We start from the raw sequence: 113,102 nt of genomic DNA, 5'->3' as shown, positions 1-113,102 counted from the left end.
GTCGAACTGGAGGCAGCGGCCGAGGATGAAGCCGGCGGAGAGGTCCTCCCAGGAGCGGTACGCCAGCCGGCACATCCGCCCGGCCCGGACCACGAGGGCCTCGGCCTCCTCGACGGTTCCGAAGCGGGCGCCGACGCCCCAGCGGGCCATCTGGGAGGCCCGGCCGTAGTCCCAGGCCTCGACGGAGCGGACCCAGCGGCCCTCGCCGAGGATCCCGTCGGCGCGGAAGCGCTGCTCGTAGCGGGCGATCCGGCCGATGACGCGCTGCACGCCCGCGACCTCGCCCTCGATCTCCGCGGTGGAGCGCGGCCGGGACACGGTCACGCCGTCCGGGGTGAGGCGGGGCTCGGCGGCGCGCTCGGCGTTGGCCCGCAGGGTGGCCTCGGTGGCGTGCCGCCAGTGCTCGATGTCGACGGGGCCGGCGAACTCGCGGGCTAGCGCGGTGCGGACGCGCAGCGCGAACTCCCACACCGAGCTGACCATGTCGGCGGCCAGCAGCTGCTCCACCGTGGACAGCCACTCCTCGCGGGTGGCGACCCCCCACCACTCGCGGAGCTTCTCGCGCTCCCTCAGGTAGCCGGCGCCGTGGTAGCCGAGGGCGTTCCAGAACTGCCCGTTGTGGACGGACAGGTGGGCCCCGCAGGCCAGCCCGAACGCGACGGGCCCGTGCAGCGGGCCCCCGACGTGCAGGGCGTGCACCGCGTCCTGCTCCAGGCCGTACCGGTCGGCGCGCTCCCAGTGGCCCTTCCACACCTCGCGGTCGGCGGGCGAGGCCGGCAGGAAGGCCTCGCAGGGCGTGCCGGGGTTCACGGCGAGGTACGGGGGGTCGCCGGGGTCGATGCGGTGCGCGAACCAGCTGAGGCTGTGGCGGGAGAACACGTGGTCGGGGGTGGGCGGGGGCAGCATGCCGGCGGTGTAGGCGACGAAGCACTGGGCGCGCGCCTGCGGGAACCAGACGGGCTGCATCCACACGGCGCGCGGGTTGGCGTCCTGGAACCGCCGGTCCTGCGGGACGAACAACTCGGCGCGGGCCAGCGCATCGAAGTAGCCGCCCCAGTCCCCCGCCGCCTTGGCCCCGTACAGCTCTCGTTCTATGGCGCTCGGCGCGATCCAGTTGCCCATGCGTCGAACCCTAACGGCGCCCCGCACCCCCGAACTCGGCCCATACGGTCTTGCCGACCACCCGCCCGGTGCACCCCCACCGGTCGGCCACGGCACCGACGATCCCGAGGCCGCGTCCCCCCTGCTCGTCGTGCCCGGCCTCGCGCACCACGGGCCGGCTCTCACCCCTGGGGTCGGTCACCTCGATCCGCAGCACCGATCCGGTGAGCCGCATCTCGACGCGCAGGAACCGGCCCGGCACCGAGCCGTGGCGCAGGGCGTTGGTCGTGAGTTCGCTGGCGACCAGCGCGAGGTCGGCCGCCGCGTCGGGCCGCCCCCAGGCCACCGCGAGCCAGGCGGCTCGCCGCCGGGCCGCCGGAACGGAGTCCTGCCGGGGCGGGTAGTCCCGTACGTCCCGCCGCATCGGCTCGTCCATCTGCACGCACCTTCCCGGTGAGGGCGGTGGCTCTGCCGTGCGGGCAGCACGGTGCACTTCCGCCGACTGGAACTCCTCAGTGAGGAGTTCGTCGCCGAACGTAAGGGCGGGATGCTCCGGGATCAAGTCGTTCGGGGAATATCTTCCCCAGACGGGTGAGGTCGACTGGCTGCGGCCGGGGCGCAAAACTGTCCCGGTGAACCGTGGGATGCGAGAGGGCCAGGGCAACCGTGTGTCGACGGTGCTGGGGCGCAGGCTGGGCGGCGAGCTGCACAAGTTGCGGACCGAGGCGGGCAGGACACAGGCGCAGGCGGCCCAGGCCATCAGCGCCACCTCGACGAAGATCGTCAAGATGGAGAGCGGTTGGGTGCCGATGAGGGATCCGGACATCCGTGTGCTGTGCGAGTTCTACGACATGACCGACGAGCAGTTCGTCGGGAGCCTGCTGGATCTGGCTCGCTTGGACCGCGAACGCCGCAAGGCCAAGGGATGGTGGCTCCACTCCCCGGCCGCAGGGTCGATGGCGGAGTACATCGCGATGGAGGATGTCGCTTCGAAGGTACGCACGTGGCAGCTGTCTCTGGTGCCCGGACTGCTGCAGACGGCCGACTACACGCGCGCCCTGGCCGTGAGCGACGAGCACTGGGAGGACCCCGACGACATTGAGCGTGTCGGCGCCGTCCGGATGCAGCGGCAGCACCGGCTGCGCAGCGAAGTGCCGCTCCAGGTGCATGCGGTGATCTGGGAAGCCGCGCTGCGGCAGGAGGTCGGCGGAGCCGCGGTGATGTGCGCCCAGCTCGGCCACTTGTTGGAAGTTGCCGAACTTCCCAACGTTCACGTGCAGGTGCTGCCGTTCCGTGCGGGCGGGCACCCTTCCATGAGCGGGCCCTTCAACGTGGTGTCGTTCACCGAGGCCGAGGCGATCGATGTGGTCCATGCCGACGGCATCGGTTCTACTGTCTGGGTGGAGGGCCGGGAAGAGAGCGCCGTATACAGCCGCTGCTTCGACCGCACAGCGCGAATGAGCCTGGCTCCACGTGACTCCGTCCAGTTGATCGACCGCATCCGCAAAGGGCTCCGGACATGACCCAGTTCGAATTCGCGAAGTCCACGTTCAGCACCTCAAGCGGGGAGTGCGTCGAGGTGGCGTTGAACGTGCCAGGCACGGTGGCCGTGCGGGACAGCAAGCGGGCCGGGGGGCCCGTCGTCGTAGTGGGGGAGGCCGCCTGGGCCGTGTTCCTCGGCGGGGGCGGTCTCCGCGCGCGGTAGGAGCGGCGGCGGGTGGGCCGGGTACCGCGGCCGGGCAGTCCGCGGGGCAGGGCGTGAACAGAGGAGTGCCTGCTTCCTCTTGAGGGGCGCAGGGGGCGTCCGACGGTGGCCGGACCACCATCCGCGGCTTGCGCGGTGGTGGTCCGGCCACCGTTTCGTGTCGTCAGGGGGGTCGCGGGGCGGGCGCGGCCGGTGGTCCACCGGCGGTCCGGCGGCGCTCGATGCGGGGGCGAGCGGCTCCCGAGCAGGCCAACGGCCCGGCGGGCGTTCGCCTGCCTGATCGACTTCCGTGTGCGGTCCGTCCCGGCCTGATGACCGGCCGTGCACCGCAGGGCGAATGTGTGTGACGGCTCCACCTGGTTCCCGAACCGCCCCCGAGCGCAGGGTTGAAGCGCTGGAGGAGAAGCCGGGGGAAGGGATGGATCCATCATGAGCGCACCGAGTCTCGAACGACTGGAGACCCTGAGCAGCCGGTTCGTGCCGGATCTGGTCGTGGACGAGCTCTGCGCCGAGTTGTTCGCCTCGCTGCCGCGCAGCGACCAGCGCCGCAAGGGCGAGGTGTACCTGCGCGGCCTGCTCAAGGCCGAGGGCCGCAAGTCGATAAGGAACATCGCCGCGCACGTCGGCGACCGGGCCGCCGAGCAGAGCCTCCACCACTTCGTCGTGTCCTCCACCTGGGACTGGGGCCCGGTCCGGGCCGCTCTCGCCCGGTACCTGGAGCGGGCGCTGCGTCCGCGCGCCTGGGTCGTGCAGCCGGTGGTGATCTCCAAGGCCGGCACCGAGTCGGTCGGGGTGGCCCGCCGGTTCGTGCCCGAGCGGGGCCAGATGGTCAACAGCCAGGTCGCGTTCGGCGTGTGGGCCGTCGGGGAGGAGCAGAGCAGCCCCGTGAACTGGCGGCTGGCGCTGACCGACCGGTGGCGCGAGAGCGTCGGTCCGCTGTCGCCGAACGTGCACCGCTCGGAGCTGGCGACGAGCCCGCTGGAGTGCGCCACCGGGGCGGTCGAGGAGCTGCGCGACTGGGTCGGGCAGCCCCACCGCCCCGTCGTCTTCGACCTGCCCGACGTCGACCCGGCCGCGGTGGCCCGCCGGTTCGGTCCGGCCGGGCTGCACTTCACGGCGACGGCCCGCGGGTCGATGCGGGTGCGGTGCACCGACCCGGTGCTCCCCGGCAGCGGCAACCGGGAGCTCGCCGCGCACCAGCTGCTGCTGATGGCGCGGACCCTGCGCCGGCCGGTGACCTGGCTGGACCCGGTGACGCTCCGGCCGCGGACCTCGCTCGTCGTGGGGGTGCGGGTGGAGCTGCCGCAGGTGGCGGAGCCGCTGGTGCTGTTCGGCGAGTGGACCGACCCGCGCGGCTGGCCCGAGCGGTGCTGGGTCAGCGACATGGTGCAGGCCCCCGCCGGGGCCCTGCTGCGCCTGGCGAAGCGGGCGCAGAACGTCGAGCACGACTTCGAGACGGTCTCGCAGAAGGTCGGGATCACCGACTTCGGCGGCCGCTCCTTCGGCGGCTGGCACCGGCACACCACGCTGGCGTCGGCGGCGCACGCGGTCCGGGTCCTCACGGAGCGGGGCGGGGAGCGGTAGGGCCTGTCCTGCGGACCGGGGCCGCGGGGCCGGCCTGCCCGGGCGCTCCCGCGCCGCGGTCAGCCGATGGTGTGCCGGGGGGCGCTGCGCCGGTTCTGGCGGAGCGCCTGGCGGGTGCGCTGGAGCTGGAGGGCGAGCTGCACCTGGAGGGCCTGGGTCGGCTTCTGCCAGTCCTCGCCGAGGATCTCGGTGATCCGCTCCAGTCGGCGGGAGACGGTGTTGGGGTGGACGTGCAGCGACTCGGCGGCCCGGGAGGGGCTGTTGGCGGAGGCGAAGTAGGCCTCCATGGTGCGGACCAGCTCGGTGTACTGCTGGTCGTCGTAGTCGAGGACGGGCCCGATGGTGTCGGCGATGAACCGGTCGATGTTCGGCTTCTCGGAGAGGAGGACGCCGAGGAATCCCAGCTCGTCGGGGGAGGCGGTGCTGCCGGCGCCGGTGAGGGCGGCGACGGCGTCGAGGCAGCGCCGCGCCTCCTGGTGGACGTGGACGATGGCCGCCGGGTTCTCGACGGGGCCCGCCGAGCCGGCGGTGACGGGTCTTCCGAGCACCTCGGAGAGCTCCTTCGAGGCGGTCCGGGCGATGGCGCCGGCCTCGGTTCCGGGCAGCAGCAGCACCACGCTGTCGCCGTCGACGCTCTTGAGCCCCTGGTGCCGGTTGGCATACGAGGCCGCCCAGGCGGCGACCCGCCCCTGGACGCCGCCTTCGGGCCGCGCGATGACGACGACGTGCGGCTCGTCGAGGTTGAGGGCGAGGCGGCGGCTCTGCTCGGCGATCTGCACCGGGGACAGGGAGGTGCCGCGCAGCAGGTCCTGGAAGAACTCGTCCCGCATGTGGCCCTCCGCGGCCGCCATGCCCTGCTCCATCAGCAGGACCACGGCGGTCACCTGGGCGGTGAGCGCGAGGAGCTGCACCTGGAGGTAGGTGGCCGGCTCCTCGGAGACGAGTATCAGGGTGCCCAGCATCTCGTCGCCCGCGGCGATGGAGGCGACCCAGACGCCGCCGGCGGTGCTGCGGGGCTGGCGGTCGGTGTGGGCGTCGAGGAGGGCGGTGCGGACCTCCGCCTCGTCGAGCTCGGGGACCGCGCCGACGGGGCAGGCCAGGGTGCGGCCGGAGGCGTCGCGGACGACGAGGGTGCCGTCGAGTCCCTTGACGGCCTCGGCGGCCAGGGTGGAGAGGCCCGCCCCTTGGAGGACGAGGTCGAGGAGCCGGCCGTGGGTCTCGCGGAGCTGGCGGGCGGTGGAGGAGGAGTCGAGGGCGCGGGAGGTGTCCTGCTCCAGCTCGACGACCTCGTACCGGGTCTGCTCCAGCAGTCGCGCCTTCTCGATTGCAACGGTTGCGAGGTCGGCGAGCGAACTCATCAGGGAGACCTCGTCCGGGGTGAAGTGCCGGACGTGCCGGTCGGCGACGTACAGCGCGCCGAGGCTGGCGCCGGCGTGCCGCAGCGGGACGGCCATCACGGCGTGCAGCCCCTCCGCCTGGACCACCTCGTCGATGACGGGGCTGTGCGTGAAGCTGGTGTCGTTCATGTAGTCGGCTGACCAGAACGGCGCGGACCCCTCGGCGGCGCGGCGGCCGACGCCGCCCTCGCTCATCGGGATGGCGAAGCCGATGGTGAGGGCGGAGGCGTGCCCGTCGGCGGAGCGGACCCGGGAGATGCCCTCCTCCGGGTCGTCGAAGCTGACCCAGGCCATGTCGAGACCCAGCAGCAGGCGGGCCCGGCGGGTGATGACCTTGAGCAGTTCGTCGAGGTCGTAGGGGAGGGTGAGGTCGCGGGCGGTGTCGACGAGGGCGGCGAGGCCGGCCTCGCGCTGCTGGCGGCGCACGAAGAGCGCGCGGATGCCGAGGCTCTGGTCCCGGGCCCTGGTCAGCTGGGCGAGGGCGTCCCCGGACAGGCCGGAGTCCCGGGCTTTTCGGACCACGTCGTCGAAGGCAGCGGCGGGCGCCTCTCTGTTCAGCAGTTCCAGCATTTCGTAAGCGTGGTCAACCACGACGCTTCCCCCGACCCCCCATAAAGCCGTTGAGGATCGCACCAACGCGGTTACGCAATCCATGGCCGAGCCTGAAAGTATCCCTTGTGGCAAGAAGTGGTCAAGAATCGCTCGAGCCCCGCTCCAGGTCAGCGGTGCGGAGGGTGATCGGGCCACCACGCTCCCGGAGTGATGCTGTCATCTGGACACCTTCTGGTCGAGGACCACTCAAGGGCAGGCTGATCACCGGTCGAGCCGGTGGCGTCCCCACCGCTGCGGCCGCCAGCCACGCAGCTTCCTTGAGGAGTACGCATGTCCCAGGCGGTACAGGTTTCCCAACTCCAGAGCTACGAGAGGTCGCTGCTCCGCAGCAGGCTGTCCCTGACCAGGTCGGACCGGCCGCGGGTGTTCTCCCTGGGCGGTCGCGAGTGGGACCTCTTCGACGAGGTCTTCGCGCCGGTCTACTCGCCGTCCACGAGCGTGGCGCTGGACCTGCTCGGCCTCAACGACCTTGACGCGGGCCGCCGTTCGGGCTCGTTCCTGGAGATCGGCTGCGGCACCGGGGTGATAGCCGTCACGGCCGCGCTGGCCGGATGCGAGCGGGTCGTCGCGGCGGACATCAGCCCCGCCGCGGTGGAGAACGCCGCCGTGAACGCCGACCGGCACGGGGTCACCCGCCAGGTCCGGGCCGTACACAGCGACCTGTTCTCCGGGCTGCGCGAGCAGGAACGGTTCGACACGATCTTCTGGAGCTCCAACTACGTGATGGGGCCAGCGAGTTACGAGTACAAGACCGTGCACGAGCGGGCGTACGTCGACACCGGCTACCAGGCCCACCGCAGGTTCGTCGAGCAGGCGGTGCACTGGACGGCCCCCGGGGGCCGGGTGCTGCTCCACTTCAGCGACCGGGGGGACCTGCCGGCGCTGTACGACATCGCCGACGCCTGCGGCCGGGAGCTGGTCACGGTGGCCGGCCGCCGGGTCCGCGAGGGGGAGTACGGAGAGGACATGGTCGAGCACATGCTGATCGAAATCAGGCCACTCGCGGCTTGATTTGGACTGGGGGGATTTTTCGCCGTGCGTACGCTTCTTGTCGACAATTACGACTCGTTTACGTATAACCTCTTCCACTATCTGGCCGAGGTGAATGGCCGGGAGCCGGAAGTAGTCCGAAATGACGACCCGGACTGGAAGATCGCACAACTGGACGCGTTCGACAACGTCGTGGTGTCACCCGGTCCCGGAACGCCCCGCCGCGCGTCCGACTTCGGGATCTGCACCGAGCTCGTGCACCGCTCCCACCTGCCGCTCCTCGGGATCTGCCTCGGCCACCAGGGCATCGGCCACGTCCACGGCGCGACGGTCGACCGGGCGCCCGAGCCCCGCCACGGCCGCACCTCGCCCGTCCTGCACGACGGCACGGGCCTGTTCGCCGGCCTGCCCTCGCCGCTGGAGGTGGTCCGCTACCACTCGCTCACGGTGACCGGGCTGCCGGACGCCCTGGAGGCCACCGCCTGGACGCCCGACGGCATCCTGATGGGCCTGCGGCACCGCACCCGGCCGCAGTGGGGCGTGCAGTTCCACCCCGAGTCGATTTGCAGTCAGTACGGGATGCAGCTGCTTGCAAACTTCGCAGGGCTGACCCGCGCGCACCAGGCTGCCCAGGGGCCCGCCCGCCGCTCCCCGGCCCGCCGCCCTGTCCGCGGCGCCGCCGCCCCGGCCGTCCCCGCCGCCCCGGCCGTCCCCGCGGTCCCGGCGCCCCCGGCCGCGGCACCGGCCCCCGCCCCGGTGCGCAGGCTGCGGGTCGCCGCGCACCGCCTGCCCACCCGCTGGGACCCCGAGACCGTCTACGACCGGCTCTTCCGCGGCAACGACCACGCCTACTGGCTGGACAGCAGCCTGCCCGGCGGCGACCGCGGCCGGTTCTCGGCCATGGGCGACGCCACCGGCCCGCTGGCCCGCACCGCCTCCGCCGACGTGTGGAGCAGGACCGTCACCGTCGGCTCGGCCGGGGGCGGCAGCCGGCTCGTCGCCGCGCCCTTCCTGGAGTGGATCGACAGCGACCTGCGCTCCCTGCACACCGAGGTGCCCGAGCTGCCCTTCGACTTCGCCCTCGGCTGGGTCGGCTACCTCGGCTACGAGCTGAAGGCCGAGTGCGGCGGCGACCTGGTGCACCGCTCGCCCGTCGCCGACGCCACCATGGTCTTCGCCGACCGCGCCGTCGTCTTCGACCACGCCGAGCACACCACGTACCTGCTCGCCCTCGCCGAGGACGGCGTCCCGGGCTCCGCCGCCGCGGCCGACGGGTGGCTGGCCGACACCGCCGCCCGGCTCGCCCGGCTCGCCGGGTACAAGCTGCCGCCGCCCCGCCCGCAGGAGGGCGGCGGGGAGATACGGCTGCGCCACGACCGCGGCTCCTACCTGCACCTGATCGACCGCTGCCTGGAGGAGATCGCGGCCGGCGAGAGCTACGAGGTCTGCCTCACCAACATGGCCGAGGCCGACACCTCCCTCGACCCCTGGGCGGCGTACCGCACCCTGCGCCGCACCAGCCCGGCGCCCTTCGCCGCGCTCCTGCAGTTCGGCGGGCTCTCCGTCCTCAGCACCTCGCCGGAGCGCTTCCTGCGGGTCGGCCCCGACGGCCTGATCGAGTCCTCGCCGATCAAGGGCACCCGGCCGCGCGGCGCCACCCCGCAGGAGGAGGCCGCCCTCATCGCCGACCTCCTGGGCGACGAGAAGGACCGCTCCGAGAACCTCATGATCGTCGACCTGGTCCGCAACGACCTGGGCCGCTGCGCCGTCCCGGGCACCGTCGAGGCCGAGGAGCTCTTCCGCGTCGAGAGCTACGCCACCGTCCACCAGCTGGTGAGCACCGTACGGGCGCGGCTGCGCCCCGGGCTGACGGCCGTGGACTGCGTGCGCGCCGCCTTCCCCGGCGGGTCGATGACCGGCGCCCCGAAGATCCGCACCATGCAGATCATCGACCGGCTGGAGGCCGGTCCGCGCGGGGTGTACTCCGGGGCCATCGGCTACTTCTCGCTCACCGGCGCCGCGGACCTCAGCATCGTCATCCGCACCGCCACCGTCACCGCCGGCACGGTGTCCTACGGGGTCGGAGGCGCGGTCGTCGCCCTGTCCGACCCGGACGCCGAGTACGAGGAGACCGCCGTCAAGGCTGCTCCGCTGCTGGCCCTGACGAAGACCCGCTTCCCGGAGAGGCAGCCGGCACGGATCCCCTCCTGACCGGCCGGCCGTGCCGGAGTCGGTGCAGCTCCGCCGCCTCCAGCACGGCCGCCACGTCGGGGACGCTGACCCCCAGCCGCTCCAGGGCGCGCAGGGCGCACGCGGCCTCGGCGTCCGCGTTCAGCAGCGTGTCCCCGGTGAGCGCCGGGGCCAGGGCGGCGGCCTCCAGCGTCTCCACGGACAGCGCGAGCGCCGTGTTCCACCCGACGAGCGCGCCCACGCCGCCGTCCGCACCGGGCCCCCACAGCAGCCGCGGCTGGAGGGCCCCGTTGGCGCGCAGTACGCGCCACCAGTCGCCCGACAGCCGCTCCTCGCGCACCCGGTACATGCGGCGCGCGACCGCGAGGCCCGCGGCGCCGCGCACCTCGGCGTCGGCCGGCACGCCCAGGGCGTCGAGCCGGGCCCCGACCTCGCGGTCGAAGCGGCCCACGGGGAACGAGACCACCAGCGGCGCGGCGCCGAGCGGCCGGCCCGCGGCCAGTGCCCGCTCCAGGCCGGCCACGTAGGCGTCGAGCACCTCCGCGCACCGCCCGCCGGAGAACACGAGCGAGGCGTGTACGCCGATGCCCTCCGCGAGCAGGTCGGCGAGTGCCCGGATCCCGTCCGGGCTCGCGGGCAGGCGCACCACCGCGTTGCGGCGGCCGACCTTCTCGTGCACCGTGCGCGCGGCCGCGACCAGCGCGGTCCCGCCGCCGGCCCGGAGGTCCGGCACGGGCACGGAGACGAGTCCGGCGGTGCCGCCGCTGTCCCCGAACACCGGCAGCAGGGCGTCACAGGCGCGCGCGGCCTGCGCGGGCGACGTGCCCGCAGGCGCGCAGGCGTTGTGGAAGTGGCCGCCCAGTACCGGATACCGGATGCCGGTGTCGAACTCCGCGGGGTCCTGCACGCTCAACCACGGCGAGACCCCCTCGGACACCAGTTGCCTCAGCAGCGCCCCAGCTCCTTGACTAACCACGCACAGCACCCTAGGGCGCCGCTCCACCCGCCGGAAACCATCCGGTGATGGTGTGTCAAGTATCCCCCGAATCCCGTCGCTTTCCGGCCTATTTCAACGGCCGCCGCGAAGGGCGGGCGCGGACTTTAAGGGATTTGCGGACGCCCCGCGTTTTTCCCTCCGCCAATGCGTCAGGTTTATTTCGGATTACCTCTTCGGACCTGACCGAAATCAACTCCACTTGACGGAGTGCGGAATGTCTGGTGGTTCACCGGAATCACCGTTCCAGAGACTTCTCGATGCATCTGATGTCACGGCAGGTACAGCACTGGGAGGTGCCGCATGCACGGTGTTGCACGCTGGAAATCATTGCCCGCGGGCCAGCAGCCCGTATGGCCGGACGAAGAGGCCCTGGAGAACGCCAGGGCCGAGCTCGCGGGCTCGCCCGCGCTGGTACGCCGTGAGGACGTCGACGCCCTGCGCACCCTGCTCGCCGCGGCGGCCAGGGGCGAACTGCAGATCGTGCAGGGCGGTGACTGCGCCGAGGACCCGGCCGAGTGCACCCCCGGCTACGTGGCCCGCAAGGCGGCGCTCCTGGACGTGCTGGCCGGCGTGATGAAGGCCCGCTCGCTCAAGCCCGTCATACGCGTCGGCCGGCTCGCCGGCCAGTTCGGCAAGCCCCGCTCGAACCCCGTCGAGACCGTCGCCGGCGTCGAGCTGCCGGTGTACCGCGGGCACATGGTCAACAGCCCGGAGCCCGACCCCGAGCTGCGCCGGCCCGACCCGCAGCGGCTGGTCGCGGGGTACCGGGCGGCGGCCGGCGCCATGGCCGTCCTCGGCTGGCACGGCGGGGGCCGCCCGTCGGCGGCGGAGGCCCCGGTGTGGACCAGCCACGAGGCCCTGCTGCTCGACTACGAGGGCCCCATGGTCCGCACCCAGGACGACGGATCGCAGCTGCTGACCTCCACCCACTGGCCGTGGATGGGCGAGCGGACCCGCGAGCTGGACGGCGCGCACGTCGCGTTCTTCGCGTCCATCGCCAACCCGGTCGCGACGAAGGTCGGACCCTCCATGGAGCCCGAGGCCCTCGTGGAGCTCTGCGGGAGGCTCGACCCGGGGCGGGAGCCGGGCCGGCTCACGCTGATCTCCCGGATGGGCCAGGGCAAGGCGGCCGAGAGGCTGCCGGCGCTGGTGCGCGCCGTCCGCGCCGCGGGCCACCCCGTGCTGTGGATGTGCGACCCGATGCACGGCAACACCGTCAGCGCGCCCGGCGGGGTCAAGACCCGTTTCGTCGAAACCGTGGTGCGCGAGGTCGAGGAATTCCAGAAGGCCGTCGTGGAAAACGGCGGAGTCGCCGCCGGGCTCCACCTGGAGACGACCCCCGACCAGGTGCACGAATGCGTCGCCGACGAATACCACGTGGACGAGCTGGGAGAGAAGTACACCTCGTTCTGCGACCCGCGCCTCAATTCCGACCAGGCCGTCGAGGTCGTCTCGGCCTGGCGCGGCTGAGGCCACGAAAAAAAGGGGGTTTCTCCATCATGGAAGGAAAGATCGCTCTCGTCACCGGTGCGGCCGGCGGCATAGGCGAGGCCATCGTCCGCGCCCTGGCCTCCCGGGACGTGCGGGTGGTGGCGGTCGACCGGGACGCCGACCGCCTGCGGAAGGTGGCGAAGGCCGTCGAGGAGGACACCGGCGGCCGTGTCGAGCCGTTCCCCGCGGACGTCACCGCCAGCGCCGACGTCGAGGCCCTCGTCGACGACGTCGAGACGCTGGTGGGCCCGCTCGACTTCCTCGTCAACGCCGCCGGCGTGCTCCGGCTCGCCGAGGCGCGCAAGCTGACCGACCAGGAGTGGAGCACGACGTTCGCGGTCAACACCACGGGGGTCTTCTTCGTCTCCCGGGCCGTCGTCAACCGGATGGTGCCGCGGCGCCGGGGCGCCATCGTCACCATCGCCTCCAACGCGGCGGGCACCGCCCGCACCGAGATGTCCGCCTACGCCGCCTCCAAGGCGGCCGCGACCATGTTCACCAAGTGCCTGGGCCTGGAGGTCGCCAAGTTCGGGATCCGCGCGAACCTGGTCGCCCCCGGCTCCACGGACACCCCGATGCTCAACTCGATGTGGCAGGACGAGAGCAGCGCGCGGGCCTCCATCGACGGGGTACCGGACGCGTACCGCGTCGGCATCCCGCTGGGGAAGCTGGCGCGCCCCGAGGACGTCGCCGAGGCGGTCGTCTTCCTGCTCTCCGACAAGGCGTCCCACATCACCATGCACGACCTCACCGTGGACGGCGGTGCGGCGCTCGGTGTCTGAGACCGCGAGCCGGACGAGCCCGACGAGCCGAGTGAGCCGAGTGAGCCGAGTGCGACGAATCCGGCACCCGCGCGCGGCGCGACCGGCCGGCCAACCGTGAACGAGAGGGAAACCCGCATGGCAGGGATACCTGCGATCAGCCCGTACCCGATGCCGTCGGCGGCCGACCTGCCGGCCTCGGCCGTCGACTGGGAGGTCGACCCCGACCGCGCCGTCCTGCTGGTGCACGACCTCCAGAAGTACTTCCTGGCCGCGTTCCCGCAGGGCGAGCAGCCCGTCGTGGACCTGGCCGCCAACGCCGGGGAGCTGCGCAGCCGCGCCGCCGACCTCGGCATCCCCGTCGCCTACACCGCCCAGCCGGGCGGCATGACGCCCGCGGAGCGCGGCCTGCTGAAGGACTTCTGGGGTCCGGGCATGCGGCCGAGCGAGGACCACCGCCGGGTCGTCGACCCGGTGGCGCCCGCCCCGGGCGACTGGATGCTCACCAAGTGGCGCTACAGCGCCTTCTTCAAGACGGACCTGCTGGAGCGGATGCGGGCGTCCGGCCGCGACCAGCTGATCATCTGCGGGGTGTACGCCCACGTCGGCGTGCTGATGACCGCGGTCGACGCGTTCACCAACGACATCCAGCCGTTCCTCGTCGCCGACGCCGTCGCCGACTTCTCCTGGGAGGAGCACCGGATGGCCCTGGAGTACGCCGCCGGCCGCTGCGCCCGCCTCACCACGACCAAGGAGCTCCTGACGGCCCTGCCCGACCGGGTGGCCGCGTACGCCGGAAGGGAAACCGCATGACCGAGGACCTGCTGGACCGGATCCTGGCGCCCCGGCCGCCGGCCTTCGCGCTGGTCCACCGCCCCGAGACCACCCTCGGCCGCACCGTCGACCTGTTCACGGGCCAGTTCACCGAGGCCGCGGCCCTCGCCGACATCCCCCTCGGGGATGTCGCGGAGGGCGCCGGCACCCGCCAGGACGTCCTCGCCCTGGTCCCCTACCGCCAGCTCGCCGAGCGCGGCTTCGAGGCGCCCGACGACGGCGCCCCGCTGCTCGCCATGGCGATCGCCGAGCAGGCTCAGGTGCCGCTCGCCGACGTCCTGGAGCGCATCCCGGACGATCCGGTGCAGCTGGTGCCCGGCGGCGACTTCGACATCGACGACGACACCTATGCCGAAACGGTTCGCCGCGTCATCAGGGACGAGATCGGCACCGGCGAGGGCGCGAACTTCGTGATGAAGCGCTCCTTCGTCGCCGACATCGGCGACTACTCCGTCCCCGCCGCCCTGCGGATCTTCCGCAGGCTGCTGGAGCGCGAGACCGGCGCGTACTGGACGTTCATCGTCCACACCGGCGACCGCACGCTCGTCGGGGCCTCCCCCGAGCGCCACGTCAGCGTCAGCGGCGGCCGCGCGGTGATGAACCCGATCAGCGGCACCTACCGGTTCCCGGCCTCCGGCCCGGAGCTGCCCGGCGTCATGGACTTCCTCGCCGACCGGAAGGAGGCCGACGAGCTGTACATGGTCGTCGACGAGGAACTGAAGATGATGGCCCGCATCTGCGAGTCCGGCGGCCGGGTCGTCGGCCCCTACCTCAAGGAGATGGCCCGCCTCGCGCACACCGAGTACTTCATCGAGGGCCGCACCACCCGCGACCCGCGCGACATCCTGCACGAGACCCTGTTCGCCCCGACCGTCACAGGCTCCCCGCTGGAGAGCGCGGGCCGCGTCATCAAGCGGTACGAGCCGCAGGGCCGCGGCTACTACAGCGGCGTCCTCGCCCTCATCGGGCAGGACGAGCGCAGCGAGCGCACCCTCGACTCGGCGATCCTCATCCGCACCGCCGACATCGACGCGGCGGGCCGGATGAGCATCGGCGTCGGCGCGACCCTCGTGCGCCACTCGGACCCCCTGTCCGAGGTCGCCGAGACCCGCGCCAAGGCGTCCGGGCTGCTCGCCGCGTTCGAGCAGCCGGGGCCGCGCCGCTTCGGCGACCACCCGGAGGTCCGGGAGGCCCTGAGCCGGCGCAACGCGACCATCGCCGGCTTCTGGCTGGACGACGACTCCGCCCGGGCCCGGCCGGTGCCGCTGCTGGTGGGCCGCAAGGTCCTCGTGGTCGACGCGGAGGACACCTTCACCGCGATGATCGAGCACCAGCTGCGCGCCATGGAGGCCGACGTCACGGTCACCCGCTTCGACGAGCCGTACAGCTTCGCCCCGTACGACCTCGTCGTGATGGGCCCCGGGCCCGGCGACCCGCGCGACGCGCACCACCCGAAGATCGCGCACCTGCGGGCCGCGGTCGACACGCTCCTCGCGGAGCACCGGCCGTTCCTCGCGGTCTGCCTGAGCCACCAGGTGCTCAGCACCCGCCTCGGCTTCCCGCTGCGCCGCCGCGAGCAGCCCAACCAGGGCGTGCAGCGGGAGATCGAGCTGTTCGGGCGGCGCGAACGCGTCGGCTTCTACAACACCTTCGCCGCGCAGAGCGCCGCCGACACCGTCGAGGTGCCCGGCATCGGCACGGTCGAGGTGTGCCGGGAGGCGGAGACCGGCGAGGTGCACGCGCTGCGCGGGCCCGGCTTCCGCTCGATGCAGTTCCACGCCGAGTCGGTGCTCACCGAGGACGGCGTCCGCATCGTCGCCGACGCCCTGTCCGGACTGCTCAGCGAGCAGCTCGTATGAGGGCGACCGTCGCCTGGTGGGACCTGGCCGGCTCCGGGCACAGCATCGCCTCGCTGCGGGAGTACCTGCGCGACGAGGCGGTCGACCGGTTCGCCGGTGTCGAGGGGCTGCGGCTGAAGTTCTGGATCGCCGACCCGGCGACGGAGCGCTGGGGCGCGGTGATGCTGTGGGAGTCCGCGGAGGCGGCGGCCCGGCCGCTCGCCCCGCGGGCGGCCGAGCTGATCGGGCGCACCCCGGTGCAGTACACCGTCTTCGACGTGGAGGCGGTGGTCGAGGGCGTGCACACCCTGCCCGCGCTGCCCGGCCCCGGCCTGCTCCGGCAGGCCGCGGAGGCTGCCGCCCCGGCGGGCCCGGTCTGACCCGCCGCCGGGACGGCGCACGCGGAGGCGGCCCCTCACGACCCGCCCGGGCCGTGGGGGGCCGCCTCCGCGTCCGCGTGCATCATGGCCCGGTGCAGGCCCTCCGTCATGGCGTCCAGCGTGGCGTGGAAGTCGGCGTCGAGGTCCCGCAGATAGGTGTTCCCGGCGAGCACCGCCGCCGCCGGGCGCTCGGTCAGGGTGATGCTCAGCGTCAGGGTGAGGCGGCCGTCCGCGTCCTCGCCGATCTCGTTGCGTATCTCCGCGATGTCGGTGTCGTCCAGGTGCCGGTAGGTAATGCGGCCGGCGCTCTCCTCGGGGACGACCCGCTGCAGGAACGTCGCGTTCCCGCGCCGGATTTCCCGCAGGAATCCGTCGGGGTAGCGCTCGTTGATCCGGCATTGCGTAATCGCGGGAACATATCCGGTGGGAAACTCCGCCTTGTGTAGCAGAGCCCGCCACAGGCTCTCCCTCGTGGGCCCGGGAGACCCGCTCTGACCTGCGCGGACTACCGGTCGGGTCCATGAAAGCGTCAGCATTGGTCTCCCTTTTCCGCCGGTGGGCCGGCGTGCAGCATCGACCGCCCGGCCGGAGGTGTCAAAGACGGTCGGGGGATTACGTCACCTGCTCCCGGAACCTGACGAAGTGAACCGGCCGGACTGCCCAGGACACCCCGCCGCCTTGCAGGGTGACGGTCGGTCGGCGGCGTTCGCCCGAGCGCCTTCCCGAGGTATCCGACGCGGAGAATCAGGAGCACGCTGATGTCTGAACGCTTCGACGGCAAGGTCGTCCTCGTCACCGGCGGGGGCGAGGGAATCGGCCGTGCCGCGGCGCTCGCCTTCGCCCGGCTCGGCGGACTCGTCGTGGTGGCAGGCCGCCACCCCGAGACCCTGGAGGGAACGGTCAAGCTGATCCGCGACGCGGGCGGCCTCGCCGACAGCGTCGTCGCCGACGTCTCCGACGCCACCGCCGGGTTCGGGGCAGGTGCGGCGCACGCCGTCGCCGAGACGGTCCGCCGCCACGGCGGGCTGCACGTCGCCTTCAACAACACCACCGAGCTGGGCCCCGCCCAGCCGGTCGCCGACATCGACGAAGCCGCCTGGGCGCAGAACCTGACCGCGAACCTGACCGGTGTGTGGCTGTCGATGAAGCACGAGATCGCCCACATGGAGGGCGCCGGCGGCGGCGTCATCGTCAACACCGCCAGCAACATCGGCGCCCAGGGCATGCTGCCCGGGCTCGGCGCGTACGCGGCCTCCACCGCCGCCGTCAGCGCCGTCACGCGGACCGCCGCCCGCGAGTACGCCTCCCGCGGCGTCCGCATCAACGCCATCAGCCCCTGCCCGCTCGGCCGGGGGGCCAGCGTCGAGGAGATCGCCGACACCGTCGTCTGGCTCTGCTCCGACGCCGCCGCGTACATCGTCGGGCACGACCTGGTGCTCGACCGCAAGACCGGCGAGTGACGCGACCGGCCGGACCGGCACACCCCGCCCCCGGCCGAGCAGAGGAGCCCTGAGGAACCGGTGAGCAGCCCCCGACCCCGATCCCACCCGACGACCCCCGCGGCCCACGGCGGCGGCGCCCCCGGACACCGTCCCGCCCACCGCCGTGCGGGCGACCCGGGCTGGTCCCGCCCCGCGGGCCGGGCCCCGTTCCGCGCCGGCCGCGGCGCCGGACACCGACACCGGGAGCACCCGTGAACCCCGTACTGACCGCCCGTATCCCGGGCTCCAAGAGCATCACCAACCGCGCGCTGCTCCTCGCGGCCGCCGCCGACGGGGTCTCGCTGCTGCGCGCCCCGCTCGTCAGCGACGACACCCTCGCCTTCCGCGAGGCCCTGGCCGGGCTCGGCGTGCACATCGAGGCCGAGGACGGCGACGCCGCCTGGAAGGTCTCCGGCACCGGCGGAGCCCCCGCCGCCGGGGGCTCCGTGTGGTGCGAGGACGCCGGCACCGCCGCCCGCTTCCTGCCGCCCTTCGCGGCCGCCGGCCGCGGCACGTTCACCTTCGACGGAACCGGCCAGCTGCGCGCCCGCCCCCTGCGCCCGCTCGCCGAGGCACTCGGCCGGCTCGGCGCCTCCGCCGCGGTGTCGGAGCCGGTCGGCGGGCTGCCGATGACCGTCCGCGCCGACGGGCTGCCCGGCGGGGACCTCGCCGTGGACGCCTCGCTGAGCAGCCAGTACCTGACGGGCCTGCTGATGGCCGGCCCGCTGATGCGCGCACCGCTGACCGTGCGCGGCGCCGGGCTGGTCAGCCGCCCGTACATCGACATGACGAAGGCGCTGATGCGCCGCTTCGGCGCGAACGTGGACGAGTTCGACGACGGCGTGATCCAGGTGCTGCCCGGCGGCTACCGGGCCGCGCAGCTCGACGTCGAGCCGGACGCCTCCACCGCCTCGTACTTCTTCGCGGCGGCGGCCGTCACCGGCACGACCGTGGCCGTGCCGGGCCTCGGGCGCTCCAGCGTCCAGGGCGACCTCGGCTTCGTGGAGGTGCTGCGCCGGGCCGGGGCACGCGTCGAGATCGGCGAGGACACGACCACCGTCACCGGGACGGGCGCGCTCCGCGGCGGCTTCGACGTCGACATGGGCGACATCTCGGACACGTTCATGACGCTGGGCGCGATCGCCCCGCTCGCCGACGCCCCGATCACCGTGCACGGCATCGGGCACGCCCGGCTGAAGGAGTCCGACCGGATCGCCGCCGTCGAGGAGAACCTGCGCGCCTGCGGCATCCGCACCGAGTCCGGGCCGGACCGGATCACCATCCACCCGGGGACCCCGGCGCCCGCCCGGATCGCCTGCCGCCGGGACCACCGGATCGCGATGGCGTTCTCGGTGCTGGGCCTGCGCACCGCGGGCATCACGCTCGACGACCCCGCCTGCGTCGGCAAGACCTTCCCCGGCTTCCACGCCGAACTGGGCCGGCTCTTCCCGGCCCACGCGAGCACGGTCCGCCACTGACAACGAGAGGGGAGTGAGATCCCATGGCCGAGATACTCATCGCCGGCGGCGGCATCGGCGGCCTCGCCGCGGCGCTCGGGCTGGCCCGGCGCGGGCACCGGATCACGGTCCTGGAGTCCCGGGAGGTCTTCACCGAGGTCGGCGCCGGCATCCAGCTCGGCCCGAACGCCTTCCGCGCGCTGGACCTGCTCGGCGTGGGCCGGGAGGTCCGCGACCGGGCGGTCGTCGTCGACGAGCTGCGGTTCATGGACGGCACGACCGGCGAGCGGGTCGCCGCGATGCCGGTGGGGCCGGAGTACCGCGCCCGCTTCGGCAACCCGTACGCCGTCGTGCACCGCGTGGACCTGTACCTGCCGCTGCTGGAGGCGGTCCGCCGGCACCCCGGCGTGGAACTGCTGGGCCGCCACCGCGTCGTCGGCTACGAGCAGCGGGCCGGGACGGCCGCCGCGGTCCTGGCCGACGGCCGCCGCATCACCGGAGACGCGCTGATCGGCGCCGACGGCCTGCACTCGGCGGTGCGGCGGCAGCTCGTCGGGGACGGCGCGCCGCGCGTGTCGGGGCACACGATCTACCGCACGGTGATCCCCGCGGAGGACGTTCCGCAGGAGCTGCGCCCGAACGCGGTGACGCTGTGGGCCGGCCCGAAGTGGCACTTCGTCCACTACCCGGTCTCCTCGGGCCGGTACGTGAACCTGGCCGCGACCCGCGACGACGGCGCCGCCGAGGCGGTGGCGGGCGTCCCCACCGGGGACGGCGACGTCCTCGCGGCCTTCCCGGAGCTGTCGGGCGCCGCCCGCCGGCTGCTGGAGCTGGGCCGGGACTGGAAGGCGTGGGTGCTGTGCGACCGCGACCCGGTCGAGCGGTGGACCGAGGGCCGCGTCGCCCTCCTCGGCGACGCCGCGCACCCGATGCTCCAGTACGCCGCCCAGGGGGCCTGCCAGGCCGTCGAGGACGCGGTGGTGCTGTCGGGCCTGCTGGACGGCTGCCCGGCCGATTTCGAGCAGCGCCTGGAGAAGTACGGGGCGGCACGCCGCGAACGCACCGCCCGCGTCCAGCTGGTGGCCCGCGAGATGGGGCGCCGCCTCTACCACGCGGCGGGCGGGGCCCGCGTGGAGCGCAACGCGATGCTCTCCTCTCTTGCGCCCGCGGCCATGTACGACGAGGTGGCCTGGCTGCACGGCCGCGAGGGCTTCGACCCGGCGGCCCCGGAGGCCGGCTGACCGCCGGACGGCGCACGCGGACGGGGCGGCGGGGACACTTCCGTGTCCGCGCCGCCCCTTCGGCGTCCTGCGCCCCGGCCGGGTCAGAAGGTGAGGACGATCTTGCCCGTGGCGCGCTGGGACTGGCTCAGTTCGTGCGCCTTGCGGACGTCCTGGAGGGGGAAGGTCCCGGCGACCAGCGGGCGCAGCCGGCCCTCTTCGGCGAGGGCCGCCACCTGCTCCAGGACCGCGTGGTCGGGCGCCACGTTGACCGTGATGCCGCGCAGGCCCAGGGCCTCCGCCTTGGCCCTGATCTCGTCCAGGGCGAGCGGGTTGATGACGCCGATGTAGGTGCCGCCCGGGCGCAGGGTGCGCAGCGAGCGGTCCTCGTACTCGCCGCCGATCAGGTCGAGGACGACGTCGACGTCCTTGACGGCCTCGGTGAAGTCCACGGCGGTGTAGTCGACGACCTCGTCGGCGCCGAGGCCGCGCAGCGCGTCGTGCTTGGCGGCGCTGGCGGTGCCGATGACGTACGCCCCGCGGGCCTTGGCGATCTGCACCGCGAGGTGGCCGACGCCGCCGGCCGCCGCGTGGACCAGGACGCGCTGGCCGGGCTGGACGTCCGCGCCGTCGACGAGCGCCTGCCAGGCCGTCAGGGCGGCCATCGGGAGGGCGGCCGCCTGCACGTGGTCGAGGGCGGACGGCTTGCGGGCGAAGTGGCGGGCGGGCCCGGCGACGTACTCGGAGTACCCGGCGGCCTCGTTCGGGAAGGCGGGCAGGCCGAAGACCTCGTCGCCGACCTTGAAGCGGTTCTCGCCGGGCGAGACGGCCACGACCGTGCCGGACACGTCCCAGCCGACACCGAACGGCGGGGTCAGCCACAATCCGTATTCGCGGATCTTCCAGTCGATCGGATTCACGCCGGCGGCGTGCGTCTTTACCAGAATTTCGGTGGCATTGGGAGCGGGGATCGGAGAATCCGTCAGGTTGAGGACTTCGGCGCCGCCGAGGGCTTCCTGACGCACCGTGCGCATGGTTTCTGTCATGCATTCCATGATCTGTGCGCGCGTGTCCGGTTGTAAAGCCGGGCACCCGTCGATATCCGGCCATTCGTGTTTTCCCGCGACCTGACACAGCGGCCGGAAATTGTTTCTGCTTCGCAGAACACCGGCGCAATGCTCTGCCATATGACTCAGCTGCGATCACTTGGTTCGGCCGGCCCCGAGGTTTCCGCTCTCGGCCTCGGCCTGATGTCCATGTCCGACTTCTACGGCCCCGCCGACCGGGCCGAGGGGGTCGCCACCGCGCACGCCGCCATCGAGGCGGGCATCACCCTCCTCGACACCGGCGACTTCTACGGCAGCGGCCACAACGAGCTCCTGGTGCGCGAGGTGCTGCAGAGCCACGACCGCGAGCAGCTCACCCTCAGCGTCAAGTTCGGCGTCCTGCGCGACCCGGCGGGCGGCATCCTGGGCGTGGACAACCGCCCGGAGGCGGTCAAGAACTCCCTGGCGCAGACCCTCCAGCGGCTCGGCACCGACTACGTCGACGTCTACCGCCCGGCGCGCCTGGACCCGGCGGTGCCGATCGAGGAGACCATCGGCGCGATCAAGGAGATGGTGGAGGCCGGCTACGTCCGGCACATCGGCCTGTCCGAGATCGGTGCGGAGACCCTGCGCCGCGCCTCCGCCGTGCACCCGATCGCGGACCTCCAGATCGAGTACTCGCTGCTGTCCCGCTCGATCGAGGACGAGATCCTGCCGACCGCCCGCGAGCTGGGCACGGCCGTCACGGCGTACGGCGTCCTCGCCCGGGGCCTGCTGTCGGGCCGCTGGAACCACCAGCGCGCCACCGCCAAGGACGACGGCCGCAGCAGCTTCCCGCGCTTCAGCGGCGAGAACCTCGACCGCAACCTGCAGCTGGTCGCCGCCCTCGGCAAGGTCGCCGAGGCCAAGGGCGTCACCACCTCGCAGCTGGCGATCGGCTGGGCGATGGCCCAGGGCGCGGACATCGTCCCCGTCGTCGGCTCCCGCCGCCGCGACCAGCTCGCCGAGGCCCTCGGCGCGCTCTCCCTGGAGCTGACCGCCGAGGACGTCGCCGAGATCGAGCGGGCCGTGCCCGCCGAGGAGGTCGCCGGCACCCGCTTCGACGCCGAGGGCATGGCCATGCTCGACAGCGAGAAGAAGTCCGGCGCCTCGGGCCAGGCGGGCTGACCGGTGGTGCAGATCGGCAGCGCCGCCCAGTGGCAGGCCGACAGGCTCGACGTCGGTGCGTACCTCGACCGCCTGGGCGTCGCGGGCCCGCTGGAGCCGACCGCGGAGACCCTGCGCAGGCTGCACCGGGCGCACGCCCTGGCCATCCCGTTCGAGAACCTCGACATCCTGCTGGGCCGCGGCATCGACATCGACATCGAGGCCGTCCAGGACAAGCTGGTGCGCCGCCGGCGCGGCGGCTACTGCTACGAGCACAACATGCTCTTCGCGGTGCTCCTGGAGCGGCTCGGCTTCGAGGTGACCCGCCTGTACGCCCGCCCGGTCCTGGACGCGCCGAAGCCGCTGCCGCGGACGCACCTGATGCTGAGCGTGGCCGTCGGCGGGGAGACGTGGCTCGCCGACGTCGGCTTCGGCGACGAGGGCCCGCTGGAGCCGGTCCCCGTCCGCGACGGGACCGTCTCCGAGCAGGGCGGCTGGACGTACCGGCTGGCCCGGGCGGAGGGCTCCGACAAGGAGTGGGTGCTCTGGCTGAAGCGGGGCGACGGCTGGTTCCCGCTGTACTGGTACGCCACGGAGGGGCACCACCACATCGACTGCGTGGTGGCCAACTACTTCATCTCCACGCACTCCAGCTCGCCCTTCACCGGGCGGGTCTTCCTGGAGCGCATCGCGGAGGACTGGCGGCTGAACCTCAACCACCGCAAGCTCACGCTGACCCGCTCCGACGGCGGCAGCGAGGTCCGGTACATCACGGACGGCGAGGTCCGCTCGCTGCTGGACGAGCGGTTCGGCATCGAGCTGACGGAGGACGAGGCCAAGGCCGTCGTCGCGGCGCTGCCCGCACCGCCGGCCGGGGGCGCCTGACCCGCCTCCCCTCCGCCGTACCGCCCGCGGGGCCCGCGGCGCACCCTCCCGGTGCGCGCCGCGGGCCCCGCTTCCGTGGCGGCCGCGGCGGGCGGGCGGCTGCCGCGGCAGCGAAAGGCGCCCGCGCATGCCGAACGGGCCCGGCGGGGGGATTCGCCGGGCCCGTTCGGGCGCCACAGGGGGAAGGGGCGTGAAGGGGGTTCAGCGCGTTCAGCGGGGCTGGACGCCGATGCGGGTGCCCTTGCCGGTGGAGGAGCCGCCGGTGACGTACGAGCCGTCCAGGCCGTGGATCTTGTACGCGAAGTCGAAGTTGGCGGTGTTCCGGCCGGTGACGGTGATGTTGGCCTGGAACGTGATGGTGGAGTTGGCCTTGCCGTCCGCACCGAGCAGCAGGGCGGTGTCGGTGTCGGAGTAGGTGCCGCAGCCGGTCTGCTTCCACTCGCCGTGCGAGGCGGTCGTGGTGTTGTTCGGCGAGGTGAAGTTGACCGTGCCGGCCGACGCCCAGGCGCTGCCGTGGTAGCTGCCGAGGAAGGTCTCCCCGGTGTTGTCGTCCACGACCTTCCAGCTGCCCGGGAGGGTCAGGCAGCCGCTGGAGCCGTCGGCGGCGGCGTTCGCCGAGCCCGTGACGGCCGTCGCGGTGGCGAGCGCGGCGACGCCCGCGAGTACGCCGACCTTGATACGGGTGCTCTTGCGCATGTGGATCTCTCCCATGGATTCGAAAACGGATGGATTACCGGGGCCGGCGGTGAACGCGGCGGCTTCGATTTCCATGATGGGCCGTCGAATTCGCGTGCGGTATGGACCAGGAGGCGATTCGTCAAGTCTGCGTAAAGGGCGTTGCGGCGTGCGGCGGGCGGCCCTCGAAAGGCCTTGCCGTCCCGGTCCTGCAAACAGCCCCGAAAGGCCGTCCACGGCCCCTGTGGAGCTCCGGCAGGCCCCGTAAAGGAGACCTGTGGGAAAAGCTCCCGTAAGGCCGGGAGAAACCCCGCGAAAAGGCCCTGCGCCGCATCCGGGTCCGGATGCGGCGCAGGGCCTGGCGGCGGAAGGGGAGGGGCCTCAGTCGATCTGCATGATGATGCGGACGGCGGGGTCCACGTCCGGCTGCTGCGGCACCGTGTCGAGGACGATCCCGAAGTGCTCCTCGTACGCCGCCAGCAGGGCCGCGTCGTCGGGCAGTTCGACGGTCTCCCGGCCGGCCGCGGTCGTGCGGGTCAGCTCCCGGCCGTTGACGGTGACGCGGCCGTCCTCCTTCTGGTGGGAGACGATCAGGTTGTGCAGGAAGACCGAGTCGGGCGCGGTGCGGTACCACCACAGCGTCGGGAGGAAGTCCTCGATGCGGACGGGGCGTTCGTCGAGCCGGTACTGGATGCCGCCGTTCAGCTCGACCTGGATGCCGCCCTCCTCGGGCCGCACCACGCGGTAGTCGCCGTGCGGGTCCTTCTGCACCTCCGAGGTGCCGACGGGGAGCGGGAAGCGGCTGTTCTTGCCGAAGCCGACGTCGACGAGCCACTCCTCCCCGTCCAGGTCGACGCGGAGCGCGAGGTGGCAGAGCGGGGCGCCGAACGCGCCGCCCAGGAAGACCTGCCCGGAGAGGATCTCCACCCGGTAGCCGAGGGCCTCCAGGAGGTGCCCGAAGGACGGGTTCAGCTCGTAGCAGCCGCCGCCGCGCCGCCGGGTGACGATCTTGTCGTAGAGGAACTCGCGGTCCAGGCCCAGCTCGGCGCCCTCGACGTGGTAGTCGATGTTCTCGAAGGGCACCGACAGCACGTGCCGCTCCTGGAGGTGCCGCAGCCCGTGGATGTCGGCGCGCTCGGGCCGGCGGGCGCCGATCCGCTCCAGGTAGGCGTCCACCATCGCGTCGCTGAGCATGCCTGTCGTCTCCTTCGTCATCGGGTCCCCCTCACCGGGCACGCCACCCGGTCGGCGGGATGTTGTGGTTCACGCGGAACACGTTCTGCGGGTCGTAGGCGTCCTTGGCGGCGACGAGCCGCTCGTACGTCTGCGGGTCGTACGCCGAGCGCAGGTGCTCGGGCGAGCTCTCCAGGGCGCTGATGAAGCTGAGGAACGGGCCGCCGATCCTCCAGGGCTCCATCTCCTCCATCAGCCGCTCCTGGAACTCCCGTACGTCCTGCACGTGTTCGGGCCACACCGGCGCGCCCGCGAACAGGGTGTACGCGGTGTCCCGGTGCGGGACGGCGTTGGGGTGCTCGGGCCGGCGGCCCAGCGCGCCGCCGAGGTGGCGCAGCTCGATGCCGGGGCGGACGGCGTCCGCCCCCTCCTTGATCAGCGGGATCAGGGCGGCGATGGCGGCGTCGTCGAGCTCGCGGATGCGGGTGGAGCGCTCGAAGTACACGGCGGGGACCGTGGGGTCCATGTTGATGTCGGCGACGTCCGTGTACGGCATGTCCGCGACCGTGTCGAGGACCGGCTCGACCAGCTCGCGCAGCGGGCGCACCAGCTCGGCGCCCTCCTCGTTCGAGCCGTTGAACGCGATCCGGATGTGGGCGAGGAAGCGGCCCCGCACCGGCTCCGGCAGGACGTCGATGTCGGGGAAGCGCATCACGGCGATCGACGACTGCATCGCGTCCGGCAGGGCCTGCGTCCAGTCGCGCCAGGCCGGCAGGATCCGCTCGATGTGCTCGCCGGGCAGGAACAGGCCGCCGCCGTACAGCCGGGAGACCGGGAACAGGCCGATCTCGATCGAGGTGATCACGCCGAAGTTGCCCTTGCCGCCGCGCTGCGCCCAGAACAGGTCGGGGTGGTCGTCGGGGGACACGTGGAGCAGTTCGCCGTCTGCGGTGACCAGGTCGAAGTTCCTGACGTGGTCGGCGGCGTAGCCGTAGGAGCGGCCGAGCGGGCCGAGGCCGCCGCCGAGGTGGTACGAGACCACGCCGACGCCGGGGGAGGCGCCGTTGAGGGGGGCCAGCCCGAAGGGGGCGGCCTCCTGGATGACGCGGCTCCACTGCACGCCGGGCTCGATGCGGGCGGTGCGGGCGCGCGGGTCGATCCGGACACCGGTGAGGTTGCGGGTGTTGACCAGCAGGGCGCCGTCGGCGGGCACGGACACGCCGTGGCCGGTCGCCTGGACGGCGACGGCGATGCCGCGGCGGGAGGCGAAGCGGACGGCGGCGATGATGTCGGCGGTGCCGTCGGCGACGACCACGGCGGCGGGCCGGATCTGCGGCAGGATCCGGTTGAAGCCGAGGGTCTCCTCCTCGTACCCGTCGGTGCCGGGCAGCAGCAGCGGGCCGCGCAGCTCGGCGCCGAGTGCGGACAGGTCGGTGGTGGACACGGACGTTCCCTTCTCCAACGGGTGGTTCACTGCGCCGCCTTGCCGGAGAGGCGCAGCGAGGGGAGGGTGGCGGCGGTCAGCAGGACCACGGCGCCGCCGATCCACGCGACCGTGGTGAGCTCGATGTTGTCGGCGACGAGGCCGCCGACGAGCGCGCCGAGCGCGATGGACAGGTTGAAGACGGACACCCACAGGGCCGAGGCGGCCTCCATCGAGTCGGGCGCGTACTTCAGCATCCAGGTCTGCAGGCTGACGGAGACGCCGCCGAAGGCCAGGCCCCACAGGACGAGCAGGGCGATGCCGCCGGCCTGGCTCCGGCCGAGGACGGGGAAGAGCAGCATCGCGGCGGCGAGCGCGACGATGATGACGGTCATGGTCCGGGCGAGGTTCTTGGAGACGGCCGCGCCGGCGACGAAGTTGCCGACGATGCCGGCGACGCCGAAGCCGAGCAGCAGGAGGCTGATCAGGTCCTCGTCGATGCCGGACACCTGCTGGAGCATGGGGCTGACGTAGGTGTACGCGGCCAGGTGGCCGGTGACGATCAGCGCGGTGGCGATGATGCCGGCGCGGACGCCGCGGTTGCCGAACTGGGCGAGGAGCTCGGGGACGCTGACGGGCTTGGTGGCGGGCAGCTTCGGCAGCAGCACGAGCAGGGCGACGAGGACCGCGAAGGCGAGGACGCCGAGCACGGCGAACGCGGTGCGCCAGCCGGCGAGGCCGCCGATCAGGGTGCCGGTCGGTACGCCGAGGACGTTCGCGGCGGCGACGCCGCCGAAGATCAGCGCGGTGGCGCGGGGGATCGCCGCGGGCTGCACCAGGCGGAAGGCGAGGCCGCCCGCGATGGCCCAGAAGCCGCCGATGGTGACGCCGACGAGCACGCGGGAGGCGAGCAGGATCCCGAAGTTCGGGGCGAGGACGGTGACCAGGTTGGCGACGGCCATGACGGTCATCAGGCCCACGAGCAGGTACCGGCGGTCCATGCGGCCGACGACGACCGGGACGAGCGGCGCCGACAGCGCGGCGACCAGGCCGGGCACGGTCACCATGAGGCCGGCCGTGCCCTCGGAGACCTGGAGGGCGGAGCCGACGGAGGTGAGCAGGCCGATCGGCAGCTGCTCGGCGGTGACCAGGGTGAAGATGCCGACCGCGACGGAGACGACCGCGAACCAGGCCTTCAGCGTGGTGCGCTCCTCCGCCTGCGGCGGTGCTGCGGTGTCGGCGGGTGTGTCGAGTGTTGCCATGGCAGGAAACCTCATTCGTGTCTGACGGGTGCGGGGGCCGCCCTGCGGGGAGGCGGCGGGCGGCCGCGTGTCGGTCTCGTGTGCGGGCGGCGCCCGGTCAGGTGCGCGGGACCCAGCCGGCGTCGTCCCAGAACCGCAGCTGCCGCGCCTTCGACGCCGCCGCGATCCGGGCGACCGGCTCGCCGCCGAGGACGAGCGTGCTGGGCGTCCCGGGGTCGAAGACCGGCCACTGCGGGGCGGCGGGGGCCGCGGGGACGCCGTCGCGGGCGAACGCGGCGACCAGGTCCATGAAGGTCTCGGAGACGGCGCGCTCGCCCGGCCCGTCGTGGAACAGCGGGATCTCCGGCGGTACCGGGTAGGTGGCGGCAATCGCGGCGGTGTCGGCGTACGTGCCGAAGAGGAACGGCGAGGTCGCCTCGTGCGGGGTGCCGTGGTGCGGGGCGCGCACGGGGTGCGCGAACTCCATCACGTACTGCGGCGAGGTGCCGTGCCGGGCGTGCCGCTCGGACAGCCGGACGATCTGGTAGCGGAACAGCGCGTCGCCCCAGATCTCCGTCCACAGCGAGAGCGGGTCCTGCGGGAGCCCCTCGGCCTCGGCCGCCTCCCGGTACGCGGCGATGCAGGAGTCGACGAGTTCGTCGGTGACCTTGGCGGAGCCCTTGTCGAGGACGCCGCGCACGGCCTCGCGCAGCTCGGCCGCGTCGGCGGGCGGCGGGGTCGGGGTCGGCTGCGGCGGGCAGGGGCCGGTGTAGAAGGAGCCCTCGGTACGGGTGTGCACCGCCATGACCGGCACGTCGGGGGTGGGCAGCTCCCAGTCGAAGGCGCTCATCCAGCGGCCGTCGACGACCGGGCCGCGGAACTCGCGGGCGGAGGCGACCTCCCGGCCGCCGGGCAGGCCACCGAAGACGTCCTCCCAGGCGTTCATCAGGTCGGCGGCGGGCACTTCGCGCAGGCCGGCGACGGTGGTGCCGAGGCGCCGGGCGACGCCCTCGTAGGCGAGGCGGGCGTCGGCCGGGGTCAGCGAGGTGGACGGCTCCCACACGTGGCAGGCGCTGATCGGGACGATCCGGCGGATGATGCCGCGCAGTTCGGGAAGCAGGGACAGCTGCCAGGCGCTGGCGCCGCCCGCCGAGGTGCCGGCGAGGGTGATGTTGCCGGGGTCGCCGCCGAACGCGGCGGCGTTGGCGTGCACCCAGCGCAGCAGGGCCGCCTGGTCCTGGAGGCCCCAGTCGGCGAAGTCGCCGGTATCGGGGTCGGTGAACTCCTCGTGCAGCCCGAAGCCCAGTGCGCCGAGGCGGTAGTTGAAGGTGACGACGACCAGGTCGCCGCGGTCGGCGAGGCGCGCGCCGTCGTACACGGGCAGGCTGCCGCCGCCGACCATCCAGCCGCCGCCGTGGATGTAGACGAACACCGGGCGGGGCCGCTCCGGGTCGGTGCCGGGCGTCCACACGTTGGCGTACAGGGAGTCCTCGGAGCTGCCGGGGATGATCGGCTGGAGGGACTCGGGGGCGAAGGAGCGGGCGTCGCGGATGCCGCTCCACGGGACGGGCGGGCGCGGCGAGGCGAAGCGCAGTGCGCCGACCGGGGGCCGGGCGTAGGGCACGCCGCGGAAGACGGACAGCCGTCCGGCGCGCTCTCCGGCGACCGTGCCGGCCGTGGTGCGGACCAGCACGTCCCCGTCTTCCGGCGAGGGGCTGTGGGCGGCGGAAGGTGCCATGGCCGTGGTTTCTCCATCGTCATCGGCGGGCGGGCAGTCACACCGACTCATCGAAAAACGCCGCGTCGGATGACTCTGGACCACCCGATGCTGGTAAGCGCGCGCGGGGAGGGCAACGCGCGGCGGGGCACTTTGTCAGGTGCCGTCTTGTCCGTCAGATCGGCGGGCCGCCCGCGGGCGCGCGTGTATTTTCGTTCGTCGTACGCTGCCGGGTTCGAATGGTCAAGGAGAACGCAATGCTGGACGACGCGGGAGTGGCCGAATACCTCGGGCGGATCGGTGCGGAAAAGCCGCGGAAAGCGGATCTGGAAGGGCTGCGGCACCTCCAGGAGCGGCATGTCCTGACGGTGCCCTTCGAGAACATCGACTACCACCTCGGGAGGGAGATCCACCTCGGCGAGCAGGCCGTCGACAAGATCGTCCGGCAGCGCCGCGGCGGCGGCTGCTACGAGGTGAACTCCGCCTTCGCCGAGCTGCTCCGGGCGCTCGGCTACCGGGTGGAGATCCTGCCGGGCCGGGTCCACCGGCCGGACGGCCTGGGCCCCGCGATGTGTCACCTCGCGCTGCGGGTCACGCTGGACGAGCCGTGGCTGGTCGATGCCGGATTCGGCCGCAACAGCCGCCACCCGCTCCGCCTCACATGCTCTGACGTGCAGAAAGACCCGCACGGCGAGTACCTGGTCGCGCCCGTGGAGGGCGGCGGCGCCGACGTGCTGCTCGACGGCAGGCCGCTGTACCGGCTCGACGACCGGCCGTGCCGGCTCGACGACTTCGCGCCGACCCTGTGGTGGTGGCGCAGCTGCCCCGACTCGCCCTTCCTCCAGGAGCTGTTCTGCTCGATGCCGCTGGCCGACGGCCGCGTCACGCTGAAGAACAGGCGCCTGGTCAGGGTGGACGGCGGGCAGCGCACGATCGAGCCGCTCACGTCGGACGCGGCCGTCCTCGACGCCTACCTCACCCACTTCGGAATCGGCCTCGACGAACTGCCCGAAGGGGATGGCGTGAAGCGGACGGTCGGGATCCAGCTGACCTGACACAGACAGTTGACGGACTCAGCGGAATAACGTGGACCGCCTCCCCGGCACCGGCGCACGATGCGAAGAGTACGGCGATACTCCGTACCCGGAAGGAGCATTTGTGTCCACCGTTGATCCCCTGCTGGAATTTCCCCTCGACACCCAGCCGGACCCCGACGAATTCCTGCGCGCCGCTCTGCGGTGGCATTTCTCCCCGGAAACGGGTTCGCCGTTCTGGATCGAGCGCGCGGGAACTCTCGGTTTCGACCCGCTGACGGACATCGGCGGATTCGCCGACCTCGGCCGCTTCCCGAACCTGGCCAACGAGCTCCGCGACGTCCGCGCCGAGGACCTCATACCCCGCGGCTACGGCGACCGCCCGGACGTGGTGGGCGTGTACGAGAGCGGCGGCACCACCGGCGCCCCCAAGCGCATCGTCCTGCTGAAGGAGTGGCTGGACCGGCTGCTCGCCTGGAGCAGCGGCCAGCTGGACCGCCACGGCGTCCCGCAGGGCGTGAACTGGCTGGTCGTCGCCCCGACCGGCCCGCACATGGTGGGCGACGTCATCAAGCGGCAGACGGCCTTCCGCGGCGGCCTGGCGTTCACCGTCGACCTCGACCCGCGCTGGGTGAAGAAGCTCATCGCCGACGGCAAGACCGCCGAGGCGGGCGCCTACGCCGAGCACATCGTCGACCAGGTGGCCTTCCTGCTCCAGACGCAGGACATCGGCGTCCTGATGTGCACCCCGCCGGTCCTGGAGCGCCTGGCCCGCCGCGAGGACCTCGCCAAGCTCATCGACGAGAAGGTCAAGGCCATCAACTGGGTCGGCACCCAGATGGACGCCGACACCCGCTACCTGTACCGCACCGAGGTCTTCCCGAAGGCCCACCTGTACAGCGGCTACGGCTCGACGATGATCCTCGGCAACGCCAGCGAGCGCCCGGGCCTGACGGACGACGACCCGTGCATCTACGACCCGTTCGCCCCGCACATGGTCTTCGACGTCGTCGACCCCGGGACCCGCGAGACCGTCGCGTACGGCGAGCGCGGCCAGGTGGTCATGCACCACGTCAGCAAGAGCCTGTTCATGCCGAACAACCTGGAGCGCGACTACGCGACGCGGGTGCCGGGCCCCGAGGGCGTCTGGCAGATCGGCGACTCCGTCGCCGACATCGCGCCGGTCCAGGAGTTCGACAACGAGACCGTCATCGAGGGGGTCTACTAGTGGATGCCGGCCTGATCACGCTCGACGCGCTCGGGCCCTCCGGACCCTTCCGCGCCCGCAAGCGCATGACCGTCACCGACGTGGCGGGCGCACCGGTCGCCGAACTGAGCCTGGTGCCGAAGCTGTTCGTCACCCGCGCCATGGACGCCCTGCGCAAGGCCCGCACCCTGCCGGCCGCCGAGCGGACGGCGGCGCTGGCGCGGGCGGGCCGGATCTTCGCCGAGGAGATCGTCGACGGGCTCACCTTCGAGGAGTACCAGCGCACCGTCGCCCGTGTCTCCGGTGTGCCGATGGGCGTCGTGCGGGCGGCGACCGCCGCCATCATCGAGGCCACCGAGGTGGCCCCGGTCGCCGCGTACCAGGCGCGCCCCGTCGGCGCCGTGGACGACTGGCGCGCTGAGGAGACCCGCCGCGGCAGCGCCGTGTGGACCCGCAAGGGCGACGTCTTCGCGGTGCACGCGGCCGGCAACCACCCCGGCCCGCACTCGCTGTGGGTGGAGGCCCTCGCCATGGGCTACCGGGTCGCGGTCCGGCCCTCGCGGCGCGAGCCGTTCACCCCGCACCGCCTGATCTCCGCCCTGCGGGCCGCGGGCTTCGGCGCCGACCAGGTCGTGCTGCTGCCCACGGACTACGACGCGGCGGACGAGATCCTGCGCAGCGCCGACTACGGCCTGGTGTACGGCGGCGACGAGGTCGTCCGCAAGTACGCGGGCACCCGCGTGCTGCCGCAGGGCCCGGGGCGCTCGAAGATGCTCGTCCCGGCGGGCACCGACTGGCGCGACCACCTCGACACCATCGTCGACTCCATCGCCCACCAGGGCGGAGTGGCCTGCATCAACGCCACCACCGTGCTGGTCGAGGGGGACCCGGCGCCCCTCGCGCAGGCGATCGCCGAGCGGCTCGCCGCGATCCCGAGCCTGCCGCCCGAGGACGAGAAGGCCGTCCTGGCGGTGCAGCCGGCGGAGGGCGCCCGCAAGCTGGAGGCGTTCCTGCTGGCCCGCGCCGCGGGCACGACCGCGCACCTGGGAGGCGACGGCATCGTGGAGGAGCTGGGCGACGGGAGCGCCGTCCTGCGCCCGGCGGTCCACCAGCTGGACCGGCCGGACGCCGAGCAGGCCGGCATCGAACTGCCCTTCCCCTGCGTGTGGGTGGCCCCGTGGTCGCCCGCCGACGGGATCGGCCCGCTGCGCAACTCGCTGGTGCTGACCGCGTTCACGGACGACGAGGCGCTGATCGACGAGCTGCTGGCGGAGCCGACCATCAGCAACCTCTACCTGGGCGACCACCCGACCTACTGGATCCGGCCGGGCGTCCCGCACGACAGCTACCTGGGTGAGTTCCTCATGCGGACCAAGACGGTCATCCGCGACTGACGCACCCCCGGGTCCGGGCCGCGGCCTGAACGGGCCGCCGCGGCCCGGACCCGCGTACTCCCGCCGCAGTTCCCGCCTCCCGAGAAAGGGCCGAATTTGCCATGTCCATGAACAGAGTGGACGGTTCAAGACCTTTGAGACTCCCCAGACTCGACTCGCTCACCGGGCTCCGCTTCCCCGCGGCCCTGCTCGTCTTCCTCTACCACGCCTCCCTCGGCGTGCCGTGGATCCGCCTCTTCGAGTCCGACGCGGCCAACGACGGCTTCGCCAAGGCCGTCTCCCAGGCGGGCGCCCTCGGCGTCACGTTCTTCTTCGTCCTCAGCGGCTTCGTCCTGGCCTGGTCGGCCCGCGAGAAGGACACCTTCCGCGCCTTCTGGCGCCGGCGCTTCGTCAAGATCTACCCGAACTACGTGGTCACCTGGGGCCTCGCCCTGGTCACCTTCGCGGCCGTCATGACGGAGCCGTGGCAGGCCGTCCTCAACCTGTTCATGCTCCAGGTCTGGGTGCCGGACTTCTACACCAACTTCAGCGTCAACCCGCCCAGCTGGTCCCTCGGCGCCGAGGCGATCTTCTACCTCGCCTTCCCGCTGCTCTACCTGGGCATCAGGAAGATCGACGCCTCCCGGCTGAAGTTCTGGATCGCCGGCACCGTCGCCGCCATCATGCTCACGCCGACCCTGACCTACGCGGTCATCCCCGGCGGCGGCATGCAGATGCCCGGCGCCGACGGCACCTCCACCGTCCAGTACTGGTTCGCGTACGTCCTGCCGCCGGTCCGCCTCCTCGACTTCGCGCTCGGCATCCTCGTCGCCCGCGCGGTCATGTCCGGCCGCTGGCGCGACATCGGCACCGTCTGGTCGACGCTGCTGCTGGCCGCGAGCTACGGCGTCGCGCTCAACGTGGAGCACCTGTACGCGCAGCGCTCGGTCACCCTCATCCCGATCGTGCTCGTCATCGCCGCGTTCGCCGCCCGCGACGCGGAGAGCAAGCCGACCCTCTTCAACAACCGGCCCATGGTCTGGCTCGGCGAGATCTCCTTCGCCTTCTACCTGGTCCACTACATCGTCCTCGCCTACTCGCGCGAGCTCCTCGGCGACGGGCTCTTCTCGACGCCGGTCGGCATCGCCCTGATCGCCGCCCAGGCCGTCGTCTCGGTGCTGCTCTCCTGGGCCCTGTACGCCTGGGTCGAGGCGCCCATCACCCGCCGCTTCTCCAGCTCCCGCAAGGCCAGGGCCGCGAAGGCCGCCGCGGCGGCGGCAGCGTCCGCACCGGGCGCCCCCGACCAGCCCCGTGACCGCCTTACGGTCTGACCGCCGGCCCGGCCCGTCCGGACCCGCCCGTCCCGCCGCGCGGCCCCGCCCCACCGGCAGCGCACCGACCCCACCGGTGCACCTCCGCCCCACCGGAGCCCCCGCCGCCCACCGGAGCGCCGCGCACCGCCCCCGGCCGGAATTCAGGACCGGCCGCCCGCAACGACCACGCGCCCCCCGGGTTCCCGTCGAACCCGGGGGGCGCGCCGTGTGCCGGTCCGCTACTTCTTCTTCGGGGTGAAGACGAGCAGCCGGTCCAGGAGGAGCGAGGAGAGGGCGGGGCGGGTGGCGGTCTCGGGCTGCATGTAGGCACGGGCCACGAGGCGGAGCGTGCTCATGTCGACGGGCCGGTCGGTGCCGTACTGCGCACAGAAGTCAGTGCCGGTGGGCGGGAGCGCGGTGACGTGCCGCCCGGTCGGTCCGGCGTCTCCGGCGCGGCTGAAGGTCCAGGCGTACAGCTTGTCGGCCTTCGGCTGGTCGGGGATGAAGTCCTGCGCGCTGCCCTGCAGATCGCGGTTGTGCTGCGCGGCCAGGGAGACGGCCGCCTTGCGGTCGGCGTACATGGTGATGCTGGAGTAGGTCGCCTGGCCGGTGGCCGCGTGGTTCGCGCCGTACGCGACGGCGAAGGAGCCGTCCGGCAGGGAGAAGTTCCGTGTGATCGGATCGTCGGCGTCGTTGGACAGCGCGTCCACCCCGGTGACCGGGGGATCGGTGAACAGCTTGGCCTGCAGCCCCACGTTCGATTCCTCGAAGCCCCGCTCGACGACCTTCTCGTGCACGTCGTAGCCCGGGTGGGCCTCGATGATGCGCCGGCGCAGCAGTTGCAGGGCGGGGTTGAGGTCGAGTTCGGTGGCCCCGGTCCCGGAGACGCGCAGCGGGGGGACGGGCAGCGGGTCGGGGGCGTACACCGGCTTCTTCTCGTCCGCGGAGCCGCTCTGCGGCCGGACCCGGAAGGCCTTGATCGGGGGCGAGGCGCGGTATGCGTCGAGCGCCTTCTCGAAGCCGGGCTCGGGCAGCAGCGTGCGGGTGCCGAGCAGGAACTCGTCGGAGCCCCGGTCGAGGCCGAGCCGGTACAGGGCCGGGGGGATCGTCATGTTGTTCGTCGCCCCGCGCAGCCCGGAGGCCTCCAGCATCCTGTTGACCTCGGCCCGGGTGCGCCCGTTGCCGGTGATGACCAGCGCGAACGGCCGGTTGTACGGGGTCGGCCCCTGGGTGCGCACCGTCTTGTTGTTGATCGGGTCGCCCACGGAGGTCCACAGGATCGGGCCGGTGGCCAGCGAGCCCTTCAGGTGGGTGAGGTCGAAGGAGAAGTACGCCTCCGGCGGCGGCGTCGTGCCGATCAGGACGATGGCCTCGTCCTGGCGCAGGCGCCACGTCGCGGGCGGGTTGGTGTTGGGTGCCTGCCCCGGGACCTCCGGCATGCCGGTGATGATGTAGGGCGACTGGGGGTTGGGCCACAGGCCGCTGAAGACGACGCCTTCGCAGTACCGGCGGTTCAGGTCGAAGACCTCCTCCGTTCCGGACTGCGAGACGTAGCCGGACTCGGAGAGCTGCTGTTCGAACCGCTCCACGTACCGGGCTGTGTCGGCCGGAGGCGAGGGGCGGGGGCCGACCGGAGCCGTGGTTGCCGGGCGGGAGAAGGTGCCGTGGGGGTGCTCCGGCGGCGTGGCCGCCGCCGCGGTGGGTGCGGCCAGGAGGACGGCGGCAGCGAGGGCGAGGAGAGCGGGACGTCCGCGCAGGGGGTGTGTGGTCACGGCAGACCCATAAGCCGTCCGGGCTGCCCGCGGCACGCCACCGCGCCGCCGCCGTCCTGCGACGTCACTCGTCCGGAGCGCGCCGGTTGGGCTGAGGGGCGGCCTGAGGGGGCCACGGCGCGGAGGGTCAGGACGCGGGGGCCAGGAGGCGGTGGGCGGCCGAGGGGGCGGGGCGGCCCACGTAGGGGAGGAGGTCGGCGTAGGCCCGGGCGTCGCCGACCAGGATGCCGCCGAGGAGGGTCCGGCAGTCGGCGCCGAGGACGACCTTGGCGTACGTGCCCCGCTTCTCGTCCAGGCGGCTCAGTTCGAGGGCGCCGGCGGTGCCGGCGTGGGCGTCGCCGAAGCTCGCCACCTCCACACCGAGCAGTTTCAGGCGCGTCGACATGTCCGGCTCCCCGAAGGCCTCCCCGCCCATGCCCAGCAGCTGCCGGGCCACCGATTCGGCCATGCGGTAGCCGGGGGCGGCCAGGCCGTGGCAGCGGCCCGAAACGGCCGCGCACTCCCCGATCGCCCAGATGCGGCTGTCCTGTGTGCGGCACAGCGCGTCGACCAGGAAGCCGCCGCGTTCCCCGCGGTCCAGGTCCGCCGGGGCGGCCAGTTCGTCGCGGGGGCGCACGCCGGCGGAGAAGACCACCACGGACGCCTCCAGTACGGTGCCGTCCGCCAGGGACACTCCCGCGGCGCGGCCGTCCGGGCCCGCCTGGACCGATGCGGTCGCGACCCCGCAGTGGGCGTGCAGCCCGCGCTGCGCCACCCGCCGCCCGAGGACGCCGCCGCCGGCCGCGTCCACCTGCACCGGCATCAGGCGCGGGGCGAGTTCCACCACGTGCGGTTCCATGCCGAGCAGCCGCAGGGCGTTGGCCGCTTCCAGGCCCAGCAGGCCGCCGCCGACGACCACGCCGGGTCGGCCGGGCACGGCCGCCTCCCGGATCGCGTCGAGGTCGGCGAGGGTGCGGTACGTGAAGCAGCCCGGCAGGTCGCGGCCCGGCACCGGGGGGACGAACGGCTTCGAGCCGGTGGCCAGGACCAGGGCGTCGTAGCCGATGGTGTCGCCCGCGGTGGTGGTCACGGTACGGGCGGCGCGGTCGATCGAGGCGGCGGCCGTGGCGAGCCGGAGCGACACCCGCGGGTCCGACGTGAGGCCGGGGGCGGGCAGGCTGAGGTCGGCGGCGCTGCGCCCGTCCAGGTACGAGGAGAGCGCCACCCGGTCGTACGCGGCGTGCGGCTCCTCGGCGAGGACCACCACCCGCCAGGAGCCCGCCGTGTCCAGCGTGCGGAGCTCCTCGACCAGGCGGTGGCCGGCCATGCCGTGTCCGGCCACCACGAGCGTGCGGGTCTTCCCTGTCATGACGTGCTTCCTCCGGTCCGGACCGTTCCGCACAGCGCGCGCACGGTGCTCGTGCAGCCGCCGCAGCCGGTGGTGGCGCGGGTCGCGGCGGCGACCTGCGCCACGTCGGCGGCGCCAGCCCGGCAGGCCTCGGTGACGGCGTGCTTGGTGACGTTGTTGCAGCGGCAGACGACGGCGTCGCCGGGGAGCTCGTCGGCGCCCGGCGGCGCCGGTTCGATGCCGAGCAGGAACTCCAGGCGGCCGGCCGGGACCGGCAGGCCGCGCTCGTGCAGCCGGCTCAGGGCGGCGATGGCCCGGGGCAGGCCCAGCAGCACCGCGTCGGTGACGCGCTGCCCGTGCAGGGTGAGCCGGGCGTACCGGCCGCGCGCCGGGTCGGCGACGGTGACCACTTCGGCGGCGGCGCCCGCGCCGGCCCCCGCGCCGGCCTCCCCGCCGGCGCCGGAACCGCTGCCGCCGCCCGGGCTGCCGTCGGCGTCCGGGCCGGCGGCGGGCCGTCCGCCGAGGCGGACCAGGTCGATGCCGGGCACCCGCAGCCGGGTGACGCGCCGGGTGCCCCGGTAGCCGGCCTCGCGCGGCCCGGCCCCGGTCAGCTGCCGGGCCAGCGACTCCGCCTGCTCCCAGGCGGGTTCGAGGTGTCCGGCCGCGGCGCCCGGGTGTTCGGCGCAGTCGCCGATGGCGTGGATGTGCGGGTCGTCGGTGCGCAGCCGCCCGTCGACGAGCACCCCGGTGCCGACGGCGAGGCCGGCCCGGCGGGCCAGGGCCGTCTCGGGCACGGCGCCGGTGCACAGCAGGAGGGTGTCGGCGGCCAGGACGGCGCCGTCGTCGAGGGTGAGCTTGCCGGCGCAGTACGCGGCGGCCTGCCGCCCGCAGTGGAGCTCCACGCCCAGGCCGGCCAGCCGGCCGGCGAGCAGCCTTCCGGCGGCGGCGTCCAGGTGCCGGTCCAGGGGGTGGGGCCCGCGGTGGACGAGCGCCACCTCGTGCCCGGCCCGGGTCAGCGCGGCCGCGGCCTCCACACCGAGGAGCCCGCCGCCCAGGACGACGGTGCGCCGGGCGTCCGGCGCGGCGCGCAGGACGCGTTCGGCGTCGGCGAGGGTGCGCAGGGCGGTGACCGCGTCCGAGGTGCCGGGGCGGGGCAGCCCGGGGATCCGGGGAAGGGCGGGGCGGGCCCCGGTGGCCAGGACGAGGGTGTCGTAGCGGTGGACGGAGCCGTCGTCGGCGCGGACGAGGCGGCGGGCGCGGTCGATGCGGACGGCGGTGGTCCCGGTGCGCATCCGGACCCCGTCCGGCAGGGCGGGCAGGTCCAGCGCGGCGGGCGGCAGCGTCCCGTCCAGGACGGAGGTGAGGAGGACCCGGTGGTAGGGGGCGGCCGGTTCGGCGCCGAGCACGGTCAGTCCGCCGCGGTGGCCGTGGTGGTGGAGCCGCTCGGTGAACCGGTGGGCGGCGCTGCCGCCGCCGACGACGAGGACCTCGCCGGCGCTCACGGCCGTGCCCCCGCGGCCTCGGCGGCCTCGGCGGGCTCGACGCGTACGGCGCAGACCTTGAACTCGGGCATCCGGCTGCGCGGGTCGAGGGCCGCCGAGGTGATCAGGTTGGCGCGGCCGGCGCCGGCGAAGTGGAACGGCAGGAACACGGTGTCGGTGCGCAGAGAGGGGACGAGGCGGACGGTGGCGAGGGTGCTGCCGCGGGTCGAGGAGACCCGGGCGGGGCGGTCGTCGCGCAGGCCGAGGCGGGCCGCGGTGTCGGGGTGGATTTCGACGAACGACCCGGGGGCGGCCGCGGCGAGTTCGGGGACCCGGCGGGTCTGCGCCCCGGACTGGTAGTGGGCGAGGACCCGGCCGGTCGTGGCGTACAGCGGGTATGCGGCGTCGGGAGTCTCGGCGGCGTCGCGGTGCTCGACCTCGGCGAAGCGGGCGAGTCCGTCGGGGTGGGCGAAGGCGTCGAGGAAGAGCCGCGGCGTGCCCGGGTGGGGGGCGGCGCCGGCGGGGGCCTCGGGGCAGGGCCAGTGCAGTGCCTCGCCGGCGTCGAGGCGTTCCCAGCTGATGCCGGAGTAGTCGGCGCGGCCGCCGGCGGAGGCGCGGCGCAACTCCTCGAAGACGGTGCGGGGTTCGGTCGGGAAGCGGGCGGGGTCCTGGCCGAGGCGGACGGCGATGCCGTGGAGCACGTCGAGGTCGCTGCGGGCTTCGCCGGGCGGGGGCAGGAGTCTGCGGCGGCGCAGTACGCGGCCCTCCAGGTTGGTCATGGTGCCCTCTTCCTCGGCCCACTGGGTGACGGGGAGGACGACGTCGGCGAGTTCGGCGGTCTCGGAGGGTACGAAGTCGGCGACGACGAGCAGGTCGAGGGAGGCGAGCCGGTCGGCGATGCGGGCGGCGCGGGGCGCGGAGACGGCGGGGTTGGAGCCGAAGACGAGGAGGGCGCGGGGTCCGCCTCCGCTGCCGAGGGAGTCGAGGAGTTCGTAGGCGCTGCGGCCGGGGCCGGGCAGGGCGTCGGGGTCGACGCCCCACACGGAGGCGACGTGGGCGCGGGCGGCCGGGTCGGCGAGCATGCGGTAGCCGGGGAGCTGGTCGGCCTTCTGGCCGTGTTCGCGGCCGCCCTGGCCGTTGCCCTGGCCGGTGAGGCAGCCGTAGCCGCTGCCCTCGCGGCCGGGCAGGCCCAGGGTGAGGGCGAGGTTGATGAACGCGGCGACGGTGTCGGTGCCCTTGCTGTGCTGTTCGGCTCCGCGCCCGGTCAGGACGTACGCCCGCGCCGCGCCGGCGAGGAGGTCGACGGCCTCGCGCATCTCGGCGACGGGGACGCCGGTGACGCGTTCGACGCGCTCGGGCCACCAGGCGGCGGCCCGCCGCCAGGCGGCGTCGAAGCCGGTGGTGCGCTTGTCGAGGTAGTCCCGGTCGGCACGGCCCTCGGTGACGGCGAGGTGGAGCAGGCCGAGGGCGAGGGCGAGGTCGGTGCCGGGGGTGGGCTGGAGGTGGAGGGCGGCGGCCTCGGCGGTGGGGGTGCGGCGGGGGTCGATGACGATGAGCCGCGGTCCGGCGAGGTGGCGCATCAGCGGGGGCATCGTCTCGGCCGGGTTGGCGCCGGCGAGGAGGACCGCGTCGGCGGCGGCGAGGTCGGTGACGGGGAAGGGCAGGCCGCGGTCGAGGCCGAACGCGGCGGAGCCGGCGGCGGCCGCGGAGGACATGCAGAACCGGCCGTTGTAGTCGATCTGGCTGGTGCCGAGGGCGACGCGGGCGAACTTGCCGAGCTGGTAGGCCTTCTCGTTGGTGAGGCCGCCGCCGCCGAAGACGCCGACCGCGTCGGCGCCGTGCTCGGCGCGGATCCGCTCCAGCCGGCCGGCGACCAGGTCGAGGGCCTCGTCCCAGCCGGCGGGGGCGAGCCGGCCGTCCGCGCCGCGGACCAGCGGCCGGGTGAGGCGGCCGGGGGTGTCGAGGAGCGCGGGGGCGGTCCAGCCCTTCTGGCACAGGCCGCCCTGGTTGACGGGGAAGGCGGCGTCGGGGCGGACGGCGGTGCGCCCGGCGTCGTGCGAGAGGCGGGTGCCGCACTGGAGGGCGCAGTAGGGGCAGTGGGTGGCGGTCTCAGACACGGGAGGCCTCCGTGCGGGCGGAGCCGGCGGCGGCCGCGGCGGCGTCCCGGCCGTCCCCGGCGGGGGCGGCGGGGCGGCGGCGGAGGTAGACCGCCCAGGTGGTGAGGATGCAGACGGCGTAGAAGGCGAGGAAGGCGGTGAAGGCCGGCTCGCCGGATTTCACGGGGCCGCTGTAGGCGCTGCGGAAGACGAGGTTCACGCCGACTCCGCCGAGCCCGCCGACGGCCCCGGCGATGCCGACGACCGCGCCGGAGAGGCGGCGGGCCCGGGCGAAGGCCTGCTCGGCGTCCCGCCCGGAGGTGACGGCGTCCTGCGCCTGCCGGGCGAAGACCGCGGGGATCAGCTTGTACGTCGAGCCGTTGCCTATGCCGGTCAGGACGAACAGCAGGGTGAAGCCGCCGAGGAACAGGGCGTACGAGGACTGCGCGGAGGCCATCAGCAGCAGGCCGGTCCCGGCGGCCATCGCGCAGAAGGTGGCCAGGGTGACGCGCGCCCCGCCGAACCGGTCGGAGAGCAGGCCGCCGACGGGCCGGAAGAAGGAGCCGAGGAGCGGCCCGAGGAAGGTGTACTGCGCGGCCTCGAAGGGGGTGGCGCCGAACTGGCTCTGCAGGACGAGGCCGAAGGCGAAGCCGTAGCCGATGAAGGAGCCGAAGGTGCCGACGTAGAGGAGGGAGATGATCCAGGTGTGCGGGTTGCGGGCGGCCTCGCGCTGGGCGCCGGGCGCGCCGCGCACGGCCGCGAAGTTGTCCATCTTCCAGGCCGCGAGGACCGAGGAGACCACGATCAGCGGCAGGTAGGCGGCGATGACGTACGAGGGGTGGGCGCTGCCGGCGGTGGCCAGGACGAGCAGGCCGATCAGCTGGACGGCGGCGACGCCGAGGTTGCCGCCGCCGGCGTTGATGCCGAGGGCCCAGCCCTGGAGGCGCTGCGGGAAGAGGGCGGTGATGTTCGTCATCGAGGAGGCGAAGTTGCCGCCGCCGAGCCCGCACAGCGCCCCGATGAGGAGGAAGACCCACAGGTCGGTGCCCGGCTGTCTGATGAACCAGAAGGCGGCGAGGGCGGGGACGAGGAGGACGGCCGAGGCGAAGACGGTCCAGTTGCGGCCGCCGAAGCGGGTGACGGCGTAGCTGTACGGGAGCCGCAGGGCCGCGCCGACCAGGGTCGGGACGACCACGAGGAGGAACTTCTCGGAGGGGGTGAAGGCGAAGCCGATCTCGGGCGACATGAAGAGCACGAGGACGGACCACATGCTCCACACCGAGAAGCCGATGTGCTCGGCGAGGACGGAGAGGGCGAGGTTGCGGCGGGCGGTGCGGCGGCCGCTGCGCTGCCAGAAGTCCTCGTCCTCGGGGTCCCAGTCCTCGATCCAGCGTCCGGTTGCGGGACGTGCGGGCGGCGGCGTCATGGCTCCTCGGCTTTCTGCTCGGTGCGCGGCGTCTGATGTTTTGAACTATACAGTTCAGTTCAGTTGAATCTCAAGCGTCGGCCCGGGCCGTTCCAGCGCCCGGTCCACCAGCGCGCCCGCCCCGCCCGTGTACGCCCCCGGATCGCACAGCCCCGCCAACTCGCCCTCGCTCCAGCGCCCTTGGAGCGCCGGCTCCGCGGCCAGCACCTCGTGCAGCGGCAGGCCGCCCTCCTCCGCCGCCGCGGACGCCCGCGTCAGCAGCTGCTTGGCCGCCACCTTCCCCAGCTCCGGCGCCAGCACCGCCGCGATCCGCTCCGAGACCACCTGGCTGCCCGTCAGCAGCAGGTTCGCGCGCATCCGATCGGGCCGCGCCGTCAGCCCCTCGGCGAGCTCCGCCGCCGTGTGCGCGGCGCCGCCGACCAGCCGCAGGCACTCGCGCAGCAGCTGCCACTCGGCGTGCCAGGCGCCGGCGGAGCGCTCGTCCTCCGAGACCAGGCACTGCACCAGCCCGGCCGCCAGCACCGGCACCTGGAGGGCGGCACTGCGCAGCAGCGTGCTGAGCACCGGGTTGCGCTTGTGCGGCATGGCCGAGGAGGCGCCCCGCCCCGCCGCGGCCGGCTCGGCGACCTCGCCGACCTCCGTCCGGGACAGGTTCTGCACGTCCACGGCGATCTTCCCGAGCGCCCCCGCGGCGAACCCCAGCGCCGAGGCGAGGTCCGCGACCGGCGTGCGCAGCGCGTGCCAGGGCAGCGCGGGCCGGGCCAGGCCCGTCTCGGCGGCGAACGCCTCCGCCAGCCGCTCCGCGTATCCGACGCCCTCCGGCTGCTCCCCGGCGCCGCCGTCGATGCGGGCGTACTCCAGGTAGCCGGCCAGCGTTCCGGCCGCCCCGCCGAGGGAGACCGGCAGTCCGCCGTCCGCGACGCGGCCCAGCCGCTCCCCGGCGTCGAGGACCAGCTGCCGCCAGCCCGCCGCCTTCAGCCCGAAGGTGGTCGGCACCGCCTGCAGGGCCAGCGTCCGGCCCGGCATCGCCGTGTCCCGGTGCTCCGCGGCCAGCCGCCCCAGCGCCGCGGCGGTGCGGGCCAGGTCGGCGCGGACCAGGCGCAGCGTGCGGGCGGCGACCAGCATGGCCCCGGTGTCGAGGACGTCCTGGCTGGTGGAGCCGCGGTGGACGTACTCGGCGGCGGCCGGGTCCTCGGCGGCGACCACCCGGGTCAGCGCCTGGACCAGCCCGACCACCGGGTTCGCGGTCTCCCGCGCCGCCAGGGCCAGCGCGCGCAGGTCCAGCCGGTCGGCGCGGGCGCAGCCGGTGATGGTCTTCGCGGCGGCCTCGGGGAGCGTCCCGAGCCGGGCCTGCGCCCGGGCCAGGGCGGCCTCGGCGTCCAGCATCGCCTGGAGCCAGGCGAGGTCGGAGACGGCCTCCTCCGCCGGGGTGCCGGCGCGCACCGGGGACAGCAGCCCCGCGTCGGTGAGCGCGTCGCTGCCTGCGGTGCTCATACGAGGACCCCGGTCAGGTCGGTCTCGGCGGGCAGCGACACCCCGGCCGGGACGGCCGCGGCGGGCGGCAGGGCGAGCACCGAGCGGGCGATGGCGTCCGAGTCGCCGAGGGTGACGGAGTCGACGCCCGGGCGGATGCCGGCCGCGGTGACCCAGTGCACGGACTCGGTGGGCACGCCGTACGCGAACCGGCGCGGGTGGGCGAGGCCGCGGGCGTCGAGGAGCCGGTACGGGCGCTCGGTGACGGCGAGGCCGCCGGACTCGTAACCCGCGCCGCCCGGACCGGAGATCCGGTAGGTGGTGCACTGCTCGGTGTCGAGCAGGTGGCGCAGCAGCGGGTCGTCGGTGCGCCGCAGGTCGGGCTCGGGCAGCCGGGCCTCGATCAGCACCCCGGCGCGGACCGGCGGGCCCGGGACGGTGCGCGAGGCGGCGGTGAACGCGGCCTGCCCGGAGGAGGTGTCGACGCGGATCTCGGTGCCGGGGCCGGTCAGGACGAGCACCCCGGCCTCGATCAGCGCGATCATCTCCTCGATGCGGGAGGCCGGCGGGCCGATGGAGAGGAAGGCGTTGAGCGGCGTGTACCAGCCCTCCAGGTCGTCGCGGTGTGAGTCGGCGGTCAGGCCCCCGTGGTCGACGGCGAGGCGGATCTCGTTGCGCAGGTCGCGCAGGACGTCCAGGGCTGCCTTGAGCGGCCCGCTGAGGTTGCCGGCGCGGGCCGCGGCGACGTCGCGCTCCAGGTAGGCGGTGAGCCACTGCCGGAAGTCCTCGCGGTCGGCGAACTCGCGGTCGCCGTACGGCCGGGAGAGAGCCTCCCAGTTCCAGCGGTCGGCCGCTTCGATGCCGTACACGTCCAGCAGGGAGTCCCGGTCGGCGGCGTCCTCCAGGGACAGGAAGCGGCGGGTGAAGCCCTCGCGCTCGTCGCCTCGGCCGCGGGCCTGGAGCAGGGTGCCGTAGTAGACGCTCTCGGTCTCGCGGGAGATCAGCGGCCACAGGTCGGCGGTGAAGCCGATGCCCTCGCCGTCCGCGGAGCGGGCGCGCAGCTCCTCGATGCGCTGCGGGGTCAGCAGCCGCGGCAGGTAGCGGCCGTAGGCGCCCTTCTCGTTCTCGCCGCGGGCGTGGTAGGGGATGCCCCGGCGCGAACTCGCGTACAGGACGGGCTCCCTGCCCGAGGGGTGGTAGGTGAGGCGGCCGTCCTCGCCGCGGGTGAAGCTGCCGCCGCGGCCGGCGGTGAAGAGGGCCATGTGGTCGAAGAAGTTCAGGCCGAGGCCGCGCAGCAGGACGTTCTCGCCGGGCAGGACGCTGTCGAGGTCGAGGTCGGCCGGGTTGGCGGGGGTGAAGTAGCGCAGGTGGTGGATCCGGGCGAGGCTCGCGGTCTTCGCCTCGCGCGGGGTGAGCCGGGCCGGGACGTGCCCCTGGGCCAGGACGATCGCGTCGAGGGCGTCGAGGCGGGTGCCGTCCTCCAGCCGGATGCCCTGCGGGCCGCCGGGGATGCCGAGGGTGTCGGCCATGGCCACCGCCCGCGAGCGGTGCACCTGCACGGTGACGTGGGCGGGGGCGCCGGCGACGACCCGTTCGAACGCGGCCCGCAGGTAGCCGCCGTAGAAGGCGCGGCTGGGGTAGGTGTTCGGGCCCAGGCGGCGGGCCTCGGCGACGACGGCCGGGTCGGCGCCGTCCGCGCCGTCCGCCGCGGCGAGGCCTGTCGCCCACTCGTACAGGCTCGGGCCGGGCTCGATGGGGCCCGCGGTGCGGACGCTGTCGTCGGTGTAGACGGTGATCTGGGAGGCGACCGTGTTCATCAGCAGGTGCTGGGACTGGTCGGAGCGCCAGACCTGGCCGGCGCCGGGTGCCGAGGGGTCGACGACGTGGACGGTGACCGCGTCGTGCGAGGGGGCGTGCCGCTCGTTGGCGCACAGCCGCTCCAGGACGGACAGGCCGCGGGGGCCGACCCCGATGAGGGCCACCTGCACGTGGTTCGGGGTCGTGGTCATCGCTGGTCTCCGTTCGGGGCGGTGAGGGCGGCGGCGGTGGCGGCGGTGGCGGTGTCGTCGGTGCGGTGCCCGTGCATCCAGGCGACGTAGTCGTGGAGCTCGTCCCGGCTGAAGCCGGCCAGGACGGCGTTGCGGTCGGAGGCGGCCGCGCCGGAGGTGTGCCAGAGCTTGATGCTCTCCCGGGCCAGGAGCTGGATCCGGCCGGTGCGCTCGCGCCGCTCGGCGTTGAACTTCTCGAAGCGCTGCGGGAGTTCGCCGGCGCCGCAGTCGAGGAGGTCGCCGAGGACGACGGCGTCCTCCAGGCCCTGGCAGGCGCCCTGGGCGACGTAGTGGAGCATCGGGTGGGCGGCGTCGCCGAGCAGGGCGACCCGGCCGTCGGTCCAGGTGTCGACGGGGTCGCGGTCGACCAGGACCCAGGACTTCCAGCCCTCGCCGAGGGCGAGCAGGCGCTGGGCGTCCTCGCCGAGCGAGGCGAACTCGCGGCGGATGTCGCCGTCGGTCGCGGGGACCCCGGCGACGGCCTCGACGGCCTTGTTGTCGCTGCTCGCGGCGAGGTTCAGGTACTTGCCGCCGGCGATCGGGTAGTGCACGAAGTGGCAGCCGGGCCCGGTCCACCAGGTGACGGAGGTCAGGTGCCTCAGCTCCTCGGGGACCTGCTCCATCGGGATGATCGCCCGGTAGACGGTGATCCCGGAGTTGCGGGGGGCGCCGTCGCCGACGAGCTGGCCGCGGATCGCGGAGTGGATGCCGTCGGCGCCGATCAGGGCGTCGGCGGTGAGGCGCTCGCCGTCCTCCAGGACGACGGTGGCGCCCGCGGCGTCCTGCTCGTAGCCGGTCGCGGTGGCGGCGCTGCGCAGTTCGATGCCCTCGGCGGCCCGGCAGGCCTCCAGCAGCTTGGTGTGCAGTTCGGCGCGGTGGACGACCGCGTACGGGTTCCCGAACCGCTCCCGGTAGGCCTCGGTCAGGTCGAGGCCGGCGACGCGCTCGCCGGTGACGCCGTCCATGAAGCGGAGTTCGTCCATCTGGACGGCGGTGGAGCGGACGGCGTCGCCGAGGCCGAGCCGGTCGAGGGCGTGCAGGCCGTTCGGGGCGAGCTGGATGCCGGCGCCTATCTCCGCGAACTGCGGGGCGCGTTCCAGGACGAGGACCCCGTGTCCCTGCCGGGCGACGGCCAGGGCCGCAGCGAGTCCGCCGATGCCGCCGCCGACGATGATGAGCTTCGCCATGTCAGATCTTCTCCTCGATGAGCTGGGACGTGGTGCCGGCGGCGATCAGGCGGGCGAGCTCCAGCCGCTTGATCTTGGTGGTGGCGGTCTGCGGGAGGTCGGACTGGCGCCACTGGACGGGCTCGGCCATCGGGGGGAGCCCGGCGGTGGCGGCCTTCCAGGCGGCGGGGTCGATCGGCTTGTCGTCGCGGGTGCAGACGATGGGCACGGCCCGGCCGGACTCGTCGGGGATGATGATGACCTCGGAGAGCTCTTCGAGCCGGGTGAAGAGGGTGTCCTCGGCGGCGAGGGTCGAGCCGAAGCCCTCGATCATGTCGACCTCGCGGTCGAGCAGGTGCACGCAGCCCCACTTGGTGCGGTAGCCGACGTCGCCCATCCGCCACCAGCCGTCGTTGACCTGCTTGTCGTAGCGCTCCTGCTCGCCGAGGTAGGTGACGATCCGGCCGTCGCTCTTGACCTCGATGAAGCCCGGGTTCGTCTCGGACACCGGCAGGCCGTTGCGGCTGACGACGCGTACGTCGGTCATGCCGGGGAAGGGCATGCCCACGCAGCGGCCGTCGGCGTCGAGCCCGCGGCGGCGGGAGAAGGAGCGGGCGACGGCCGGGCCGATCTCGCTCTGCCCGTACAGCTGGCCGAAGACGGGGGCGGTGCGCTCGGTGGCGGCCAGCAGCCGCTGCACGGTGCGCGGGTGGATGGCGTCGAAGGTGCTGGAGAACAGCTTGACGTTGGCGAGGGGCTTGCGCGGGTCGTCCGCCAGCTCCTCCCACTCCATGAAGGAGTTGGGGTGCGCCTCCAGGATGCCGGGGCGCAGCTGCGCGAAGAGGTCGGCGGCCTTGCGGGGGTCGGAGTCGGCGAGGACGACGATCGGGTAGCCGCGGAAGAGGGAGATGGCGAGGGCGGTGATCAGCCGGGAGTGGACGAAGGAGACGTGCATTGCGATGGTCTCGCGGCCCGGGAGCAGCGGCTTGGTGATGGCGGCCTGCGGGCGGTAGCGCGCCTGGAGGGTGGCTCCGGTGTGGACGGCGAGCTTGGGGGTGCCGGTGGTGCCGGACGTGTGGGTGATCAGGGTGGGGTGCTCGGGCGGCATGGTGACGGCGGGTACGCGGGGGGAGCCGGCGAGGGAGGCGAGCTCGACGGCCTCCTTGTAGCTGCCGGAGGTGAGCAGGACCTGCTCGGCCTCCTCGAAGACCGAGGCCGGCAGCTCCGTCTCCAGCTTGTTCTGGTCGGTGAGGAGGTAGGGCTGGTCGGTGCGGCGGACCAGCTCGGCGACGGTCTCCCCGTCCAGCTTCGGCGACAGCAGCACCGGGACGGCGCCGATGCGGACGGCGGCGCAGGCGAGGAGGGTGATGTCGAAGCCGTCCGACTTGTAGACCACCACGCGGCGGCTGGGGCGGACGTTGGCGGCCCAGAGCCGGGAGGCCATGTCGTCGATGAGGTCGGCGACCTCCGCCACCGTCGCCCGGCGCCCCAGCTGCGGGGCTATGTCCAGGTCGTGGTCGAGGATCACGACGTTCGTCGGGTGCTTCCTGGCGGCCCGCTCGAAGAGCGTGCCGAGTCGGATGCCCTTGTTGCCGATGCGCTGGAGGATCATCGCCTTGCCTTTCTCACGTGACGTGCGGATGGGGGCCGGGGCGGCGGGAGCCGGGTGCGGCGGGGTGCGGGGCGGCCGGGGTGCGGGTGCGGGGCGGCCGGGGTGCGGGGCGGCGGCGGGGCTCAGGCCTGCTGCTGCGAGGCAGCTTCCTTCTCGATGACGACCTTGATGCGGCCGAGGGTCTCGGCGAGGTCGCCGGCGACCTTGTCGCCCCACTCGGCGAAGAACTGCTGCTTGCGGGCGTCGTCCATCTCGGCGGTGATGCCCTGGATGCCCTCGGTGGCGGCGCCCATCCGGAAGTGGTGGACCAGCAGGGTGCCCTCGCCGTCGGGCTCGATGGTGAAGCCCCAGACGCTGTCCTGCTTCTCGCCCTTGCTGTTGTGCATGGCCCACTGGAAGGTGCGGCCCGGCTCGGCGGCGACGACCTCGGCGTAGGTGGTCCACCGGCCGCGGACCACCGGCGCCCAGGCGACGACGTCCTCGGCGCGCTCGTTGTCGCCGCGGAAGACGGAGCCGACGGCGCCCGGCTCGCCGGTCGTCCACTCGCCGCCGAGGCACTCGGGGCTCCATTCGCCCATCCGGGCCAGGTCGCTGACCGCGGCGTAGACCTCGGCCGGGGTGGCGGCGACGTGGACCTGGGCCCGCGACCTGAAGAGGGGGTTCTGGGTGCCGCTCATGTCTGCTTCCTCCTGCGGTGGGACGTTCCGACTGCCGTCTGCGGCCCCCTTCTTGGCGGCCCGGCTAGATGAACCATACAGTTCAGTTCAACTGAACGCAACGGTACAGTTCAGTTCGGTTCTAGACTGGGCCCGCAGCCGGAGAGAGTTGGGATGAGCGCCATGACCGCACACAGCACCGCCGAGACCGCGCGGCCCGCCGCAGCCCCCGCGGGAGCGCCCACCGGTGCCCGGGCCGCACGCAAGCGGCAGGCCATCCTGGCCGCCGCCCGCACGGTCTTCCTGCGCGAGGGCTTCGGGGCCGGCGTGGACCAGCTCGCCGCCGAGGCCGGCGTCTCCAAGGTCACCGTCTACAACCACTTCGGCAGCAAGGAGAACCTCTTCAACGCCGTCATCGGGCAGACCCTCGACGAGGCCCTGGAAGTCGCCCAGTCGGTGATACAGGCCCGCCTCGCCGAGTCCGACGACGTCCGCGCCGACCTCGTGGAGGCCTGCCGCACCTGGGTGGCCGGCCTGACCACGCCGGACGTCCTCGCGCTGCGCAACGTCATCGCCGGCGAGCGGCACCGCTTCCCGGAGCTCGGCCGCACCTGGCAGGAGGAGGGCCCGGGCCGCCAGCACGCCGCCCTCGCCGCCGCGCTGGGCCGGCTGGACGAGCGCGGGCTGCTGCGCATCCCGGACATGGAGCTGGCCGTGCTCCAGCTGTCCGGGCTGGTGCTCTCCCCGCACCTGGTCTACGGGGTGTACGGGACCCACCTCGGGGAGGAGCTCGGCGAGCGGCTGATCCAGGGCGGGGTGGACATGTTCCTCAACCAGTACGGCACCGGCGCCTGAGCCCTGCCTTCCGTTCGGGCCCCGCTGCCGCCGCGGCGGGCCCCGTACGGCCGGCGGCGGCTGCGGGGGGACCCGTACGGCAGCGCGCGGAACCCCCCGGGCGGTGCAGCACCGGGGGGTTCCGCGTACGGCGGGGCGGGCTCGGGCGTCAGCTGTCGTAGCGGCCGAGGCGGTCGCAGGCGTAGTCGTCGAAGGCCTGCTCGATCTCCTCGGCGCTGTTCATGACGAACGGCCCGCTGCGGACGACCGGTTCGCCGATCGGCAGGCCGCTCAGGAAGAGCAGGTCGGCGCCGACCGGCCCGCCCGCGAGCCGTACGGCCCCGCCGTCGTCCGCGAGGACGGCCAGGTCGCCGTCGAAGACCTCTGCCGTGCCCACGGCGCCGCTGCCGGAGAGCACGTACACCGCCGTGTTCCATCCCGCGGGCGCGGGCAGGCGGGCGCTCTCGCCCGGCGCGAGGCAGGCGTGGACGACGGTCACGGGCGTCGGCGTCCCGACCGGTCCGGCCACGCCCAGCGCCGTGCCGGCGATCACCTTGAACCAGGAGCCGTCGAGCCTGCGCACGACCGGGATCCGGTCCGCCGCCAGGTGCTCGGCGCGCGGCCGGGCCCCCTTGTGCGCGGCGGGCACGTTCACCCACAGCTGGAGGTGGTGCTGGAGGCCTCCCGCCTCCAGGAGCGCCGGCGTCGGCTCCACCGAGTGGACGACGCCGGCGGCGGCGGTCAGTCGGTGCACGTCCCCCGGGGCGAGGGCGGCGTGCGAGCCGGTCGAGTCGGCGCACTCCAGGGCCCCCTCCAGGACGTAGGTGAGGGTCTCGAAGCCGCGGTACGGGCGGTCGGGCGCTCCCTTGGCCTCGCCCGGCCCGAGATGCGCCGGGCCCGCCTGGTCGACCGTCAGGAAGGGGTCGAGGAAGGGGATCTGCGGCGTCGGAAACGCGCGGCGGACCGGGTACCCCTCGCCCTCCAGCGTGTGGAGCGGCTGCAGGACGTCGGCCACCGAGCGGATCGCGGTGGCCGCGGTGACGGCGGAACCCAGGGTGGTCATGATGCCTTCTCTCGTCGTGTGTACGGGGTCGTCCCTCCCATTGCAGTGAACTATACAGTTCAGTTCAGTTGAGGCAAGGTTCTCGGCAACTGACAGATACCGACGGGCCCTGTTGTCCCGCGGGTGCGCCCCCGCCCACACTCCTGCCATCCCCACCGACGCCCACCACGCACTCGCAGGGGCATGCGGACGGCCCCGGCCGCCCCCGCCGTGCGCTGCGCATGCCCCTGCGGAAGGACAGCCCATGACCGATCTCAGGATCCTCGCCATCTCCGGCAGCCTGCGCGCGGCCTCGTACAACAGCGCCCTCGTGCGCGCCGCCCGGAAGTTCGCCCCGGGAGGCCTGGACATCGAGGTCTACGAGGGCCTGCGGGACATCCCGCCGTACGACGGCGACGTGGAAGCCGAGGCGCTGCCGGAGTCCGTCGCCGACCTGCGGCGCCGCATCACCGAGGCCGACGGCCTGTTCATCGCCACCCCCGAGTACAACTACGGCATTCCCGGCGTGCTCAAGAACGCCCTGGACTGGGCGAGCCGCCCCGCCCTCGACTCCTCCCTCACCGGCAAGCCCATCGCCATCGCCGGCGCCGCCCCCACGAACTTCGGCACCGTCCGCGCGCAACTGGCCCTGCGCCAGATGTTCCTGTGGACGGACTCCCGGGTCGTCGTCAAGCCGGAGCTCCAGATCTTCCGCGCCCACGAGCGCTTCGACCAGGCCAACAACCTCACCGACGCCACCACCGTCGAAATCCTGCAGGAGCTGCTCGCCGCGCTCGCCACGAAGATCCGCGAAACCCGCGCACTCGCCTCCAACACGCTCTGACCCCGACCCCGACCCGCTCACCCCATCCCCCGGCGGACCGGCAGCACCCACCCCACCCTCACCTGCCGGTCCGCCCCCCAAGCCGGAGACCGCCGCTCCGCTGCTCCACACCCCCCCTTCCGAAGGGCCGCCCACCACCCCCGTGGCGGCCCTTCGGCGTGCCCGGACTCTGTAGGGGTCCGGCTCCTGCGGGGAGTTGACGAAGCCGCGTTCGTGCAGTGTTCCGCGCATGCGCCATGGGCCGGTGCACAGACGGGGCGTGCGGCGTAATCAGCCCGCTGAGGGGACAGGGTGGTCCGGGGAGTCCAGCCAGGCCCGCTCCCCGTCGCTGTCCACGGTCAGGCCGAACCGATCGAAGCCCGGCCGCCCCTGGCCCTCCCACCAGTGGTAGGCGGCTTCCGTCTCGTCCCACAGCCTTCGCGGGCCGGACTGCACCACTGCGAAGGAGTCGGCCCCCGGCACGTAGTCGGCGGACGCCCACGAGTGCGTGTCGGTGCTGTAGGTCCACAGCGTGTACGTGCCGTCGTCGTAGCGCTCCACAGACCAGAACGCCCCAGGCATCTGAAGCCCGATGGCGAACTGTTCCACCCACCCGCCCACGTCGGCCGGTGACAGGTCGGTGGTTCTGCCGGCGCCATCCGCAGGCCACGTGCGGCCCTTGAGGTAGGCACCGTGCGGGGGCCGGTCTGCCCGCTGCTGCCGCAGGCGCATGAAAGCACTGGAGCGCGTGAACCGCCCGGCGGCCGTTCCACACCGCACGGTCAGTCGGACGATCGCCTCACCGCCGTACAGCGTTCCCCACGGCGTCACGATCAGCCCACCGGTCGCGGTCTGCTCCACCCACGCTCCGGGAACCTCCCGGACCGAGCACGTCGCGATGACGCGGTCGTACGGAGATCCTCCCGGGTGCCCCTTCCGGCCGTCGCCCACGACCAGTCGAGGGGACAGTCCGGCGTTGCGCAGGTTCTCCCCGGCCCTCTCGGCGATGCCTGGGTCGAACTCGACAGAGACGACGTTCTCGTCGCCGAGCCGGTGGGCAAGCAGCCCCGCGTTCCACCCGGTCCCGGTGCCGATCTCCAGGACCCTGTGCCCGTCCCCCACGTCGAGATCCGCCAGCATGGAGAACACCATGTGGGGCTGGGAACTGGAGCTGGACGGTGTCTTGCCAATCCCGTCCCCGGTGTGGCTGCCGTCGTCCCACTGAGTGGTCAGCGGGATATCGGCGTACACCGCCCTGAACCAGCCTTCCGGGTCCTTCGTGCGATCCACCACGGGGGACTGCCGGGTTCCGTCCGCGATACCGGGCCAGATGCGGTCGGGAACGAACATGTCCCTCGGGACTGCTCTGAAGGCAGGCAGCCAGTCGGGTGGCAAGGCGCCCGAAGCAATGAGCGCGGAGGCGAGCCCCGAAGGGCCCACCTCTTCGGTGCGTGTCGTCACCGTGCCTGCTTGCCCGTCGTGGGACCGGAGCCGTCCGACGTGTTGCCGCCCTCGTCCGAGCCGCCCCCGCCGTGCCTGGCCCCGCTACTGCTGTCGTCCTGCTGACTGCCGCCCTGGCCGCTTCCGGTGCCGCCGCCGTGCTTGGGCATCCCATGCTCCTTCACTCGTGATGGTTGGTCGTTTGCACTCGCCGACCCGTCCTGGTGGGGCCGGGCTTTGGACGCTAGAGGGCGCGCGTGAGCCGACTCCACCAACTTGCGCGAGTTTGCACGCCACTTTGCCGTCGGCGGGCTTGACGGGAAAGGCCGTCATGGCGCTACGGTTTGCTGGGGTCGACCCGAACCCGACCTTGGGCACCGCCCCCACCGTCTGGGCTGACGCGGAAGCGGCAGGAATGGTGCTGCACAGGGTGGAAGTCAGCCCTCGCACTCCGCGCGTCCTTCCGTATGCGAGGAAGTCTGGCATCGGGCAATGCGGCACAGCGATCACGCGACCTGAGTCCAACCGGCGGCCAAATTCATGTCATCCACTTCACCGAAAGCCCAAGCAGCCAGGGAAGCCGTAGCAATTCGGCTGCGGGAAATCAGGCTCGACGCAGGGATAACGGCCCGAGAGTTGGCTGCCCGGTGTGGGTGGAGTGAGTCGAAGTCGTCGCGGATCGAGCACGCCAAGACGCCACCCAGCGATGCGGACATAAGATCCTGGTGCGCGGCATGCGGGGTGCCGGGGCTTGCCGATGACCTGATCGCCTCCAACCGGCAAGCCGATTCCATGTATGTCCAGTGGAAGCGCCTCCAGCGGACCGGGCTGAGGCGGCTGCAGGAGTCGGGTGTACCCCTCTATGAGCAGACACGGCAATTCCATGTGTACTGCTCCAACGTGATTCCCGGCTTCTTTCAGACCCAAGAATATGCGACGGCTCTGCTGACCTCCATCGCCAGGTTCCGCGGAACACCGGACGATGTGACAGAAGCCGTGGCCGCGCGGTTCAAGCGATCGCATGTAATTCACGAAGGTGACCACAGATTCGCTGTCCTGATCGAAGAGTCGGTCCTGCGGTACCGGATTGGCGGCACGGAAGCAATGGCTGCGCAGCTGGGCCATCTACTGTCCGTGATGGCGCTGCCTTCCGTCTCACTGGGAATCATACCGTTCACGGCGCCCCGGCCGGCATGGCCGCTGGAAACGTTCACCGTATTCGACCGTCAGCGGGTTCACGTGGAAACCTTGTCGGCAGCCATCAAGGAAACACAGCCGAGTGACGTGGCGCTGTACCTGAAAGCGTTCGACAACCTGAAACAGGCTGCATCGTACGGCCCGGACGCTCGCGCGCTCATTGCGTCGGCAATCGGCCTGCTGGACTCCCGGGACTGAAGGCCTGCACCCGAGGGGAGTTGACGAAGCCGCGTTCGTGCAGTGTTCCGGCTTGCCTCCGCCTTGCGAGGATCGGGCCATGCGTGCAGCCTTCATCCAGGAACTGGGCCCCGCCGAGAACATTCGCTACGGCGAGATCGACCCGCCGGTACCGGGCCCGACCGACGTGCTCGTCGACGTCGAGGCGGTCTCCGTCAACCCGGTCGACACCTTCGTGAGGTCGGGGCTCTTCCGCACCCCCGTCGACTTCCCGTTCGCCGTGAGCCGCGACCTCGTCGGCACCGTCGTCTCCGCCGGCCCCGGCGCCCCCGGCTTCGCCCCCGGCGACCGCGTCTGGTGCAACAGCCTGGGGCACGGCGGACGCCAGGGCGCCGCCGCCGAGCAGGCCGTCGTCCCCGTCGACCGGCTCTACCACCTGCCGCCCGGCGTCGACGCCGCCGAGGCCGTGGCCGTCGTGCACCCCGCGGGCACCGCCTACCTGGCGCTGTTCACCCACGGCCGGGTGCGCCCCGGCGAGACCGTCCTCGTCGCCGGCGCCGGGGGGAACGTGGGCAGCGCCCTGGTCGCCATGGCCGTCGAGGCGGGCGCCCGGGTCGTCGCCACCGCCGCCGCCCGCGACGCGGACCACTGCCGGTCCCTCGGCGCCGCCGAGGTGCTCGACTACCGCGACCCGGACCTCACGGCCCGCATCCGCGAGTGCAGCCCCGCCGGGATCGACGTCCACATCGACACCTCCGGGCGGAACGACCTGGCCGCCGCCGTCGACGTGCTGGCCCCGCGCGGCCGCATCGTGCTCCTCGCCGGCGCCCGTTCGCAGCCCGTGCTGCCCGCCGGGCCGCTCTACATGAAGGACGGCTCCGTCGTCGGCTTCGTCATCTCCCACGCCACCACCGCCGAACTCGCCGAAGCCGCCGTCGCGATCAACCGCCTGGTGGGCAGCGGCAGGCTGCGCGCCCGCTCCGTCGAGCGCGTCCCGCTGTCCGAGGCCGCCCGCACCCACCGGCGCATCGAGGACGGCGAGCTCCACGGCAGCCGCGTCGTCCTGCTGCCCAAGGAGTCCTGACGGCCGGACGGGCCCCACCCGGCCCGCCGACGGGGGCGCGGGCCCGCACGCACCGCGCCCCCGGGCCCGCGTCCCGTACGCCGCCGGGCCGACCTGACGCACTGACCGGCGGCCCGGCGCGACCCCCGCCGCCCGCTGCGAGACTCGCGCCATGGACCATCCCCCGCAGCCCGCGTCCGCGCCCGCGCCCGCGTCCGCGCCGCGGCGGACCGGCTGGGCGCCCTTTGCGCTGCTGGCCTCCGTGCAACTGCTGCTCAACGCCTCGGTGTCGGTGACGTTCGCCGCCGGGCCGGCCATGGCGCGGGAGCTCGGCCTCGGCCGCATCGACCTGGTCCTCGACAGCTCCGCCTACGGGCTCGCCTTCAGCGGGCTCCTCCTGCTCGGCGGGCGCCTGGCCGACCGGACCGGCCCGCGCCGCCTGTTCTGCCGGGGCACCGCCCTGTTCGCCGCCGCCTCGCTGGCCGCGGCCCTCGCCCCCGCCCCGCCGTTCGTCCTCGGCGCCCGCTTCCTCCAGGGCTGCGGCGCCGCCCTGGCCGCCCCCGCCGCCATGGCCCTGCTGAGGGCCGTCTACCCCGAGGGCCCCGCCCGCTCCGCTGCCCTGGCCCGCTGGGGGCTGCTGAGCAGCCTGGGCGCCGCTGCCGGCATCGTCCTCAGCGGGCTCCTCACCTCCTGGCCGGGCTGGCGCTGGAGCTTCGGCGTGCTCGGGGCCGTCGCCGCCGCGGCCCTGGCCCTCGCGCCGCGCTTCCTGCCGGACGGGCCCGCGCCCGTACGGGTCCCCCCGGACCTGCCGGGTGCCGCCCTCGGCACGCTCGCCCTGTGCTCCCTCGGCTACGGCCTCGTCATGGCCGGCCCGCACGGCTGGACCGCCGCCGCCGTCCTCGGCCCGCTCGCGCTCGGGGCGGTGCTGCTTGCCGCGTTCGCCGCCGCCCAGCGGCGGTCCCCCGCCCCGCTGCTGCCGCCCGGCTTCCTCGCCTCCCGCCGCAGGGCGACGGCCCTGGTGTGCGCGCTGCTCGGCCCGGCGATCGGCGCGAGCACCGCCTTCCTCCTGGCGCTGTGGTTCCAGCAGGAGCGCGGCTGGTCCGGGCTGCAGAACGCCCTCGCGTTCGTCCCGTACAGCGCGGTCCTGGTCGGTGTCGGATTCGCCGCGGGGCGCACCGTCGCCCGTTTCGGGGTGCGCACCGTCGCGGCGGGCGGGCTCGCCGCCATCGCCGCGGGGCTGTTCCTGATCGGTGCCGCGGGGCTGCGTACGGGCTCCGAGGCCGCGGTCCTCGCCGGGCTGGCGGTCCTCGCGGCCGGCAGCGGCACCCTCGTCTCCGCGGCCGTCGTCGGCGCCGTCGGCACCGTCCCGGACGGCCAGTCCGCGCTGGCCGGGGCGGTCGTCAACACGGCGATCCTGGCCGGCCCCACCGCCAGCCTCGCCCTGACCACCTCCGCCGCCGAGGCCCGCACCGCCGCCCTGCTCGCCGCGGGCGACCCGCACGCCGCGACCGGCGGGTACGCCTTCGCCTTCGAGGCGGCCTGCGCCGTGTTCCTCCTGGCCGTCCCCTGGGCCCTGTACGGGCTCCGCCCCGATCGCCGCCCGCGGCCGGCCGACCACGTCCCCGCCCCCGCGGAGGCCCCCGTACGCCCCACCACCCCGGCCTGACCGGGGGCGCGCGCCGGGCACCCGGCGTACGACCCCCGTGCGTCCGCGCGACCGCGCGGGCTCCCTTGACGCGGCCCGGCCGCGGGGGGACGCTCCCGGGTCTTGTACGCAGCGCAGCAGCCGGGGGGCCGCCATGCCGGAGCAGTCGAACGGGTCCGCCCGCACCGCGGGGGAGCTGCGGGCGAGGCTCGCCTCGCTCGGGGCCCGCTGGACGGTGCTGGAGCACCTCGCCGACGGAGAACCGCTGCCGCGGCCGCCGCTCGGCCTGGATCCCGGGGCGAAGCCGACGACCGCCGCCGAGGCCGGAGCCGTCGACCTGCGCGCCCTCGCCGGCCGGCCGAGCGCAAACCCGCACCTGACCCGGCGCCGAGCCGCGCACGGCCTGCTCGGCCCCGGCCGCGGCCCGCTGCCCGGGGCGCGCCCGGCCGCGGTCGACTGGCGCGGCCGCTGGGGCCGGCCGTGGCTGACGAAGGTCAAGGACCAGTCGCCGTGCAGCTCCTGCGGGGCGTTCGGCGCGGCCGGCCTGGTCGAGTCGATGGCGCGGATCGAGCACTGCGTGTGGGCGGAGCGCTCCCCGGGCGACGTCCACGACGGGCTGCGCCTCGCCTGCGGGCAGGGCTCCGGCCCGGAGACGGCGCTCGACTGGATCCGGGAGAACGGCGGCATCGCCGACCCGGACTGCTGGCCGTACTCCCCGCCCCCGCCGTCCGTGCCCGCCGACCGGCGGGGCGCCTGGCGGGCCGAGTACACCCCGAGTTGGGACCGGTCGGGCCGGACCGTCCGCATCGGCGGGTACGTCCGCCTCGGCGACGTCGAGCAGCAGAAGGTCTGGCTCGACACCGTCGGCCCGCTCACCGCCTGCCTCGACGTGGACGACGACTTCCCGGCGCTCGGCGCGGGCGTCTACCACCGCACCGGCGGCCGCCCCGCCGGCGGGCACTGCGTCCTGGTCGTCGGCTACGACGACGCCGCCGGCTGCTGGCTGTTCAAGAACTCGTGGGGGCCGCGCCACCACGTCGGCGGGTACGGCCGGATCGCGTACGGGGAGTCCGGCGTCGACCACTGGGCCAAGTGCGGGCTGGCCGGCACCGACGTCGACCCGTGGTCCAGGCGCCGCCTGCACTCCGGCAACGTCTACGAGAGCGGCAACGGGCGCGCCCACCGCAACTTCGAGATGGTCGCCGCCTCCGGCGGCCGCCTGCGGCACTGGTGGCGGGAGGGCGACGCCCCCTTCCCGTGGGCCCGCGCCGCCGCGTTCGCGTGGGACGCCTCCGGCCAGCCCGCCGTCACCGGCTCCACCTACAACCGCAACATGGAGACCCTGCACGTGACGACCGGCGGCCGGCTGCGCCACTGGTACTTCGAGCAGTCCGCCGGATCGTGGCGCGACGGCGGCGCGTTCGGCCCCGGCGACGCCGCGGTCGGCTCCACCCCGGCGTTCATCCAGAGCGACTACGGCAAGCCCGGCAACTTCGAGGTCGTCGTCCGCACCGCCGACGGCCGCCTGAACCACTGGTGGCGGATCAACGGCGCCCCCTGGACGTGGAACGACGGCGGCCGCTTCGCCTCCGGCATCGCCCACTGCGGGCCCGCCCTCGTCCAGACCCGCAGCCGCTGCCTGGACCTCGTCGCCGCGCGCACGGACGGCCGGATGCAGCGGTGGTGGCGCGACGACCCGAACGGCTTCGCCTGGCGGCCCGGCGAGGTCTTCGGCAGCGCCGCCGCCTCCGCCCCCTGCATGATCGAGAGCCAGGACGGGGCCGCCGACGAGGACACCGCCGGCACGTACGAGCTGTGCGTCGCCGTCGCCGGCGGCCGCGTCGAGCACTGGCGGCGCAGCGCCGCCGCCGGGTCCGCATGGAGCCGCAGCGCCGTCTTCGGGCACGGCGTGCAGGCCGTCACCGGGATGCTCCAGGGCAGCTTCGGCTTCAACCTGGAGGCCGTCGTCCTGCGCACCGACCGCCGCCTCCAGCACTACTGGCGGGACGGGGCGGGCTGGCACGAGGGGCGGGTGATCGGCGCCGCCTGAGCGCCCCGCGCCGCCCCGGGCCGCCCCGGGGCCGTACGGGGCCCCGTCCCGGCGGGGCGCGGGCCGGGCCCGGCGGCCGCCGGTCAGGCCCGGCGCCGACCGGTCAGCCGGTGCTGCACCGCCTCCAGCGGGCCCCGGTCGAAGCGCCGCAGCCACAGCACGGACCCGGCCGCCAGCGCCGTCGACACCGCCGCCCACAGCCCCATCACCCACCAGGGACCGGTCCCGGCGAGCCGGCCGGCGAGGCCCAGCCCGAAGCCGTAGCAGACCAGCATGCACAGCACGTTCTGGCCGACGTACGCGGACAGCGCGGTCCGTCCGATCGCGCCGAGCGCGGCCGCCCCGGGGAGGGCGAAGCGGTCGAGGGCCCAGCCGATGAGGCCGATGTAGCCGACCGCGACGAGCGGCGCGACGGCGTAGCGCCCGAGGAAGAAGAAGTCGTCCCCGCCGAGCCAGACGGCCGCCCCGAGCGGCAGGCCCGCCCCGAGGCCCCAGCGGGCCATCCGGACGCGGATCCGGCGCCCGGCGCCGGTGGGCGCGAACGCGCCGGCCCGGTAGAGGCGCACGCCCAGCAGGAAGAGGAAGAGGAGCAGGCCGAAGGTGGCGACGGGCTCGATGCGCAGCGCGAGGGCGTTGTCGAGGCGGAAGCGGACCTGGTCGGCCCAACTGCCGTCGGCGTACAGGGCGACGGCCTCCGGGTCGGGCTGTCGGTCCTTCCCGTCGGGGGAGGCCGCGAGGGCGAGGGTCAGCAGCCCGACGAGGAGGAGGTGCAGGCCGCCCGCCGTCCACATCACGGCGCTGCGCACCCGCTCGGAGCGGGCCAGCAGCCAGGCCGTCAGCAGCGCGGTGACGGCGTACCCCATCAGCACGTCCCAGGCGAAGACGAGCACGAAGTGGACGGTTCCCTCCAGGAACAGGAACGCCGCCCGCCGCGGGTACCGGCCCGGCCACGGCTCGCCGCGGCGCGCGGCGGAGTCGTACTGGATGGCCAGCCCCACGCCGAACAGGACGGTCAGGAGGGCGAGGAACTTGCCGTCGGCCAGGAAGCGGAACACGGACTCGGCGATGTTCGCCGCGGACGGGTCCGCGAGCGGATCGGGGGCGTCCAGACCGCCTTGGAGCACGCCCCACTCGGAGCCGGGCGCGGCGAAGATCCAGACGTTGGTCATGAGCGTGCCGAGGATGGCGGCGCCGCGCAGGACGTCCAGCAGCGGAAGCCGGGTCGCGGTCACACGGCTCCCCGGGAGGGTGGTGGTGTGTGCCATGGCTCCAGCCTCCCGGCGCGCCCGGCCCCGTACGTCGTGCAGGTGGACGAAGCGGGACTACATCCTTCGATGCAGCGGGGCCGGCCCGTTCTCGTCCGCATCATGGAACGCCATACGCATGTACGACACATGTATCTATGCTGTGCGCATGCCCGCCCCCGCCCCTGCTCCCGCCCCGGCCCCCGCACCCGCCGCCGACCCCGCGGTGGGCGCGGCGCCCGGCCCCAGCGCCGCCGACCGTGTCTACCGGCACGTCAAGGAGCACGTCCTGGACCGCCGCTACGAGGGCGGCACCCTGCTCACCGAGGGCGGCCTCGCCGCCGCCGTGGGCGTCTCCCGCACCCCGGTGCGCGAGGCGCTGCTGCGCCTCCAGGCGGAGGGGCTGCTCCGCCTGTACCCGAAGAAGGGCGCGCTGGTCCTGCCGGTCTCCGCGCAGGAGATCGCCGACGTCGTCGAAACCCGGCTGCTCGTCGAGGAGTTCACCGTCCGCCGTGCCGTCCCCGCGCCGCCCGCGCTGCTGGAGCGCCTGGAGGCGCTCCTCGGCGAGCAGCGCCGGCACGCCGCCGCCGGCGACGCCGCCGCGTTCTCCGCCGCCGACCGCGCCTTCCACGCGGAGATCGTCCGCGGCTCGGGCAACACCATCCTCTGCGGCCTGTACGACCAACTGCGCGACCGGCAGCTGCGGATGGGCACCGCCCTCCTGCACGACCGGCCCGACCGGGTGGAGCGCTCGCTGGCCGAGCACGCGGGCATCCTGGCCGCCCTGCGCGCCGGGGACGCGGACGCGGCGGCCGCCGCCGTACGGGCGCACGTGAGCCGCGTCGCGGAACTGGTGCGGGGGACCGGCCGGTGACCGGCCCCGCCGCAACTCCCGCCGCCGCACCCGCCCGCCTCCCCGCGGACCCCCCGGGCGGAAGGCGGGCGCTGGCCGTCTGGTCGATCGGCGTCGCCGTCTACTTCGTCGCCGTCATCTTCCGCACCAGCCTCGGCGTCGCCGGGCTGGAGGCCGCGGACCGCTTCCACGTCTCCGCGTCCGCCCTCTCCACCTTCTCCCTCCTCCAACTCCTCGTCTACGCCGGCATGCAGGTCCCCGTCGGCCTGATGGTGGACCGGCTCGGCACCAAGCGGGTGCTGACCCTGGGCGCGGCCCTCTTCACCGCCGGCCAGCTCGGCTTCGCGCTCGCGCCCTCGTACGAGTCGGCGCTCGCCGCCCGCGCCCTGCTGGGCTGCGGCGACGCCATGACCTTCATATCCGTCCTGCGGCTGGGCACCCGCTGGTTCCCCGCCCGCCGCGCACCGCTGATGGCGCAGCTCGCCGGCCTCGTCGGCATGGCCGGCAACCTCGTGTCCACCCTCGTCCTCGCGCCCGTCCTGCACGGGCTGGGCTGGGCGGCGGCCTTCGCGGGCAGCGCGGCCGCGGGCCTGGTGGTGCTCGTCCCGCTGGTGCTGTTCCTGCAGGACGGCCCGGAAGGCGCCGGGGCCGGCCCGGAGGCCGCCGCCGTGCCGGGCACCGGCCGCACCGGGTCCGCCCGCAGCCGGATCCGGGACTCCTGGCGCGAGCCCGGCACCCGCCTGGGCCTGTGGGTGCACTTCACCACCCAGTTCCCCGCGATGGTGTTCCTGCTGCTGTGGGGCATGCCGTTCCTCGTCGAGGCGCAGGGGCTGCCGCGGACGACCGCCGCCGGACTGCTCACCCTCATCGTCGCCTCGAACATGCTCTTCGGGCTGGTCTACGGCCAGGCCATAGGCCGCCGCCAGAGCGCCCGCGCCCCGCTCGCCCTCGGCACGGTCGCGCTCACCGCCGCCCTGTGGGCCGCTGTCCTCGCCGTGCCGGGCGGCCGCGCGCCGATGTGGCTGCTGGTCGCGCTGTGCACGGTGCTCGGGACGTGCGGGCCCGCCTCGATGATCGGCTTCGACTTCGCCCGCCCGGCGAACCCGGCCGAACGGCAGGGCACCGCCTCCGGCATCACCAACATGGGCGGCTTCCTCGCCTCGATGACCACCCTGCTCGCGATCGGCGTCCTGCTCGACACGACGGACGGCGACTACCGGGCCGCCTTCTCCTCGGTCTTCGCCGTGCAGCTCCTCGGCATCTCCCGGATCCTGCGGCTCCGCGGCCGCGCCCTGACCCGCGAACGCGAGCGCGAGCGCGAGCGGGAACGGGAACGGGAACGCGAGCGCACGGCGGCCGCGTCGCAGCCGGCTGCTACGGCGTGACGGCGAAGTTCGCCAGGATCGCGTCGGCCAGCTCCTGGTCGCCCTCGACCTTCAGCCGGTCGCCGACCGCGTGCGGCCGGACCCGGCCCGCCGCGAGGCGCACGTACGTCTCCCAGTCCATCGCCAGCGTGACCGCCGGGCCCAGCGAGGGCGTCGAGTCGATGCTGCCGCGCCCACCGCCGTCGACGCGCACCGTCCGCAGGAACTCCACCGGCCCGTGGACGTCCACCACGACCGCCGAGTTCGCCGGCGCGCCCGCCTTCTTCGCGACCACCTTCGGCAGCTCCGCCAGCATCAGGTCCCGCGCCACGTACGCGCCCGGCGAGTCCCAGTTGCCCGGCACGCCGAGCGCCGCCCGCAGGTCCTGCTCGTGGATCCACACGTCGAACGCCCGCAGCCGCAGCGCCAGCTCCAGCGTCACCTGGTCGCCCAGCGGCCCCCGCACGAGCGTGACCGGATCCCGCTTCTCGTTGCGCAGCTGCCGCGACCGTCTGATGAGCGTGTACTCCAGCTCCGAGGTCATCTCCGGCGCGGTGTGGTGCCGCCGGACGTCAACCTGGACCTCCATGTAGCGGGTGAACTCGTCCACCACGTGCCGCAGGTCCCGGGGCAGCGTGTGGATCGGCCGCGGGTCGCCGAGCATCTCGGTCTCGATGCCGATGACGTGCGAGACGATGTCCCGCACCGACCACCCGGGGCACGGTGTCGCCCGGTTCCACTCGCCCTCCGTCAGCGGGAGGACCAGCTCGGATATCGCCTCGACGGAGTGGGTCCACGCGTCGGCATAGGGCTGGAGGCTGGGATGCGGATGGACGGTCAAGGGGACCCCTCGCGAGCTGTTCGGTGGCGCGTTTTCCGGAAGCGGTGGACTGAATCCCAAACTACGCTGCCGGTGAGCACCCCGGCAGTGCTTTCGTGTGACGATCGTAGGCCCGAATCGGCGGCTTGAACGCCAGAACGGTGGTAGTGTGCGCGCCTCGCTCATCCAAATCGCGGTGTCCGACGGGGAGTCGGTGGCCCGCCGCCGGGCCCGCGCGGCCGATCTCGTACGGGAGCAGGCCGGCTCGGACCTCGTCGTGCTGCCCGAGCTGTGGACCGTAGGCGCCTTCGCCTACGAGCTGTTCGAGACCGAGGCCGAGCCGCTCGACGGCCCCACCTTCGAGGCGATGTCGAAGGCCGCGGCTGACGCGGGCGTCTGGCTGCACGCCGGCTCGATCGTCGAGCGCGCCGGCGACGGCTCCCTCTACAACACCGCGCTGACGATCTCCCCTGCGGGCGAGCTGGCCGCCACGTACCGCAAGATCCACCGCTTCGGGTTCGACCAGGGCGAGGCCGTGTTGATGGCGGCCGGCGACTCCCTGACGACCGTGGCCCTGCCGGAGCAGACCCTCGGCATCGCCACCTGCTACGACCTGCGCTTCCCGGAGCTCTTCCGCGGCCTCGTCGACGCCGGGGCGACGACGCTGGTCGTGGCCGCGGGCTGGCCGGCCCGCCGCCGCGCCCACTGGACCCTGCTGAACCGGGCCCGCGCCGTCGAGGACCAGTCGTACGTCCTGGCCTGCGCCCTGGCCGGCACCCACGCGGGCGTCGAACAGGCCGGCCACAGCCTGGCGGTGGACCCGTGGGGCGAGGTACTGGCCGAGGCGGGCCCGGAGGAGACCGTCCTCCACGTCGACCTGGACCCGGAGAAGGTCGCGGAGACCCGCGCCCAGTTCCCGGCCCTGAAGGACCGCCGCCTCTAGGGCCGGCGCGACGGCGGCCGGAGCCCCGGCCCGACCGCAGGACTAGGTTGGGGCCATGGCCCTGCTCTACGTAACCGACCTGGCGTACCCGGCGCGCGGACGCCGCTACGGCGACGAGGACGTCCACCTCACCTCCCGCCTGCGCGAGCACTTCGACCTGGCCCTGTGCCACCCCGGGGACGCCGCGGCCCTCCTCGCGCACGGCTTCGACGCGGCGGTCGTCCGCAACAGCGGCCCGGTGATCCACCACCGCGAGGAGTGGGACGCCTTCCGCGCAGCGGCCCGCGCCACCGGGACCCGGGTCTACAACCCGCTCACCGGCCGCGGCGACATGGCGGGCAAGCAGTACCTCCTGGACCTGACCGCAGCGGGCCTCCCGGTCATCCCGACGATCGACGACCCGGCCGACCTGCACCTTCTCCCGCGGTCCGCCGCGTACGCGGTCAAGCCGAAGGAGGGCGCGGACTCGATAGGCCTCCACTACACCCCCGCCCCCTCCCCCCGGCCGGGCACGCACCTGATCCAGCCCCGCATCGACTTCGCGTACGAGGTCTCCTTCTACTTCGTGGACGACACGTTCCAGTACGCCCTCCACGCCCCCGACCCGGACCGCCGCTGGGAGCTGGCCCCCTACGACCCGACCCCCGCGGACCTGGCCTTCGCCCGCACGTTCATCGAGTGGAACACCCTCGACCACGGCATCCAGCGCGTGGACGCCTGCCGCACCCCCGAGGGCGGCCTCCTCCTGGTCGAACTGGAAGACCTCAACCCCTACCTCTCCCTGGACCGCCTCCCCGCCCCCACCCGCACCGCGTTCACCACGGCCCTCGTCCACTCCCTCCACACCTTCCTGGAGGCCTGACGCGGGAGCGGGGCGCACACTGATCCGCCGCCCACGGGCGGATGGCAAGCCTGAAGGATCCGTCGCCGGTCGACCGGCGGAAAGCGGGCAGCAAGCACCACCTGGTCTGCCTCAAGAAGCACAACTCGTGATCGTGTTACGGGCTCTACGGAAGGTCAGACGACCACTTCCTTTTTGACCTTGGAAATGAACGTGTTGACCAAACTTTCACATTCTTGGACGGCCTCGACGAACTTTTCCCCGTTATACGGCTCATCGCCCTGGAATCCGTTGGAGAGCTGCAATGCGGCCTTGTCGCGAGCGGCAGACAGCTTCCGGGCGATGTCGCCTGCGCTCGGGGTGCCTACGAGGAGCACTGCCGTTTCAGTCTGCCAGGAGCGGCTATGGGCAGGAACGAATGACGCATTGTATTCGTCGAGAGCCGCTTGATGCGTTTTCGCGCTCGCCTTCTCGTCTTTCTCCAGGATCCACGCGTCCAGCATATTGGATACGCCAAGCGCCTTGCTTTGCCAGGTCTGATATTCGGAGACCAGGTCGACGTAACTCTTTCGGCGGATATCGGCTCGCCTCTCCTCGCGGGCGCGTTTTTGGGTATCTTCGTTCTGCTGGTAGACGAGAATGCTTCCAGCGATTCCGCCCAATGAGCCGATCAGGGTTCCGGCGATGCCGGCCAAGGCCACCCAGCGAGGGCCGGACGCGGCACGAGCAGTAGTCTCTTGTTCCGGGTTGCTCATCACAGGTCTACTTCCTACCCCCCCAGCACGAAAGCACAGCGTGATTGAGCTGGGGGAGTGAAAGGCCCGCGGGCAGGGTGCGGCCCGACCAGGGCGCCCCCCAAGAAGGGGGCGTCGCCCCATGGGTCCCCATGCGGGCGACGTCCCCTCGGCAGTGCCCTGGGTCGTCAGCTCACTGGAGCAGCCTTTGCCCTGCTCCACGAGTTCAAACGCCTCGCCGTCCGCTGAGTTTCGGGCCCACCGTGGCTCTGACCAGCGCATACCGATCGCCGAAGGCGCGAGAGCGGCACAGTTGACGCCCTGCAAAGCCCGCCGAAGACCCCACCCCGTGGGGTCTTCGGCCCATCAGGTGCCCCGTCGGATGTCACTCCGGCGGCTGGCTGTACCTCTGCAGCGTCGTCTTGCTCGTGGACCGGTCCACCAGCCGCAGTTCCCAGGGGCCGGTATTCACGTCGAAGTCCTTGCCGAAGCCGACCCACTTCCCGGCCATACGCCGCCCGGTCGGCTCGACCAGGAGTTGGATGGCCCCGTGGTAGCGGGCCCCGTTGTAGTGGCCGTCTGCGGCAGTCTGCTCGACCCACGTACCCGTGACCACGTTGCGATCGACAGTGAGATCCAGCGTGAGCGGGCTGTCCGGGTTGCTGCTCGCCCCGGGCAGGCTCTGAACGGTCAGCCGGTTCCCGTGCTGGACGATCACGACGTAGTGCTTGCCCTCGTACGAGTCGCCCCGGCTCGAAGAGAAGAACTCGTAGCGGCTGAGCCACACCCCCGAGAACGTCTCCTCACTCCCCTGCGCGGCGGGCTGCGCGCCTACAGCGGCCGATGTGAAACCGGTTGTAGGGGTCTCCATGTCATGTCCTCCCTTCCCGTCTGCGTGGACTCGTGCCGTCGGCACCGGCAGGGCGAACCCCAGTGCCTCGACCGGACGGCCAGTGACTCGTTCTAAGGCCCTGGCGTACACGCCCCGAGGCGTCTTGCTCGTGCCGGACTCCCAGCGCTGTACCAGCCGCTTGGAAGCCTCGTTTGGCTCCCCCAGTTCCGCACCTGCCCGGCGGAGCGCCTTGGCGAAGTCGTCTTGGCTCAATCGCAGGCCGATACGCACGGCCCGCAGCACATCATTCGGCACCACGGCGGTCGTCGTCATGACATCAAAGCTAGACCGAACAGCCATGTAATGACACCGGTTTGACGCCCTGGAGGACGTCATTGACACCCCACTGAGTGACGCCCAGGCGACGTCCGAAGTGTCGTCGTTCCGACCGACCGGCGGCGGGAACATCGCTTCACCAACCGGACCGGGTAAGCGGAAGGCCAACGATGACCATGACCGTGCGGGTGTCTCGCGACTCCGGCCAGACGTTCGGCTCTGAGGTGATCTACCCCAGCAGCAGCGCCGAGAAGCCGTTGACCCCCATGGCCTCCGCCGCCTGGCCCCCCTGCGAGTGCCCCCGATGTTCCTCACAGACCAGGAAGGCACAGACGTGACGATCACCGACACGACGAAGACCGTGTACGACCTCATCACCCCGGAACTGAGGGCCGACCTCATCACCATGGTCCGCGAGGACTCCTGGCCGGAGATGACCGACGACCAGGGCCAGCGCGGCGTCAACCAGGTGGCGGCCTTCCTCGCCGTCGCCGCGAACACCACGGAGAGGGCCACACCCAGCCTTCGCGTGGACCTCTTCTGGCACGCGCTCGTGCTCCACACCAAGCACTACGCCGAGTTCTGCGACGCGCTCGGCGGCGGGTTCATCCACCACGTCCCCGACCGCAACAGCGGCCACAACCCGGCCGAGGGCCGGGCCGCGATGCGTCGGACGGCCGAGATGATCCGATCGGCCGGCTTCGACGTGGACCCGGAGTTCTGGCCGGTCGACGGCGTGGCCGACTGCACCCAGAGCTACGCGGGCTGCTCCGACAGCCCCGTTGCCAAGTAGCTCCGACTCAAGCGGAGCGACTGACCCACGAGAGCTTCAGCTGCCCGGTATCGTGCCGGGCGGCTGTCGCCGTGAACGAGAACGGACAGGTAGTGACTGACGCTCGCAGCACCGCATGGGACACCTACTCGCAGAGCAAGCCCCAGCGGCGGAAGACCAACGCCAAGGGCGAGACCACATGGTTCAACTGGACCCAGTACCCGGACCACGGCCCCGGGTCCGACGTGCTCAAGCTCAACCCGGGAGACCGCGTGCTCGATCTCGGATGCGGGTCTGGTGGGAACGCCGCTCACCTCGCAACGCTCGGCATGAAGTCCGTCGGGATCGACCTCTCCGCCAAGCAGCTCGACAAGGCACGCGAGCGGTGGCCAAGCGTGGACGGGATGGAACTCCACCAGGCCGACGCCCTCACCTACCTCGGAGACACGTTCACGATCTTCGATGCGGTCTACAGCGTGTTCGGCGCTACCTGGTTCACCGACCCCGGCCTACTGCTGCCGATGGTTCACGCGAACCTCAAGCCAGGTGGCGTCTTCGCCTTCTCCCAGCGGCCCCCGGTTGAAGGGTGCTACGGCTGCCAGGTGTCATACATCCAGCGCGGGCCCGAAGAAGACCCCGCTGTCGTCAAGCGGTGGGACTACGAACCCGATGTGTGGGCGCTGATTCTCAAGGAACACGGCTTCGTGGACGTATCAGCGGCCGTGCTTGCCCCACCCCGCGGTAGTCGGCGCACAGGAACCCTGTTCGTCCGGGGCGTCCAAGGAGGCCAGTCCGTGGTGGAGCGGATCCCGTAGCTGCGCAGGACAACGGCGTCGTACGGTCGTGATCCGGTGTTCATGGGCCAATGGCAAGCTTGAAGGATGAACGATGCCGCCCCGGCGCCCACCCCCGCGCCCCGCCGTGCCCGTGTCCGTGCCCCCGAGCTGGTCGGGAAGGGGGGCTGGCTGAACACCGGAGGCAAGGAGCTGTCCCTCGCCGACCTGCGGGGACGCATTGCAATTCTCGATTTTTGGACATTTTGCTGCATTAACTGCCTCCACGTCCTCGACGAGCTCCGCGAGCTGGAGGAGAAGCACCGCGACACCGTCGTCGTCATCGGGGTGCACTCGCCGAAGTTCGTGCACGAGGCCGAGCACGCCGCCGTCGTCGATGCCGTCGAGCGGTACGAGGTGCACCACCCCGTCCTCGACGACCCCGAGCTCGCGACGTGGCGGCAGTACGCCGTGCGCGCCTGGCCGACCCTCGTCGTGATCGACCCCGAGGGGTACATCGTCGCCCAGCACGCCGGCGAGGGGCATGCGCACGCCATCGAGCGGCTCGTCGGAGAGCTGGAGGCCGAGCATGCCGCCAAGGGCACGCTGCGGCGCGGGGACGGCCCGTACGTGCCGCCCGAGCCGGTCGCGGGCGACCTGCGGTTCCCCGGGAAGGCGCTCGTGCTGCCGTCGGGGAACCTGCTGGTGTCCGACTCGACGCGGCACCGGCTCGTCGAGCTGGCGCCGGACGGCGAGACCGTCGTCCGGCGCGTCGGCAGCGGCGAGCGCGGCTTCGGGCCGGACGCCTTCAGCGAGCCGCAGGGCCTGGCGCTGCTGCCCGACGGGAAGGTCGTCGTCGCCGACACCGTCAACCACGCGCTGCGCACGTACGACCCGGCCACCGGGGCCGTGGAGACCGTCGCCGGCACCGGCCGCCAGTGGTGGCAGGGCTCGCCCACCGCCGGCCCGGCCCTGGAGGTGGACCTGTCGTCGCCGTGGGACGTGGCCTGGTGGCAGGACCGGGTGTGGATCGCGATGGCGGGCGTCCACCAGCTGTGGACGTGGGACCCGGCCGCCGGCACCGTGGCCGTCGCCGCGGGCACGACCAGCGAGGGGCTCCTCGACGGCCCGGCCGCCGAGGCCTGGCTCGCCCAGCCGTCGGGCCTCGCCGCGGCGGGGGACCGGCTGTGGGTGGCCGACTCCGAGAACAGCGCGCTCCGGTACGTCGAGCGCGCCGAGGACGGCGGGTACGTGCTGCGGACCGCGGTCGGCACCGGCCTGTTCGACTTCGGCCACCGCGACGGCGACGCCGCGCAGGCGCTGCTCCAGCACCCCCTCGGCGTGACGGCCCTGCCCGACGGGTCGGTCGCCGTGTGCGACACGTACAACCACGCGCTGCGCCGCTTCGACCCGGCGACCGGCCAGGTCACGACGCTGGCCACCGACCTGCGCGAGCCGAGCGGCGCGGTCCTCGACGGCGAGGACATCGTGGTCGTCGAGTCGGCGCGGCACCGGCTGACCCGGCTGCGGCTGCCGGAGGAGGCCGTGCGGGTGGAGGCGGTCGCGCACCGGACGCAGCGGGCGGCGACCGAGGTCGCGCCGGGCACACTGCGGCTGGACGTGGTCTTCCAGGCGCCGGGCGGGCAGAAGCTCGACACCCGGTACGGGCCGTCGACGCGGCTGCTGGTGTCCTCGACCCCGCCGGAGCTGCTGCTGTCGGGGGAGGGCGCGGGGACGGACCTGTTCCGCGAGCTGGCGCTGAACCCGGAGGTCGCCGAGGGCGTGCTGCACGTGTCGGCGATGGCGGCGTCCTGCGACGACGACCCGGCCAACGAGTACCCCGCGTGCCACGTGCACCAGCAGGACTGGGGTGTACCGCTGAAGGTGGCGGAGGGCGGGGCGGCCCGGCTGCCGCTGGTCCTCGCCGGCATGGACGACGGGGCCGAGGCCGGGGCCTGATCCGCGCCGGGGGCGCGGGCCCCCGGCGCCGCCCCGGACCGCTATGTCGCGCTTGCCTCGTCGGCGCCCGCCGCGGCCGCACCGCTGTGCGCCGCGCCGGGGCCGGAGGCGGCCGACTCTCCGCGGCCGGCGCCCTCGATGGCGGCGACCAGCAGGTTCGGGTCCTTGTCGGTGGCCAGGGAGGATGCGCTCGCGACGTACACCCGGCCGTCCCGGACCGCGACGGACGTCGGGCCGGAGAGCCCGTCCCGCCGCGTCAGCATGGTGCTGCGGGTCCCGTCGGGGCGGACGAGGACGACCTCGTCGGAGGCGGGCAGCGCGGCGACGACCGTCATGCCGTCCCCGGCGAACGCGAAGTCGTCGATCCCGGCGAGCCCGGTGGCGTGGGTCTCGACGGCGCCGGCCGTGCCGTCCTCCCGGACGGGGATGCGCAGCAGGGTCCCGCGGTCGGAGTTGGAGACCCACACGGCGCCGTGGTGCACCTTGATGCCGTTGGCGCCGGCGGACGTGACCGGCTCCAGCGGGGCGCCCGCGGCCCAGGCGGTCACGGAGGCGTCGTGGAGGGAGATCCGCCAGATGGTGCCGAGGCGGGAGTCGGCCGCGTAGAGGAGGCCGTGGCGCTTGTCGAGGGCGAGGCCGTTGGCGTGGCCGTCGGCGGGCAGGCGGGCGAACAGCCCCACGGTGCCGTCGGGGCGGATCCGGTGGATGCCGGTCCGGTCGGTGCCGGTGACGTACGGGACGTACAGGCTGCCGTCGTGCGTGCGCACGATGCCGGTGACGGCCGCGGCGCCCGCGCCCGGGGTCCCCGGCGGCGCCGCCTCGGGGAGGGTGGCGATGACGCGGGTGTGCCCGCCGGCGTCGGCATGCGCGACCTGCCGGGCGAGCGCGAAGGTCAGGTACGCGGAGCCGTCGGGGTCGAGCGCGATGTTCTCGGGGGTCTGCCCGTCCTCGTGGCTGTAGTGCGCGATGACCCGCGGGTCGGACAGCCGGAACGCGGACGGGCCCGTCGGGGCGGGATCCGCCGGCGCGGGATCCGCCGCGGGTGCGGCGGCGGGCGGCGGCGGCGGGATCGCGGAGGCGGGGGCGGGCGCGGCGGCGAGCAGGGCGAGCGCGGCGAGGGCGAGGGCGGGCGCGGCGGCGCCGGAGCTGCGCCGGGTCCGGGTCGTGCGGGGGGCGCGGGGGGAACGGGGCACGGGACTCTCCTTGCCGGCCGGAGCCGAAGGGGGTGGGAGGGAGAGCCCCAGAACAGCATGACGCGCCCTCACCGCCCCTGCCCCGCGCGGAGGTTCAGCGGCACTTCCCCCCGCCCGGCCCACGCCCGTCCCGCCACCCGGCCCACGCCCGGCCCTCCCCTGACGGGGGGCGGCTCAGCCCTCCAGGAACGCCGTCAGCGCGTTCGCCAGCAGGTACGGGTCCTCGGCGCCGCACAGTTCGCGCGCGCTGTGCATCGACAGGATCGCGACGCCGATGTCGACCGTCTGGATGCCGTGCCGGGCAGCGGTGATCGGGCCGATCGTCGTCCCGCAGGGCATCGAGTTGTTGGACACGAACGTCTGCCACGGCACGCCGGCCCGCTCGCAGGCCGCCGCGAACACCGCCCGGCCGGTGCCGTCGGTGGCGTACCGCTGGTTGACGTTGACCTTGAGGATGGGGCCGCCGTTCGCTCGCGGGTGGTGCGTCGGGTCGTGCCGCTCGGCGTAGTTCGGGTGGACGGCGTGCCCGGTGTCGGAGGAGACGCAGAAGCTGCCCGCGAAGGCGCGGGCGCGGTCCTCGTAGCTGCCGCCGCGCGCGAAGACGGAACGTTCCAGCACGTTCCCCAGCAGCGGGCCGTCGGCCCCGGTGTCGGACTGGGAGCCGTTCTCCTCGTGGTCGAACGCCGCCAGCACCGGGATGTGGTCGAGGGCCTTCCCGGAGGAGGCGACGGCGGCCAGCGCCGCGACACCGGCGTGGACGGAGATCAGGTTGTCCATGCGCGGCCCGGCGACGAGCTCCCGGTCCCGCCCGAGGTAGGCGGCCGGCTCGATCGAGTGGACCATCAGGTCCCAGCCGGCGACCGAGCCCTGCTCCAGCCCCTCCTCGTCCTCCAGGAAGCCGATCAGGTCGCCCTCGTGGACATCTCCCAGGCCCCAGATCGGCTGCATGTGGCGCTGCTTGTCGAGCTTGAGGCCGTCGGAGTTGACCGCCCGGTCGAGGTGCACGGCCAGCTGCGGCACGCGCATCAGCGGCCGGTCGATGTTGACGAGCCGCTCGCTGCCGTCCCGCAGCGTCAGCCGCCCGGCCAGGCCCAGGTCGCGGTCGAGCCAGGTGTTGAGCAGGGTGCCGCCGTAGATCTCGACGGCGATCTGCCGCCATCCGGCCGACCCGGTGTCAGGAAGCGGCTTGACGCGGAGGTTGGGGGAGTCGGTGTGCGCGCCGACGATGCGGAACGGGGCGTGCGCGGCGGCGCCCTCCGGGACGAACCACGCGATGAGCGCGCCGCCGCGGAGCACGAACCGGCCCCCGCTGCCCGCGTCCCAGGCGTCCGTCTCCGACACCTGGCGGAACCCGGCCTTCTCCAGCCGCTCGGCCGCGTTGGCCACGGCGTGGTACGGCGACGGACTGGCCGTCAGGAAGGTCATCAGATCGTCGGTGTGGCCGCGGTCGAAGCGGGCGGGAGAGCTCATGTGGTTCACCTTAACGACGGTCGTGTTCGCCTAGGCCGGACTGCGGCGGATAGCCGGCAGGACCGGTGGGCGGACGGTGTGCTCCGCGGTTCCGGCGGCTTCTCAGCCCGGCGGCCGCTCGAACCGGCGCTGCAGCTGCCGGCGCTCGCCCCGGCGGATGCGCGGGAGCATCTCCGGGGCCGCCGCGGAGCGCTGCGCGCGTCTCTTGCGTCCGGCGCAGAAGATACAGGCCTCGCCGGGGGGCGCGTCCGGGTCGATGGGCGCCCCCGGGTGTTCGGAGCAGCCGGAGGCGTTCCGCGGCCGGGACAGCTCGCGGGCCACGATGAACGCCCGGTGCAGGTCGTCGGCGAGCCGGACGAAGTCGTCGGAGGGGGAGGAGAGGGTGAGGTGGAAGCGGCGCTCCTCGACGCTCCGCAGGTGCGTGTGGAGGGCCTGGAGGGTGTACGGCGGGTCGGGCACGGGGTAGCCGAGCCGGCGCTGCTCCCCGGCGGGCGGGCCGGCGAGCCGCGCGGCGGCGTCGCGCCCGGCGCGGCCGCCGCGCTCGCGCAGGCCGCGGCGGCGGCGGTCGTTGCAGATCAGGCAGCGGCCCCAGCCGTCGGGCGCCTCGGGGTCGAGGGCGCCGTCGGGGTGCTCGGGGCAGCCGGTGTGGCTCTTGGCGGGCGCGAGCCCGGCGGCGGTCCGGAAGGCGGCGTAGAGGGCGTCGGCGACGGCCTCGTACTCGGTGGGGTGCGCGCCCTCGTACAGGTCCCGCAGGTGGTCGCCGAGGCTGCCGAGGGCAGCCTGGAGCTCCCTGAGGGCGTACGGGCGCCCGGTGGGGACGGAGTACCCCCTGCCGGCGGCGTGCTGCTCCTGTGGACTCATGTCTACGAGCGTCCCACGAAGCACGGACATCCCGGGAATCGCGGCCCGCTCGGGGCCGGGCGGGGCCGGGCGGGGCCGGGCGGGGCCGGGCGGGGCCGGGCGTACGGCAGCGGCCGGACCCCCGGGCGGGGGGTCCGGCCGCCGTGCGGACCGCGGGGCGGCCGCCCTGCCGTGGCTCTAGAAGGCGGCCTCGTCGAGCTCCATCAGGGAGTTGTCGACGGCCTCGGCGAGGCTGCGCTGCACCGAGACGCCCGGGAGGACCTGGGACGCGAAGAACTTCGCGGCCGCGATCTTGCCCGTGTAGAAGGGGACGTCCTTCGCGGAGGCCGTCGCGAGCTTCTCGGCGGCCACGGCGGCGCCCCGCAGGAGCAGGTAGCCGACGACGACGTCGCCGGACGCCATCAGCAGGCGGGTGGTGTTCTGGCCGACCTTGTAGATGTTCTTGACGTCCTCGCCGGTGGCGGTGAGGTCGGTGATCATCTGGCCGACGATGCCCTCCAGGTCGACGGCGGCCTTGGCGAGCGCGTCGCGGGCCGCGGCCAGCTCCTCGCCGCCCTCGGCGCTGGCGAGGAACTTCTTGATCTCCTCGGAGAGCCGGTTCAGGGAGGCGCCCTGGTCGCGGACGATCTTCCGGAAGAAGAAGTCCTGGCCCTGGATCGCGGTGGTGCCCTCGTACAGGGTGTCGATCTTGGCGTCGCGGATGTACTGCTCGATCGGGTACTCCTGGAGGTACCCGGAGCCGCCGAAGATCTGCAGGGACTCGGCGAGCAGCGCGTAGGAGCGCTCGGAGCCGTAGCCCTTGACGATCGGCAGGAGCAGGTCGTTCAGGCCGACCTCGGCGGAGGCGTCCTCGCCGGCGGCCTGCTTGACCGCGATGGAGTCCTGGACGGCCGCGGTGTAGAGCACCAGGGCGCGCATGCCCTCGGCGTACGCCTTCTGCGTCATCAGCGAGCGGCGGACGTCGGGGTGGTGCGTGATGGCGACCTTGGGGGCGGTCTTGTCCATGAAGTTCGCCAGGTCGGGGCCCTGGACGCGCTCCTTGGCGTACTCCAGCGCGTTCAGGTAGCCCGTCGAGAGCGTCGCGATGGCCTTCGTGCCGACCATCATGCGGGCGAACTCGATGATCATGAACATCTGGCGGATGCCGTCGTGCTTGTCGCCGATCAGCCAGCCCTTGGCGGGGTGCTTGTCGCCGAAGGTCATCTCGCACGTGTTCGAGGCCTTCAGGCCCATCTTGTGCTCGACGTTCGTGGCGTACACGCCGTTGCGCTCGCCCAGCTCGCCGGTCTCCCAGTCGAAGTGGAACTTCGGGACGAGGAAGAGGGACAGGCCCTTGGTGCCGGGGCCGTGGCCCTCGGGGCGGGCGAGGACGTAGTGGAGGATGTTCTCCTCCATGTCGTGCTCACCGGACGTGATGAAGCGCTTCACGCCCTCGATGTGCCAGGAGCCGTCCTCCTGCTGGACCGCCTTGGTGCGGCCGGCGCCGACGTCCGAGCCCGCGTCGGGCTCGGTGAGGACCATGGTGGAGCCCCAGCGCTTCTCGACGGCGATCTGCGCGATGCGCTTCTGCGCCTCGTTGCCCTCCTCGTGCAGGACGCCGGCGAACGCCGGGCCGGAGGAGTACATCCAGACGGCCGGGTTCGAGCCGAGCAGCAGCTCCGCGTAGGCCCAGATCAGGGAGCGGGGCGAGGTGGTGCCGCCGATCTCCTCCGGCAGGCCGAGGCGCCAGTACTCCGACTCCATGAAGGCCTCGTAGCTCTTCTTGAAGGAGGCGGGGACCGGAGCCGTGTTGGTGGCGGGGTCGAAGACCGGCGGGTTGCGGTCGGCGTCGGCGAAGGACTCGGCCAGCTCGTTCTCGGCGAGGCGGGCGATCTCCGACAGGATGCTCTTCGCGGTCTCGGCGTCCATCTCGGCGAACGGGCCGGTGCCGTACAGCTTGTCGCGGCCGAGGACCTCGAAGAGGTTGAACTCGATGTCGCGGAGATTCGACTTGTAGTGCCCCATGGCGACGGCTCCGTTGTGGCTCGGGAAGGACGGTTCCTCGTACGTACCAATCGGTAACGTCATGATGCTACCCGCCGGTAATAAGAAGCAACCCCTCGCCCGCCCACTGTGACCAGGGTCAAAGCTCGCACCAGACCGTCTTGGTGCCGTCCTCCCCCCCGGTCGACGCCCCACCGCAGCGCCACGGCGTCCAGCAGGGCCAGCCCGCGCCCCGACTCGTCGGTTCCGGCCGCCCGCCGGAGCACGGGCCGCGCCTGCGCATCGGGATCGGTGAGCTCGACCCGCACGCGGGCTGCCCTTCCGGTGATCCGCAGGGTGACGGGAGTGCCCTCCCCGACATGGGTGATCACGTTGGCCAGCAGCTCCGTCACACAGAGCTGAAGCTCCGGACACGGCCTGCCGAGGTGCTCGCGCACGGCGAGCCGGACCTCCGGAACCGCCTTCGGTACGGCGATCAGCCCCACCGCGAACGGCCTCACGGGCGTCCCGCCCGCAGGGCGGCGGCGAGCCGGGCCGCGGTCCCGGCGTTGCAGTTGCCGAGGGCGATGAGCGGCGGGGTGTCGTACGTCCCGGCGTAGGAGGGGAGGTGAAGGTCGAGCGAGGGCAGCGTGATCCCGTGCGCGGCGAGGGCGGCACGCAGCTCGATGGGGGCGTCGATGGCCCGGCGGTCGGCGGTGGGGTTGCTCATGAGGCTTCCTTGCTGCTGCGGAACGTGACGAATCGCTCACAGCGTGCGGCCGATCGGCGTAGCGTGGGAAGGGTTTGGGGTTCCACGGTGCGAGGTGTGGAAAGGCGGGCTTGTGGCCGCGCGCAAGGACATCGACGGCTCGGTGAGTGTGCCGGCGTTCTACGGCAAGGAACTGCGCTGGAAGCGGGAGGCGGCGGGCCTCACCCTCCAGCAGACGGTGGAGGGAAGCTTCTACGGGGCCAGCTACCTGAGCGAGATCGAGCGGGGCCACCGGCGCATGCCGGAGGACCTGGCGCGCCACGTCGACCGGGTGCTGAAGACAGACGGCTTCTTCGCCCGGTGCTACGAGGACGTACGGAAGGCCCGCAGGGGCGCGCATGCGGAGTACCTGGCGCCCGTCGTTGAGGCGGAGGCGCGGGCGCTGGCCATCGATGAGTGGAGCAACTCGCTCATCCCCGGCCTGCTCCAGACCGAGGCGTACGCGCGAGCGGTCATCAATTCCACGCACCCGCGGGACCTGGCGGAGGAGGTGGAAGCGAAGGTTCGTGCCCGTATGCAGCGGGCAGCTCTGTTCGAGGACCCGAAGAGGCCCGAGTACTGGACGATCCTGCACGAGTGCCTGGTGCGCCAGTCGCTGCTGCCGTCAACCGAAATGGCCGAGCAGCTCGACCACATCGCCGCTTTGGCGCGTCGGCGTCGCATCGTTCCACAGGTCCTGCCGTGGAGTGCGGCTGTCCAGCCGTTCCTCGGGACCCCGCTCCTGCTCATGGAATTCGAGGCCGAGCCGCCGTTCGCGTACACGGAAAGCCCGTATCACGGGCAGGTGGTGGACGATCCGGCCCTCGTGAAGCGGTACCGCAGGTCATACGATCGGCTCAGGGCTGCCGCGCTGCCGCCGGAGGAGTCCCTGGCCTTGATCGAGCAAGCTGCCGAGGAGTGCAGAAATGGCAATGAACCTAGGTGAGTTGGGTGCCGTGGTCTGGCGCAAGAGCAGCTACAGCAACGGCGACGGTGGGAACTGCATCGAGGTGGCAGACGGCGCTGCCGGGGTCGTCCCCGTGCGGGACTCCAAGGTGGCGGACGGGCCGGCGATCCTGATCACCGCTGCGGCATGGGGGCCGTTCGTCGCCGCAGTCAAGGCCGGACTCTGACCGAAGCCAGCGCAGCCACCGAACCGCGCCCGCGGTAGGCTCTGGCGAGCCTTCGCCGGCCGAAGCGGTGGGGTGTCACGATCCTGTCGCTGCCCATGGAGGACTTCCGAGTGGAAAGCACCGAGATCGACCTGGCATCGGCTTGCTGGCGGAAGAGCAGCTACAGCAACGGCACAGGCGGCGACTGCGTCGAGGTCGCTGACGGCGTCGGCGGCGGAGTGGTCCCCGTCCGGGACTCGAAGCGGCCCTGCGGCCCCGTGATCACGGTGACGGCCGCGGCGTGGGCGCCCTTCCTGGACGGGATCAAGGGGGCCCCTTGACCGGATCCGGGCGCCTGGCGGCCGCCCACCCTCGGTAGGCTGACGGCCATGTACGGCTACGACCAGAATCCGGGCGCCCAGCAGCAGTACGCCCCGCCCCAGCAGCCGATGCCCGGGGCAGGGTACGAGCAGCCGCTGTACCCCGAGCCGTCCCCGCCCTCCCTCGCGGACGCGGTGCGCGCCTTCACCACCGGCTCGCTGTCGGCCGAGGACTTCCAGCAGATCTTCGCCACCTCCAAGGTCTACTGCCCCCGGGGCGAAACTCCCGGCTTCCTGGCGCTGCACAACACGCAGCAGCCGGTGATCCCGATGTTCACGACGCTGAAGGAGCTCCGCCGGTACGCCGGAAAGGAGTCCAAGTACTTCGTCATCACCGGCGCCGAGGTGATCGACCTGCTGCCGACCGGGTACGGCTTCGTCCTCGACATGGAGGGCGACCATCGGATGGTCTTCGACGCGAAGGCGGTCGAGCAGATGGTCGACTACGCCATGCGCCGCATGTATGGGTAGACGTCCTCCGGACGTCACGGGCACGCGGCGGGCGGGCCGCGCGGCGAGGGCGGCGCGGCCGTGGCCCGGGCGGGTGCTGGGCGCCGCGTTCGCCGTGGTGCTCCTCTCGGCGGCCTCCCTCACCGGCATCCTGGCCACCGCGGCCCTCGGCTGGACGGGGGTCCCCGGCCTGCTGACCGCGGTGGCCTGCCGCGAACAGGCCGGCGGCAGGGGGTCCACCACGAGCTGTTACAGCACGTTCGCCCCGGACGACCCGCACGCGGCCCGCGAAGCGGTCAGCGTGGACTGGCCCCGCGGCACCGAGGGCGCGACGAAGCACGTACGGATCACCGTGCTGGGTGTCCACCAGCAGGAGGACGCCCTCGAAGCGGTACTGCTCCTGGCGGTGACCGCGGGCCTCTGCGCTACCGGCGCTCTCGCCGCCTCCGCGGCCCGACCCCGCTGACCGCCGCAGCCCGACCGCCGCGCCCGGCTGCGCCGCGCCCTCAGTCCTGCGGCGTCACGCCCGGCCCGCCCCGGCGGGCGAGGCGGAAGAGGACCTTGGCGTACACGGTGGTCGCAGCCGCCGTCACGGTCGTGATGACCGCCAGCGCGAGGACGCCCATCAGGGCGGGCCACTGGCGCATGGCGTCGTCCTCGCACCGGGTGTCCTCGGACACCGGGCCGACCAGCGGCCCCGGGCACAGCGGCCTGTCCCCGTAGTCGGGGCCGTAGTCGGCGAGCAGCAGGAACGCGAACCATCCCCAGATCACCAGGGCCAGGATCATCCACCCGATCGACCACGCCTCGACACGGCCGGCCTGCCGCTCCTCCTCGGTCCGCGGGGCCGGTGTGGCGGCCACGGGATCAGGCGTGTGCTGCGTGGGCGAGTCGGCGGTCATGTGTCCCCTTCGGTTCGGTGGGTGCCTGGTCGGCATGGTCGTGCAGCGGGGGAGACCGCGAGAACGGCCTCCCCCGCGTTCGATGGCGGTGTCAGTTCTGCGGAAGCCGCACCGCCGGGCACCGGTACTGCTGGACGGCCGCGTCGACGAAGGCCTGGAAGACCTCCCGCGGCGCGGCGGAGCCCCGGTCGTAGAGCACGTCCAGGTACTCGGTGCTCCCGCGCATGGAGACGTAGACCTTGGATGTCTCGCAGGTGAGGACGGCGGCATGCTGCTGCCGTGCCACCACTCCCGCCCCACCGGGCAGGGGATCGAACCCCCGCCCCTTGAGGAGGATCCGGTCGACGAGCTGCGGATCGGAACTCGCGCTGAACCAGAGCACCCCCTTGGCGTCGCCGGCCAGGTGCAGGCCGCATGCCCAGGTGCCCGGCCTGCCGCCGCTGACCTGCTCTTTCCCGAGCGTCGCCGCGTCCTTGACCAGCGCGCCGGCAGGCAGGGCGAAGCCGGGCAGGCCGCAGACCGCGCCCGGGTCGGTGGGCGCCTCGTTCACGGCCTGGAGCCGCGGCTCCTCCGGGTTCGCACCCGCCGCGCACCCCGCCTTGTCCGCGACCCGCTGAGCGGTCCGGACGAGCGTCCGCGCGAGCTCCGTCCGGTCGACGGTGCCCTGCTTCACGACGGCCTCGACGGTCCGGACGGCGCCCGCGTCGCTCCGCCCTCCGCCGTACCTGTCGACCTTCCCCGCGCAGGCCTCTGGCAGGAGCACCCAGCCGCGCTTCCCCGACACGGCACCGGTGGCGCCGTTCGAGAAGTAGGCCATGGAGGACGGGTCCTTCCAGACCGCGGTCTGGAAGGCGAAGTCCGGGTCGTGCAGCCCGGTCTCCATCTCGATCTCCAACGGCTTCCCGCCGAAGAACGCAGCCTTCCGCTCCACGGTGCAGGAGAACCCGGGCTGACCGTCGTCCTCCGACGAGACGGTCGACAGGCGCCCCTGCGTGTCCAGGACGGCACTCAGATCGCCGGAGGCCACGGCCCCGTCGCAGAACACCTCCTCGCCCAGGAAGTCGGTGTTCCAGGCGAGGAACGCCCCGGCGACGACCGCCGCCGCCGAGACCCCTGCCGCGGCAGCCCACCACTTCCGCTTCGAACGCCCCGGCACCGTCCCCTCTCCCTGCCGCCCCGCACCCACAGTCCGTTCCTCCGTCACACTTCCGCCTCGCAGCCGCCCGTCATCGCACCTTCACCGAGGGGCAGCCGTGTTGCTTCCCGGCGGCGTCGAGGAAGGACTGGAAGACATCCCCGGCGGCCGCGTCCGAGGGGTCCGAGAGATTGAGCTGCTTCAGATAGGACGGGTTCCAACGGACTCCCAGGAACAGGTCCTTGCCTCCGCACGCCAGGACGGCTCGGCTGGTTCCGTCCACCACTCCTGTGGCGCCCGGCAGTGCGCTGAAGCCGGTGCTTGTCCTGAGCTGCTCGTTGACGATGTTCGGGTCGAGGCTGGAACCGAACGACAACTGTGCCTCGGCCTGGCCGCCGGACTGGTACAGGTCACACGCCCAGGAGCCTGCCGGTGTACCGCTGGTGCGCTGCTCTTCGAGCTTGGCGCCGGCCTTGCCGACGGCGCTGTCCGGAAGTCGCAACCCGGGGATCCGGCAGACCGAATCGGCTGTGATCGCCTCCGGGTCCGTGGGCTGCCGGACCTTCGGTGCCTGCGGCGGAGCACCTGTGGAACACCCGGCAGCGGCGGCCACCTTCTGCGCCGTGTCCACGAGCAGGCCCGTGAGCTTCTGGGGATCGACTACGCCCTTTTTGAGTTCTGCCTGGACAACGGGGACCTTGTTCGGCACGGGGAGCAGCTTTCCGCCGCCCTGCACGACCGTGTTGACCTTGTCCCGGCACTTCTCCGGCAGCAGCACCCAGCCCCGGCTTCCCGAGACGGCCCCGGTGACTCCTTCCGTGAGGAAGGACATGCTGGAGGCGTTCTCCCACGCGGGCGACCGGAACGGGAAGTCCGGAGTGTAGACGGCGGTGTTCACCACCATCTCCAGCTCCTCGCCCCCTGTGATCACGCCGCCTCGCGCTACGGTGCAGCGGAACGAGGCGTCGCCGCCGGGGCCCTCGGGAGCGTCCGAGACACGGCCCCGGGTGTCGAGGACCGACGCGGCCCACTCACCCGCGACCTTCCCCGCACACAGGTCCGTGGCGGCGAACACGTTCGTGTCCGACCACAGGAACAGCCCGGAGAGGACTGACAGCCCCGCGCAGCCGGCGACGGCGGCCATCACCTTCTTGTTCTTCATTGCCTTGATCCTGCTTCCGGGCCGGGTTCCTGCTCTAGACCTTTGCTTTCAGAGCGTCGATGGTGTTCTCGCGACCAGAGGTGTAGCTCTGCTGGGCCTCGGTCTTCGCCACGCCCGTCACACTCTCGGACGCGGCGTTCGGCTGCTCCTTGTGCCAGTTCGTGAAGAAGGCGTCAAGCGCGTCCATGGCTGCCATGTTCTTGGAGGAGCGATCCTCGCGGGCGACCATGCCCTGCTCCGAGACGAACGCGTTGAGCCACTGGTTGACCCCGATGTCGACAGAGCGCTGAGCGATGTCGCCGATCACGGGGATCCCGGTGATCAGACCGCCTCCGACGTGGTAGCCGTAGAACCTCTTGTCGGTGGCCTCCGAGACCGCCGATTCGAGCTGGCCGATGCGGAGGTCTCCGCCCAGCGCGGTCATGCTGCCGAAGACTTCGCCGATCTTCGCCGCGCGAGGAGTGATGGCGTCTCCGTTGGGATACGTCTCGGAGGCGAGCTGCTCCGCCATGTATCCCAGTTGCGCCTGATAGAGCATGTTGAAGTTCTTGGGCTCCGCACCCTCGGGGATATCGGATACGCCCCGCATGAAGCGCAGGATGCTGGCCTGGCTGTTCTGGATCCGCGAGTCGTCTCCGTGGGCGTACTCGTCGTTCCTCCCGACGCGTCCGCCGGTGCCGTTGCCCGCCAGGATGTCCCCGGTGTCCTGCGTGTAGGAGACCAGCGCACGGGCCAGGGGATCCCGCATGTTGGCGTAGTCCTCCTTCGCGAGCAGCTCGCCGGCCTTGCCGGTGCGGTCCGACTTGCCCTCCTTGCCCTCCGGGTCGCCGTAGTCGAGGAGGTTGATCGTGTCGTGCATGATGCGGGCCTGGGCCTCGCTGTGCCGGCCGAGTTCCTCGCCCGGTGAGCCCGGCGTGCGGCCCGTCGTGGCGGCCTCGATGGCCAGGCCCAGGCCGGCGCGGACGTCCTTGTCGAGGGTGTCCTTGCCGGCGATCTCGATGTTGCCGCGCCAGTCGGCGGTGTTCACGATGTCCCAATCGCGGTCCGTCAGCAGGTAGTCCAGACGGTTCTTGCCGCCGTCGGCCGCCGGGTCGAGGTAGCCGGTCGCGGCCTCCGGGTTGCGGCTGATGATGCCCAGCGCGCCGTCGACGGGGTCGTTGGCGAACCAGCCGTCCTTCTTGCCCTCGAACCTGCCGTACAGGTCCCAGACGTCCTTGTCCTTCTTCTCCGCGGCGATCATCTGGTCGGTGAGGTCGCCGAGGAACTGCGGGGAGTAGCCGCTGCCCTGCTGCATGAGGGTGACGAGGCCCTGGTAGCCGCGGATCTCCTGGCCCTGGCCGCGCGTCATCGGGGCCTTGTCACCCGCGACGTCCAGTTCGAACTTGTCCAGGCCGGCCTTCTTCAGGTCGCCCATGAAGTCGTTGTAGAACTTCGCGTCGGAGCTCTTCGACCACTTCTCGTACGCCTCCCGGTACTCCTTGGAGCCGTAGGGAGGGTTCTTCTTCCCGTCCTCGAAGACCACCTGCGTGGCGTTGGAGACGGTGTTCGCCAGCATCTTGTTCGTGTCGCCGTACAGGCCCTTGCGGCCGGAGTCGCTGCCGTGCGCGCCGTTGTTGAGCGTGTTCGACAGCTTGATCGTTCCTTCGGCGCCGCCGATGGCCGTCACGAAGTCACGGCCGAAGTCGGTGTGGTGCTTGAAGGCGGTGTTGCCGTTGTCGCGCAGGATGCGGTTGAGGCTCTCGACATCGGCGTTCGAGACCTTCTCGCCGTTGTTGAGGCGGGTGGCGACGTCCTTGGCGTGCTCCAGCTCGTACTGCTCGATGTCGCTCTTCGCGCCCGCGTTGAAGCCGCTGCCCGTGGCGTCCTTGCCGCCGGGTACGCGGTCCTTGTTGCTGTCCTTGACGGCGCCGGCGAGGGCCATCTTCACGCCGGCGTCGGCGTCTTCGAAGGCCTTGACGTACTTCTTGATCTGGCCGGCCCAGTCGTTGGCCGCCTTGTTGTAGTCCGCGAGCAGCTTCTGGCCGTCGGGGTCGTGGACGTACGCGTAGCGTTCCTGGGCCGTCAGGTCGGGGCGGACGTTGCCCTCGTCGTCGACGGCCATCTTCGCCTTGCGGGCGTCCGCGACCACCGACTCCAGGCGCTGCTTCAGCTCCGTGAACTGCCCGTGGGCGTCCCGCAGCAGGTCCGCGATGGCCTTCGCCTGCGTCTGTGCGGCCCCGTACTCGTACTGCGTGCCCGCGAAGTTCGTGTGCGCGGTGCCCTGGGCTATGCCCTGCCAGGTGGTGTTGCCCTGCGCCAGCCCCTGCGTGGCGGCCGCGTAGGCCGACTCCGCCTTCTTGAAGTCGCTCGCCATGTCGTCCCAGGCCTTGGCCGCGGCGGTGAGCTTGTCGTACTGGGCCGACATGACCTTCTTGTACGTGAGTCCCATGCTCTACAGCTCCCCTGTCAGCGGTACGCCTCGACGCCGGGCTCCGGCGCGGGCTTCAGCAGCGGGCGGAAGCCGTTGTATATCTCGCTGTCCTGCCCCAGGAACATCCGCCGTGTGACGGCAAGGTTGTGGGACTCCGTGGCCAGGCGGCTCAGCAGGTTCTTGACCTGGTTGTCCCAGGTCGTCTCGACCGTCTTCAGGCCCGCCGCCGTGTCCCAGCCCGAGAAGGCGGTGATGGCGGAGGCCGTCTCCTCGTCGGCCTTCTTGGCGGCGGTCTCCGTCTGCGTCTTCACCTCGCCGCCGAGCTTTCCGGATGCGATCTTCTTCTTCGACTCGTCGCTGCCGAAGTCGGCCGAGCCGCCGCCTCCGCCGCCGTCCGGTGCGGCGAGCTGGTTCAGACGCATGGCGGGGTTCTGACGTGCCGCCGCCTCCGTGCGCAGTTGGGCCCATTCCTCGTCGAAACCCATCGTCTCCCCCGTGGTGTTTTCGAGATCGTGGTGTCGCCTTGGGCGTCAGTTCTATCAAGGTGTGCGGGTGTGAAGGGCGGGGCGGAGGCCACCGGAAGTGGATCGTGATCTTCACTCCACCCTGTGTTGGGTGCATGTCACGGAACGTGGGTCGCCGGTGCGGGAATGGCGGGCGGGGAGTCCGTGTTCTGGTGGGTGGCAGAAAGTTTTAGATTCAACTAAACTCGGTGCAGAAGGAGGTTCCGACCATGCCTGCAGTGACTGTGGAGAACCCGCTGACGCTTCCCCGCGTCGCCGAGCCGGGCCCGGAGGCCGCCGCCCGCAAGGTGCTGGCCGTCACGACCGCTCCCGGAGGCTTCGAGGGCGAGGGATTCCCGGTGCGCCGCGCGTTCGCCGGGATCAACTACCGCCACCTCGACCCGTTCATCATGATGGACCAGATGGGCGAGGTGGAGTACGCGCCGGGCGAGCCGAAGGGGACCCCCTGGCACCCGCACCGCGGCTTCGAGACGGTCACCTACCTGATCGACGGCACGTTCGTCCACCAGGACAGCAACGGCGGCGGCGGCGTCATCAACGGCGGCGACACCCAGTGGATGACCGCCGGCTCCGGCCTCCTGCACATCGAGGCCCCGCCGGAGTCCCTCGTCGTCAGCGGCGGGCTCTTCCACGGCCTCCAGCTGTGGGTGAACCTCCCGGCCTCCGACAAGATGATGCCCCCTCGCTACCAGGACATCGGCGGCGGCAAGGTCACCCTGCTGACCACCCCGGACGGCGGCGCCCTGCTGCGCGTCATCGCCGGCGAGCTGGACGGCCACAGCGGCCCGGGCATCACCCACACCCCCATCACGATGATCCACGCGACGGTCGCACCGGGCGCACAGCTCACCCTGCCGTGGCGCGAGGACTTCAATGCCCTCGCCTACGTCCTGGCCGGCCAGGGCAGCGTCGGCACCGACCGGCGCCCCGTCCACACCGGGCAGACCGCCGTCTTCGGCGACGGCGGCTCGCTGACCCTGCGCGCGGAGGCCTCCCAGGACTCCCGTACGCCGGCCCTGGACGTCGTCCTCCTGGGCGGGCGCCCCATCCGCGAGCCGATGGCGCACTACGGGCCGTTCGTCATGAACAGCCGGCAGGAGCTCCAGCAGGCCTTCGACGACTTCCAGGCCGGACGGCTGGGGACCATCCCCACCACGGCCCGGGAGCGCACCAGGACGGCGGAGCAGCACTCCTGACCCGCCGAGGTCCCCGATCCGGCCCAGCCCCCGTCCCCCGAGGGCCGGACCGCCCCCGGCCGGCCCGGTCCCGCCCCCCTGGACCGGGGCCGGCCGGGCTCTGCCCGGTCACAGGGCAATACAGCCAGTGCTGTGACCCGGTGAACCTTCCGGCCACAGCACTAGCGGCGCAGTGCCTCCGCCGGCTGGGTACGCGAGGCCCGCCACGCCGGGTAGAGGCCGGCCAGGATCCCCGTCACCAGGCCGATCAGCGGCGCCGCGGCCACCGTCGGCGGTGACATCACCGGCGTCCAGTCGCGCAGCGCCGACACCCCGACCACGGTCAGCGTGCCCAGCGTCGTCCCGACCAGCCCGCCCACCGCGCCCTGTGCGGCGGACTCGGCGAGGAACTGGGCGGTGATGTGCCGCCCGCGTGCCCCGAGCGCCCGCCGCAAACCGATCTCCCCCGTGCGCTCCAGCACCGCGACGAGCGTGGTGTTCGCGATCCCCACCGCGCCGATGACCAGGCAGATCGCCGCCAGCAGCAGGAACAGCTGGTCCAGGTCGGAGGTCACCCCCGAGCGCAGGCCCCGCGGATCCGGCGGCGGCTCCGCCGCCATCCACTCCGGATGGTCGGGGCGCAGCGCGAGCGGCAGCTCCGCGGCGACCTGCCGGGCCGCACCCAGCTGCGTCACCACCAGCATCCGGGCCCGCTGGGCGTTGTCGGGCGGCCCCCACAGCCGCTCGGCGGCCCCGCGCGGCACCATCACCGACAGCAGCAGGTCCGGTTTGCGCTCGGCGCCGTCCGCGATTCCGACCACGGTGAACGGGTGCCCGCCGACGAACACGGCTGGCCGGCTCTCCAGCGTCGTGATGCCCAGGCGGGCCGCCACTGCGCGGCCGACCACCGCGACCTGCTCCGCGCGCCCGTCGTGGAAGGAGTCGTACGCCCGCCCCGAGCCCAGCGTGAGCCCGGCAGCCCGCAGCATCCCCGGGGACGCGGCGACCACGGGGATGCGCTCGCCGGCCTCGCCCGCGACGGGCGCCGAGCGGACCGTCGCCGCCTCGCCGAGCGGCACCGGCCAGAACACCCCCGCAGCCACCACCCCGTTGAGGGCGCCGGCCCGGCCGTCCGCGTCGCGCGGGAAGGCGTTGGGGACCTGCAGGGCGAGCTGCGGGTCGGCGCCGCCCGCCGTGTCGCGGACGCCGACCTCGGTGGCCGTCAGCGCGTTGAACCGGCTGTCGATCTGCGAGGAGGCCGTGGCGGTCAGCCCGAGGATCGCCACGAACGTCCCGACGCCGAGGACCGTGCCCAGGCCGGTGAGCGCGGAGCGGGCCGGCCGCTGGAGCATCCCGGCGAGCGCCTCCGAGACCAGGTCCCGGGCCGACAGCCGGGACGGCGGGATGTCCGGAGCACCGCCGGACCCGCGGCGCCGGGGGAACCTCACGGCGCGGCCTCCTCGGTCAGGATCCCGTCCCGGATGGCGACGGTCCGCGCGCCGCGCGCCGCCACCTGCGGGTCGTGCGTGATGACGAGCAGGGTCAGCCCGTCCCCGTGCAGCTCGTCCAGCAGCGCCAGCACCGACGCGGCCGTCACCGTGTCCAGGTTCCCGGTGGGCTCGTCGCACAGCAGCAGCGACGGCTCCGCGACCAGCGCGCGGGCGACGGCGACGCGCTGCCGCTCGCCGCCCGACATGCGGCTGGGCAGGTGCCCGGTGCGGTGGCCGAGCCCGACGCGCTCCAGCGCCGTACGGGCCCGGGCGGCGCGCTGCCCGCGCGGGACCCCGTTGTAGACCATCGCGAGCAGGACGTTCTCCAGGGCGCTGCGGTGCGGCAGCAGGTGGAAGGACTGGAAGACGAAGCCGATGCGCTGCCCGCGCAGGGCAGTGCGGTCCCGGTCGGGCAGCGTGCCGGTGTCGATGCCGTCGAGGAGGTACCGTCCGGCGGTCGGCGCGTCGATGAGCCCGGCGACGTTCAGGAACGTCGACTTGCCCGAGCCGGAGGGGCCGACGACGGTGACGTACTCGCCGCGCCGCACTGTCAGCCGGCACGGCCGCAGCGCCTCGACGGGCGGAGGGCCCGGATAGGTGAGGCCGACGCCCTCGAAGCGGACGACCGGCGGCGCATCCGCGGCCGGCCCGCCCGCGGGGGTGCCGTTCACGGCGGTCCCCCTCACGGTGTGGCCCGCGCGACCAGGACGCGGTCCCCGTCGGCGAGCGCGCCGCCGCCGACCGGCTCGACCTGCACCATGCCGTCGGCGGACATCCCGGCCCGGACCTCCACGCGGCGCCGTGCGGCGGTGTCGGCGGGATCCGCGCCGAGCACCGTGACCGTGGTCCGGCCGTCCGCGCCCGCCGACACCGCCGAGAGCGGGACGACGAGGACCGGCTCGCCGGAGGAGGCCGCCGTCACGGTGAGCCGGACGCCCTGGCCGGCGAGGCGGGCGTCGAGCGCCTTGTCGGGGGTGACCGTCAGGGCGTACCCGCCGGGATCCGGGGCGCCGCCCGGTGCGCCGTCCGCGCCGCCGCCCGGCTGGGCCGCCCCCGGGCCCGCGCCGCCGGGGCCGCCGGCCGCCGGGGCGGGGGCGTCGGCGACGGAGGCGACCGTGCCGGCGGCGGTCAGTCCGGTGGCCTCCGACAGGACCTCCACCTTCATGCCCGGCTTGACCAGCTCCCGCTGGTGCGCCGGGAGCGAGGAGCGGATCACCGGTGCGCCGGCCGACACGACCAGCAGCCCCTCGGGGACGGGCTCGCCGACCGCGGCCCGCACTGCGTCGACCCGCGCGGGAAAGCCCTTGAGGAAGACCAGCTCGTCGGCCGGGACCATCGGGCCCGCCGCCGCGCGGGCCGCCTCCAGCCGCCCGGCGGCCTTGGCGAGGTCGGCCTGCGCGAACGCCAGCTGCTGCTGAGCCTCGGCGGTGTCCGCACCGCCGACCTCCTTTGCCTTCGCCAGGGCCGTCTTGGCCGTCATGACCTGCCGTTTCGCGGCGTCGACGGCGTCCTCCGCCGCCTGGATCCGCTCCGTGTCGCCCGGGTCGGCCGGCCGGGGCGTGTAGCCGAGCGCGGTGTAGAGGGCGGTGACGGCGGCCTTGGTGCCGGGGCCGTACGTCCCCGACGGGTCCTTGCCGGTGGAGTGGCCGAGCGCCCTGAGGCCGGCCTGGAGCTGGCCCACGTCCTTGCCGGTCGCTCCCGGCTTGAGGTCCCGGTACACGGGCAGGGCTCCGGCCAGCGCGAACACCGGCCGTCCCGACACCTCGACCAGCACCTCGCCGGCCTGTACGGCGGCCCCCGGCTGTTTGGCGACCCGGGTCACGACGGGCTTGCCGCCCCCGCCCGCGGCCGCCGCGGCCCCCGCGCCCGGCGAGAGCGCCACCACCTGCTCGGCGGCGACCGTGCCACGGACGACGACGGAGGAGGTGAGCACACGGCGCTCCACGCGGTCGGACAGGACGGAGGGCGGCGGCGGTGCCGCATCGGCGGCTACCTGGGCGGGGGAGCGGATGGACGCGCCGAGCGCGACCCCGGCCCCGGTCAGCAGGACGGCACCGGCGACGACCCAGGCCAGCATCCGCCGGCGCCGCCGCAGCGACCCGCCGTCGCCGTCGCCGCTTCCGGCACCGGCACCGCCGGCACCGGCACCGCCGGCACCGGCGCTGCCCGGGGCGGAGCCCCCGCCGGGCGGCCCCTCCGCCTCGGCTCCGGTCTCCCGCTCTGCGCCCGCCTCCCGCTCCGTGTCCGTGTCTGCCGTCGGCGGCTGTTGATGTTTCACGTGAAACCCGGTCTCCCGCTCAGCAGTTCTCGCCGATCACCCGGAGCGAAGCCACCCGCCACGGGCCGCCCTCCCCCTCCCGCTTGAGGGTGAAGGCGCCCAGCTGCGTCGGCTTGTCCTCCAGCTGGTCGACCGGCCGGCCGGTCCGCGCGTCGTGGATCAGCCAGCGGTCGAGGTCGATGCAGTCGTGCAGCACCAGCTGCCCCGGCCCGGCGTCGGAAACGCCCTCCACGCGGTGCCCCACCTCGCCCAGCAGCACCTGCCCGGCCGTACGGGAGTGCGCGAGGTTCTCCCGCAGCTCCGCCAGCTGGGTTCCCGTGGCTACCCGTTCGAGCGCCGGATCCGCGGGGTCGGGCGTGCGGTTCGCCGTGAGCCAGGCCGCCCAGTACGCGTCGTACGCCTGCCGGACCTCCGGGTCCGGGTTCCGCAGCCCGGCCTCGGCGGACGGGCGGCCGTCCGCCGAGGCGGAGGATTCAGGGGAGGTGCAACCGGTCACGGCGGCCAGTGCCAATGCCGCACAGGCGGCGGCCCCGGCGGCGGCCCCGCCCGCGCCGCGGAGCCTCACGCCCCGCCGCCCGCGAGGACCTTCTCGGCGAACCGGACCTGCTCGCCGAGGTGCTTCTTCTCCTGGTCCAGGTCCTGCTTCCGCTTCTCCACGAGCTGCGTCTGGTAGGCGGCCAGGACCGCGGTCCAGGTGTCCGACAGCTTCGTCCGCTGCTTGCACGACACGTCCGTGGTCGCCGCCGTGATCTCCTCGGAGGTGACGGGCCCGGTCCACCGGGTGCCCTCCATCTGCTGGAGCTCCCACGGCGTCTTCACCTGGAACCCCGCCTCGCGCATGCACCCGCTCCACTCGGTCACGGCCGCCGTGACCCGGCTGTCACCCCGGGCCCGGTCCGCGGCCTGCCGGGCGAGCTCGTCGACCAGGCCGTTCCCGGCCGGGGCCCCGGCGGGCCCCGTGGTACTGCGCGGGTACAGCTTGCGGGCCGCCTCGCCCGCGCAGCCGCCCTCCGGGGCGCCCGGGTGCGCGGGGGCCCCGTCCTGCGGGCCGAACAGGGCGGCCGTCTCGCTCGGATCGCGCTTCTGCGCCGCGCCCGCCTCCCGGTCGGGCAGCCCGCCGGACCGGTACCCGTGCTTCTTGGCCGCCTCGGCGTCGACCAGCCCGATCCCGCTGGTGGTGCGCCGGGCGCCCGCGCCGGCCGTGACGTACGTGTCCGTGTTCTTGAACGAGGCGAAGCCGATGCGGTGCATACAGGCCTCCGTCAGGATGTCCTGCGCCTGCTGGAGGACCTTCTGCTGGCTCGTGTCGAACCCGTACGCATCCAGCGGGAGTGGCGCGTTCGCCGGGTCGGGCTGCGGGGTGATCTTCACCGCGGGTTCGCCCCGGTCCCCGGCCGCGCCGCCGGGCCGCGCGGGTTCGGAGGTGCAGCCGCCCAGTGCCGCGGCCGCCGCCAGGGCGGCGGCCGTCAGCAGGAGCGGCCGTCGGCGTGCAGGGAGCACGATCAGCCTTTCGGTGGTGGGCCGGTGGTCGTACACTGCGCGGCACACCCGGGGCCGGGACCGATTCCAGCGGCCCCGGCCCCGGGTGGATCCGCGTACCGGTCAGCAGTGGCCGGAGGCCCACTTCGTCAGCAGGGTCATGGAGCTGAAGCCCGTGACCCCGGTGTTGTTGTTGCGGTGCTTGTCCCACCACTTGTTGCCGTTGATCACGGTGCCGGCCTTGTAGCAGATCGGCGTGATCGTGTGGCTCGGGTAGCCGAGGCCGAGGACCGACGAGCTGGTGGTGGAGTTGGAGCGGATACGCACCCCGTTCTCGGTGTAGTCGCCGGCGTGGGCGACGGTGACCGTTCCCAGGGCGATCGTGGCGGCGGAGAGCGCCACCGCGGTGAACCTTGCTGCCTTGCGCACGCTGTCTCCTCTTCTGAGCGGACACGTCGTGGTGCAGCCGAGAGGAGAAGTCGGCACCGCCCGCAGCGGCATGCGCCGTGCTGGTCCCCCCGGTCCGGTCAACGACGATGGCACGAAGACGAATCGCGTACCAGGGGGTTGCGGGCGAGGCGGCCGGACCGGCTCGAATCCTCCCTTTACACGACGGGTCCGGCCTCCAAGGGCCCTACAGATCATTTCGGGCGTTTGCGCAGGAGGGCACGGCAGCGCGCAACCGGTGCCCTCGGGTCCGCCGCTTTCGGACGATCAGGGACCGGTTCGGGGTTGTCCGGAAAACACCGCTACTCCAATGGCCTAATCCGCCGCCGGCACCGGTGGACCCGCCGGCTCCGCAGCCGCTGCCGCGGCGGCGGCCGGGGCTGCGAGTGCGTACCGCGCCCGCAGCTCGGAGAGCACGCCGAACGCCGCCGCCGTCAGCGGCACCGCCAGCAGCATGCCGAGGATCCCCGCGACGCCCGCGCCCGCCGTGATGGCGAGCATGACCACCGCCGGGTGCATCTGCACGGTCCGGCTCTGGATCACCGGCTGCAGGACGTGCCCCTCCAGCACCTGCACGGCGAGGACGACGCCGACCGCCCACAGCCCGACGATCCAGCCCCGCTCGGCGAACGCGACGAGCACGGCGACCGTGCCGGAGATGAACGCCCCCAGGTAGGGGATGTACGCGCCGACGAACACGAGCGCGCCGAGCCCGACCGCTCCGGGAACCTGCAGCACCAGCAGGCCCGCGGTGATGCACAGGGCGTCGATGAGCGCGATGAACGTGGTTCCGCGCATGAAGCCCTCGACCGCCCCGAAGGCGCGGCGGGCCATCGCCTCGACGGTGTCGCCGGACGCGCTCGGCGCGAGCGAGCGCAGCGTCCCCACGGCCCGGTCGGAGTCCCGCAGGAAGAAGAAGATCAGCAGCAGTGCGAGGACGGCGGTGGCGAGCATGGAGGTGACGGCGCCGATACCGGCGATCACACCGGACGCGGCGGTCCCGCCGAACTTCGCCAGCAGCCCCTTCGCGTTCGCGGCCAGGTCCTCCAGCGAGGTGCCGGCGGCCCCGAAGTGCGGGGCGAGGTCCTGCCCGGCGCGCCGCAGCGAGCCGGCGATCTGGTCGCCGGTGTCGATCAGGGCGGCGACCACCACGTACGTCGCCCCGCCGACCACCGCGGTCACGGCGAGGCAGGTCAGCGCCGCGGCGAGGGAGCGGTTGACGCCCATCCGGACGAGCCGCCGGTGCATCGGGCCCAGCAGGGCCGTGCCGAGCAGGGCGAGCAGGACGGGGGTGACGGCCGTCTTGAAGACGGTGCACAGCCACACGCCGACCGCGGCCACACCGGTGACCAGCAGGACGACGGCGCACCAGGCGGCGAGGCGGCGCACCGGCTCGGGCAGGAGGGAGGGCGAAGGGCTCAGCACCCGGTCATCCAACCACGGGCCCGCCGCGATCGTCTTTGCCGCTCATCGGACCGGTGTGCCCGTCCGGGCGGGGCGGGCGGGCGCGCCAGCGCGGGTCCCGGCCCGGACGGTAACCTTGTCAGGGTTGAATCCACCCTGGTATCGCGAAGAACTGGATGACTGATGCATCGGTACAGGTCCCACACCTGCGGCGAGCTCCGCGCCTCTGACGTCAACACCGACGTCCGGCTCAGTGGCTGGCTGCACAATCGTCGAGACCTGGGCGGCATCCTCTTCATCGATCTGCGCGACCACCACGGCATCACGCAGCTCGTCGCCCGCCCCGGCACCCCGGCCGCCGAGGCGCTGGACAAGCTCTCCAAGGAGACCGTCGTCCGCGTCGACGGCAAGGTCGTCTCCCGCGGCGCCGAGAACGTCAACCCCGACCTGCCCACCGGCGAGATCGAGATCGAGGCCGCCGAGGTCGAGGTGCTGGGCGCGGCCGGCCCGCTGCCCTTCACCATCAACACCGACGACGGTGTGAACGAGGAGCGGCGCCTGGAGTACCGCTTCCTGGACCTGCGCCGCGAGCGCATGCACCGCAACATCATGCTGCGCTCCGCGGTGATCGCCGCGATGCGGCAGAAGATGACGGCGCTCGGCTTCAACGAGATGGCCACCCCGATCCTGACCGCGACGTCCCCCGAGGGCGCGCGCGACTTCGTGGTGCCGTCCCGCCTGAACCCCGGCAAGTTCTACGCGCTGCCGCAGGCGCCGCAGCAGTTCAAGCAGCTGCTGATGATCTCCGGCTTCGACCGCTACTTCCAGATCGCGCCCTGCTTCCGCGACGAGGACGCCCGCGCCGACCGCTCGCCGGGCGAGTTCTACCAGCTCGACGTGGAGATGTCCTTCGTCGAGCAGGAGGACGTCTTCCAGCCGATCGAGAAGCTGATGACCGAGCTCTTCGAGGAGTTCGGCAACGGCCGCCACGTCACCTCCCCGTTCCCGCGGATCCCGTTCCGCGAGTCGATGCTCAAGTACGGCAGCGACAAGCCGGACCTCCGGGCCGCGCTGGAGCTCGTCGACATCACCGACGTCTTCGCGAACTCCGAGTTCAAGGCGTTCGCCGGCAAGCACGTCCGCGCCCTGCCGGTCCCGGACACCGCCGCGCAGCCCCGCAAGTTCTTCGACGGCCTCGGCGACTTCGCCGTCTCGCTCGGTGCGAAGGGCCTGGCCTGGGTGCGCGTCGGCGAGGACGGCTCGCTGACCGGCCCGATCGCCAAGTTCCTCACCGAGGAGAACGTCAAGGTCCTCACCGAGCGCCTGGGCCTGGCCCCCGGCCACGCCGTGTTCTTCGGCGCCGGCGAGTTCGACGAGGTCTCCAAGATCATGGGCCCGGTCCGCGTCGAGGCCGCCAAGCGCGCCGGCCACTTCGAGGAGGACGTCTTCCGGTTCTGCTGGATCGTCGACTTCCCGATGTTCGAGCGGGACGAGGAGACGGGCAGGATCGACTTCTCGCACAACCCGTTCTCCATGCCCCAGGGCGGCATGAAGGACCTGGAGGAGAAGGACCCGCTCGACATCCTGGCCTGGCAGTACGACATCGTCTGCAACGGCATCGAGCTGTCCTCCGGCGCCATCCGCAACCACGAGCCCGAGGTCATGCTGAAGGCCTTCGAGATCGCGGGCTACGAGGCGGAGACCGTCGAGCGCGAGTTCGCCGGCATGCTGCGCGCGTTCCGCCTCGGCGCCCCGCCGCACGGCGGCATCGCCCCGGGCGTCGACCGCATCGTCATGCTCCTCGCGGACGAGCCGAACATCCGCGAGACCATCGCGTTCCCGCTGAACGGCAACGCGCAGGACCTGATGATGGGCGCGCCGACGGTGCTGGAGGAGTCCCGCCTGCGCGAGCTGAACATCGCGCTGCGCAAGCCGGTGGAGACGAAGACCTCCGAGCCGGTCGAGAAGGCCGTCAAGCAGCACCAGTAAGCCGTCGGCCGCGGCGGCTGCGGCCGCCGCGGCCGACGGACGGCGAAGGCGCCCCCGCCCCGGATCTCTCCGGGGCGGGGGCGCCTTCGTGTCGGTGCGAGGCGGGGGCGCGGCCGCTCAGAAGTGCTCCAGAACGCCCTTGAGCAGGGCGGCGGAGGTGAGCTCGCGGGGGGCGGGGCCGGCGTGGAAGAAGCCGGTGTTCGCGCCGTCCAGCCTGCGCAGGAAGTCGAAGGCCTTGTTGTCGTGGTCGCCGAACGCGACGAACTGCCAGTGGACCTCCGGTGCCGCCTCGGCCGCGTCCGCGAGCGCCTGCTTCGCGGGCTGGCGGCTGTCGGGGGCGCCGTCCGTCTGGAACACGACGAGGGCCGGGCCCGCGCCGCCGTCCTCGCGGTACCGCTTCAGGACCTGCTCCACGGCGACGTGGTAGCTGGTGCGGCCCATGCGGCCCAGCTCGCCGTTGCGGGCCTCCGCCCAGGAGGCGTCGTGGGTGTCGAGGGCCAGGTCGGCGGTGCCGTCCACCTCCGTGGAGAAGAAGACGGTGTGCACGGTCGCCTCGGTGTCGAGGTGCGCGGCGAGCGCCAGCGCGTGGTCGGCGAGGTGCTGGGCGCTGCCGTCCTTGTAGAACGGGCGCATGGAGCCGGAGCGGTCCAGGACCAGGTACACCTTGGCGCGCGCCCCGGTACGGCCCTTGCCGCGGAGCACCTGCCCGGCGGCCTTGTAGGCGGCGGCCACCTCGGGGGCCCGCTTCCGCACGACGGCAGCCGCGACGGCAGGCCCCTCCGTGACGGGCTCGGCCGCGGCCGCGGGCTCGGGCTCCGGCTCTTTGGCGGGTGCGGCTTCGGTGGCGGCGGAGACGGGCTCGGCCTCGGGCTCCGCTGCGGCTTCGGGCTCGGCCTCCGCCGTGGCGGGCTCGGGCTCCGGTTCGGCGGCGGGCTCCGGCTCGGCCTCGGCCTTCGCCGCGGCTTCGGGCTCGTCCTCCGCAACGGCAGGCGCAGGCTCGGGCGCGGCGGCGGGCTCGGGCTCCGCCTCGGCCAGGGCCCTTTCGGGTGAGGGCTCGGCTTCGGCCGTGGCGGGCTCGGGCTGCGCCTCGGGCTCGGCGAGGACCTCGGCTTCCGCGGTCGCGGCAGCTGCGGGCTCCGCCTCCGTCTGCGCCGCGGGTGCGGTCTCGGCAGCGGCCTCGGGCCCGGCCGCGGCGGCCTCCCCGGTCGCGGCCTGGGGCTCGGCTGCGGCTGTGGCCTCGGGCTGCGGCTGCGGCGCTGCGGCTTCGGCGGCCTGCTCCGCGGCCTCGGCCTCCGGCTGGGCGGGGGCTGCGGCAGCGGCGGCGGGCTCCGCCGCCTCGGGCGCCGGCTGGGCCGCGGCTTCGGGGGCCGGTGCGGGCTCCGCGGCAGCGGCAGCGGTGTCGGACTGCGGCGGCTGGGAGGGGGAAAGGGGGCGGCGGGCCTCGGGGACGGTCGGGTCCGCTGCCGTCGCGGTCAGTACGGCGGCGCCCGCTTCGCGGTCGCGCGGCGCGGACTGCGGCGGGACGGTCGGGTTATCGAAGGACGCCGCGACGAGCTCGGCCGCCGCGTCCAGCGGGTTGCGATCCGCCTGGTTCGGCACGCCAGGCGAAGAGGTGGTGGAGGTGGCCTCGGTCGTCTCCGGAACCGGCTCGGCGGACCGTCCGAAAACCTTGCGCAACAAGCTCCGAATACCCATGGGCCAGGCCTTTCGCATGAGTGCGTGCGTCTTTTGTCCGTGCTGCGCGGTTGATCCCTGCCCAGAGTGGACACGTAAGGTTATCGGCCCCTCGGCTGGAACGTCGGCAGGGTCACCCTTCGTGGCGCCCGGCCCGTTCCGTCCGTTTTCGGCCTTCTCCCACATCTCCTGTTTGTTCCGGTCCCCACGGGGAATTGCCCCCGCGGACCGCGCTGACCGGCACCGTATCGCGTCCCTCCGTTTCACTGAAGCGGCGCCGTACGAGCCGAATTGGGAGTTTTTGCGTCAGGTGTCGGGTGGCTTCCGCTCGCCGCCGGAAGTGGCCGAAAGACGGAGGCCTCCACCCGGCCCGCCCGCTTTGAACGTGAACTCCCGCTCCGACGTGCCCGGTTCACCGCGCGTTCATCCCGCGGCCGCCGTATCGGCGCGGGCCCGCCCTAGCGTCACCGCTGGATCCGGCCGACTTTCCGTCGGCCCGTGCAGCTACGGAGGATTTCTCGTGCGCAAGCTCCTGCCGCTCATCGGCACCCCGCACGGGGGCGGCCGTTCCGCCCTCACCTGCCGCTACCGCTGCGGTGATGCCTGCTTCCACGAGGTTCCCAACACGAGCGGCAACGAGTACGTCGGCGATGTCATCGCCCGCGCCTACTCGCGCCGCTCCATGCTGCGCACCGCCGCCGTCGTCACCGTCGCCACCGCCGCCGGCACCGCTGCGGCGGTCGGCGGCAGCGGGTCCCCCGCGAACGCCGCCCCCGTGGCGGACGCGCTCGCCGCCGGCGGCGCTGGCGACGCCGCGGGGGCGCGCGGCCTGCGCTTCACGCCCGTCGCGCCGAACACACACGACCGGGTCACCGTCCCCGCCGGCTATGAGCAGCACGTCGTCATCCGCTGGGGCGACCCCATAGTCAAGGGCGCCCCCGCCTTCCACCCGGACCGGCAGACCGCCGCCGCCCAGGCAGGCCAGTTCGGCTACAACAACGACTTCCTCGCCCTGCTCCCGCTCGGCAGCCGCTACGAGCGCCGGCAGCTCCTCGTGGCCAACCACGAGTACACCGACGAGCAGCTGATGTTCCGGGGCTACGACCCGGAGAACCCGACCCGCGAGCAGGTCGAGATCGCCTGGGCCGCGCACGGCCTCGGCGTGGTCGTCGTCCAGGAGGACCACCGCAGCGGCAGGCTGACCGCCGTCAACCGCCACCCGCTCAACCGCCGCCTCACCGCGACGAGCGAGTTCCGCCTCTCCGGGCCCGCCGCCGGCAGCGACCTGGTGAAGACCTCCGCCGACCCCTCCGGCACCCGGGTCCTCGGCACGCTGAACAACTGCTCCGGCGGTACCACCCCGTGGGGCACGACCCTGCACGGCGAGGAGAACTTCAACCAGTACTTCGCCAACGCCGGGAAGGTCACCGACCCCGTCCAGGCCGCCCGCCTCAAGCGCTACGGTGTGACCTCCGGCGCGTCCGAGCGCAAGTGGGAGCGGTTCGACAAGCGCTTCGACGTGCTCCAGGAGCCCAACGAGCCGAACCGCTTCGGCTACGTCGTCGAGCTCGACCCGTACGACCCGCACTCCGTGCCGCGCAAGCGCACCGCCCTGGGCCGCTTCAAGCACGAGGGCGCGGAGCCCCGGCTCACCGAGGACGGCCGCCCGGTCGTCTACAGCGGCGACGACGAGCGCTTCGACTACTTCTACAAGTTCGTCTCCTCGAAGCGGATGATGAAGGGCGACTCCCGGGCGGCGAAGGAGCACAACCTGACCCTGCTCGACGAGGGCACCCTCTACGTGGCCAAGCTGACCGGCGACTCCCCGGCCGCGGAGTTCGACGGCACCGGCAAACTGCCCGCCGACGGCGCCTTCGACGGGTCCGGCACCTGGATCAAGCTGGCCACCGCCTCGCCGTCCGGGAACGTCTCGCACGTCGAGGGCATGACCGCGGAGGAGGTGTTCGTCTTCACGCGGCAGGCCGCCGACAAGGCGGGCGCCACCAAGATGGACCGGCCCGAGGACATCCAGCCCTCGCCGCGCACCGGCCGCGTGTACCTGGCGCTGACCAACAACTCCGACCGCGGCAAGCCCGGCAAGCCGGGCGTGGACGAGGCCAACCCGCGCAACATCAACAAGCACGGCCAGATCCTCGAATTCGCCGAGAACTTCGACGACCCGGCGGGCGACGGATTCGCCTGGCGGCTGTTCCTGGTCGCCGGCGACCCGAACGACCCCTCGACGTACTTCGCGGGCTTCCCGAAGGACAAGGTCAGCCCGATCTCGTGCCCGGACAACGTGGCCTTCGACCCGCACGGCAACCTGTGGATCTCCACGGACGGCAACCAGCTCGGCTCCCACGACGGCCTCTTCGGTGTCGCGACGGCCGGCCCGCGCCGCGGCGAGCTGAAGCAGTTCCTGACGGTGCCGCGCGGCGCCGAGACCTGCGGCCCGCTGGTGCAGGACAAGCGGATCCTGGTCGCCGTGCAGCACCCGGGCGAGGTTGACGGCGCGTCCGTGGAGAAGCCGGCGTCGGCGTGGCCCGACGGGCCCGGGAAGCTGGTCCGGCCTGCCGTGGTGGCCGTGTGGCGCAAGGACGGCAAGAACATCGGCGTCTGATCCGGCCGGATCCGCCGGACGGGTGGCCGGCCGGCTGCGGGGTGTGTTTCACGTGAAACACACCCCGCAAGCCGTGTCCGTCACTCCCCGGTCAGCCGCCCGACGGGCAGGCGGAGGGTGGTCACCGCGCCCCCGTCGGGCGCGTTCGAGAACGCGATGCCGATCCCCAGGACGGCCGCCTGCCCGACGGCGATGGTCAGTCCCAGCCCGTGCCCCCGCCCGCGGCCCGGGTCGCCCGTGCGGAACCGCTGCGGCCCGTGCTCGATGAGCCGGCCCGGGTACCCGGGCCCGTGGTCCCGTACGGTCACGACCGGGCCCTCCACGCTCACCTCGATCGGCGGCGCCCCGTGCTTGTCGGCGTTGACGAGCAGGTTCGCCAGGATCCGGTCCAGGCGCCGCCGGTCGGTGACCACCTGTGCGTCCCGCACGACGCGGACCGAGGCGTCCGACCGGGCCGCGGCGACGGCCCGGCGCACCGCGTGGCCCAGCTCGATGCGGGCCAGGTCGGCGTGCTCGACGCCCGAGTCCAGGCGGGAGACCTCCAGCAGGTCCTCGGTGAGCCGGTGCAGCGCGTTCAGCCGGTCGTTGATCATCTCCTTGGGCCGGCCGTCGGGCAGCAGGGAGGCCGCGGCGATCGAGCCGGTCAGCGGGGTGCGCAGGTCGTGGGCGACGTCCGCGGTGAACCGCCGCTCCGCCTCCAGGCGGTCCTGCAGCGACTGCGCCATCGAGTTCAGCGCCTGGGCGACGTCCCGGACCTCGTCGCGGTGGCGGGGCCGCTGCTCCGCCCCGTCCTCCCGCGCGGTCGGGAAGTCGACGCGGGCGTCCAGGTCGCCGGCGCTGATCCGGCGGGCGACGGCCGCGGTGGCCGTCAGCCGCCTGCTGATCCGGTCGGCGAGGAACAGTCCGGCCAGGGCCACCACGCCGGCGGCGACCGCGGAGGCGGCGAGGATCGCGGTGTCCAGGTCGCGCAGCCGGGAGCGCGTGCCGCCGTACGGGACCCAGACGGCGAGGGCCTTGCCGTCGGCGGGCCCGGCAGCCCACATGACGGGCTTCCCGGCGTGCGCGCCGACCATGCTGCCCGTCCTGCCGCGGGCCACGAGCCTGCGCAGCGGCGGGGGCAGCCCGGGCGGGTCCAGGGCGGCGTTCACGTCGCCGTGTGCGGAGCCGTACTGGTACAGGACGAGCGCGTGGTCCAAGGCCATCCCGGCCTCCTTGCGGACCTCGCCGACGACCTGCCGGGCGACCACGTCGTGCACGAGGATGCCGAGCACGGCGGCGACCGCGCAGCACACCGCGGTGGTGGTCAGGGCGATCTTCCAGCGCAGGCTGCCCGCCCTCCGCATGCCGGCCCGGCCCCTCAGCCCCGGACCGCCGCGCACGGGACGGAGCCGGTCTTGAGCGTGGGGCACTCGTCGAGGGTCAGCTCGGTGAGGTTCATGATCCCCGCGTCCGGGTCCCACACGTAGTCGGAGACGGACACCTTCTCGGGGTTGGAGGTGGGCTCGCGGACCGCCAGGTGCTCGGCCGCCACCTCGACGCCCTCCAGGACGCCGCGCCGGGACAGGATCCGGGTGATCGAGCCGTCGTCGCGGACGGTGTAGACGCGCAGTTCGCTGACCCGGCCGTCGACGTCCAGGGCGGTGATCAGCTCGTCGCGGCCGTCGCCGGTCACGTCGTGCAGCACGGGCGGCCGCACCGGGCAGAACGGTCCGCCGTCCACAGCCTGTGTACAGAGCGCGAGCCGCTGCACGGCCCGGGGGTCGACGAGGCGGCCGGTGCCGCCGTCCTGTTCGGCGGCGGCCGTGATGTCGGCCCGCACGATGTCCAGCGCGTCCACGGACCGGACGTCCAGGCCGGCGGCCTTGGGCAGGCCCGGGACGACGGCCGCGGCGCCGGGCTGCTGGCCCGGGTCGGGCGGGTCCGGGTGGATGTCCCTCCACAGGGTCTGCGGGGCGTGGACGGTGCCGAGGTCGCCGTCGTCCCGCAGTCCCTCCACGTCGGCGCAGCCCGCCGCGGCCGCCGGGGCGGCGGCGAGCAGCAGGGCGGCCGCGGCGCGGCGGCGCCCGCCGCGGTGCCGGGGAAGGGGGCTCATGTCCCGATGCTCCCCCGCCCCGGGCCGGGCGGCCCGGCATCAGGCCCGTTCGGGGGAGGCGAAGCCGTGCGCGGCGGCCACCTCGTGGCGCACCGGGGCCAGGACGGACTCCTCGTCCCAGGAGCGCTCCGGGGGCGGCTCCAGCCGGTCCGGGGTCCGCGCGGTCCGCACGCCCGCGGCCAGGGTGCGCAGGTCGGCGCTGATCGCCTCCACCTCGTCCGGCCCGGGCGGCGGGGCCCCGTGGTTGACGCGGACCCGGGCGGCGGTGGTGGCGTCCACGACCCGCTCCACGGCGACGACGAGCGGCCACCAGGCCGCTGCCCGCGTTCCGGCCGGCGGCGGCTCGGTCAGCGCCCGCTGGAACTCGCTGCGCACGCCCGACAGGTCGCGGTAGATGCGCCGCCGGGCCTGGAGGCGGGCGGTCCGCGCGGCCCGCAGCCCGGCCTCCGTGGCCGGTCGCGGCCCGAACGCCCGCTCCACGTACCGGGCGGCGTCGTCGACCGCGTCGGCGAGCCGGTCCCCGATCCGGCTGCGCCAGCTCTCCGGCCACAGCAGGTATCCGGCGACCAGGGCGATGGCGCAGCCGATCAGGCTGTCCACCAGGCGCGGCCGGATCAGGTCGAAGCCCTGGTGGTTCAGCAGGTCCGACAGCAGCAGGATCACCGGGGTGATCGCCGCGGTCTGGAAGGCGTACCCCTTCGCCGAGAACGCCGGGATCAGCGCGGCGAGCACGGCCATGACGGGCACGTCCCACCAGCCGCGGGGGACCTCCGCGAGTACCGCGGCGGCGACGACGAGCCCGCCCGCGGTGCCCACGGCGCGCAGCACGGCCCGCGAGAACACCGAGCCGAAGTCCGGTTTGAGGACGAAGGTGACGGTCAGCGCCACCCAGTACGAGCGCTCGACGGGCACGAGCGAGACCAGCGACTGCGCGATCCCGATGCACAGGGCGAGCCGCAGCCCGTACCGCCAGGAGGCCGGGGACAGCGCCATGTCGCGTACGGCGCGCCGCGCCCGGACCGTCAGCGCGGCGGGCCGGCCCAGCTTGTCGTCGATGCGGTGCGGAAGGGGTTCGGCGTGGTGGACGACCGGCGCCGCGTGCCGCAGCGCCGCGTCCAGGGCCCGTTCGGCGCGGGTGGCCGGCTCGGGCAGGTCGAGGGCGGGTGTGCCGGTGCGCCCCTCCTCCACGGCCCGCGCCAGTTCCCGCACGGCTGCCGGATAGGCGGGCGGCAGGGGGCGGCCGCGCAGGTGGGCGGCGGGTGCCGCCTCGACGAGCGGGATCACGACGTTCAACTGGGCGAGCATCCGCACCAGGGCCGGGCTGCGGCCGTGGACGCGGGCGCGACGGCCCAGGACCAGGTCGTACGCCTGGTTGAGGGTCTGCGTGAGCCGGCGGCGGCGCTCGTCGTAGCCGGGCCCTCCGGCCGCCTCCAGGGCGTCGGCGAGGGCCCGGTACGTGGCGGCGACGGCGGCCCGCTCCGGTTGGCGCCCGCGCAGAGGCCAGCCCAGCAGGGTGAGGGCGAGGACGAACAGGCCGCCGGCGGCGAGCAGCAGCGGAGCCGCCCACCAGGGCCGGGGCAGGGGAAGCCCGGCCCCGACGACGGCGTTGAGCAGGAGCAGCAGCCCGGACACGGATGCCACCGTGCCGATCGAGGAGATCATTCCGGAGACGAGGGCGATCAGGGTCAGGGCGCCGACGGCGACCCAGCCGTGTCCGAAGACCAGCGTGCCCAGGGTGACGCCGACCGCACCGAAGAACTGCGGCACGGCGATGTTGAGGATCCGCATCCGGTAGGCGTCCGCGGTGTCGCCGATGACGCCGCTGAGGGCGCCCATCGACACCAGCGCCCCGTACTCGGGCTCGTCGAGCGCGAAGCCGACGGCGAGCGGCGCGGACAGGGCGACGGCGGCGCGGGCCACGGCGGCCCAGGGGATCGGGGCGGCCTCCGGGCGAAGCCCGGAGAGCAGCCATGCCGGGGGCGCCGGTGTCCGGGCCCGGAGCCCGGACGGTATGCGGTGTGCGCGGTCGCTTCGCTCCCTGTGCTCGGTGCTCATGTCCGCTTCGGTGCCCCCGCCGCTCGCGAGTCGTCTGCCGGTCTCGGATCTGCCGTGGTGCCGCGCCCCGCATGGTTGTGCATCCTCTGGGGCGTTCTGCGCAGTTGGTACCTTCCGAGCTTATGGGGTGCCCGGTTCACGGCGTGCGGCGCACCCGGCCCGACAGCCAGGCGGCCAGTGCGACCGCGAGCCCGACCGCCAGGACCACCCAGGCGGTGGTGCGCAGGAACGCGGTCAGCGCGTCGTACACCGCGCCTGCGGCCGCCCGGTCGATGTCCGGCGGCAGGTCGGCCAGGGTGATCCGGCGGCCGGCGGCGACCGCGAGCCACAGCAGGCCGGCGCCCAGTGCGAGCCCCAGGCCGGTCGCGGCCACGGCCCGGCGGCGGCGGACGGCGACCGCGACGGCCGCCGCGGCCAGGACGACGGTCAGGACGGGGAGCCAGACGCCGGCGACCTGCATCATGCGGAAGCCCTCTCGGAGCGCGCCCAGGTTGTCGTACTCCATGACCTTCACCGAGACCTGGGTCTCCGGGATGAGCTCCGCCAGCGGCACGCCGTCCGTGACGAGCTCCTGCCGGATCCGGGCGACGACCGGTGCCAGGTCGATGGTGACGGCGTTGCCCTGCCCCGTGGTCAGGGCCTCCAGGAAGGCCGCGTGGGCGGCCCGGTTGGCCGCGTCCCAGGCGGTCCGGTAGGCGGGGGTGCCGGCGAAGGAGCCGATGGCCTCGCGCAGCAGCGCCTCGATCCCGCCCTGGAAGGGCCCGGCGTCGATCTGCCCCGACAGGGCGCGGGCCGTCTGCGTGACCACGACTTCCTGCACGGCCGGGTCCGAGGCCAGCGGCGACATCGCGGCGGCGTAGCGGTCGGCGTCGCCCAGCTCGCGGTCGGCCCAGTAGCCCACCGCGCTCACCGGCACGAGGAGGGTCATGAGCGCGATGAGAACCGCCGAGATGAAGGTGCGCACGTCACCAGGGAACGCACCCGGGGAGGAGGCCGCGACCCGGGCTGCTGCGGTCGGGTGGCGGCGCGTCCGTTTCGGGAAATGCCCTTGCCCCCTCCGATCCAGGACATCTAGTGTCCAGGTTATGAGGATGGGTGAGGGCGTCGAGTGGGCGCTGCACAGCTGCATCAACCTGGCCTGGCTCGGGCCGGAGCGGGCGGTCCCGGCGGCGCGCCTGGCCGCCTGGCACGATCTTCCGCCCGCGTACCTGAACAAGCAGCTCCAGGCGCTCGCGCGGGCGGGCCTCCTCGTCTCCACCCCGGGGGCGCGGGGCGGATTCCGGCTGGCCCGCCCGCTCGCCGAGATCACCCTCATGGACGTGGTCGCGGCGGTCGAGGGGCCCGAGGAGGCCTTCCGCTGCACCGAGATCCGCCGCCGGGGGCCGGGCGGCGGCGGCCCGGCGGCCGACGGCGGCCCCGAGTGCGCGATCGCCCGCGGCATGGCCCGCGCAGAACTGGCCTGGCGGCGCTCCCTCGCCGGGCAGAGCCTCGACGACATCCGCCGGGAAGCCGAGCGGCAGGCCCCGCAGGCACCCGAGCGGCTGCGGGCCTGGTTCACCGGCCCGACCCGCAGAACGGCGCCCCACTCGGCGCCCACCGCCCCGGCGCAGACCGATCCGACAGCACCCTCCGACCCGACAGCACCCTTCGACCCGACAGCACCCTTCGACCCGACAGAATCCGGAGCCTGGCAATGACACGCAGCATCACCAACCCCGCGGAACTCCACGACCCGACCGGCTTCGGCTACAGCCACGTCGTCTCCGCCCTGGGCGAGCAGGTCTTCATAGCGGGCCAGTACGGCTCCGACGAGACGGGTGACGTCGTCTCCGACGACTTCGAGGAGCAGGTGGCCCGGGCCTTCGCCAACCTGCGCACCGCCCTGGCGGCCGTCGGCCTCGGCCCCGCCGACGTCGTCCGCATCGGCACCTACGTCGTGGACCACGACCAGCCGAAGCTGGAGATCCTGCTCAAGCACCTGCACGACACCTGGGGAACCGGCCTGCCCGCCCAGACGCTGATCGGGGTCGCCTCGCTGGCCCTGCCCCGGATGCTCTTCGAGATCGACGCCGTGGCGGTCCGCGCCCGTTGATCCACTTGCCGGGCTCAGGTGCCGGGTGTGCCCTGGATGGGGGAAGAGAGGAGCCCTGTCATGGCACACGCGGCACCCGCCACCCGACGGCACCACCGGCAGTCGGCGCCCCTGCACCTGAGCCCGGGCATGCTGGCCGGACCCCTGCTCCTCGGGCTCGTCTACGGCATCTACGCGGCCTTCATGAACCGCCAGACGGGCCCCGTCACGGTGGCGAACGTCTTCTACGGCATCCTGTGCGGCGTCCTGTTCGCGGCGATCATGTTCACCCTGGCCCGGGTCGGCCCCCGCATGGCCAAGGAGGCCCGCGCCGCGGCGTACGCCGCGTTCGGCGGTATCGCGATGGGCTACCTGTACAGCCTGACCGGCGACTCCGTCCTGCGCTCCGCCTGGGTCGGCCTCGCCACCGGCATCGGTGTCGGTGTGGTGGCGTACTACCGGTACTACCAGCGCGAGGGCTGAACAGCCCGCACACGCGCCGGCTCCCGCACCCCTGCGACGGGGAGCGGGAGCCGGCGCGTGTGCGTCAGTCGCGGGCCGCTGCCCGCGAGGCGGCCGCCGTCTCGCGCGGCGCCGCCGCCTCAGGGACGGACGGCGCCGACGGGGCGGACTCGGTTTCGTCCGGTGTGCGCCGGGCCGCGGGCGCCGCCGCCGGCGGGGGCGAGAAGCGGGCGGCCTCGGCGCGGATCAGGGCGTTCAGGGCGGCGAAGGGGTCGATGGGCATGGCGAAGACCTCACGGTGCTGGAGGGGTGTGGGGGGTCGGTGCGCTGCTGCTCGGCCCGCTCAGCAGCGCAGCACCATGCTCCGCACCGCCCGCCCGGACGGCACCGGGCCGGCTGTCTCACACCGGCCGACAACCTCGCGCCGGCCGGAATGTTCCACGTGAAACATCGGCGGTTGCGCCAACTGCCGTACTCCGGCCGCTCCGCGCACCGGCTGCCGTACGGCCCGGGCCTCCGGCTCGGCCGAGGGTTCGCCCTCGCGTTCCGCGGGAGTGCCCGGACCGCCCGGCAGCCCGGAGGCGTAGCGGGCGGCTTCCTCCCCGCAGACCGCCGACGCGGCGGGGGACGCGGCGAGCAGGCACATCAGCGCGAGACAGGCCGCTGCAAGGGCCCTCGTCACCGCCGTCCGCGCCTGCCGTGTTCCGGTCATGCCGGGGATGTGCCCCGACACGCCGGACAACCCGCCGCCCAGCCCGGGGAAAGCCCCCGACCGGAGGACGAAGACACCCCCTCTCGGCCGACAGCCCGGCGCGGCGCCGGCCGCCGGGCCGGAGCACCAGCGGCCTGCTCGGTCACAGTGCCGGCCCGCCTCAGCCGGTGCAGGGCCCCGCCTCAGCCGGTGCGCCGATGGCCCGTCAGCCGTGCCACGGTGGTGGTCTCACCGCTCACCAGCCGCAGTTGGGCCCGGCCGGGCCGCTGCCCGCGCCGGCTCACCCCGGCGGGCGAGACCGCGTCGACGGTGAACACGGCCGTACGGCCGTCCCCGCGCACGACTTCGACGGTCAGGCCCCGCCGCAGCTCGGCCAGGCGCAGGTCCGGTGCGGAGACCACGGACACGCCGGCCGAACCGGGCGCCGGCGTCCCGGCCTCCCAGTACGCCTCCTCCGACTGCACGCCCTGGCCGGTCCGGCCTCCTGACGGGACGTCCGCACCCGGCGGCCCCGCCTCGGGGGCGCGGAAGGGCAGGTCCGCGCCCAGGGCCGGGACGAGCAGCCGCCGCGGTGGCGAAGGACGCAGCGGGGTGATGGCGGAGGCCCGCGACGGCCGCGACCCCTTGCCCGAGGTCCGCTGCCCGGCGTGCTCCAGCTGCTCGACGAGCCGGCGGTGCCCCGACAGGCCCAGTGCCCGCGACGGCAGCGCGTCGGCCGAGGTGGGCGCGGTCCGCGCACCCTCGGTACTGCGCAACAGCCCTATGCCCGTCCCCAGCAGAGCCACCGTCAGCATGCCGACCACCCACTTGGCGCGGGCCATGGAACGCCCTCCCTGTCCGATGCACCGGCTCCGGCAGCCGGTCCCACAGAGAGCAGTGGAACCCCTGGCCGTCCACCGCCACTGCGGACAACGCCGCCGGTTGAGGGTGCGTCACACCCGTACCGCGGCCGTCCCGCCCGCATCGGCCCAGCTCGGGCCCGGTGCAGCGGACCGCCCGCGCCCCCGCGCACGTACCCCCGAACGGGCGAGGGACCGCGGCGCCGTCGACGCCCCGCCCCGGGTGCGGGTCACACCACCACGAACGCGACCGCCGCCGCCCCCATCAGGGCGGCGGCGAGGTGCACCGCTCCGTGTCCGTAGTCCCCGTACCACAGCTGCCGGGCCAGGCCGCCGAGAGCGGCAAAAGCGGCGATCACACCGATCTGGGCGAGCAGCGTCACCGCCGTGAACGGGGCCAGCAGCAGGACGACGGAATTCAGCCAGAGCGGGCCCGTGCCCGTCCAGCCGCGCCAGCGGCGGATCGCCGTCTGCCTGTGCATGACCACCGGCTCCCTCGGTCGTCGACTCGTCAGCTGCACAGCCTCCTTGCAGGCGGCGGCGGGGACAAGGGACCGTTCGGCAAGAAAGCCGGAGGCCGCGGCCGAAAGTCGCCGGGCCGCGTCAGGCGGTGATCCAGTCGGTGGTGGCGATCACCGGCTGGACGCCGTCGCGGTGCACGGTGCCCTCGATCAGGCCGTACATGCGGTCCGCCGCGAAGTAGACCTCGTTGTCGTTCTCGAGGCCGAACGGCTCCAGATCCACCAGGAAGTGGTGCTTGTTGGGCAGGTTCAGCCGTACCTCGTTGACCCGGGGGCAGTGGTCGAGAACCCGCTCCGCCATCTGGTGCAGCGTCTGCTGCAGCGAGTACGAATACGTCTGCGCGAACGCCTCCAGCAGGTGCCCCCGGACCTTCCTGTACGAGCGGTCCCAGTCGTGCCCGGCGTCGTCGGCGGTGAGCGCCGAGTGCGCCCAGCGGGCGGTGACCTTGGTCGCGAGGATCCGGTCGTACGCCTCCCGCAGCGTCGTGTACCTGTCCTTGATGTAGCCGTGGAACTCGGAGTCCGTCGAGTTCATGACGGTCAGCTCCTTCAGGCCGGAGACGACCTGCAGGCCGGTGGTCTCGCTGTAGGTGATCTGCGCGGTCCGCACCTCCTGCCCCTTGCGGACGAAGGAGTGCTGCTCCTTGCGGGTCGGGACGGGGATCCGCTCCCAGGCGAACTCCTCGATCCGGATCTGCGCCTCCCGGATGGGCGCCTGGGAGGAGACGAAGTGCCTGGCGAGCAGGATGCCGAAAGCCTCCGGGGACTCGATGCCGTGCTCCTTGCCGAAGGCGTACACCGTGTTCTTGGTGGTGTCGGTGGGCAGGCAGTTGGCGTTGTCGCCGGTCAGGTGGACGTCGCGGAACTCGCCGCGGAGGGCGACGGAGACGTTGAGGTCGCGGATCTCGTGCCAGGAGCCGTCGCTGCCCTTGCGGGTGACCTTGACGATGCGGTTCTCGGCCTTGCCGTACTGGTTCTGCGCCAGGACGTGCCTGCTCATGGTGTCTTCCTTCGGGTCCTCGGGAACACGGAGTCCGGTGGTCTGGATCCCGTACGCCCGGCGTCCAGCGGTCTCCCGCTCCCCGCCGTCCGGTCCCCTCGGGACCGCCCCGGGACTGACGTGCATCCCGGTCCGTAAGGTGCCGGCCCTGCTGCACGGCCGGTGAACGGATTGCAGCACGCCGGGGCCCCGTTCTCCCCCGTACGGATCATCCGAATCCGGGCCGCCGGCCCTTGGGCGACCCCACAGCGCCGGCGCGCGGGCGCCGCGGTCAGCCCGCCGTGTGCGCGTCCGCGACGGCCAGGGCCGCGTCGAGGGCCTCCAGACCGGCGGCCACCTCCTGCGGGGCGATGGTGCAGGGCGGGGCGATGTGGATCCGGTTTCCGGCGGTCAGCGGCCACAGCCCGGCCTTGCGGCAGGCGGCCGCGAACTCCGCCATCGGCGCGTTGTCGGCGCCGGAGGCGTTGTACGGGACGAGCGGCTCGCGCGTCGCCCGGTCCCGGACGAGCTCCAGCGCCCAGAACGTGCCCAGCCCGCGCACCTCCCCCACGGAAGGGTGCCGCTCGGCGAGCGCGCGCAGGCCCGGCCCCAGCAGCTCCGCGCCGGTCCGCGCCGACTGCTCGACGACCCCCTCCTCCTCCATCACGCCGATCGTCGCGACGGCCGCGGCGCAGGCCAGGACGTGCCCGGAGTACGTCAGCCCGCCCGGGTAGGGGCGGCGGGCGAAGGTCCCGGCGACAGCCGCCGAGACCGCCACCCCGCCCAGAGGCACGTATCCGCTGGTCACGCCCTTGGCGAAGCACAGCAGGTCGGGGGTGACGCCCCAGTGCTCGGCTGCGAACCACCGGCCGGTGCGCCCGAAGCCGACCATCACCTCGTCCAGCACGAACACGATGCCGTACCGGTCGCACAGCTCTCGGACGCCCGCCAGGTAGCCGTCGGGGTGCACGAGCACGCCCGGCGCCCCGCCGACGGTCTCCAGGACGATCGCGGCGATCGAGGCGGGCCCCTCGAAGACGACGGTGTCCTCCAGGTGGCGCAGCGCCCGCTCGCACTCCTCGGCCGGCGTGGCGGAGTAGAAGGGCGACCGGTAGGCGAACGGCCCCCAGAAGTGGACGACGCCGGCGGTCGCGCTGTCGTTGCCGAAGCGGCGGGCGTCGCCGGTCAGGTTGATCGCCGTGCTGGTGGCGCCGTGGTAGGAGCGGTACGCGGACAGCACCTTCGGCCGCCCGGTGTGCAGGCGGGCCATGCGGACGGCGTTCTCGACGGCCTCGGCGCCGCCGTTGGTGAAGAAGACCTTGTCCAGGTCGCCGGGGGTGCGCTCGGCGATGAGGCGTGCGGCCTCGGAGCGGACGTCGACGGCGAAGCCGGGCGCGAGCGTGCACAGGCGGCCGGCCTGCTCCTGGATGGCCGCGACGACCCTGGGGTGCTGGTAGCCGATGTTGGTGTAGACGAGCGCGCTGGAGAAGTCGAGGTAGCGGTTGCCCTCGTGGTCCCAGAAGTACGCGCCCTCGGCCCCGGCCACGGCGAGCGGGTCGATGAGTTCCTGCGCCGACCACGAGTGGAAGACGTGGGCGCGGTCGGCGGCCTTGACGCGGGCGGCCTCGTCGGCGGCTGCCGTGTTCACGGCGGGGAGGGGGTTGTCCATGGCTGCGCACTCCTGGACCTGGCGTGAGGGACGGGCGGCCGGTCGCGCCCGCCGTTCCTGGCACCGCCCATGCTACCGCACTGCGAAAATGCAATTCCGCATGACGGAATGGCCCTGCGCGTGGACGGGCCCCGGGCCGGTGGACCCGGGGCCCGCGCGCGGCGGCTGTTCAGGCGTGCTGCGGCACCTCGTCCTTCAGCATCTTCCGGAGGGTTTCGCGCAGCTCCGGGGTGTCCGTCTCGCCGTGCACGGACGCGGCGTGCTCCGCGGCGGCCCGGATCACTTCCTCCTCCTCGCCCGTGATGGTGAGGGTGCAGTTCATCTCGCTCGGGTAGTCCCGGCAGTCGGCTACCTTGCGCATGGGATGCCTCCCGGTGGGTGGTGGCTGCCGGCGTCGCCGCCCGGATGCCCGGGCGGGAGGGCGGAGGCAGGTGCGTGCGGCTCTTCTCACCTCCCACGATCCTCCTTGCGCCCCCGGACCGCAGCCCTGAGGGCCCGCCCGGGCCGGCGGCAGCCGTCCGGCCCGGATCAGGCGGGCCGCTGCGTCACGCCGGGCCGGACACGGAATCCGCGACGAGCCGCACCATCTGCGCGTCCCATGTCAGGAGGAGCAGGACGACCTCTTCCCCGGAACCGCCGGCCGGGTCGGCGGCGGTGCACGTCAGCGCCGTCCCGCCCCGACCGCCGCCCGTCGCGGCGGACACCGGGCCGGTGAGCCGCAGGGCCTGCCTGCCCGGCCGTTCCAGGACGGTGCCCGACCGGCTCAGGACGATCTTCCCGCGCGCCATGGCCGGGGCCTGCGCGCCCTTCCGGTAGCGGCAGCGCACCGTGACCGCCTCGCCGCGCCCGAACGCCGCGATGCGGCGCGCCGAACGCGCACGGTCCCATGTCCTTCCCCCCGCCCACAGCACGAGATCCATCAGCGAATACACCGCAAGCTCCAGCAACAGCACCCGTTCGCTCCTCCTTCGGGAATCGATGGAGGGCCGGGCGCCGCCGCATACGCTCCCGGCCGCTTGCCCGGACCCGGCTGCGGCACGCACTCCGGCCCGGGCCGCTCCGGCCTCGCCGACGGCATTCCCGTGCAGGTCAGCGCGCTGCCGACCGCCCCCCGCCTCACCGTAACGGGTGAGTCGGCCCGCCATCCCCGCAGGTCCGCGGGTCGGGCGGAACCCTGCAGCGGCGCCGGCGGAGGGGCGGAACCGGTCATTCGCTTCGGCCTCGGCCCTCCCGCGGCGCGGCGGGGTGAATAGAATCGAGCCTCATGTCGAAGCCTGACGAACTGCTCGTGGACCTCGCCGCCAAGGTCGAGTCGGGGCAGAGCAATCAGATGTCCCTGACCGTCATCACCGGAGGGGCCGTCATCACGGGCCGGCTGGCCCCCGAAGCGGTGTGGCGGCAGCGGGTGACGGAGGTCCTGGCCGATTCCGACAGACTGGGCGAGTTCGCCGGCGTCTTCGACGGACCGGGCCGCAAGGACACGCCGCCGACCCACCTGCACTTCCACGTCGCCCGGATCATCCAGGGCACGGTCGGCATCCCCGAGACGGGCGGCATGTACCGCGTGGCCATCGCGGACGTGAGCGCCTGGACGGTGGGGGACTTCAGCTTCTCCGACCACTGACGCAGGCAGGACGCAGGGGCCGACCGGTGCGAACGACCGGCCGGTCCCTGCGGCATGCCCGGGGGCGGGCCTCGGACGGCCGACCGCGGCCCGGCCGTCGCGGTGTATGCATGCGGTTTTTCACCGGACAGGCGTCCCGGCGC

At 73.4% G+C, this 113,102-nt stretch carries 101 protein-coding genes and 1 pseudogene (1 of these 102 cut by a window edge); 44 read left to right on the top strand and 58 right to left on the bottom strand.

Features of this window, described 5'->3' with window-relative positions; genetic code table 11:
• Window positions 1-1,122, bottom strand: the 5' portion of a protein-coding gene (locus MUK52_RS15755; RefSeq protein ID WP_284577215.1) for a DUF1266 domain-containing protein. The gene continues 99 nt to the left of window position 1, outside the view; 1,122 of the gene's 1,221 nt are visible here — the first part of the coding sequence; the start codon lies at window positions 1,120-1,122; its stop codon lies off the left edge, out of view.
• Window positions 1,123-1,132: 10 nt separating this feature from the next.
• Window positions 1,133-1,537 carry an ATP-binding protein gene (locus MUK52_RS15750; protein WP_246042223.1) on the bottom strand — a complete coding sequence of 135 codons (405 nt, stop codon included), beginning with the start codon at window positions 1,535-1,537 and terminating at the stop codon, window positions 1,133-1,135.
• Between the two features lie 208 nt (window positions 1,538-1,745).
• Here MUK52_RS15750 and MUK52_RS15745 point away from each other — a divergent pair, with 208 nt between their 5' ends.
• From MUK52_RS15745 to MUK52_RS15735, 3 genes are all read left to right on the top strand, one after another.
• Window positions 1,746-2,624, top strand: a complete 879-nt coding sequence (locus tag MUK52_RS15745) for a DUF5753 domain-containing protein (RefSeq protein ID WP_284581713.1) — start codon at window positions 1,746-1,748, stop codon at window positions 2,622-2,624.
• Window positions 2,621-2,806, top strand: a complete 186-nt coding sequence (locus MUK52_RS15740; RefSeq protein WP_284577213.1) for a DUF397 domain-containing protein — start codon at window positions 2,621-2,623, stop codon at window positions 2,804-2,806. Before MUK52_RS15745 ends, MUK52_RS15740 begins: the two co-directional genes overlap by 4 nt.
• 429 nt (window positions 2,807-3,235) lie before the next feature.
• Window positions 3,236-4,390: an IS701 family transposase gene (locus MUK52_RS15735; RefSeq protein ID WP_114053318.1), complete on the top strand. Its 1,155-nt coding sequence runs from the start codon at window positions 3,236-3,238 to the stop codon at window positions 4,388-4,390.
• 59 nt (window positions 4,391-4,449) lie between these two features.
• On the opposite strand, the gene MUK52_RS15730 is transcribed toward MUK52_RS15735, so the two are convergent.
• A complete protein-coding gene (locus MUK52_RS15730; protein WP_342777080.1) occupies window positions 4,450-6,378 on the bottom strand; it encodes a helix-turn-helix domain-containing protein in 1,929 nt (642 codons plus the stop codon).
• 291 nt (window positions 6,379-6,669) lie between these two features.
• On the opposite strand from MUK52_RS15730, the gene MUK52_RS15725 reads away from it, so the two are divergent.
• A complete protein-coding gene (locus tag MUK52_RS15725) occupies window positions 6,670-7,410 on the top strand; it encodes a 50S ribosomal protein L11 methyltransferase (protein ID WP_114053320.1) in 741 nt (246 codons plus the stop codon).
• A gap of 24 nt (window positions 7,411-7,434) precedes the next feature.
• On the top strand, window positions 7,435-9,600 hold the full coding sequence (pabB, locus tag MUK52_RS15720) for an aminodeoxychorismate synthase component I (protein WP_114053321.1): 2,166 nt from the start codon (window positions 7,435-7,437) through the stop codon (window positions 9,598-9,600).
• Here pabB and MUK52_RS15715 read toward each other — a convergent pair.
• Complete coding sequence (locus tag MUK52_RS15715; RefSeq protein WP_284581712.1) at window positions 9,527-10,486, bottom strand: transaldolase family protein; 960 nt, start codon at window positions 10,484-10,486, stop codon at window positions 9,527-9,529. The two genes, pabB and MUK52_RS15715, sit on opposite strands and share 74 nt — an antisense overlap.
• A 390-nt stretch (window positions 10,487-10,876) precedes the next feature.
• Between MUK52_RS15715 and MUK52_RS15710 the strand changes: the two genes are divergently transcribed.
• From MUK52_RS15710 to MUK52_RS15690, 5 genes are all read left to right on the top strand, one after another.
• Entirely contained in the window at window positions 10,877-12,046 is a 1,170-nt protein-coding gene (locus tag MUK52_RS15710; RefSeq protein ID WP_114053323.1) for a 3-deoxy-7-phosphoheptulonate synthase, read from the top strand.
• Window positions 12,047-12,075: 29 nt separating this feature from the next.
• Window positions 12,076-12,849 carry a 2,3-dihydro-2,3-dihydroxybenzoate dehydrogenase gene (locus MUK52_RS15705; protein WP_114053324.1) on the top strand — a complete coding sequence of 258 codons (774 nt, stop codon included), beginning with the start codon at window positions 12,076-12,078 and terminating at the stop codon, window positions 12,847-12,849.
• Between the two features lie 117 nt (window positions 12,850-12,966).
• On the top strand, window positions 12,967-13,641 hold the full coding sequence (locus MUK52_RS15700) for an isochorismatase family protein (protein ID WP_114053325.1): 675 nt from the start codon (window positions 12,967-12,969) through the stop codon (window positions 13,639-13,641).
• Entirely contained in the window at window positions 13,638-15,521 is a 1,884-nt protein-coding gene (locus MUK52_RS15695; protein ID WP_284577207.1) for an anthranilate synthase family protein, read from the top strand. The genes MUK52_RS15700 and MUK52_RS15695 overlap by 4 nt, the downstream gene beginning before the upstream one ends.
• The gene (locus MUK52_RS15690) at window positions 15,518-15,880 is read left to right on the top strand and encodes a hypothetical protein (RefSeq protein ID WP_114053327.1); all 363 of its coding nucleotides are present in this window, start codon (window positions 15,518-15,520) and stop codon (window positions 15,878-15,880) included. The genes MUK52_RS15695 and MUK52_RS15690 overlap by 4 nt, the downstream gene beginning before the upstream one ends.
• Window positions 15,881-15,915: 35 nt before the next feature.
• Here MUK52_RS15690 and MUK52_RS15685 read toward each other — a convergent pair whose 3' ends face one another.
• Window positions 15,916-16,416: an AtaL-like protein gene (locus MUK52_RS15685; protein WP_284577204.1), complete on the bottom strand. Its 501-nt coding sequence runs from the start codon at window positions 16,414-16,416 to the stop codon at window positions 15,916-15,918.
• Between the two features lie 222 nt (window positions 16,417-16,638).
• On the opposite strand from MUK52_RS15685, the gene MUK52_RS15680 reads away from it, so the two are divergent.
• From MUK52_RS15680 to MUK52_RS15670, 3 genes are all read left to right on the top strand, one after another.
• Window positions 16,639-17,340: an SDR family oxidoreductase gene (locus MUK52_RS15680; protein ID WP_284577202.1), complete on the top strand. Its 702-nt coding sequence runs from the start codon at window positions 16,639-16,641 to the stop codon at window positions 17,338-17,340.
• Window positions 17,341-17,573: 233 nt separating this feature from the next.
• On the top strand, window positions 17,574-18,839 hold the full coding sequence (gene aroA / locus MUK52_RS15675; RefSeq protein WP_284577200.1) for a 3-phosphoshikimate 1-carboxyvinyltransferase: 1,266 nt from the start codon (window positions 17,574-17,576) through the stop codon (window positions 18,837-18,839).
• A gap of 23 nt (window positions 18,840-18,862) precedes the next feature.
• Window positions 18,863-20,059 carry a 3-hydroxybenzoate 6-monooxygenase gene (locus tag MUK52_RS15670; protein ID WP_284577198.1) on the top strand — a complete coding sequence of 399 codons (1,197 nt, stop codon included), beginning with the start codon at window positions 18,863-18,865 and terminating at the stop codon, window positions 20,057-20,059.
• 83 nt (window positions 20,060-20,142) lie between these two features.
• Here the strand turns inward: MUK52_RS15670 and MUK52_RS15665 are convergent, their stop codons facing one another.
• Window positions 20,143-21,084: an NADP-dependent oxidoreductase gene (locus MUK52_RS15665; RefSeq protein ID WP_114053331.1), complete on the bottom strand. Its 942-nt coding sequence runs from the start codon at window positions 21,082-21,084 to the stop codon at window positions 20,143-20,145.
• A gap of 141 nt (window positions 21,085-21,225) precedes the next feature.
• Between MUK52_RS15665 and MUK52_RS15660 the strand changes: the two genes are divergently transcribed.
• Both MUK52_RS15660 and MUK52_RS15655 read left to right on the top strand, forming a co-directional pair.
• On the top strand, window positions 21,226-22,251 hold the full coding sequence (locus MUK52_RS15660) for an aldo/keto reductase (protein WP_114053332.1): 1,026 nt from the start codon (window positions 21,226-21,228) through the stop codon (window positions 22,249-22,251).
• Between the two features lie 6 nt (window positions 22,252-22,257).
• Window positions 22,258-23,115 carry an arylamine N-acetyltransferase family protein gene (locus MUK52_RS15655; RefSeq protein ID WP_284577195.1) on the top strand — a complete coding sequence of 286 codons (858 nt, stop codon included), beginning with the start codon at window positions 22,258-22,260 and terminating at the stop codon, window positions 23,113-23,115.
• 210 nt (window positions 23,116-23,325) lie between these two features.
• Here the strand turns inward: MUK52_RS15655 and MUK52_RS15650 are convergent, their stop codons facing one another.
• The 5 genes from MUK52_RS15650 to MUK52_RS15630 form a co-directional block, all read right to left on the bottom strand.
• Window positions 23,326-23,811: a hypothetical protein gene (locus MUK52_RS15650; RefSeq protein WP_114053334.1), complete on the bottom strand. Its 486-nt coding sequence runs from the start codon at window positions 23,809-23,811 to the stop codon at window positions 23,326-23,328.
• A gap of 360 nt (window positions 23,812-24,171) precedes the next feature.
• Window positions 24,172-25,005: an arylamine N-acetyltransferase family protein gene (locus MUK52_RS15645; protein ID WP_246042229.1), complete on the bottom strand. Its 834-nt coding sequence runs from the start codon at window positions 25,003-25,005 to the stop codon at window positions 24,172-24,174.
• Between the two features lie 10 nt (window positions 25,006-25,015).
• Window positions 25,016-26,407 carry an FAD-binding oxidoreductase gene (locus tag MUK52_RS15640; protein ID WP_284577191.1) on the bottom strand — a complete coding sequence of 464 codons (1,392 nt, stop codon included), beginning with the start codon at window positions 26,405-26,407 and terminating at the stop codon, window positions 25,016-25,018.
• Between the two features lie 26 nt (window positions 26,408-26,433).
• Window positions 26,434-27,648 (bottom strand): MFS transporter, encoded by a 1,215-nt coding sequence (locus MUK52_RS15635; RefSeq protein ID WP_284577189.1) that lies wholly within the window; start codon window positions 27,646-27,648, stop codon window positions 26,434-26,436.
• A 97-nt stretch (window positions 27,649-27,745) separates the two neighbouring features.
• Entirely contained in the window at window positions 27,746-29,365 is a 1,620-nt protein-coding gene (locus MUK52_RS15630) for a carboxylesterase family protein (RefSeq protein ID WP_284577187.1), read from the bottom strand.
• A gap of 236 nt (window positions 29,366-29,601) precedes the next feature.
• On the opposite strand from MUK52_RS15630, the gene MUK52_RS15625 reads away from it, so the two are divergent.
• The 4 genes from MUK52_RS15625 to MUK52_RS15610 all read left to right on the top strand — a co-directional run bounded on the left by MUK52_RS15625 (window position 29,602) and on the right by MUK52_RS15610 (window position 34,289).
• The gene (locus MUK52_RS15625; protein ID WP_284577185.1) at window positions 29,602-30,399 is read left to right on the top strand and encodes an arylamine N-acetyltransferase family protein; all 798 of its coding nucleotides are present in this window, start codon (window positions 29,602-29,604) and stop codon (window positions 30,397-30,399) included.
• A 103-nt stretch (window positions 30,400-30,502) separates the two neighbouring features.
• The gene (locus MUK52_RS15620; RefSeq protein ID WP_114053339.1) at window positions 30,503-31,606 is read left to right on the top strand and encodes a phenylacetate--CoA ligase family protein; all 1,104 of its coding nucleotides are present in this window, start codon (window positions 30,503-30,505) and stop codon (window positions 31,604-31,606) included.
• Window positions 31,607-31,671: 65 nt separating this feature from the next.
• The gene (locus tag MUK52_RS15615; RefSeq protein WP_472913484.1) at window positions 31,672-32,979 is read left to right on the top strand and encodes an aldehyde dehydrogenase family protein; all 1,308 of its coding nucleotides are present in this window, start codon (window positions 31,672-31,674) and stop codon (window positions 32,977-32,979) included.
• A 134-nt stretch (window positions 32,980-33,113) separates the two neighbouring features.
• A complete protein-coding gene (locus MUK52_RS15610; protein WP_284577178.1) occupies window positions 33,114-34,289 on the top strand; it encodes an acyltransferase family protein in 1,176 nt (391 codons plus the stop codon).
• A 221-nt stretch (window positions 34,290-34,510) separates the two neighbouring features.
• Here the strand turns inward: MUK52_RS15610 and MUK52_RS15605 are convergent, their stop codons facing one another.
• The 10 genes from MUK52_RS15605 to MUK52_RS15560 form a co-directional block, all read right to left on the bottom strand.
• Complete coding sequence (locus tag MUK52_RS15605; RefSeq protein WP_284577176.1) at window positions 34,511-36,043, bottom strand: hypothetical protein; 1,533 nt, start codon at window positions 36,041-36,043, stop codon at window positions 34,511-34,513.
• Window positions 36,044-36,170: 127 nt separating this feature from the next.
• Entirely contained in the window at window positions 36,171-37,391 is a 1,221-nt protein-coding gene (locus tag MUK52_RS15600) for an FAD-dependent oxidoreductase (protein WP_284577174.1), read from the bottom strand.
• On the bottom strand, window positions 37,388-38,872 hold the full coding sequence (locus MUK52_RS15595) for an FAD-dependent oxidoreductase (RefSeq protein WP_284577172.1): 1,485 nt from the start codon (window positions 38,870-38,872) through the stop codon (window positions 37,388-37,390). Before MUK52_RS15595 ends, MUK52_RS15600 begins: the two co-directional genes overlap by 4 nt.
• On the bottom strand, window positions 38,869-40,968 hold the full coding sequence (locus MUK52_RS15590) for a molybdopterin oxidoreductase family protein (RefSeq protein ID WP_284577170.1): 2,100 nt from the start codon (window positions 40,966-40,968) through the stop codon (window positions 38,869-38,871). The genes MUK52_RS15595 and MUK52_RS15590 overlap by 4 nt, the downstream gene beginning before the upstream one ends.
• The gene (locus MUK52_RS15585) at window positions 40,961-42,373 is read right to left on the bottom strand and encodes an MFS transporter (protein ID WP_114053346.1); all 1,413 of its coding nucleotides are present in this window, start codon (window positions 42,371-42,373) and stop codon (window positions 40,961-40,963) included. Before MUK52_RS15585 ends, MUK52_RS15590 begins: the two co-directional genes overlap by 8 nt.
• 54 nt (window positions 42,374-42,427) lie before the next feature.
• Window positions 42,428-43,867 carry a nitrosuccinate lyase gene (locus tag MUK52_RS15580; protein ID WP_284577167.1) on the bottom strand — a complete coding sequence of 480 codons (1,440 nt, stop codon included), beginning with the start codon at window positions 43,865-43,867 and terminating at the stop codon, window positions 42,428-42,430.
• The gene (locus MUK52_RS15575) at window positions 43,864-45,855 is read right to left on the bottom strand and encodes an FAD/NAD(P)-binding protein (RefSeq protein WP_284577164.1); all 1,992 of its coding nucleotides are present in this window, start codon (window positions 45,853-45,855) and stop codon (window positions 43,864-43,866) included. Before MUK52_RS15575 ends, MUK52_RS15580 begins: the two co-directional genes overlap by 4 nt.
• A complete protein-coding gene (locus tag MUK52_RS15570) occupies window positions 45,852-47,081 on the bottom strand; it encodes an FAD-dependent monooxygenase (RefSeq protein WP_284577162.1) in 1,230 nt (409 codons plus the stop codon). Before MUK52_RS15570 ends, MUK52_RS15575 begins: the two co-directional genes overlap by 4 nt.
• A 1-nt stretch (window position 47,082) precedes the next feature.
• Entirely contained in the window at window positions 47,083-48,672 is a 1,590-nt protein-coding gene (locus tag MUK52_RS15565; protein ID WP_114053350.1) for a class I adenylate-forming enzyme family protein, read from the bottom strand.
• A gap of 122 nt (window positions 48,673-48,794) precedes the next feature.
• Window positions 48,795-49,349, bottom strand: a complete 555-nt coding sequence (locus MUK52_RS15560; protein ID WP_114053351.1) for an SRPBCC family protein — start codon at window positions 49,347-49,349, stop codon at window positions 48,795-48,797.
• Between the two features lie 162 nt (window positions 49,350-49,511).
• On the opposite strand from MUK52_RS15560, the gene MUK52_RS15555 reads away from it, so the two are divergent.
• Window positions 49,512-50,183: a TetR/AcrR family transcriptional regulator gene (locus tag MUK52_RS15555; protein ID WP_114058365.1), complete on the top strand. Its 672-nt coding sequence runs from the start codon at window positions 49,512-49,514 to the stop codon at window positions 50,181-50,183.
• 148 nt (window positions 50,184-50,331) lie between these two features.
• On the opposite strand, the gene MUK52_RS15550 is transcribed toward MUK52_RS15555, so the two are convergent.
• A complete protein-coding gene (locus MUK52_RS15550) occupies window positions 50,332-51,225 on the bottom strand; it encodes a pirin family protein (protein ID WP_284577157.1) in 894 nt (297 codons plus the stop codon).
• A gap of 244 nt (window positions 51,226-51,469) precedes the next feature.
• Between MUK52_RS15550 and MUK52_RS15545 the strand changes: the two genes are divergently transcribed.
• Complete coding sequence (locus tag MUK52_RS15545; RefSeq protein ID WP_114053353.1) at window positions 51,470-52,048, top strand: NADPH-dependent FMN reductase; 579 nt, start codon at window positions 51,470-51,472, stop codon at window positions 52,046-52,048.
• Window positions 52,049-52,318: 270 nt separating this feature from the next.
• On the opposite strand, the gene MUK52_RS15540 is transcribed toward MUK52_RS15545, so the two are convergent.
• On the bottom strand, window positions 52,319-53,377 hold the full coding sequence (locus MUK52_RS15540; RefSeq protein ID WP_284577154.1) for a methyltransferase domain-containing protein: 1,059 nt from the start codon (window positions 53,375-53,377) through the stop codon (window positions 52,319-52,321).
• A 107-nt stretch (window positions 53,378-53,484) separates the two neighbouring features.
• On the bottom strand, window positions 53,485-53,637 hold the full coding sequence (locus MUK52_RS15535) for a hypothetical protein (protein WP_174250325.1): 153 nt from the start codon (window positions 53,635-53,637) through the stop codon (window positions 53,485-53,487).
• Between the two features lie 370 nt (window positions 53,638-54,007).
• Between MUK52_RS15535 and MUK52_RS15530 the strand changes: the two genes are divergently transcribed.
• The 4 genes from MUK52_RS15530 to MUK52_RS15515 all read left to right on the top strand — a co-directional run bounded on the left by MUK52_RS15530 (window position 54,008) and on the right by MUK52_RS15515 (window position 59,599).
• A complete protein-coding gene (locus MUK52_RS15530) occupies window positions 54,008-54,862 on the top strand; it encodes a helix-turn-helix domain-containing protein (protein ID WP_284577152.1) in 855 nt (284 codons plus the stop codon).
• A gap of 79 nt (window positions 54,863-54,941) precedes the next feature.
• The gene (locus MUK52_RS15525; RefSeq protein ID WP_114053355.1) at window positions 54,942-55,925 is read left to right on the top strand and encodes an NADPH:quinone reductase; all 984 of its coding nucleotides are present in this window, start codon (window positions 54,942-54,944) and stop codon (window positions 55,923-55,925) included.
• Between the two features lie 151 nt (window positions 55,926-56,076).
• Entirely contained in the window at window positions 56,077-57,570 is a 1,494-nt protein-coding gene (locus tag MUK52_RS15520; protein WP_284577150.1) for an MFS transporter, read from the top strand.
• A gap of 133 nt (window positions 57,571-57,703) precedes the next feature.
• Window positions 57,704-59,599, top strand: coding sequence for a C1 family peptidase (locus tag MUK52_RS15515; protein WP_284577148.1), 1,896 nt, complete (start codon window positions 57,704-57,706; stop codon window positions 59,597-59,599).
• Between the two features lie 83 nt (window positions 59,600-59,682).
• On the opposite strand, the gene MUK52_RS15510 is transcribed toward MUK52_RS15515, so the two are convergent.
• Window positions 59,683-60,864 (bottom strand): DUF418 domain-containing protein, encoded by a 1,182-nt coding sequence (locus MUK52_RS15510; RefSeq protein ID WP_114053358.1) that lies wholly within the window; start codon window positions 60,862-60,864, stop codon window positions 59,683-59,685.
• A gap of 148 nt (window positions 60,865-61,012) precedes the next feature.
• Between MUK52_RS15510 and MUK52_RS15505 the strand changes: the two genes are divergently transcribed.
• Both MUK52_RS15505 and MUK52_RS15500 read left to right on the top strand, forming a co-directional pair.
• Window positions 61,013-61,717, top strand: coding sequence for a GntR family transcriptional regulator (locus tag MUK52_RS15505; protein WP_284577144.1), 705 nt, complete (start codon window positions 61,013-61,015; stop codon window positions 61,715-61,717).
• Window positions 61,714-63,081, top strand: coding sequence for an MFS transporter (locus MUK52_RS15500; RefSeq protein WP_284577142.1), 1,368 nt, complete (start codon window positions 61,714-61,716; stop codon window positions 63,079-63,081). Before MUK52_RS15505 ends, MUK52_RS15500 begins: the two co-directional genes overlap by 4 nt.
• On the opposite strand, the gene MUK52_RS15495 is transcribed toward MUK52_RS15500, so the two are convergent.
• Window positions 63,071-63,901 (bottom strand): maleylpyruvate isomerase family mycothiol-dependent enzyme, encoded by an 831-nt coding sequence (locus tag MUK52_RS15495; protein ID WP_284577140.1) that lies wholly within the window; start codon window positions 63,899-63,901, stop codon window positions 63,071-63,073. The two genes, MUK52_RS15500 and MUK52_RS15495, sit on opposite strands and share 11 nt — an antisense overlap.
• Before the next feature lie 148 nt (window positions 63,902-64,049).
• Between MUK52_RS15495 and MUK52_RS15490 the strand changes: the two genes are divergently transcribed.
• A complete protein-coding gene (locus MUK52_RS15490) occupies window positions 64,050-64,823 on the top strand; it encodes a carbon-nitrogen family hydrolase (RefSeq protein ID WP_114053361.1) in 774 nt (257 codons plus the stop codon).
• A 55-nt stretch (window positions 64,824-64,878) separates the two neighbouring features.
• Window positions 64,879-65,685 (top strand): hypothetical protein, encoded by an 807-nt coding sequence (locus MUK52_RS15485; protein ID WP_114053362.1) that lies wholly within the window; start codon window positions 64,879-64,881, stop codon window positions 65,683-65,685.
• A 155-nt stretch (window positions 65,686-65,840) separates the two neighbouring features.
• Here the strand turns inward: MUK52_RS15485 and MUK52_RS15480 are convergent, their stop codons facing one another.
• Window positions 65,841-66,419, bottom strand: coding sequence for a hypothetical protein (locus MUK52_RS15480; RefSeq protein WP_284577136.1), 579 nt, complete (start codon window positions 66,417-66,419; stop codon window positions 65,841-65,843).
• Window positions 66,420-66,783: 364 nt separating this feature from the next.
• On the bottom strand, window positions 66,784-67,563 hold the full coding sequence (locus MUK52_RS15475) for a helix-turn-helix domain-containing protein (protein WP_284577134.1): 780 nt from the start codon (window positions 67,561-67,563) through the stop codon (window positions 66,784-66,786).
• Between the two features lie 337 nt (window positions 67,564-67,900).
• Between MUK52_RS15475 and MUK52_RS15470 the strand changes: the two genes are divergently transcribed.
• From MUK52_RS15470 to MUK52_RS15460, 3 genes are all read left to right on the top strand, one after another.
• Window positions 67,901-68,359, top strand: coding sequence for a glycine-rich domain-containing protein (locus MUK52_RS15470; protein WP_284577132.1), 459 nt, complete (start codon window positions 67,901-67,903; stop codon window positions 68,357-68,359).
• A 71-nt stretch (window positions 68,360-68,430) separates the two neighbouring features.
• Entirely contained in the window at window positions 68,431-69,153 is a 723-nt protein-coding gene (locus MUK52_RS15465) for a class I SAM-dependent methyltransferase (protein ID WP_284577130.1), read from the top strand.
• A gap of 66 nt (window positions 69,154-69,219) precedes the next feature.
• Window positions 69,220-71,070 (top strand): NHL domain-containing thioredoxin family protein, encoded by a 1,851-nt coding sequence (locus MUK52_RS15460; protein ID WP_284577127.1) that lies wholly within the window; start codon window positions 69,220-69,222, stop codon window positions 71,068-71,070.
• Between the two features lie 41 nt (window positions 71,071-71,111).
• Here MUK52_RS15460 and MUK52_RS15455 read toward each other — a convergent pair whose 3' ends face one another.
• From MUK52_RS15455 to MUK52_RS15430, 6 genes are all read right to left on the bottom strand, one after another.
• Window positions 71,112-72,263 carry an SMP-30/gluconolactonase/LRE family protein gene (locus MUK52_RS15455; protein WP_284577125.1) on the bottom strand — a complete coding sequence of 384 codons (1,152 nt, stop codon included), beginning with the start codon at window positions 72,261-72,263 and terminating at the stop codon, window positions 71,112-71,114.
• 174 nt (window positions 72,264-72,437) lie between these two features.
• A complete protein-coding gene (locus tag MUK52_RS15450; protein ID WP_114053367.1) occupies window positions 72,438-73,733 on the bottom strand; it encodes a M18 family aminopeptidase in 1,296 nt (431 codons plus the stop codon).
• Window positions 73,734-73,835: 102 nt separating this feature from the next.
• Complete coding sequence (locus MUK52_RS15445) at window positions 73,836-74,594, bottom strand: hypothetical protein (protein ID WP_284577122.1); 759 nt, start codon at window positions 74,592-74,594, stop codon at window positions 73,836-73,838.
• Window positions 74,595-74,771: 177 nt separating this feature from the next.
• Window positions 74,772-76,598 (bottom strand): acyl-CoA dehydrogenase, encoded by a 1,827-nt coding sequence (locus tag MUK52_RS15440; protein WP_284581711.1) that lies wholly within the window; start codon window positions 76,596-76,598, stop codon window positions 74,772-74,774.
• Window positions 76,599-76,657: 59 nt separating this feature from the next.
• Complete coding sequence (locus tag MUK52_RS15435) at window positions 76,658-77,062, bottom strand: ATP-binding protein (RefSeq protein ID WP_284577120.1); 405 nt, start codon at window positions 77,060-77,062, stop codon at window positions 76,658-76,660.
• Between the two features lie 11 nt (window positions 77,063-77,073).
• Window positions 77,074-77,286: a hypothetical protein gene (locus tag MUK52_RS15430; protein WP_284577118.1), complete on the bottom strand. Its 213-nt coding sequence runs from the start codon at window positions 77,284-77,286 to the stop codon at window positions 77,074-77,076.
• A 112-nt stretch (window positions 77,287-77,398) separates the two neighbouring features.
• Between MUK52_RS15430 and MUK52_RS15425 the strand changes: the two genes are divergently transcribed.
• The 5 genes from MUK52_RS15425 (at window position 77,399) to MUK52_RS15405 (ending at window position 79,712) form a co-directional block, all read left to right on the top strand.
• Complete coding sequence (locus tag MUK52_RS15425) at window positions 77,399-78,250, top strand: helix-turn-helix domain-containing protein (protein ID WP_284577116.1); 852 nt, start codon at window positions 77,399-77,401, stop codon at window positions 78,248-78,250.
• Window positions 78,231-78,437: a DUF397 domain-containing protein gene (locus MUK52_RS15420; RefSeq protein ID WP_284577114.1), complete on the top strand. Its 207-nt coding sequence runs from the start codon at window positions 78,231-78,233 to the stop codon at window positions 78,435-78,437. The genes MUK52_RS15425 and MUK52_RS15420 overlap by 20 nt, the downstream gene beginning before the upstream one ends.
• Before the next feature lie 110 nt (window positions 78,438-78,547).
• The gene (locus MUK52_RS15415) at window positions 78,548-78,757 is read left to right on the top strand and encodes a DUF397 domain-containing protein (protein WP_502963573.1); all 210 of its coding nucleotides are present in this window, start codon (window positions 78,548-78,550) and stop codon (window positions 78,755-78,757) included.
• Between the two features lie 48 nt (window positions 78,758-78,805).
• The gene (locus tag MUK52_RS15410; RefSeq protein ID WP_114053374.1) at window positions 78,806-79,267 is read left to right on the top strand and encodes an SseB family protein; all 462 of its coding nucleotides are present in this window, start codon (window positions 78,806-78,808) and stop codon (window positions 79,265-79,267) included.
• Entirely contained in the window at window positions 79,260-79,712 is a 453-nt protein-coding gene (locus MUK52_RS15405) for a hypothetical protein (RefSeq protein ID WP_284577109.1), read from the top strand. The genes MUK52_RS15410 and MUK52_RS15405 overlap by 8 nt, the downstream gene beginning before the upstream one ends.
• 40 nt (window positions 79,713-79,752) lie before the next feature.
• Here MUK52_RS15405 and MUK52_RS15400 read toward each other — a convergent pair whose 3' ends face one another.
• The 5 genes from MUK52_RS15400 to MUK52_RS15380 form a co-directional block, all read right to left on the bottom strand.
• Window positions 79,753-80,148: a hypothetical protein gene (locus MUK52_RS15400; RefSeq protein WP_284577107.1), complete on the bottom strand. Its 396-nt coding sequence runs from the start codon at window positions 80,146-80,148 to the stop codon at window positions 79,753-79,755.
• Window positions 80,149-80,239: 91 nt separating this feature from the next.
• Window positions 80,240-81,304 carry a hypothetical protein gene (locus tag MUK52_RS15395; protein WP_284577105.1) on the bottom strand — a complete coding sequence of 355 codons (1,065 nt, stop codon included), beginning with the start codon at window positions 81,302-81,304 and terminating at the stop codon, window positions 80,240-80,242.
• Window positions 81,305-81,374: 70 nt separating this feature from the next.
• Window positions 81,375-82,445: a hypothetical protein gene (locus MUK52_RS15390; protein ID WP_284577103.1), complete on the bottom strand. Its 1,071-nt coding sequence runs from the start codon at window positions 82,443-82,445 to the stop codon at window positions 81,375-81,377.
• A gap of 34 nt (window positions 82,446-82,479) precedes the next feature.
• Complete coding sequence (locus MUK52_RS15385; RefSeq protein ID WP_284577101.1) at window positions 82,480-84,873, bottom strand: hypothetical protein; 2,394 nt, start codon at window positions 84,871-84,873, stop codon at window positions 82,480-82,482.
• A 17-nt stretch (window positions 84,874-84,890) separates the two neighbouring features.
• On the bottom strand, window positions 84,891-85,340 hold the full coding sequence (locus tag MUK52_RS15380; protein WP_114053378.1) for a hypothetical protein: 450 nt from the start codon (window positions 85,338-85,340) through the stop codon (window positions 84,891-84,893).
• A gap of 248 nt (window positions 85,341-85,588) precedes the next feature.
• Here MUK52_RS15380 and MUK52_RS15375 point away from each other — a divergent pair, with 248 nt between their 5' ends.
• The gene (locus MUK52_RS15375; RefSeq protein ID WP_284577099.1) at window positions 85,589-86,575 is read left to right on the top strand and encodes a pirin family protein; all 987 of its coding nucleotides are present in this window, start codon (window positions 85,589-85,591) and stop codon (window positions 86,573-86,575) included.
• A 161-nt stretch (window positions 86,576-86,736) separates the two neighbouring features.
• Here the strand turns inward: MUK52_RS15375 and MUK52_RS15370 are convergent, their stop codons facing one another.
• The 7 genes from MUK52_RS15370 to MUK52_RS15340 form a co-directional block, all read right to left on the bottom strand.
• The gene (locus MUK52_RS15370) at window positions 86,737-88,002 is read right to left on the bottom strand and encodes an ABC transporter permease (protein WP_246042238.1); all 1,266 of its coding nucleotides are present in this window, start codon (window positions 88,000-88,002) and stop codon (window positions 86,737-86,739) included.
• Window positions 87,999-88,715, bottom strand: coding sequence for an ABC transporter ATP-binding protein (locus tag MUK52_RS15365; RefSeq protein ID WP_284577097.1), 717 nt, complete (start codon window positions 88,713-88,715; stop codon window positions 87,999-88,001). The genes MUK52_RS15370 and MUK52_RS15365 overlap by 4 nt, the downstream gene beginning before the upstream one ends.
• A gap of 11 nt (window positions 88,716-88,726) precedes the next feature.
• Window positions 88,727-90,322, bottom strand: coding sequence for a peptidoglycan-binding protein (locus tag MUK52_RS15360; protein WP_284577094.1), 1,596 nt, complete (start codon window positions 90,320-90,322; stop codon window positions 88,727-88,729).
• 19 nt (window positions 90,323-90,341) lie between these two features.
• Window positions 90,342-90,818: a hypothetical protein gene (locus MUK52_RS15355; RefSeq protein WP_284577092.1), complete on the bottom strand. Its 477-nt coding sequence runs from the start codon at window positions 90,816-90,818 to the stop codon at window positions 90,342-90,344.
• Window positions 90,819-90,883: 65 nt separating this feature from the next.
• On the bottom strand, window positions 90,884-91,822 hold the full coding sequence (locus tag MUK52_RS15350; RefSeq protein WP_284577090.1) for a hypothetical protein: 939 nt from the start codon (window positions 91,820-91,822) through the stop codon (window positions 90,884-90,886).
• Between the two features lie 102 nt (window positions 91,823-91,924).
• Window positions 91,925-92,230, bottom strand: coding sequence for a hypothetical protein (locus MUK52_RS15345; protein ID WP_114053384.1), 306 nt, complete (start codon window positions 92,228-92,230; stop codon window positions 91,925-91,927).
• 333 nt (window positions 92,231-92,563) lie between these two features.
• The gene (locus MUK52_RS15340; RefSeq protein ID WP_284581710.1) at window positions 92,564-93,670 is read right to left on the bottom strand and encodes an AI-2E family transporter; all 1,107 of its coding nucleotides are present in this window, start codon (window positions 93,668-93,670) and stop codon (window positions 92,564-92,566) included.
• Between the two features lie 165 nt (window positions 93,671-93,835).
• Between MUK52_RS15340 and aspS the strand changes: the two genes are divergently transcribed.
• Entirely contained in the window at window positions 93,836-95,641 is a 1,806-nt protein-coding gene (gene aspS, locus MUK52_RS15335; RefSeq protein ID WP_114053385.1) for an aspartate--tRNA ligase, read from the top strand.
• A 117-nt stretch (window positions 95,642-95,758) separates the two neighbouring features.
• Here the strand turns inward: aspS and MUK52_RS15330 are convergent, their stop codons facing one another.
• Entirely contained in the window at window positions 95,759-97,318 is a 1,560-nt protein-coding gene (locus tag MUK52_RS15330) for a VWA domain-containing protein (RefSeq protein WP_350205492.1), read from the bottom strand.
• Between the two features lie 517 nt (window positions 97,319-97,835).
• On the opposite strand from MUK52_RS15330, the gene MUK52_RS15325 reads away from it, so the two are divergent.
• Entirely contained in the window at window positions 97,836-99,935 is a 2,100-nt protein-coding gene (locus MUK52_RS15325; protein ID WP_114053387.1) for a PhoX family protein, read from the top strand.
• Window positions 99,936-100,015: 80 nt separating this feature from the next.
• On the opposite strand, the gene MUK52_RS15320 is transcribed toward MUK52_RS15325, so the two are convergent.
• From MUK52_RS15320 to MUK52_RS15305, 4 genes are all read right to left on the bottom strand, one after another.
• Window positions 100,016-101,278 (bottom strand): sensor histidine kinase, encoded by a 1,263-nt coding sequence (locus MUK52_RS15320; RefSeq protein ID WP_284577085.1) that lies wholly within the window; start codon window positions 101,276-101,278, stop codon window positions 100,016-100,018.
• Between the two features lie 14 nt (window positions 101,279-101,292).
• On the bottom strand, window positions 101,293-102,027 hold the full coding sequence (locus MUK52_RS15315) for a hypothetical protein (RefSeq protein ID WP_246042240.1): 735 nt from the start codon (window positions 102,025-102,027) through the stop codon (window positions 101,293-101,295).
• 39 nt (window positions 102,028-102,066) lie between these two features.
• Window positions 102,067-104,082 (bottom strand): FUSC family protein, encoded by a 2,016-nt coding sequence (locus MUK52_RS15310; protein WP_114053388.1) that lies wholly within the window; start codon window positions 104,080-104,082, stop codon window positions 102,067-102,069.
• A gap of 136 nt (window positions 104,083-104,218) precedes the next feature.
• A complete protein-coding gene (locus MUK52_RS15305) occupies window positions 104,219-105,046 on the bottom strand; it encodes a hypothetical protein (protein WP_284577082.1) in 828 nt (275 codons plus the stop codon).
• Between the two features lie 127 nt (window positions 105,047-105,173).
• Between MUK52_RS15305 and MUK52_RS15300 the strand changes: the two are divergent.
• From MUK52_RS15300 to MUK52_RS15290, 3 genes and pseudogenes are all read left to right on the top strand, one after another.
• A pseudogene (locus tag MUK52_RS15300) lies at window positions 105,174-105,635 on the top strand (RrF2 family transcriptional regulator); the annotation flags it as partial.
• Window positions 105,636-105,775: 140 nt separating this feature from the next.
• Window positions 105,776-106,174, top strand: coding sequence for a RidA family protein (locus MUK52_RS15295; protein ID WP_284577080.1), 399 nt, complete (start codon window positions 105,776-105,778; stop codon window positions 106,172-106,174).
• A gap of 60 nt (window positions 106,175-106,234) precedes the next feature.
• The gene (locus MUK52_RS15290; RefSeq protein WP_114053392.1) at window positions 106,235-106,636 is read left to right on the top strand and encodes a hypothetical protein; all 402 of its coding nucleotides are present in this window, start codon (window positions 106,235-106,237) and stop codon (window positions 106,634-106,636) included.
• A gap of 64 nt (window positions 106,637-106,700) precedes the next feature.
• On the opposite strand, the gene MUK52_RS15285 is transcribed toward MUK52_RS15290, so the two are convergent.
• From MUK52_RS15285 to MUK52_RS15255, 7 genes are all read right to left on the bottom strand, one after another.
• Complete coding sequence (locus MUK52_RS15285; protein ID WP_114053393.1) at window positions 106,701-106,898, bottom strand: hypothetical protein; 198 nt, start codon at window positions 106,896-106,898, stop codon at window positions 106,701-106,703.
• 611 nt (window positions 106,899-107,509) lie between these two features.
• Window positions 107,510-108,148, bottom strand: a complete 639-nt coding sequence (locus MUK52_RS15280) for a class F sortase (RefSeq protein WP_284577076.1) — start codon at window positions 108,146-108,148, stop codon at window positions 107,510-107,512.
• A gap of 248 nt (window positions 108,149-108,396) precedes the next feature.
• On the bottom strand, window positions 108,397-108,648 hold the full coding sequence (locus tag MUK52_RS15275) for a hypothetical protein (RefSeq protein ID WP_114053395.1): 252 nt from the start codon (window positions 108,646-108,648) through the stop codon (window positions 108,397-108,399).
• A 121-nt stretch (window positions 108,649-108,769) separates the two neighbouring features.
• Window positions 108,770-109,687 carry a factor-independent urate hydroxylase gene (gene pucL, locus MUK52_RS15270; protein WP_114053396.1) on the bottom strand — a complete coding sequence of 306 codons (918 nt, stop codon included), beginning with the start codon at window positions 109,685-109,687 and terminating at the stop codon, window positions 108,770-108,772.
• Window positions 109,688-109,958: 271 nt separating this feature from the next.
• The gene (locus MUK52_RS15265; RefSeq protein ID WP_284577056.1) at window positions 109,959-111,335 is read right to left on the bottom strand and encodes an aspartate aminotransferase family protein; all 1,377 of its coding nucleotides are present in this window, start codon (window positions 111,333-111,335) and stop codon (window positions 109,959-109,961) included.
• A gap of 169 nt (window positions 111,336-111,504) precedes the next feature.
• Window positions 111,505-111,696, bottom strand: a complete 192-nt coding sequence (locus tag MUK52_RS15260; protein ID WP_284577054.1) for a DUF1059 domain-containing protein — start codon at window positions 111,694-111,696, stop codon at window positions 111,505-111,507.
• Window positions 111,697-111,880: 184 nt separating this feature from the next.
• Window positions 111,881-112,288 carry a hypothetical protein gene (locus tag MUK52_RS15255; RefSeq protein ID WP_284577052.1) on the bottom strand — a complete coding sequence of 136 codons (408 nt, stop codon included), beginning with the start codon at window positions 112,286-112,288 and terminating at the stop codon, window positions 111,881-111,883.
• A 311-nt stretch (window positions 112,289-112,599) separates the two neighbouring features.
• Between MUK52_RS15255 and MUK52_RS15250 the strand changes: the two genes are divergently transcribed.
• On the top strand, window positions 112,600-112,959 hold the full coding sequence (locus MUK52_RS15250; protein ID WP_114053400.1) for a hypothetical protein: 360 nt from the start codon (window positions 112,600-112,602) through the stop codon (window positions 112,957-112,959).
• The last annotated feature ends 143 nt before the right edge of the window (window positions 112,960-113,102 follow it).

Origin of the sequence: Streptomyces sp. 2P-4, from assembly GCF_030167965.1 — a bacterium.
GTDB classification, from domain to species: Bacteria; Actinomycetota; Actinomycetes; order Streptomycetales; family Streptomycetaceae; genus Streptomyces; species Streptomyces globosus_A.
This window is presented reverse-complemented; position numbering and strand designations above follow the sequence as displayed.

What these genes read in the sequence shown, in the direction of transcription:
- MUK52_RS15485 (WP_114053362.1), top strand. Translation starts at nt 64,879, where the DNA reads ATGGCCCTGCTCTACGTAACCGACCTGGCGTACCCGGCGCGCGGACGC.
- MUK52_RS15400 (WP_284577107.1), bottom strand. Translation starts at nt 80,148, where the DNA reads ATGACCGCCGACTCGCCCACGCAGCACACGCCTGATCCCGTGGCCGCC.
- MUK52_RS15645 (WP_246042229.1), bottom strand. Translation starts at nt 25,005, where the DNA reads ATGACGAAGGAGACGACAGGCATGCTCAGCGACGCGATGGTGGACGCC.
- aspS (WP_114053385.1), top strand. Translation starts at nt 93,836, where the DNA reads ATGCATCGGTACAGGTCCCACACCTGCGGCGAGCTCCGCGCCTCTGAC.
- MUK52_RS15710 (WP_114053323.1), top strand. Translation starts at nt 10,877, where the DNA reads ATGCACGGTGTTGCACGCTGGAAATCATTGCCCGCGGGCCAGCAGCCC.
- MUK52_RS15700 (WP_114053325.1), top strand. Translation starts at nt 12,967, where the DNA reads ATGGCAGGGATACCTGCGATCAGCCCGTACCCGATGCCGTCGGCGGCC.
- MUK52_RS15600 (WP_284577174.1), bottom strand. Translation starts at nt 37,391, where the DNA reads ATGACAGGGAAGACCCGCACGCTCGTGGTGGCCGGACACGGCATGGCC.
- MUK52_RS15440 (WP_284581711.1), bottom strand. Translation starts at nt 76,598, where the DNA reads ATGGGGCACTACAAGTCGAATCTCCGCGACATCGAGTTCAACCTCTTC.
- MUK52_RS15285 (WP_114053393.1), bottom strand. Translation starts at nt 106,898, where the DNA reads ATGCCCATCGACCCCTTCGCCGCCCTGAACGCCCTGATCCGCGCCGAG.
- MUK52_RS15445 (WP_284577122.1), bottom strand. Translation starts at nt 74,594, where the DNA reads ATGAGTCCACAGGAGCAGCACGCCGCCGGCAGGGGGTACTCCGTCCCC.
- MUK52_RS15725 (WP_114053320.1), top strand. Translation starts at nt 6,670, where the DNA reads ATGTCCCAGGCGGTACAGGTTTCCCAACTCCAGAGCTACGAGAGGTCG.
- MUK52_RS15410 (WP_114053374.1), top strand. Translation starts at nt 78,806, where the DNA reads ATGTACGGCTACGACCAGAATCCGGGCGCCCAGCAGCAGTACGCCCCG.
- MUK52_RS15540 (WP_284577154.1), bottom strand. Translation starts at nt 53,377, where the DNA reads ATGTTCGTTCCCGACCGCATCTGGCCCGGTATCGCGGACGGAACCCGG.
- pucL (WP_114053396.1), bottom strand. Translation starts at nt 109,687, where the DNA reads ATGAGCAGGCACGTCCTGGCGCAGAACCAGTACGGCAAGGCCGAGAAC.
- MUK52_RS15635 (WP_284577189.1), bottom strand. Translation starts at nt 27,648, where the DNA reads ATGGCAACACTCGACACACCCGCCGACACCGCAGCACCGCCGCAGGCG.
- MUK52_RS15510 (WP_114053358.1), bottom strand. Translation starts at nt 60,864, where the DNA reads ATGGCACACACCACCACCCTCCCGGGGAGCCGTGTGACCGCGACCCGG.
- MUK52_RS15575 (WP_284577164.1), bottom strand. Translation starts at nt 45,855, where the DNA reads ATGACCACGACCCCGAACCACGTGCAGGTGGCCCTCATCGGGGTCGGC.
- MUK52_RS15450 (WP_114053367.1), bottom strand. Translation starts at nt 73,733, where the DNA reads ATGAGCTCTCCCGCCCGCTTCGACCGCGGCCACACCGACGATCTGATG.
- MUK52_RS15580 (WP_284577167.1), bottom strand. Translation starts at nt 43,867, where the DNA reads ATGAGCACCGCAGGCAGCGACGCGCTCACCGACGCGGGGCTGCTGTCC.
- MUK52_RS15460 (WP_284577127.1), top strand. Translation starts at nt 69,220, where the DNA reads ATGAACGATGCCGCCCCGGCGCCCACCCCCGCGCCCCGCCGTGCCCGT.
- MUK52_RS15275 (WP_114053395.1), bottom strand. Translation starts at nt 108,648, where the DNA reads ATGCACAGGCAGACGGCGATCCGCCGCTGGCGCGGCTGGACGGGCACG.
- MUK52_RS15750 (WP_246042223.1), bottom strand. Translation starts at nt 1,537, where the DNA reads ATGGACGAGCCGATGCGGCGGGACGTACGGGACTACCCGCCCCGGCAG.
- MUK52_RS15585 (WP_114053346.1), bottom strand. Translation starts at nt 42,373, where the DNA reads ATGACGCCGCCGCCCGCACGTCCCGCAACCGGACGCTGGATCGAGGAC.
- MUK52_RS15560 (WP_114053351.1), bottom strand. Translation starts at nt 49,349, where the DNA reads ATGAGCGGCACCCAGAACCCCCTCTTCAGGTCGCGGGCCCAGGTCCAC.
- MUK52_RS15665 (WP_114053331.1), bottom strand. Translation starts at nt 21,084, where the DNA reads ATGACAGAAACCATGCGCACGGTGCGTCAGGAAGCCCTCGGCGGCGCC.
- MUK52_RS15550 (WP_284577157.1), bottom strand. Translation starts at nt 51,225, where the DNA reads ATGACCACCCTGGGTTCCGCCGTCACCGCGGCCACCGCGATCCGCTCG.
- MUK52_RS15295 (WP_284577080.1), top strand. Translation starts at nt 105,776, where the DNA reads ATGACACGCAGCATCACCAACCCCGCGGAACTCCACGACCCGACCGGC.
- MUK52_RS15625 (WP_284577185.1), top strand. Translation starts at nt 29,602, where the DNA reads ATGCTGGACGACGCGGGAGTGGCCGAATACCTCGGGCGGATCGGTGCG.
- MUK52_RS15420 (WP_284577114.1), top strand. Translation starts at nt 78,231, where the DNA reads ATGGCAATGAACCTAGGTGAGTTGGGTGCCGTGGTCTGGCGCAAGAGC.
- MUK52_RS15430 (WP_284577118.1), bottom strand. Translation starts at nt 77,286, where the DNA reads ATGAGCAACCCCACCGCCGACCGCCGGGCCATCGACGCCCCCATCGAG.
- MUK52_RS15405 (WP_284577109.1), top strand. Translation starts at nt 79,260, where the DNA reads ATGGGTAGACGTCCTCCGGACGTCACGGGCACGCGGCGGGCGGGCCGC.
- MUK52_RS15630 (WP_284577187.1), bottom strand. Translation starts at nt 29,365, where the DNA reads ATGGCACCTTCCGCCGCCCACAGCCCCTCGCCGGAAGACGGGGACGTG.
- MUK52_RS15475 (WP_284577134.1), bottom strand. Translation starts at nt 67,563, where the DNA reads ATGACGACGACCGCCGTGGTGCCGAATGATGTGCTGCGGGCCGTGCGT.
- MUK52_RS15690 (WP_114053327.1), top strand. Translation starts at nt 15,518, where the DNA reads ATGAGGGCGACCGTCGCCTGGTGGGACCTGGCCGGCTCCGGGCACAGC.
- MUK52_RS15265 (WP_284577056.1), bottom strand. Translation starts at nt 111,335, where the DNA reads ATGGACAACCCCCTCCCCGCCGTGAACACGGCAGCCGCCGACGAGGCC.
- MUK52_RS15290 (WP_114053392.1), top strand. Translation starts at nt 106,235, where the DNA reads ATGGCACACGCGGCACCCGCCACCCGACGGCACCACCGGCAGTCGGCG.
- MUK52_RS15615 (WP_472913484.1), top strand. Translation starts at nt 31,672, where the DNA reads ATGACCGTCACCGACGTGGCGGGCGCACCGGTCGCCGAACTGAGCCTG.
- MUK52_RS15375 (WP_284577099.1), top strand. Translation starts at nt 85,589, where the DNA reads ATGCCTGCAGTGACTGTGGAGAACCCGCTGACGCTTCCCCGCGTCGCC.
- MUK52_RS15385 (WP_284577101.1), bottom strand. Translation starts at nt 84,873, where the DNA reads ATGGGACTCACGTACAAGAAGGTCATGTCGGCCCAGTACGACAAGCTC.
- MUK52_RS15250 (WP_114053400.1), top strand. Translation starts at nt 112,600, where the DNA reads ATGTCGAAGCCTGACGAACTGCTCGTGGACCTCGCCGCCAAGGTCGAG.
- MUK52_RS15280 (WP_284577076.1), bottom strand. Translation starts at nt 108,148, where the DNA reads ATGGCCCGCGCCAAGTGGGTGGTCGGCATGCTGACGGTGGCTCTGCTG.
- MUK52_RS15670 (WP_284577198.1), top strand. Translation starts at nt 18,863, where the DNA reads ATGGCCGAGATACTCATCGCCGGCGGCGGCATCGGCGGCCTCGCCGCG.
- MUK52_RS15380 (WP_114053378.1), bottom strand. Translation starts at nt 85,340, where the DNA reads ATGGGTTTCGACGAGGAATGGGCCCAACTGCGCACGGAGGCGGCGGCA.
- MUK52_RS15685 (WP_284577204.1), bottom strand. Translation starts at nt 16,416, where the DNA reads ATGCTGACGCTTTCATGGACCCGACCGGTAGTCCGCGCAGGTCAGAGC.
- MUK52_RS15525 (WP_114053355.1), top strand. Translation starts at nt 54,942, where the DNA reads ATGCGTGCAGCCTTCATCCAGGAACTGGGCCCCGCCGAGAACATTCGC.
- MUK52_RS15735 (WP_114053318.1), top strand. Translation starts at nt 3,236, where the DNA reads ATGAGCGCACCGAGTCTCGAACGACTGGAGACCCTGAGCAGCCGGTTC.
- MUK52_RS15570 (WP_284577162.1), bottom strand. Translation starts at nt 47,081, where the DNA reads ATGGCGAAGCTCATCATCGTCGGCGGCGGCATCGGCGGACTCGCTGCG.
- MUK52_RS15505 (WP_284577144.1), top strand. Translation starts at nt 61,013, where the DNA reads ATGCCCGCCCCCGCCCCTGCTCCCGCCCCGGCCCCCGCACCCGCCGCC.
- MUK52_RS15320 (WP_284577085.1), bottom strand. Translation starts at nt 101,278, where the DNA reads ATGCGGAGGGCGGGCAGCCTGCGCTGGAAGATCGCCCTGACCACCACC.
- MUK52_RS15515 (WP_284577148.1), top strand. Translation starts at nt 57,704, where the DNA reads ATGCCGGAGCAGTCGAACGGGTCCGCCCGCACCGCGGGGGAGCTGCGG.
- MUK52_RS15650 (WP_114053334.1), bottom strand. Translation starts at nt 23,811, where the DNA reads ATGCGCAAGAGCACCCGTATCAAGGTCGGCGTACTCGCGGGCGTCGCC.
- MUK52_RS15705 (WP_114053324.1), top strand. Translation starts at nt 12,076, where the DNA reads ATGGAAGGAAAGATCGCTCTCGTCACCGGTGCGGCCGGCGGCATAGGC.
- MUK52_RS15480 (WP_284577136.1), bottom strand. Translation starts at nt 66,419, where the DNA reads ATGAGCAACCCGGAACAAGAGACTACTGCTCGTGCCGCGTCCGGCCCT.
- MUK52_RS15310 (WP_114053388.1), bottom strand. Translation starts at nt 104,082, where the DNA reads ATGAGCACCGAGCACAGGGAGCGAAGCGACCGCGCACACCGCATACCG.
- MUK52_RS15660 (WP_114053332.1), top strand. Translation starts at nt 21,226, where the DNA reads ATGACTCAGCTGCGATCACTTGGTTCGGCCGGCCCCGAGGTTTCCGCT.
- MUK52_RS15545 (WP_114053353.1), top strand. Translation starts at nt 51,470, where the DNA reads ATGACCGATCTCAGGATCCTCGCCATCTCCGGCAGCCTGCGCGCGGCC.
- MUK52_RS15565 (WP_114053350.1), bottom strand. Translation starts at nt 48,672, where the DNA reads ATGATCCTCCAGCGCATCGGCAACAAGGGCATCCGACTCGGCACGCTC.
- MUK52_RS15520 (WP_284577150.1), top strand. Translation starts at nt 56,077, where the DNA reads ATGGACCATCCCCCGCAGCCCGCGTCCGCGCCCGCGCCCGCGTCCGCG.
- MUK52_RS15315 (WP_246042240.1), bottom strand. Translation starts at nt 102,027, where the DNA reads ATGAGCCCCCTTCCCCGGCACCGCGGCGGGCGCCGCCGCGCCGCGGCC.
- MUK52_RS15390 (WP_284577103.1), bottom strand. Translation starts at nt 82,445, where the DNA reads ATGAAGAACAAGAAGGTGATGGCCGCCGTCGCCGGCTGCGCGGGGCTG.
- MUK52_RS15530 (WP_284577152.1), top strand. Translation starts at nt 54,008, where the DNA reads ATGTCATCCACTTCACCGAAAGCCCAAGCAGCCAGGGAAGCCGTAGCA.
- MUK52_RS15745 (WP_284581713.1), top strand. Translation starts at nt 1,746, where the DNA reads ATGCGAGAGGGCCAGGGCAACCGTGTGTCGACGGTGCTGGGGCGCAGG.
- MUK52_RS15555 (WP_114058365.1), top strand. Translation starts at nt 49,512, where the DNA reads ATGACCGCACACAGCACCGCCGAGACCGCGCGGCCCGCCGCAGCCCCC.
- MUK52_RS15740 (WP_284577213.1), top strand. Translation starts at nt 2,621, where the DNA reads ATGACCCAGTTCGAATTCGCGAAGTCCACGTTCAGCACCTCAAGCGGG.
- MUK52_RS15535 (WP_174250325.1), bottom strand. Translation starts at nt 53,637, where the DNA reads ATGCCCAAGCACGGCGGCGGCACCGGAAGCGGCCAGGGCGGCAGTCAG.
- MUK52_RS15680 (WP_284577202.1), top strand. Translation starts at nt 16,639, where the DNA reads ATGTCTGAACGCTTCGACGGCAAGGTCGTCCTCGTCACCGGCGGGGGC.
- MUK52_RS15695 (WP_284577207.1), top strand. Translation starts at nt 13,638, where the DNA reads ATGACCGAGGACCTGCTGGACCGGATCCTGGCGCCCCGGCCGCCGGCC.
- MUK52_RS15260 (WP_284577054.1), bottom strand. Translation starts at nt 111,696, where the DNA reads ATGCGCAAGGTAGCCGACTGCCGGGACTACCCGAGCGAGATGAACTGC.